At 64.4% G+C, this 114,720-nt stretch carries 107 protein-coding genes and 2 pseudogenes (2 of these 109 cut by a window edge); 54 read left to right on the forward strand and 55 right to left on the reverse strand.

Translation table 11 applies throughout. The annotated features are described in order from the left end of the window. Window positions 1-694, forward strand: partial view of a phospholipase C gene (locus FGL95_RS11510; RefSeq protein ID WP_169586709.1) — the 3' end only. It extends 851 nt beyond the left edge of the window; only the last 694 of its 1,545 coding nucleotides appear in the window; its start codon lies beyond the left edge, outside the window; its stop codon occupies window positions 692-694. A gap of 51 nt (window positions 695-745) precedes the next feature. Here FGL95_RS11510 and ggh read toward each other — a convergent pair whose 3' ends face one another. Then, window positions 746-2,086 carry a glucosylglycerate hydrolase gene (gene ggh / locus FGL95_RS11515; protein WP_169586711.1) on the reverse strand — a complete coding sequence of 447 codons (1,341 nt, stop codon included), beginning with the start codon at window positions 2,084-2,086 and terminating at the stop codon, window positions 746-748. Between the two features lie 84 nt (window positions 2,087-2,170). On the opposite strand from ggh, the gene FGL95_RS11520 reads away from it, so the two are divergent. After that, window positions 2,171-2,854: an SDR family oxidoreductase gene (locus tag FGL95_RS11520; RefSeq protein WP_169586713.1), complete on the forward strand. Its 684-nt coding sequence runs from the start codon at window positions 2,171-2,173 to the stop codon at window positions 2,852-2,854. Here the strand turns inward: FGL95_RS11520 and FGL95_RS11525 are convergent. Beyond that, window positions 2,838-3,290: a PAS domain-containing protein gene (locus tag FGL95_RS11525; protein WP_169586715.1), complete on the reverse strand. Its 453-nt coding sequence runs from the start codon at window positions 3,288-3,290 to the stop codon at window positions 2,838-2,840. The genes FGL95_RS11520 and FGL95_RS11525 overlap by 17 nt on opposite strands. 170 nt (window positions 3,291-3,460) lie before the next feature. Continuing rightward, window positions 3,461-6,244, reverse strand: a complete 2,784-nt coding sequence (gene leuS, locus FGL95_RS11530) for a leucine--tRNA ligase (protein WP_169586717.1) — start codon at window positions 6,242-6,244, stop codon at window positions 3,461-3,463. Window positions 6,245-6,349: 105 nt separating this feature from the next. Here leuS and FGL95_RS11535 point away from each other — a divergent pair, with 105 nt between their 5' ends. The 4 genes from FGL95_RS11535 to FGL95_RS11550 all read left to right on the forward strand — a co-directional run bounded on the left by FGL95_RS11535 (window position 6,350) and on the right by FGL95_RS11550 (window position 9,757). Continuing rightward, window positions 6,350-6,745, forward strand: coding sequence for an SdpI family protein (locus tag FGL95_RS11535; RefSeq protein ID WP_169586718.1), 396 nt, complete (start codon window positions 6,350-6,352; stop codon window positions 6,743-6,745). Window positions 6,746-6,820: 75 nt separating this feature from the next. Further along, entirely contained in the window at window positions 6,821-7,756 is a 936-nt protein-coding gene (locus tag FGL95_RS11540; RefSeq protein ID WP_169586721.1) for a TIGR04222 domain-containing membrane protein, read from the forward strand. Next, window positions 7,753-8,742 carry a DUF1648 domain-containing protein gene (locus FGL95_RS11545; protein WP_169586723.1) on the forward strand — a complete coding sequence of 330 codons (990 nt, stop codon included), beginning with the start codon at window positions 7,753-7,755 and terminating at the stop codon, window positions 8,740-8,742. The genes FGL95_RS11540 and FGL95_RS11545 overlap by 4 nt, the downstream gene beginning before the upstream one ends. Window positions 8,743-8,776: 34 nt before the next feature. Next, on the forward strand, window positions 8,777-9,757 hold the full coding sequence (locus FGL95_RS11550) for a bile acid:sodium symporter (RefSeq protein ID WP_169586725.1): 981 nt from the start codon (window positions 8,777-8,779) through the stop codon (window positions 9,755-9,757). A 41-nt stretch (window positions 9,758-9,798) separates the two neighbouring features. Here the strand turns inward: FGL95_RS11550 and FGL95_RS11555 are convergent, their stop codons facing one another. The 8 genes from FGL95_RS11555 to FGL95_RS11590 form a co-directional block, all read right to left on the reverse strand. Further along, window positions 9,799-10,818: a 3-oxoacyl-ACP synthase III family protein gene (locus FGL95_RS11555; protein WP_169587072.1), complete on the reverse strand. Its 1,020-nt coding sequence runs from the start codon at window positions 10,816-10,818 to the stop codon at window positions 9,799-9,801. Between the two features lie 57 nt (window positions 10,819-10,875). After that, the gene (locus FGL95_RS11560) at window positions 10,876-11,907 is read right to left on the reverse strand and encodes an aminotransferase class I/II-fold pyridoxal phosphate-dependent enzyme (RefSeq protein WP_169586727.1); all 1,032 of its coding nucleotides are present in this window, start codon (window positions 11,905-11,907) and stop codon (window positions 10,876-10,878) included. A gap of 64 nt (window positions 11,908-11,971) precedes the next feature. Next, complete coding sequence (locus FGL95_RS11565; RefSeq protein WP_169586730.1) at window positions 11,972-12,634, reverse strand: SRPBCC family protein; 663 nt, start codon at window positions 12,632-12,634, stop codon at window positions 11,972-11,974. 11 nt (window positions 12,635-12,645) lie between these two features. Beyond that, window positions 12,646-14,343, reverse strand: a complete 1,698-nt coding sequence (locus FGL95_RS11570) for a thiamine pyrophosphate-binding protein (RefSeq protein ID WP_169586732.1) — start codon at window positions 14,341-14,343, stop codon at window positions 12,646-12,648. Window positions 14,344-14,458: 115 nt separating this feature from the next. Next, window positions 14,459-15,178, reverse strand: coding sequence for a zf-HC2 domain-containing protein (locus FGL95_RS11575; protein ID WP_169586734.1), 720 nt, complete (start codon window positions 15,176-15,178; stop codon window positions 14,459-14,461). Continuing rightward, the gene (locus FGL95_RS11580) at window positions 15,175-15,681 is read right to left on the reverse strand and encodes a sigma-70 family RNA polymerase sigma factor (protein ID WP_169586736.1); all 507 of its coding nucleotides are present in this window, start codon (window positions 15,679-15,681) and stop codon (window positions 15,175-15,177) included. Before FGL95_RS11580 ends, FGL95_RS11575 begins: the two co-directional genes overlap by 4 nt. A gap of 60 nt (window positions 15,682-15,741) precedes the next feature. Then, window positions 15,742-16,371, reverse strand: a complete 630-nt coding sequence (locus FGL95_RS11585) for a YqgE/AlgH family protein (protein ID WP_169586738.1) — start codon at window positions 16,369-16,371, stop codon at window positions 15,742-15,744. 54 nt (window positions 16,372-16,425) lie between these two features. Next, on the reverse strand, window positions 16,426-17,121 hold the full coding sequence (locus tag FGL95_RS11590) for a TetR/AcrR family transcriptional regulator (protein ID WP_169586740.1): 696 nt from the start codon (window positions 17,119-17,121) through the stop codon (window positions 16,426-16,428). A 131-nt stretch (window positions 17,122-17,252) separates the two neighbouring features. Here FGL95_RS11590 and FGL95_RS11595 point away from each other — a divergent pair, with 131 nt between their 5' ends. The 3 genes from FGL95_RS11595 to FGL95_RS11605 all read left to right on the forward strand — a co-directional run bounded on the left by FGL95_RS11595 (window position 17,253) and on the right by FGL95_RS11605 (window position 21,765). Beyond that, a complete protein-coding gene (locus FGL95_RS11595; protein WP_169586742.1) occupies window positions 17,253-18,185 on the forward strand; it encodes an NAD-dependent epimerase/dehydratase family protein in 933 nt (310 codons plus the stop codon). A 21-nt stretch (window positions 18,186-18,206) separates the two neighbouring features. Further along, window positions 18,207-20,000: a penicillin-binding transpeptidase domain-containing protein gene (locus FGL95_RS11600; protein WP_169586744.1), complete on the forward strand. Its 1,794-nt coding sequence runs from the start codon at window positions 18,207-18,209 to the stop codon at window positions 19,998-20,000. Between the two features lie 121 nt (window positions 20,001-20,121). Then, entirely contained in the window at window positions 20,122-21,765 is a 1,644-nt protein-coding gene (locus FGL95_RS11605; RefSeq protein WP_240962912.1) for an NTF2-like N-terminal transpeptidase domain-containing protein, read from the forward strand. A gap of 233 nt (window positions 21,766-21,998) precedes the next feature. Here FGL95_RS11605 and FGL95_RS11610 read toward each other — a convergent pair whose 3' ends face one another. Continuing rightward, window positions 21,999-22,724 carry a TetR/AcrR family transcriptional regulator gene (locus tag FGL95_RS11610; RefSeq protein ID WP_169586749.1) on the reverse strand — a complete coding sequence of 242 codons (726 nt, stop codon included), beginning with the start codon at window positions 22,722-22,724 and terminating at the stop codon, window positions 21,999-22,001. Window positions 22,725-22,773: 49 nt separating this feature from the next. Here FGL95_RS11610 and FGL95_RS11615 point away from each other — a divergent pair, with 49 nt between their 5' ends. Genes FGL95_RS11615 through FGL95_RS11635 form a run of 5 tightly spaced genes read left to right on the forward strand, consistent with a single transcriptional unit; the run spans window position 22,774 to window position 28,615 of the window. Then, window positions 22,774-23,592 (forward strand): alpha/beta fold hydrolase, encoded by an 819-nt coding sequence (locus FGL95_RS11615; protein WP_169586751.1) that lies wholly within the window; start codon window positions 22,774-22,776, stop codon window positions 23,590-23,592. A 10-nt stretch (window positions 23,593-23,602) separates the two neighbouring features. After that, a complete protein-coding gene (locus FGL95_RS11620; protein ID WP_169586753.1) occupies window positions 23,603-24,502 on the forward strand; it encodes an alpha/beta fold hydrolase in 900 nt (299 codons plus the stop codon). Continuing rightward, window positions 24,499-26,064: an FAD-dependent oxidoreductase gene (locus tag FGL95_RS11625; protein ID WP_169586755.1), complete on the forward strand. Its 1,566-nt coding sequence runs from the start codon at window positions 24,499-24,501 to the stop codon at window positions 26,062-26,064. The genes FGL95_RS11620 and FGL95_RS11625 overlap by 4 nt, the downstream gene beginning before the upstream one ends. Further along, window positions 26,061-27,392 carry an amidohydrolase family protein gene (locus FGL95_RS11630; protein ID WP_206071734.1) on the forward strand — a complete coding sequence of 444 codons (1,332 nt, stop codon included), beginning with the start codon at window positions 26,061-26,063 and terminating at the stop codon, window positions 27,390-27,392. The genes FGL95_RS11625 and FGL95_RS11630 overlap by 4 nt, the downstream gene beginning before the upstream one ends. After that, entirely contained in the window at window positions 27,389-28,615 is a 1,227-nt protein-coding gene (locus tag FGL95_RS11635; RefSeq protein ID WP_169586757.1) for an MFS transporter, read from the forward strand. Before FGL95_RS11630 ends, FGL95_RS11635 begins: the two co-directional genes overlap by 4 nt. An 18-nt stretch (window positions 28,616-28,633) precedes the next feature. On the opposite strand, the pseudogene FGL95_RS32320 reads toward FGL95_RS11635, so the two are convergent. The 5 genes and pseudogenes from FGL95_RS32320 to FGL95_RS11660 all read right to left on the reverse strand — a co-directional run. Then, a pseudogene (locus FGL95_RS32320) lies at window positions 28,634-28,825 on the reverse strand (hypothetical protein); the annotation flags it as partial. Window positions 28,826-28,851: 26 nt separating this feature from the next. Beyond that, complete coding sequence (locus FGL95_RS11645; protein ID WP_169586761.1) at window positions 28,852-29,280, reverse strand: type II toxin-antitoxin system Rv0910 family toxin; 429 nt, start codon at window positions 29,278-29,280, stop codon at window positions 28,852-28,854. A gap of 603 nt (window positions 29,281-29,883) precedes the next feature. Next, window positions 29,884-30,291: a DUF3054 family protein gene (locus FGL95_RS11650; RefSeq protein WP_169586763.1), complete on the reverse strand. Its 408-nt coding sequence runs from the start codon at window positions 30,289-30,291 to the stop codon at window positions 29,884-29,886. A 66-nt stretch (window positions 30,292-30,357) separates the two neighbouring features. Then, window positions 30,358-30,909 (reverse strand): YceI family protein, encoded by a 552-nt coding sequence (locus FGL95_RS11655; protein WP_169586765.1) that lies wholly within the window; start codon window positions 30,907-30,909, stop codon window positions 30,358-30,360. A 67-nt stretch (window positions 30,910-30,976) separates the two neighbouring features. Next, complete coding sequence (locus FGL95_RS11660; protein ID WP_169587076.1) at window positions 30,977-31,543, reverse strand: TetR/AcrR family transcriptional regulator; 567 nt, start codon at window positions 31,541-31,543, stop codon at window positions 30,977-30,979. A gap of 126 nt (window positions 31,544-31,669) precedes the next feature. Between FGL95_RS11660 and FGL95_RS11665 the strand changes: the two genes are divergently transcribed. Then, the gene (locus FGL95_RS11665; protein WP_169586767.1) at window positions 31,670-31,969 is read left to right on the forward strand and encodes a type II toxin-antitoxin system PemK/MazF family toxin; all 300 of its coding nucleotides are present in this window, start codon (window positions 31,670-31,672) and stop codon (window positions 31,967-31,969) included. Here FGL95_RS11665 and FGL95_RS11670 read toward each other — a convergent pair whose 3' ends face one another. Together FGL95_RS11670 and FGL95_RS11675 are read right to left on the reverse strand one after the other, a co-directional pair. Beyond that, window positions 31,970-33,055 (reverse strand): lysylphosphatidylglycerol synthase transmembrane domain-containing protein, encoded by a 1,086-nt coding sequence (locus tag FGL95_RS11670; protein WP_169586769.1) that lies wholly within the window; start codon window positions 33,053-33,055, stop codon window positions 31,970-31,972. Between the two features lie 24 nt (window positions 33,056-33,079). Next, a complete protein-coding gene (locus tag FGL95_RS11675) occupies window positions 33,080-34,564 on the reverse strand; it encodes an adenylate/guanylate cyclase domain-containing protein (RefSeq protein ID WP_240962963.1) in 1,485 nt (494 codons plus the stop codon). Between the two features lie 100 nt (window positions 34,565-34,664). On the opposite strand from FGL95_RS11675, the gene FGL95_RS11680 reads away from it, so the two are divergent. From FGL95_RS11680 to FGL95_RS11700, 5 genes are all read left to right on the forward strand, one after another. Then, complete coding sequence (locus FGL95_RS11680; protein WP_169586771.1) at window positions 34,665-35,837, forward strand: AI-2E family transporter; 1,173 nt, start codon at window positions 34,665-34,667, stop codon at window positions 35,835-35,837. Further along, window positions 35,827-37,062, forward strand: a complete 1,236-nt coding sequence (gene macS / locus FGL95_RS11685; protein WP_169587080.1) for a MacS family sensor histidine kinase — start codon at window positions 35,827-35,829, stop codon at window positions 37,060-37,062. Before FGL95_RS11680 ends, macS begins: the two co-directional genes overlap by 11 nt. After that, complete coding sequence (locus FGL95_RS11690; protein WP_169586773.1) at window positions 37,059-37,709, forward strand: response regulator; 651 nt, start codon at window positions 37,059-37,061, stop codon at window positions 37,707-37,709. The genes macS and FGL95_RS11690 overlap by 4 nt, the downstream gene beginning before the upstream one ends. A gap of 21 nt (window positions 37,710-37,730) precedes the next feature. After that, window positions 37,731-38,333, forward strand: coding sequence for a DUF1707 SHOCT-like domain-containing protein (locus FGL95_RS11695; RefSeq protein WP_169586775.1), 603 nt, complete (start codon window positions 37,731-37,733; stop codon window positions 38,331-38,333). A gap of 69 nt (window positions 38,334-38,402) precedes the next feature. Next, window positions 38,403-40,256 (forward strand): DUF2339 domain-containing protein, encoded by a 1,854-nt coding sequence (locus FGL95_RS11700; RefSeq protein WP_169586777.1) that lies wholly within the window; start codon window positions 38,403-38,405, stop codon window positions 40,254-40,256. On the opposite strand, the gene FGL95_RS11705 is transcribed toward FGL95_RS11700, so the two are convergent. Genes FGL95_RS11705 through FGL95_RS11720 form a run of 4 tightly spaced genes read right to left on the reverse strand, consistent with a single transcriptional unit; the run spans window position 40,222 to window position 45,284 of the window. Continuing rightward, window positions 40,222-42,765 (reverse strand): MMPL family transporter, encoded by a 2,544-nt coding sequence (locus tag FGL95_RS11705; RefSeq protein WP_169586779.1) that lies wholly within the window; start codon window positions 42,763-42,765, stop codon window positions 40,222-40,224. The two genes, FGL95_RS11700 and FGL95_RS11705, sit on opposite strands and share 35 nt — an antisense overlap. Further along, on the reverse strand, window positions 42,765-43,538 hold the full coding sequence (locus FGL95_RS11710; RefSeq protein WP_206071735.1) for an NYN domain-containing protein: 774 nt from the start codon (window positions 43,536-43,538) through the stop codon (window positions 42,765-42,767). The genes FGL95_RS11705 and FGL95_RS11710 overlap by 1 nt, the downstream gene beginning before the upstream one ends. After that, entirely contained in the window at window positions 43,535-44,257 is a 723-nt protein-coding gene (trmB, locus tag FGL95_RS11715) for a tRNA (guanosine(46)-N7)-methyltransferase TrmB (protein ID WP_169586783.1), read from the reverse strand. Before trmB ends, FGL95_RS11710 begins: the two co-directional genes overlap by 4 nt. A 55-nt stretch (window positions 44,258-44,312) precedes the next feature. Next, complete coding sequence (locus FGL95_RS11720) at window positions 44,313-45,284, reverse strand: zinc-binding dehydrogenase (RefSeq protein ID WP_169586786.1); 972 nt, start codon at window positions 45,282-45,284, stop codon at window positions 44,313-44,315. Window positions 45,285-45,384: 100 nt separating this feature from the next. Between FGL95_RS11720 and FGL95_RS11725 the strand changes: the two genes are divergently transcribed. The 5 genes from FGL95_RS11725 (at window position 45,385) to FGL95_RS11745 (ending at window position 50,764) form a co-directional block, all read left to right on the forward strand. Further along, window positions 45,385-46,449, forward strand: coding sequence for a hypothetical protein (locus tag FGL95_RS11725; protein ID WP_169586788.1), 1,065 nt, complete (start codon window positions 45,385-45,387; stop codon window positions 46,447-46,449). Continuing rightward, the gene (locus FGL95_RS11730; protein ID WP_169586790.1) at window positions 46,442-47,911 is read left to right on the forward strand and encodes a hypothetical protein; all 1,470 of its coding nucleotides are present in this window, start codon (window positions 46,442-46,444) and stop codon (window positions 47,909-47,911) included. The genes FGL95_RS11725 and FGL95_RS11730 overlap by 8 nt, the downstream gene beginning before the upstream one ends. Before the next feature lie 99 nt (window positions 47,912-48,010). Continuing rightward, a complete protein-coding gene (locus FGL95_RS11735; protein WP_169586792.1) occupies window positions 48,011-48,316 on the forward strand; it encodes a DUF6802 family protein in 306 nt (101 codons plus the stop codon). A 167-nt stretch (window positions 48,317-48,483) separates the two neighbouring features. Beyond that, window positions 48,484-50,313 (forward strand): phosphoenolpyruvate carboxykinase (GTP), encoded by a 1,830-nt coding sequence (locus FGL95_RS11740; protein WP_169586794.1) that lies wholly within the window; start codon window positions 48,484-48,486, stop codon window positions 50,311-50,313. A 40-nt stretch (window positions 50,314-50,353) separates the two neighbouring features. Continuing rightward, the gene (locus tag FGL95_RS11745; protein WP_169586796.1) at window positions 50,354-50,764 is read left to right on the forward strand and encodes a hypothetical protein; all 411 of its coding nucleotides are present in this window, start codon (window positions 50,354-50,356) and stop codon (window positions 50,762-50,764) included. Between the two features lie 4 nt (window positions 50,765-50,768). Here FGL95_RS11745 and FGL95_RS11750 read toward each other — a convergent pair whose 3' ends face one another. Further along, entirely contained in the window at window positions 50,769-51,518 is a 750-nt protein-coding gene (locus tag FGL95_RS11750) for a trypsin-like serine peptidase (protein ID WP_169586798.1), read from the reverse strand. 77 nt (window positions 51,519-51,595) lie between these two features. Between FGL95_RS11750 and FGL95_RS11755 the strand changes: the two genes are divergently transcribed. Then, window positions 51,596-52,225, forward strand: coding sequence for a hypothetical protein (locus FGL95_RS11755; protein ID WP_169586800.1), 630 nt, complete (start codon window positions 51,596-51,598; stop codon window positions 52,223-52,225). Here FGL95_RS11755 and FGL95_RS11760 read toward each other — a convergent pair. From FGL95_RS11760 to FGL95_RS11780, 5 genes are all read right to left on the reverse strand, one after another. Further along, complete coding sequence (locus FGL95_RS11760) at window positions 52,126-53,574, reverse strand: aldehyde dehydrogenase (protein ID WP_169586802.1); 1,449 nt, start codon at window positions 53,572-53,574, stop codon at window positions 52,126-52,128. The genes FGL95_RS11755 and FGL95_RS11760 overlap by 100 nt on opposite strands. A 14-nt stretch (window positions 53,575-53,588) precedes the next feature. Further along, a complete protein-coding gene (locus FGL95_RS11765) occupies window positions 53,589-54,695 on the reverse strand; it encodes an Rv3169 family protein (protein WP_169586804.1) in 1,107 nt (368 codons plus the stop codon). Continuing rightward, the gene (locus FGL95_RS11770; protein WP_169586806.1) at window positions 54,695-55,819 is read right to left on the reverse strand and encodes a phosphotransferase family protein; all 1,125 of its coding nucleotides are present in this window, start codon (window positions 55,817-55,819) and stop codon (window positions 54,695-54,697) included. Before FGL95_RS11770 ends, FGL95_RS11765 begins: the two co-directional genes overlap by 1 nt. Window positions 55,820-55,876: 57 nt before the next feature. Next, window positions 55,877-56,755, reverse strand: coding sequence for an ROK family protein (locus FGL95_RS11775; protein ID WP_169586808.1), 879 nt, complete (start codon window positions 56,753-56,755; stop codon window positions 55,877-55,879). Window positions 56,756-56,818: 63 nt separating this feature from the next. Further along, complete coding sequence (locus FGL95_RS11780; protein ID WP_420838034.1) at window positions 56,819-57,622, reverse strand: class I SAM-dependent methyltransferase; 804 nt, start codon at window positions 57,620-57,622, stop codon at window positions 56,819-56,821. Window positions 57,623-57,722: 100 nt separating this feature from the next. On the opposite strand from FGL95_RS11780, the gene FGL95_RS11785 reads away from it, so the two are divergent. Further along, window positions 57,723-58,925 carry a glycosyltransferase gene (locus tag FGL95_RS11785; RefSeq protein ID WP_169586810.1) on the forward strand — a complete coding sequence of 401 codons (1,203 nt, stop codon included), beginning with the start codon at window positions 57,723-57,725 and terminating at the stop codon, window positions 58,923-58,925. Here the strand turns inward: FGL95_RS11785 and FGL95_RS11790 are convergent. After that, complete coding sequence (locus FGL95_RS11790; RefSeq protein ID WP_169586812.1) at window positions 58,863-60,530, reverse strand: MmpA family trehalose lipid delivery protein; 1,668 nt, start codon at window positions 60,528-60,530, stop codon at window positions 58,863-58,865. The genes FGL95_RS11785 and FGL95_RS11790 overlap by 63 nt on opposite strands. 96 nt (window positions 60,531-60,626) lie before the next feature. On the opposite strand from FGL95_RS11790, the gene FGL95_RS11795 reads away from it, so the two are divergent. Beyond that, complete coding sequence (locus tag FGL95_RS11795) at window positions 60,627-62,168, forward strand: HD domain-containing phosphohydrolase (RefSeq protein ID WP_169586814.1); 1,542 nt, start codon at window positions 60,627-60,629, stop codon at window positions 62,166-62,168. 81 nt (window positions 62,169-62,249) lie between these two features. Next, on the forward strand, window positions 62,250-62,690 hold the full coding sequence (locus FGL95_RS11800) for a nuclear transport factor 2 family protein (RefSeq protein ID WP_169586816.1): 441 nt from the start codon (window positions 62,250-62,252) through the stop codon (window positions 62,688-62,690). Between the two features lie 91 nt (window positions 62,691-62,781). Here FGL95_RS11800 and FGL95_RS11805 read toward each other — a convergent pair whose 3' ends face one another. Further along, window positions 62,782-63,942: an epoxide hydrolase family protein gene (locus FGL95_RS11805; RefSeq protein WP_169586818.1), complete on the reverse strand. Its 1,161-nt coding sequence runs from the start codon at window positions 63,940-63,942 to the stop codon at window positions 62,782-62,784. Window positions 63,943-63,979: 37 nt separating this feature from the next. On the opposite strand from FGL95_RS11805, the gene FGL95_RS11810 reads away from it, so the two are divergent. Together FGL95_RS11810 and FGL95_RS11815 are read left to right on the forward strand one after the other, a co-directional pair. Beyond that, window positions 63,980-65,191: a polysaccharide biosynthesis protein gene (locus tag FGL95_RS11810; RefSeq protein WP_169586820.1), complete on the forward strand. Its 1,212-nt coding sequence runs from the start codon at window positions 63,980-63,982 to the stop codon at window positions 65,189-65,191. Window positions 65,192-65,220: 29 nt separating this feature from the next. Continuing rightward, complete coding sequence (locus tag FGL95_RS11815; protein WP_169586822.1) at window positions 65,221-65,565, forward strand: VOC family protein; 345 nt, start codon at window positions 65,221-65,223, stop codon at window positions 65,563-65,565. Window positions 65,566-65,568: 3 nt separating this feature from the next. Here the strand turns inward: FGL95_RS11815 and pgfA are convergent, their stop codons facing one another. Continuing rightward, window positions 65,569-66,756 carry a cell envelope lipid trafficking protein PgfA gene (gene pgfA / locus FGL95_RS11820; protein WP_169586824.1) on the reverse strand — a complete coding sequence of 396 codons (1,188 nt, stop codon included), beginning with the start codon at window positions 66,754-66,756 and terminating at the stop codon, window positions 65,569-65,571. A gap of 139 nt (window positions 66,757-66,895) precedes the next feature. Here pgfA and FGL95_RS11825 point away from each other — a divergent pair. Beyond that, window positions 66,896-67,867: pseudogene (locus FGL95_RS11825) on the forward strand (acyltransferase family protein); the annotation flags it as partial. A 71-nt stretch (window positions 67,868-67,938) separates the two neighbouring features. Here FGL95_RS11825 and FGL95_RS11830 read toward each other — a convergent pair. From FGL95_RS11830 to FGL95_RS11845, 4 genes are all read right to left on the reverse strand, one after another. Continuing rightward, window positions 67,939-72,201: an alpha-(1->3)-arabinofuranosyltransferase domain-containing protein gene (locus FGL95_RS11830; RefSeq protein WP_169587083.1), complete on the reverse strand. Its 4,263-nt coding sequence runs from the start codon at window positions 72,199-72,201 to the stop codon at window positions 67,939-67,941. Between the two features lies 1 nt (window position 72,202). Further along, on the reverse strand, window positions 72,203-72,373 hold the full coding sequence (locus tag FGL95_RS11835) for a DUF2613 domain-containing protein (RefSeq protein ID WP_169586826.1): 171 nt from the start codon (window positions 72,371-72,373) through the stop codon (window positions 72,203-72,205). A gap of 63 nt (window positions 72,374-72,436) precedes the next feature. Continuing rightward, complete coding sequence (locus tag FGL95_RS11840) at window positions 72,437-73,495, reverse strand: isochorismate synthase (protein WP_169586828.1); 1,059 nt, start codon at window positions 73,493-73,495, stop codon at window positions 72,437-72,439. A gap of 65 nt (window positions 73,496-73,560) precedes the next feature. Beyond that, window positions 73,561-74,028 (reverse strand): universal stress protein, encoded by a 468-nt coding sequence (locus tag FGL95_RS11845; protein ID WP_169586831.1) that lies wholly within the window; start codon window positions 74,026-74,028, stop codon window positions 73,561-73,563. 112 nt (window positions 74,029-74,140) lie between these two features. On the opposite strand from FGL95_RS11845, the gene FGL95_RS11850 reads away from it, so the two are divergent. Together FGL95_RS11850 and FGL95_RS11855 are read left to right on the forward strand one after the other, a co-directional pair. Further along, complete coding sequence (locus FGL95_RS11850) at window positions 74,141-75,313, forward strand: glycoside hydrolase family 3 N-terminal domain-containing protein (protein WP_169586833.1); 1,173 nt, start codon at window positions 74,141-74,143, stop codon at window positions 75,311-75,313. 80 nt (window positions 75,314-75,393) lie between these two features. Continuing rightward, window positions 75,394-75,990 (forward strand): TetR/AcrR family transcriptional regulator, encoded by a 597-nt coding sequence (locus FGL95_RS11855; protein ID WP_169586835.1) that lies wholly within the window; start codon window positions 75,394-75,396, stop codon window positions 75,988-75,990. Between the two features lie 57 nt (window positions 75,991-76,047). Here FGL95_RS11855 and FGL95_RS11860 read toward each other — a convergent pair whose 3' ends face one another. Together FGL95_RS11860 and FGL95_RS11865 are read right to left on the reverse strand one after the other, a co-directional pair. After that, window positions 76,048-76,920, reverse strand: a complete 873-nt coding sequence (locus FGL95_RS11860; RefSeq protein ID WP_169586837.1) for a MaoC family dehydratase — start codon at window positions 76,918-76,920, stop codon at window positions 76,048-76,050. Beyond that, window positions 76,920-78,305 (reverse strand): 3-oxoacyl-ACP reductase, encoded by a 1,386-nt coding sequence (locus FGL95_RS11865; RefSeq protein WP_169586839.1) that lies wholly within the window; start codon window positions 78,303-78,305, stop codon window positions 76,920-76,922. The genes FGL95_RS11860 and FGL95_RS11865 overlap by 1 nt, the downstream gene beginning before the upstream one ends. A 100-nt stretch (window positions 78,306-78,405) precedes the next feature. On the opposite strand from FGL95_RS11865, the gene FGL95_RS11870 reads away from it, so the two are divergent. The 3 genes from FGL95_RS11870 to FGL95_RS11880 all read left to right on the forward strand — a co-directional run bounded on the left by FGL95_RS11870 (window position 78,406) and on the right by FGL95_RS11880 (window position 82,714). After that, entirely contained in the window at window positions 78,406-79,692 is a 1,287-nt protein-coding gene (locus tag FGL95_RS11870; protein ID WP_169586841.1) for an acetyl-CoA C-acetyltransferase, read from the forward strand. A 200-nt stretch (window positions 79,693-79,892) separates the two neighbouring features. Further along, the gene (locus FGL95_RS11875; protein ID WP_338079824.1) at window positions 79,893-81,545 is read left to right on the forward strand and encodes a VanW family protein; all 1,653 of its coding nucleotides are present in this window, start codon (window positions 79,893-79,895) and stop codon (window positions 81,543-81,545) included. Between the two features lie 176 nt (window positions 81,546-81,721). After that, entirely contained in the window at window positions 81,722-82,714 is a 993-nt protein-coding gene (locus FGL95_RS11880; RefSeq protein ID WP_169586843.1) for a hypothetical protein, read from the forward strand. A 144-nt stretch (window positions 82,715-82,858) separates the two neighbouring features. Here FGL95_RS11880 and FGL95_RS11885 read toward each other — a convergent pair whose 3' ends face one another. Next, entirely contained in the window at window positions 82,859-84,697 is a 1,839-nt protein-coding gene (locus FGL95_RS11885; RefSeq protein WP_169587088.1) for an acyl-CoA dehydrogenase, read from the reverse strand. 261 nt (window positions 84,698-84,958) lie between these two features. Here FGL95_RS11885 and FGL95_RS11890 point away from each other — a divergent pair, with 261 nt between their 5' ends. Then, window positions 84,959-85,585: an alpha/beta hydrolase family protein gene (locus FGL95_RS11890; protein ID WP_240962914.1), complete on the forward strand. Its 627-nt coding sequence runs from the start codon at window positions 84,959-84,961 to the stop codon at window positions 85,583-85,585. Here FGL95_RS11890 and FGL95_RS11895 read toward each other — a convergent pair. From FGL95_RS11895 to FGL95_RS11925, 7 genes are all read right to left on the reverse strand, one after another. Beyond that, window positions 85,544-86,179 (reverse strand): methyltransferase domain-containing protein, encoded by a 636-nt coding sequence (locus FGL95_RS11895; protein WP_169586845.1) that lies wholly within the window; start codon window positions 86,177-86,179, stop codon window positions 85,544-85,546. The two genes, FGL95_RS11890 and FGL95_RS11895, sit on opposite strands and share 42 nt — an antisense overlap. Window positions 86,180-86,214: 35 nt before the next feature. After that, a complete protein-coding gene (locus tag FGL95_RS11900) occupies window positions 86,215-86,364 on the reverse strand; it encodes a hypothetical protein (RefSeq protein ID WP_169586847.1) in 150 nt (49 codons plus the stop codon). A 97-nt stretch (window positions 86,365-86,461) separates the two neighbouring features. Continuing rightward, the gene (locus FGL95_RS11905) at window positions 86,462-87,097 is read right to left on the reverse strand and encodes a TetR/AcrR family transcriptional regulator (RefSeq protein WP_169586849.1); all 636 of its coding nucleotides are present in this window, start codon (window positions 87,095-87,097) and stop codon (window positions 86,462-86,464) included. Between the two features lie 23 nt (window positions 87,098-87,120). After that, window positions 87,121-87,672, reverse strand: a complete 552-nt coding sequence (locus tag FGL95_RS11910) for an SRPBCC family protein (RefSeq protein WP_169586851.1) — start codon at window positions 87,670-87,672, stop codon at window positions 87,121-87,123. Next, window positions 87,672-87,983, reverse strand: coding sequence for a metalloregulator ArsR/SmtB family transcription factor (locus FGL95_RS11915; protein WP_169586853.1), 312 nt, complete (start codon window positions 87,981-87,983; stop codon window positions 87,672-87,674). Before FGL95_RS11915 ends, FGL95_RS11910 begins: the two co-directional genes overlap by 1 nt. 91 nt (window positions 87,984-88,074) lie before the next feature. Further along, on the reverse strand, window positions 88,075-88,290 hold the full coding sequence (locus FGL95_RS11920; protein ID WP_169586855.1) for a hypothetical protein: 216 nt from the start codon (window positions 88,288-88,290) through the stop codon (window positions 88,075-88,077). A gap of 51 nt (window positions 88,291-88,341) precedes the next feature. Then, window positions 88,342-88,962, reverse strand: a complete 621-nt coding sequence (locus tag FGL95_RS11925) for a WHG domain-containing protein (protein ID WP_169586857.1) — start codon at window positions 88,960-88,962, stop codon at window positions 88,342-88,344. 74 nt (window positions 88,963-89,036) lie between these two features. Here FGL95_RS11925 and FGL95_RS11930 point away from each other — a divergent pair, with 74 nt between their 5' ends. Next, window positions 89,037-90,464 (forward strand): carotenoid oxygenase family protein, encoded by a 1,428-nt coding sequence (locus FGL95_RS11930; protein WP_169586859.1) that lies wholly within the window; start codon window positions 89,037-89,039, stop codon window positions 90,462-90,464. 1 nt (window position 90,465) lies between these two features. On the opposite strand, the gene FGL95_RS11935 is transcribed toward FGL95_RS11930, so the two are convergent. Further along, a complete protein-coding gene (locus tag FGL95_RS11935; RefSeq protein WP_169586861.1) occupies window positions 90,466-91,107 on the reverse strand; it encodes a dihydrofolate reductase family protein in 642 nt (213 codons plus the stop codon). 131 nt (window positions 91,108-91,238) lie between these two features. Between FGL95_RS11935 and FGL95_RS11940 the strand changes: the two genes are divergently transcribed. Further along, on the forward strand, window positions 91,239-91,757 hold the full coding sequence (locus tag FGL95_RS11940; protein WP_169586863.1) for a DM13 domain-containing protein: 519 nt from the start codon (window positions 91,239-91,241) through the stop codon (window positions 91,755-91,757). An 11-nt stretch (window positions 91,758-91,768) separates the two neighbouring features. After that, window positions 91,769-92,827, forward strand: coding sequence for a potassium channel family protein (locus FGL95_RS11945; protein ID WP_169586865.1), 1,059 nt, complete (start codon window positions 91,769-91,771; stop codon window positions 92,825-92,827). On the opposite strand, the gene FGL95_RS32930 is transcribed toward FGL95_RS11945, so the two are convergent. Then, entirely contained in the window at window positions 92,773-93,945 is a 1,173-nt protein-coding gene (locus FGL95_RS32930; RefSeq protein ID WP_338079825.1) for a PucR family transcriptional regulator, read from the reverse strand. The two genes, FGL95_RS11945 and FGL95_RS32930, sit on opposite strands and share 55 nt — an antisense overlap. Before the next feature lie 96 nt (window positions 93,946-94,041). Between FGL95_RS32930 and FGL95_RS11955 the strand changes: the two genes are divergently transcribed. Beyond that, on the forward strand, window positions 94,042-95,751 hold the full coding sequence (locus tag FGL95_RS11955) for an aldehyde dehydrogenase family protein (RefSeq protein WP_338079834.1): 1,710 nt from the start codon (window positions 94,042-94,044) through the stop codon (window positions 95,749-95,751). A gap of 14 nt (window positions 95,752-95,765) precedes the next feature. Then, on the forward strand, window positions 95,766-97,358 hold the full coding sequence (locus tag FGL95_RS11960; protein ID WP_169586870.1) for a GMC family oxidoreductase: 1,593 nt from the start codon (window positions 95,766-95,768) through the stop codon (window positions 97,356-97,358). A 1-nt stretch (window position 97,359) separates the two neighbouring features. Here the strand turns inward: FGL95_RS11960 and FGL95_RS11965 are convergent, their stop codons facing one another. Continuing rightward, window positions 97,360-97,932, reverse strand: a complete 573-nt coding sequence (locus FGL95_RS11965) for a TetR/AcrR family transcriptional regulator (RefSeq protein ID WP_169586872.1) — start codon at window positions 97,930-97,932, stop codon at window positions 97,360-97,362. A gap of 82 nt (window positions 97,933-98,014) precedes the next feature. On the opposite strand from FGL95_RS11965, the gene FGL95_RS11970 reads away from it, so the two are divergent. Beyond that, the gene (locus tag FGL95_RS11970; protein ID WP_169586874.1) at window positions 98,015-98,587 is read left to right on the forward strand and encodes a dihydrofolate reductase family protein; all 573 of its coding nucleotides are present in this window, start codon (window positions 98,015-98,017) and stop codon (window positions 98,585-98,587) included. A 63-nt stretch (window positions 98,588-98,650) separates the two neighbouring features. Continuing rightward, window positions 98,651-101,563 carry a type II toxin-antitoxin system Rv0910 family toxin gene (locus FGL95_RS11975; protein ID WP_169586876.1) on the forward strand — a complete coding sequence of 971 codons (2,913 nt, stop codon included), beginning with the start codon at window positions 98,651-98,653 and terminating at the stop codon, window positions 101,561-101,563. Between the two features lie 8 nt (window positions 101,564-101,571). Here the strand turns inward: FGL95_RS11975 and FGL95_RS11980 are convergent, their stop codons facing one another. Next, on the reverse strand, window positions 101,572-101,988 hold the full coding sequence (locus tag FGL95_RS11980; protein ID WP_169586878.1) for a hypothetical protein: 417 nt from the start codon (window positions 101,986-101,988) through the stop codon (window positions 101,572-101,574). Window positions 101,989-102,141: 153 nt separating this feature from the next. Here FGL95_RS11980 and FGL95_RS11985 point away from each other — a divergent pair, with 153 nt between their 5' ends. Next, on the forward strand, window positions 102,142-104,139 hold the full coding sequence (locus tag FGL95_RS11985) for an HNH endonuclease signature motif containing protein (RefSeq protein ID WP_169586880.1): 1,998 nt from the start codon (window positions 102,142-102,144) through the stop codon (window positions 104,137-104,139). Between the two features lie 11 nt (window positions 104,140-104,150). Further along, window positions 104,151-104,723 carry a GNAT family N-acetyltransferase gene (locus tag FGL95_RS11990; protein WP_169586882.1) on the forward strand — a complete coding sequence of 191 codons (573 nt, stop codon included), beginning with the start codon at window positions 104,151-104,153 and terminating at the stop codon, window positions 104,721-104,723. A 12-nt stretch (window positions 104,724-104,735) separates the two neighbouring features. Here the strand turns inward: FGL95_RS11990 and FGL95_RS11995 are convergent, their stop codons facing one another. Together FGL95_RS11995 and FGL95_RS12000 are read right to left on the reverse strand one after the other, a co-directional pair. Continuing rightward, window positions 104,736-105,167 (reverse strand): hypothetical protein, encoded by a 432-nt coding sequence (locus tag FGL95_RS11995; protein ID WP_169586884.1) that lies wholly within the window; start codon window positions 105,165-105,167, stop codon window positions 104,736-104,738. Window positions 105,168-105,286: 119 nt separating this feature from the next. Further along, complete coding sequence (locus FGL95_RS12000) at window positions 105,287-106,072, reverse strand: NmrA family NAD(P)-binding protein (RefSeq protein ID WP_206071736.1); 786 nt, start codon at window positions 106,070-106,072, stop codon at window positions 105,287-105,289. Here FGL95_RS12000 and FGL95_RS12005 point away from each other — a divergent pair. After that, window positions 106,052-106,726, forward strand: a complete 675-nt coding sequence (locus tag FGL95_RS12005; RefSeq protein WP_206071737.1) for a TetR/AcrR family transcriptional regulator — start codon at window positions 106,052-106,054, stop codon at window positions 106,724-106,726. The two genes, FGL95_RS12000 and FGL95_RS12005, sit on opposite strands and share 21 nt — an antisense overlap. On the opposite strand, the gene FGL95_RS12010 is transcribed toward FGL95_RS12005, so the two are convergent. Genes FGL95_RS12010 through FGL95_RS12020 form a run of 3 tightly spaced genes read right to left on the reverse strand, consistent with a single transcriptional unit; the run spans window position 106,723 to window position 108,120 of the window. After that, on the reverse strand, window positions 106,723-107,139 hold the full coding sequence (locus FGL95_RS12010) for a DUF5313 domain-containing protein (RefSeq protein ID WP_169586890.1): 417 nt from the start codon (window positions 107,137-107,139) through the stop codon (window positions 106,723-106,725). The genes FGL95_RS12005 and FGL95_RS12010 overlap by 4 nt on opposite strands. Continuing rightward, window positions 107,136-107,597 (reverse strand): MarR family winged helix-turn-helix transcriptional regulator, encoded by a 462-nt coding sequence (locus FGL95_RS12015; protein ID WP_169586893.1) that lies wholly within the window; start codon window positions 107,595-107,597, stop codon window positions 107,136-107,138. Before FGL95_RS12015 ends, FGL95_RS12010 begins: the two co-directional genes overlap by 4 nt. 34 nt (window positions 107,598-107,631) lie before the next feature. Continuing rightward, window positions 107,632-108,120, reverse strand: a complete 489-nt coding sequence (locus FGL95_RS12020) for a MarR family winged helix-turn-helix transcriptional regulator (RefSeq protein WP_169586894.1) — start codon at window positions 108,118-108,120, stop codon at window positions 107,632-107,634. Window positions 108,121-108,161: 41 nt separating this feature from the next. Here FGL95_RS12020 and FGL95_RS12025 point away from each other — a divergent pair, with 41 nt between their 5' ends. From FGL95_RS12025 to FGL95_RS12050, 6 genes are all read left to right on the forward strand, one after another. After that, complete coding sequence (locus FGL95_RS12025; RefSeq protein WP_169586897.1) at window positions 108,162-109,046, forward strand: dioxygenase family protein; 885 nt, start codon at window positions 108,162-108,164, stop codon at window positions 109,044-109,046. 73 nt (window positions 109,047-109,119) lie between these two features. After that, entirely contained in the window at window positions 109,120-109,812 is a 693-nt protein-coding gene (locus tag FGL95_RS12030; RefSeq protein ID WP_169586899.1) for an HD domain-containing protein, read from the forward strand. A gap of 8 nt (window positions 109,813-109,820) precedes the next feature. Next, entirely contained in the window at window positions 109,821-110,624 is an 804-nt protein-coding gene (locus FGL95_RS12035; protein ID WP_169586901.1) for an IclR family transcriptional regulator, read from the forward strand. A 65-nt stretch (window positions 110,625-110,689) separates the two neighbouring features. Further along, window positions 110,690-111,946, forward strand: a complete 1,257-nt coding sequence (locus FGL95_RS12040; protein WP_169586903.1) for a cytochrome P450 — start codon at window positions 110,690-110,692, stop codon at window positions 111,944-111,946. A 3-nt stretch (window positions 111,947-111,949) separates the two neighbouring features. Continuing rightward, complete coding sequence (locus tag FGL95_RS12045) at window positions 111,950-113,023, forward strand: PEP/pyruvate-binding domain-containing protein (protein ID WP_169586905.1); 1,074 nt, start codon at window positions 111,950-111,952, stop codon at window positions 113,021-113,023. Between the two features lie 8 nt (window positions 113,024-113,031). Next, window positions 113,032-114,720, forward strand: the 5' portion of a protein-coding gene (locus FGL95_RS12050; protein ID WP_169587094.1) for a PEP-utilizing enzyme. 132 nt of this gene lie beyond the right edge of the window; 1,689 of the gene's 1,821 nt are visible here — the first part of the coding sequence; its start codon is at window positions 113,032-113,034; the stop codon falls past the right edge of the window.

Here is a 114,720-nt window from a genome sequence, read left to right on the forward strand (position 1 = left end):
CCCCGTCTACCCGTACAACTTCGAGACCGACGTTCGCAGTGGCAACTTGCCGCAGGTCTCGTGGATCGTCCCGTCGATCTTCACGTGCGAACACCCGTCGCTGCCGCCTGCGGGCGGTGCCGTCGGGATCATGCAGGTGCTCGACATCCTCACGTCCAACCCCGCTGTGTGGGAAAAGACTGCGCTGATCATCAGCTACGACGAGAACGGCGGCTTCTTCGATCACGTCGTTCCGCCGACTGCACCGCCCGGTACGCCCGGCGAGCACGTGACCGTACCGCTTGCCGGTATCAAGGCCTCCGACAACATCGCGGGACCGATCGGCCTCGGCTTCCGCGTCCCTGGCTTGGTGATTTCCCCATACACCCGTGGCGGTCTGGTGTGTTCGGACACCTTCGACCACACGTCGCAGCTCAAATTGCTCGAGACGCGGTTCGGCGTCGACGTGCCGAACCTGACCACCTGGCGCCGCAACACGGTCGGCGACATGACCTCGACCTTCAACTTCGCCGCGCCGCCGAACGCTGTTCCGCCGACTGTCACGCCGCCGCTTCCGAAGGTCGGTCCGGCGTTGGCGCAATGCGGTCCGAACATCGTGGCTGGTGTGCTCGAGCTCGGCACGCCGTACCCGGTGCCCCCGAATTCGATGCCGACGCAAGAAACTTCACCCGTCCGCGGTCGCCCCTCCGGCTAACCCCGTGCGCGCGTCTCACCCCTCCAGGGGTGAAATTCGCGCACAGTTCGATCAGGCGCAGATCCAGTCCAGGACGGAGGCGGCCGTCCAGGACTGCTGCATGCTCCCCAAGGGTTCGCCGGTGAACGGTTCGTAATACTCGGCGAAGCTGCCGTCGCTGGCCTGCCGCAAACCCTCGGCGCGCAACATCAACGACCGTTCGGCCCAGCCCCGACGGGCGAACGCCCACGAGAACAGCCAGCTCATGACCGGCCACACCGGTCCGCGCCAGTACTCCCGCGGGCGGAAGTATTTCGACACCGGCGATGTCGACGGGGGCAGCGCGTAGCGCAGGTCCGGGTGTCCACAGAAGCGCGGACCCTCGAAGATCTTGAGCAGGTTGCGTTCGGTCGCACGCGGGAGGCCGCCGCAGAGCAGCGGGGCGAACATCGCCAGCGTCTCGGTGCTGATCCACCGACCGAGGCGCAGGTCGAAATCGCGCGCCGCCCCGGACCGCTCGTCTGCCGTCGCGACGACGCCCTTCCGGAACCGGTCGGCCCACGAATGCAGTTCGCGAACATCGGCATTCGGCTGCCGGTACTCCTCGCCGATGTCTGCAAGCACGTCGCACGCGAGCGCGAAGATTGCGGAGACGAACACATCCTCGACCGCGAAACTCATCGTGGTTGCCAGCTCGACGTCGTCGTACTTGACTTGCCGCATTTGCTCGACCAGCCACAGGTAGCGGTCGTACTCCCCGTTGCTCGGCCGCTGCGAGGAGTCGGTGACGATCTGGGTGTCTGCGCGCTCGTACGGCGGGAGGTCGCCGGGAATCACGTTGCTGTAGGCCCGATCCCAACGAGGCGAGTTGTCCATGCCGGATTCCCAGCCGTGATAGAGCGTGATGCGACCGTTCTGGTCTGGATCGCGGGCGTGGGCGAGCCAGCGATGCCAGCGGACCAAGTCCGGCCAGCGCCGATCGAGAAACTCCTCGGCAACTGCACGAGTGCTTCTGCCGTGCCTGCGGGAATGATCGAGAATTCGTTGCAGCGCAATCGCATGGACCGGTGGCTGAGTAATGCCGGACGTATCCGGTCCGAGCGGTGCGAACGCGGCGAGTTCCTTACACTCCCACCGCGCCGGACCTGGGAAGTAGCCGTCGACGCCGTTGGCGAAGACGATGTGCGGGATCATCCCGTTCTTCCACTGCGCCGAGAGCAACGTGTCCAACTCGACGACCGCGCGCTCGACGCTCAACGGTGCGAGCCCGACTGCGACGAACGCCGCGTCCCAGCTCCACATATGCGGGTACAGGCGTGGTGCGGCGCTGGTCATCGTGCCCAGGTCGTTGCCCCGCAGCAGGTACGCCGCGCGCGCCGAGAGCTGCGTCGGGGTGAATCCGCGGTCGGCCATTCCCATATTGTGCGGCTACAGCGCCAGGTCCGCGCACTTTGTGGTGCCCGAGCCAGGAGATCGGGCGGGGCCTAGGCTCGGGCCATGCGACCGATCGCTCTGATCACAGGTGCCAGCCGAGGGTTGGGCGAGGCAATCGCCCGCGAACTTGCCGCCACTCACGACCTCCTGCTTGGGGCGCGGTCGGCGGACTCGCTGAGCAACTTGGTGACGGACCTGCCCGGCGCACGACCATGGCCGGTCGACGTCACGGACTACCCCGCTGTAGCCGAGGCGGTCCGGGGGATCGATCGGCTGGATGTACTCGTTCACAACGCCGGAGTCGCGTCGTTGGGAACGGTGGAGGAGTCGTCGGTCGAGCAGTGGCGAGACATGCTGGAGGCGAACGTGGTCGCCGTCGCCGAGTTGACGCGGCTTCTGCTTCCTGCCTTGCGAGCCGCGAACGGCCATGTCGTGCTGATCAATTCGGGTGCGGGTCTACGGGCACACGCGGGGTGGGGTGGCTACGCGGCGACCAAGTTCGCGCTACGTGCGTTCGGTGATGCGTTGCGGCTGGAGGAGCCGCAGTTGCGTGTCACATCGGTCCATCCCGGACGTATCGACACCGACATGCAGCGCGCGATCGTGGCGCGCGAGCAACGTGACTACAACGCCGACGAGTTCCTCACTCCGCAGACAGTGGCTCGGGCGGTACGGAATGCGGTCGAGACTCCGGGCGACGGTCACCCGACCGAGATCGTGTTGCGGCCCATCAATCGAAGCGGCTAGCGCGGACCGCGCTGAGCCGAGTCGCCGGGTACGTCATCGTTTGTCCACCGGTCCAGAGGGTTTCGGTGATGTCGTGCAATGAGACGAGAGTCACCGGGTCGTCACGACGCAGGAAGACCGAATCGCTCGCCACGACCTGAACCGGAATGCCTTCGCGGTGCCGCAGCGCGATCGGCTGGCCGCGGCGACCCATCAGGACACCCATCGGCGATTGGTGATCGGCTGTCTCGCATAGCAAATGCTGCAGCGGTCTGCCGATCAGATTCCCAGGGTCGTAGCCGAGCAGCTCCTCGAACGCCGGATTCGCATGAATCACATCGCCACCGGCGTCCAGCGCGACGATGGGAATTGGCAGCCGGTCGATGAGGACCAACGCGGGAAGGTTTTCGAGGTAGCCGATCGCCGTTTCCGGGACTGGCCTTCTCTTGTCGTGCATGCTGTGATCCCCGTCTCCAGTTATGCCATACCGTCTGTAACTGCATCGTGACCTTACCGATGCTGAATCGAGATAGTAGCTCAGGCATGGAGACACTTCGATCGTGAATCTCGAGTACTCAGCGAAAAAATAGTTATTGAGATACTTAACGATCGAAGCAAGGGTTGGGGCTACAGAACGATGTTGACCATTCGGCCGGGCACCACGATGACCTTGCGGGGAGTTTTCCCGTCGAGCAGTGCGACTACCTTTTCGTCGGCGAGGGCGGTCGACTCCACCGCTGCAGGCGTGGAGTCCGCGGCCACGGTGATCCGGCTGCGGACCTTGCCGTTGACCTGAATCGGGTAGTCCACCGTGTCTTCGACGAGCCACGCGGCGTCTGCGACCGGGAACGGTCCGTGCGCCAACGACTCGTCGTGGCCGAGTCGCTCCCACAACTCTTCCGCGACGTGCGGGGCGATGGGTGCGAGCATCAACACCAACGGTTCGACGACCGTCCGAGGCGCGCCATTCGGATAGTGCTTCGTCAGATGGTTGTTCAGCTCGATCAGCTTCGCGCCAGCCGTATTGTTGCGCAGCGCAACGTAATCGGCCGTCACACCCTCGATCGTCTTGTGTAGCAACCGAGTCGTGGCCTCCGACGGTGCGTCCTCGGTGACGCGGACGGCGCCGGTCTCCTCGTCGACGACTACTCGCCAAATGCGTTGCAGGAAGCGGTATGCGCCGACGACGTCCTTGGTCGCCCATGGTCGAGACGCCTCTAGCGGTCCCATCGACATTTCGTACATGCGCAGTGTGTCGGCACCGAAATCCGCGCAGATCTCGTCGGGCGCAACGGCATTCTTCAGGGACTTGCCCATCTTGCCGTACTCCTGGAAGACCTCGGCATCACCGAGGTAGAACTTGCCGTCCCGCTCGACGACGTCCTCGGCGGGCACGTAGACACCGCGGTCGTCGGTGTAGGCGAACGCCTGGATGTAGCCCTGATTGAACAGGCGACGGTACGGCTCGCTGGAACTGACGTAGCTCAGATCGAAGAGCACCTTGTGCCAGAACCGCGAGTACAGCAGGTGGAGCACGGCGTGCTCGACGCCGCCGACGTAGAGATCGACGCCGCCCGGATCGTTCGGACCGTACAGCTCCGGCCGCGGACCCGTCCAATACTGCTCGTTCTCCTTGGCGCAGAACACGTCCGGATTGGTGGGGTCGATATAGCGCAGCTGGTACCACGAGCTACCTGCCCAGTTCGGCATCACGTTGGTGTCGCGGCGGTACTGCTTGGGTCCGTCGCCGAGGTCGAGCTCTACCTCCACCCATTCCGTCGCCTTCGCCAGCGGCGGTGAGGGTTCGGAGTCGGCGTCGTTCGGGTCGAAGGAGACCGGTGCGTAGTCCTCGACCTCCGGAAGCTTCACGGGCAGCATCGATTCCGGCAGAGGGTGCGGGGCACCGTCGGCGTCGTACACGATCGGGAACGGCTCGCCCCAATACCGTTGCCGAGCAAACAGCCAGTCACGCAGCTTGTACTGAATCGTGCCGGCACCATGACCGTCGGCTTCGAGCTTCGTGATCACCGCGGCCTTGGCGTCCTCGATCGAGAGTCCGTCGAGGAACCCCGAATTCTTGACCGTGTCACCGTCGTTGACCTCGACGATCGGCAGGCCGAATGCGGTGGCGAACTCTTCGTCACGCTGGTCGTGGGCGGGCACGGACATGATGGCGCCGGTGCCGTAACCGCTCAAAACATAGTCGGCGATGAAGATCGGCAACTTCTGCCCGTTGACCGGATTGACCGCATAGGTGCCGAGGAAGACGCCAGTCTTGTCCTTGTTCTCCTGGCGTTCCAGATCGGACTTCGCTCTGATCGACTTGCGGTACGCGGCCACCGCGTCGGCGGGTGTCGCAGCCCCACCGTTGGTGCAGCGTGGATCGACGTCGCTCGGCCACGCGTTGGCGACAAGTTCGTCGACGAGGTCGTGCTCGGGTGACAGCACTACATACGTTGCGCCGAACAGGGTGTCGGGGCGTGTCGTGAACACCTCGATGCTGTGGCCGTCCGCCTCGAACGTCACCTGCGCACCGCGTGAACGGCCGATCCAGTTGCGCTGCATCGTCTTGACCTTTTCGGGCCAATCGAGATATTCGAGGTCGTCGACGAGGCGGTCCGAGTATGCGGTGATACGCATCATCCACTGCCGCAGGTGCTTTCGGAAGACCGGGAAGTTGCCACGCTCGCTGCGGCCATCCGCCGTGACCTCTTCGTTCGATAGTACGGTGCCCAGCCCTGGGCACCAGTTGACCAGCGAATCCGACAGGTAGACAAGGCGATGCGCGTCGACAGCCTTCCGGCGTGCTGCGGCATCGAGCTGACCCCACGAGCTGCCGTCAGGCAACGGCCTTGTACCCGAAGCGAATTCGGCCTCCAGCTCGGAGATTCGCCTCGCACGACCCAGCTTCTCGTCGTACCACGCGTCGTAGATCTGCAGGAAGATCCACTGCGTCCAGTGGTAGTAGTCGGGGTCGGTCGTAGCGAAGGACCGGCGCTTGTCGTGGCCCAGACCGAGTCGGTCGAGCTGGCGTTGCATCGTGACGATGTTCGCCTCGGTCGTGATGCGGGGATGGGTCCCCGTCTGAACCGCGTACTGCTCGGCAGGCAAGCCGAAGGCGTCGTAGCCGAGGGTGTGCAGCACGTTGTGCCCGAGCATCCGGTGGAAGCGGCCATACACGTCGGTCGCGATGTAGCCGAGAGGGTGCCCGACGTGCAGACCGGCTCCCGACGGATACGGGAACATGTCCTGCACGAACAGCTTGTCCGCAGGAACGGGACCTGCAAGCGGGCCGACCGGGTTCGGCGCATGGAAGGTCCCGCGATCGCTCCAGAGTTGCTGCCAACGCTGCTCGATCCGCCCTGCCAGATCGGCGTTGTAGCGATGCTCGGGTACTTCTGCGTTCTGCACTGGAAGACTCTCCCGTTCGAAATGGTCGCCATCCAGCCTAAAGCGTCGGTAACGGCAGTCCGCACCCAGCGCAGCGCTGACGCCGTCGGTCCGTATCCTTTTACTGTGCTGATCGTCGCGTGTGTGCTATTCCTCTTTGCGATTGTGGTCGCCGTCGTCGCCGTTGCGGGCCTCACGGGTCGCCTTCCGCGCAACCGTTGGGCCGGAATCCGGACACCGGAGTCGTTGCGCGACGATGCCACCTTCGAGCTGGCAAACCGCGTCGCAGCCCCCACCATGCTGGCGAGCGCAGTGGTGCTCGCACTCGGCGGCGTCGGGGCGATCGTGCTCGGCACCATCCCGGGAATTGCCGCTGCCGTCGTCGCTCTCGTCGCTGCGTTGGTCATTGCCGGAATTGGCGGCTCGATCGCCACTCGCGCTGCCGCCGCGTTGGAGCCGGCCGGTGCGTGCGGCCAGAGTTGTGGCGGATGCTCGCTGAAGGATTCGTGCGAGCAGTCCTGAGATAAGTGGCCTCCGCGTCAACTGGTGCTCATACTGTGCTCAGGGTTTGGGCCTAGATGAAAGGTGGCATGTGCGATGACGAGCGCAGATGTAGTCGCCTACGCAGTGACCGCCGCCGACACTTGTATCCCGAGTAAGCAGTTCCTGCGCGGCTATCTCGCAGGTGCGCTGCTGGCAATACTGCTTTCTATCGTGTTGCGCAGGTTCTACACGCGCAGCCTCATCGACAAGTCCAGGCCGTCGATGGCGTTGACGGCGCCAGAAATGGGAATGCTGTTCAGTGATCAACGCGCAGTCGTCGCTGCGCTGTCGCAGCTCCGGGCAGCGGACCTGATCGGGTCCGACGGTTTGGTGACCCGCAGCCTCGGCATGCACGACCGCCAGATCGGCCCGTTCACTCGGTCCGTGTACGACAGCGCAGCAACCGGATTGACCGGAAACGGGCTGACGTACTCGCTCACGGTCCCACTGGCGCAACTACGCACATCCCTCATCGATCGAGGCCTACTCGTCGGGCCGGATTACAAACGCGCAGCCCGGATGGCGGCGGTGCCGATCCTGGTCGTCGTCGTGATCGGCGTGCTCCGCATCATCGCCGGAATCATCAACGGTAAGCCGGTCTTCTACTTGATTCTGATCCTGATCCCGCTGATCATGGTGGGTCTGCTGATCACGCGGACGTCGCGACGGACCGCTCGCGGCACGGTCGAGCTGATGACCGCCGTGCGGCAGAACAGCCACCTTCGCCCCAATCGAGCCCCCGCCTTCTCGTCGTACGGCGGGACGAGCGCCGCGATGTCGGCAGCGTTGTTCGGCGGCGCCGCGCTGTGGCTGCTCGACCCGGCACTTGCTGGAGCTTCAGGAGTGTCGTCGTCCGATTCGGGTGGCGCGTGGTGGTCATCGGATAGTGGTGGCTCGGGGTCCGACAGCGGATCGTCGAGTTGCAGTAGCGGGTCGAGCTGCGGCGGCGGCTCCAGTTGCGGCGGTGGCGGCGGGGGCTGCGGCGGATGACGCGAGGCCGCATCTTCGATCCGGCAGGTGTGGCGTTCGGTGTCGTGGTTCCACTGGTTGCGGCGGGGCTCGGTCTGGCGTTGACGAGGTTCTGGCAGTCGCGACTGCCTGCGCAGATCGCGACGCACTGGAGCACTGATCGGCCGGACGAGTTCTCGGAGCCGATGTCGTCGGCCTGGCTGTTCGCGCTGATCATCGTTCTGATCGGGGGCGGCTGCTGCGGTGTTGCCGCTCTCGCGCAGGCGTTGCTGTTGATGCGGCGCGCCATGCTGTTGATCGGCTTGTCCGTGGTCGGCGTGCTGAGCACTTTGCAGATCGTGACGCTGTGGATTCAGCTCGACAAGACGGATGTGTCCGACGTCGAACTTCCGTGGGCCGCGATCAGTGTCGGCGTCGCACTCGGCTGCGTCGTCGGTGCAGTTGGCTCCGTGTTTCTGAAGGACTACCGGATCCGGCCTGCGGCTGTCGAGCGGCCCGACGCGAAGTTGCCGCGGGGCTCGGCTCACACGGTCCGGGATGTGGCGGGCTTCGGCCGCGTCGGCACGATCGTCTTCGCGGTCGTGGCCTTCGGAGCGGCAGGGTTGGCGTGCCGCGCGGTCGGGGGGATCTGGCCGCTGGTCGCTGCTTTCCCGGTCGTGGTGGTGCTGCTGGCGTTGATGCGATTCGAGGTGATCGTCGATGCGTCCGGTCTGCGGGTCCGCAATTTCGGTCTGACGTCGATCGACATCGGCATCGACGAAGTCACCGGCGCCAAGGTGGTCCACGTGAATCCGTTCAAGGATTTCGGCGGGTGGGGACTGCGGTCCAAGGGTCATCGGCGCTACGGCATCGTGACGCATACCGGTCCGGGGGTCGAGGTCTCGACCGCCGGCGGCATGACCGTGACCATCACAACCCAAAGCGCCGACGCCATGGCCGGGGCGTTGAACGCGTTCGCTGACGATCACCGCCCTCCCGTGCGCGCGTCTCACCCCTCCCGGGGTTAAATTCGCGCACGGTCTTGCTGCGTAGCCTGATCGCGTGCGCTGGCTGAGCAGAATTCCTATCGACGGGTTCGTGCTGTCGATCGTCGGCGTGGCTGTGTTGGCGACGCTTCTGCCCGCCAAAGGCGTCGGAGTGGACGTGGTCGAGTGGATCACCGCGATCGCGATCGCGGTGCTGTTTCTGCTCTACGGCGCTAGGTTGTCGCCGCGTGAAGCGCTCGACGGACTCAAACATTGGCGGTTGCATTCGGTCGTTCTTGCGTCGACGTTCGTGCTGTTTCCGCTGCTCGGTCTCGCTGCGCGGGTCCTTGTTCCCAGTGTGTTGACCGACGACCTCTACACGGGGCTGCTGTATCTGTGTCTGGTGCCGTCGACGGTGCAATCGTCGATCGTGTTCACGTCGATGGCGAAGGGCAACGTCGCCGGCGCGGTCGTCAGCGCGTCGGTGTCGAATATCGTCGGGGTCTTCCTGACGCCGCTGCTGGTGATCTTGCTGCTGGACACGACGGGTCATGCATCGGTCGACTTGTCGTCGGTCCTGAATATCGTTGTGCAGCTGCTGGTCCCGTTCATCGTCGGCCAGCTGATCCGGCCGTGGGTGGTGGACTGGCTGAAGCGCTACAGCGGCCCGACCAAGATCGTCGACCGCGGCTCTATTCTTCTTGTCGTCTACAGCGCATTCAGCGCCGGTGTACGCGAAGGGATCTGGCATACTTTGTCGCCGTGGCGAATTGCCGCGATCGTCGCGTCGTGTTGTGTGTTGCTCGCCGCCGTGCTCGCGTTGACCGCGTTGGCTGGTCGACTACTCGGCTTCGCGCGCGAAGACTGCGTCGTCATCGTGTTCTGCGGTTCCAAGAAAAGTCTGGCGACCGGTCTGCCCATGGCGACTGTTCTGTTCGCCGGGCAGCCGGTCGGCCTGATCGTCTTGCCGCTGATGATCTTTCATCAAGTCCAGCTGATCGCCTGCGCCGCATTGGCCCAACGGTGGGGCAATGCGGCGACGACGAACCGTGAGTGAATTTCGCCCTTGGAGGGGTGAGACGCGCGCACGGGGTGGGGCTAGGCCTTCGGTGCAGCGCCCCAGCGAACTGCGGCGGCGGCGGCGAAGTCACCGGCGTGGGCGAAGGCCGACATCAGGACCAGCGAACCGTTCGGAACCTTCCCTGCCTGGTTCTGCAGGTCGAGGGTGACGGGAATGCCTGCGCCGAAGAGATTGCCGCACTCGTCGAAGGTGTTCGGGTACTTCTCGTCGGTCAATTCCAGTGCGTCGCGCCAGTTCCGGAGGAACAGACGGTTCGGCTGGTTCGTCACGAACGTGTCGATCTCCTTCGACTTGACGCCGATCTCGTCGAGCACCGCGAATGCCACCTCTGGCACGAGGCGGTTGCCGCGTGCGAACACCTTGGTGATCTTCTGCTCGTTGAACGAGATGCGGAGCTGGCCTGTCCCGGCCTCCCAGTACTTGCGCTGCGGGTCGACCTCACCGGTCATGTCGCCTGCGAACTCGGGGTAGTGGCGGGCCACCGTTCCGAGGATCGGTGCTTCGTCCGATTTGCGGAGCAGGCCGACGCCCGCACCGTCGCCGGGCACCGTTGCCTGAGCGAGCTTTCGGACGTCGGTCTGAGTGAAGATCTGGCCGGCGCTGTTCTGCACGGCGACGATCAAAGCTGTTCGTGCAGTGGTTGTCTGCAGGAGAGTCTGGGCGAGCTTCATCATGTAGACGAACGATGCGCAACCGCTGTTGTGCAGGTCGATGATCCAGCTGGGGCTCATGCCCATGCGCTTGGCGAGGTCGGCGCCACACCCGATGACCGGCAGGTCCGGCAGCTGGGTGTGGGTGATGAGGATGTCGACGCCAAGTACTTCGTCGGCGCCGTTACGCTCGATGAGCGGAGCCATCGCGCGCTCGGCCATGTCGACCGCCGTCTCGCCCTCGGCGACGTGGTGACGGTTCTTCGGCGCACGGAACATGATGTTCTTGGCCATGCGGTCCGAGCGGGCGTACTGAGTGAAATACTCAGTGGGGACTCGGTTCTCGGGCAGGTAGCTGGCGATATCGACCAGGCTGACCGTCTGCAACTGCTCGTTCATGGGTGGTTCTCCAATGGGGGGTTTCGAAAGTCTTGAAAGGGTTGGTCAGCGCCCAGCGAGCGCTTCGAGGACTGCTCTGCTCGCCGCCGGGTCGCCGGCCGCGATTCGTGCGCTGCCGTCGGGATACGGTTTGGCGATGATTCCCGCTCGGCTGAGCGTGTCCGCGACTCCCGCACCTTGCACGTACAGGAAGTTCGCGAAGCTTCGGGGAACGCGAATGCGCCTGCGGATCAGAGCATCTCGCAGATATTCGCGTTCGGCGGTGATGCGCTTGACCCTTGCCTGGAGCTCGTTCTCTGCGGCGTAGGACGCGATTACCGCAGGTACCGCCGTGGCATTGACACCGAATGGCAACTGCCACTTGCGAATACGCTCGGCGAGCTCGTGTGCCGCGAATGCGTAGCCGATTCGCAGTCCCGCCAGTCCGTAGGCCTTCGAAAAGGTCCGCAGCACTACGAGGTTGGGGAACTTGCGCGTCAGCTCGACCGCATCGATCGAGTTCGCTGCGTTGACGAATTCGACGTATGCCTCATCGAGGACGACCACGACGCGACGCGGTACCGCGGCGAGGAACCGGCGCAGTTCGTCCTCGGTGAGCAAGGTGCCGGTCGGATTGTGCGGCCGGCACACCACCACTACCGATGTCCGTCGATCGATGACGCCCGCCAAACGCCGCAGGTCCTGGCGTCCTGCGGTGTCGAGCGGCACGGTCGTCGGCTGCACACCCACGATCGACGCCATGATCGGGTATCCGTCGAAGTTGGGCAGTGTGAAGGCAATCCGATCGCCCGGCCTCATAACGGCTTGCATGATCTGCATCGCGACGCCGGTCGCACCGGACCCGACGACGACCTGCTCGGGGTCGACGCCGATCCGATTCGCGATCACGCGGGGCAGCCGATCTGGCATGAACTCCGGATACTTGTTCGCATGCGCCATCACGCTGTTGAGCGCCGTCAGCACCGAAGGCAGTGGGCTGAAAGGGTTCTCGCTCAGCCCCAGCTCGAAATGCGGTTGCTCGGTGACCACACGGCGGTCAGGGAACGGCACTGTGGCGTCGATCGTCTCGATTGTCATGGCTTCGGCTCCGTTCCCTATCTGATGACTGCTAGTCCGGCGTCAATGCCCGGGCGGGGCATTCTCAATCCATCCACTTCGGCTTGATCGGGAGCCCATGGGTAGCGCGGTATTCGCAGATGGCCTTGAGGTTGTCCATCTCGAGCTGGTGGCCCGCTGCGAACATGTCCCAGAAATCGCCGACCCACACCGGGCGCCCCTCAGGCGCGAGCTCCGGGAAGGGGTTGTTGTCGTAGAACGGATGGCGGCAGTTGGTCCACAGCACAACGGATCCGGGCTTGTTGAAGACGACCTGCGCGTCGACGACGCGGATCAGGTAGATCATCCAGAGGTGCTTGCCCTGGTCCCATGCGCAGTGGTAGTCCACCGTCATGGCATCCGGGTTGGCGACCGTGCGGGTGTAGATCTCGGTGTGCTTGCCGATGCGGTCGTCGGAGACCCAGAGCCCCGGCTCGTCGGTCTCGACGAATCCGCGCAGGCTGTAGGTCCACTCCTCCAAGCTGCGGGTGTCGGCAAGGTACTCGTAGACCTCGCGCGGCGGAGCAGCGATGTAGGCGTTGACCGGGCAGTAGTCGCCGAAGACCTGCTCGTGCGGGTAGACCGAGCGAAGCATGTCCATGATGATCGGCGCGGTTTCGTCCTTGTCCGAGTTCTCGATCCGGAGGACTCCGGGGACGACGTCTTCGTCGATGTCGCTGAGTGCTGGCAGTGGTGCGGCGGTGGTCACGATTTTCTCCCTTAGTGGTTGGAGTGTTTGTCTTGGTTGGTCAAGAACGGGGCGAACGGGGGGACTTCGTCTGGGTCGCAATCAACTGAAATGAATGTCGGCCCTGTATGTTCCGACGCGGCATCGAGTGCCGCGACGAGTTCGTGGTGGTCGCGCGCGGCGAAGGCGGGCAGCGACGGAAACATCGCGCCGATCCCTTCGCCGAGCATCGATGGGCGGAATCGGTTGTAGCTGTAGCGATCCCGATAGAACAACTGCTCGCGTGTGACGCACATGGCGTGCGCGTTGTTGTTGAAGACGATGAACGTGATGGGCACGTCGTGCTCGATTGCGGTGTGAATCTCCATGCCGTGCATGAAGAATGCGCCGTCGCCTGCGATCACGAAGGTGCGTCGCTGCGGACCGCGCGCGAACGCCGATCCGATGCCGGCGCCGAAGGCGTAACCCATTCCGCCCATGCCGAGCGCGACGACGAATCGGGCGCCACCGGCGATTGGAAGATGATGTACGACAGCAGCTCCCGTGTTTCCCGCATCGGCGAACACGTCCGAACCGGGCGGCATCTTCGCGGCGATGGTCTCGACCGCTGCTCGGTACCTAAGCCCCGGACCTGCGGAGTCCGGGACCTCGAGCGTGGTCAATTGCCTTGCGACAGTGGGCTCGACGTTGCCCTTGGTTGCGAAGGTCTGTGCAAGTTCTGCGAGCGTTCCGCCGAGGTCGTTGCTGAAAGCGTGCTCGGCGTGCGGGTACGGCTTCTCGGCGCCGACACTGACAACGACCGTGCCTGCGAGAGCCGCGTCCAGTCCGGCGCGCGCGGTCACGGCGAGGCGGGTGCCGACCAGCAGGCACAGCGACGAATGCCGGACCGCGTCGACGAGTTCGGCGTTGCCCATGACACCCGCGACGCCGCTGAAGCCGGGCTCGTCGGCGCCGTAGACGTCCTTGGCGTCGGGGCCGACTCCCACCGATGCGTCCAGCGCGACCGCGAGCATCCGGAGCTGGTGGCGAGCGTCGTTGCGCGCCACCTGATCGCCGGCGATGATCACGATCTTGCCGGTGTTACGTGCTGCCGCGATGGCTCCTGTGACCTTCGTGATGGCTGCGACATCGCGGAGCGGCCGTGGAATCGGTGCGCGGAAAGCAGCTTTCGGCACGAACGTCGCCTGCTGGATGTCTTTCGGCAGCAGCAGGACCGCTGGGCCGCCTTCCAGCGCAGCGAGGACCGCTCGGTCCAGCAGGGCTTCGATGTCCTCGGCACGTTCGACGCGGGCGCAGAATCGGGAGATCGGAGCGAACAGCAGTTCGGCGTTGATCGAGCCGGCGAGTCCGCTCGAATCTTGGAATCCGCCATTGCCTTCGAGCGCGGTGGGCACCTGGCCGACGAGCGCGAGGACCGGCACGCGGGAGGTGAACGATTCTGCGAGCCCCGAGACCAGGTTGGTTGCGCCGCCGCCGGAGGTCGCCGCGACGACGCCGATTCCGCTGGTCGACCTGGCGTAGCCATCGGCCATGGTGGCAGCGGAGAACTCGTGCTTGGCGACGATGCCCTCGACCAGTCCGTTCGAGTCGAAGACGGCGTCGTACAAGTCTTCGATATTCGCGCCGTCGACGCCGAAGATCTGCTTGACGCCGAGCGCGGCAACTGCCTCGACGAGGTAGTCGACGACCCGAATTGTGCGGTGCCCGTTGGTACGAGATTCCGCATTCATCCGGAGCTCCCTTCGACTGACGATTCCTTGGCGTGTTGCTGGTTCGTCTAGTGATACGAATCGCGGGACGCTTCGGTTCAGTCGTTCGGGGCCGATTTCGTGTCGGCTGGTCGGCCTAGTTCAGGGTGCCGAGGAGGATGACCTCATTTGTTGTGACGTTGCGAATATCGACGCGCCGGATACTGGCTGCAGGGTCGGCGACGACGGGGCTTGCGGTGATGACGTCGCCCTTTTCGGCTTCCCATTCGGCGACTTTCGATTCCGAACGGTCGGTGCTGACGTACATCGCGTAGCGACCTTTGTAGTTGTAGCCACTGGAATCGCTGTAGCGGCAAGCCATTTCGATACGCGTGTTGCCGTCGGGCAGGGCGACAACAGAAAAGTCCGCCGACAGGGGTGTCGGAATCAAGTTCACCATCGACCGCTGCGCGATGACTTGCTCCGACGTCGACGGTTGTGGACCGGCGTCGTCGCCGAGACCACTCGCAAGCGGTATGGCGATTGCCACTGCCGCCGCCGCAGTTGCGACGGCCGCACCGACAGCGATCAGTCTGCCGCGCCGACGCTTTCGCTCGGTTTGGGTAACGAGCTCGCGCAACATCGTCGGCGGCAGCGGGTGCTCGTCGGCGGCTGGCCGTTCGCCGAGCATGGCGATCGCGTTGTTGGGCGGGACGAGGGCGAGCAGGTCTGGGACGACTGCAAGGTTGGCGACACTTTCGCGGCAGGACTCGCAATCGACGAGGTGTGTTTGAAACTCTCGACGCTCGTCAGGCGTCAATGCCCCCAGAACATAGGCGGCGTCCCAAGTGGCGTAACGATCGGATTCGTCGGTCACTTCGTCACCCCCATCTCCTGTAGTGCGAGGCGTAATGCTCGCATCCCGTAGTGCATTCGCGATTTCACCGTGCCTTCTGGAATGTCCAGTTCGGCTGCAATCTGATGCGTCGACAGACCGCGGTAGTAGGCCAACACCACTACTTCGCGATGGTCCACCGACAGCGTCGCCAGAGCGTCGCTGATCAGCCATGAGTCGAGTGCTCGATCGGACTGGTCGGGGCTTTGCCGCTCGGGCGGATTGTCCATACCGAACTCACGCCGCGAGCGTGCACTTCGGTGTTCGTCGAAGGCCAAGTTGCGAGCGACGGTGAACAGCCAGGCGCGCGCGGACGTCGTCGACTGATCGAGGACGTTCGGTCGTTGCCATGCTCGGAACAGAGTTTCTTGCACGATGTCTTCTGCACGCCCCTGATCACCGATCAAACCGAGCGTATAACGCCACAGGGCCGATGCATGTTCGTCGTAAAGTACTCGCATCAGGTCGGCCTGATCGTCGGGCATCCGTCACCTCCCGCTCAAAACACGGTACAGAGCACCCGAAGGTTCAACGACATGTAAAGACTAGTTGCGCTCGACCTCGATGGGGTGAGTTGCGAGCATCGCGAGGGGCAACGGTTGCCGACGCAGGACGCTGGCCCACACATCATGCCGCGGCGGACCGATCAGATCGCTGGCCAGTGCGGACAAGACCATCCAGTCGTTGCGTTCGAGCTCGCCTTCGAGCTGTCCGAAGGTCCAGCCCGAATAGCCGGCGAAGATTCGTACACCCTCGACGAGCGGGCGGATCTGGTCCGGATCGGAATCGAGATCGACCATCGCGATTCGGCCGTCGACTCTGCGCAGGCCGGGCACATCGTCGATATTGGCGCCGACCCGAAGGGTCGCGAGGCACAGTGCAGCGTCTCGTTTGACCGGACCGCCGACGAACAGCGCCTTCGGCCGCGCAGCCAGGGAGGACCACTGCGGTAGAACATTGTGGACCGCGGTCTCGCTCGGCCGGTTGATCACGACGCCGAGGCTGCCGCCGTCGTTGTGTTCGATGACGTAGATGACGGTCCGACGAAACGCGGGCTCGACCAGGTCGATGGACGAGACCAGCAAACTCCCAGGGCGCACAACGAGTTCGGGGAGCGATCCGTCGTTTCGCTCGCCGTGCGTAGTGCGATCTTCGGGTTCCTCTCCGTATGCCACGCACACATCATCGCACCGTTGTGGGAGTGATGTCGGGCAAGACGCTCGCAGAATTCAGCGGAATCCGATGGTCTCCAACATGACATCGAGGTGATGAGCGAACAACGCTTTCGTGTCGGTAAAGGTGCGGGGCCCGTACTGGTCGAAAACTTCGAAGTTCACGACGCCGAACAGGGTCGCCCACACGAGTACCCCACGCGCGATCAGTTCGTCCGGCGTCGTCAAGCCGAACCGCGAGCGGATCAACTCGAAGCTTTCCGCGAGAGCTTTCGGCGGCCCGACCGTGTCAGGAACGACGACCGCGCCTGCCACGAACGCGCGCTGGTAGAGCTGTACGAGCGCGACGATCACCCGGGTTCCTGGCACCGTCGTTTGCTCTGCCGGAGCGGCATAGCCGGGCACCGGGCTGCCGAACAAGAGGGCGTAGCGAGCGGGTTCCTGTAGTGCCCATTCCCGGACTGCCCAGCCGAGTGCGCGGAATTGCGCGGCGAAATCGTCGTCCGGCGCTGCGGCGAGGGCGGCGTCGACGTGGTCGCCGAGTTCGTTGTATGCGTCGACTACCAGCAAGGTCAGCAGCTCGTCGCGGCTGCTCACGTATCGGTAGACCGCCGACGAGACGACGCCGAGGTCTCGCGCGACCGCACGCAACGACAGCGCGGCCGCGCCGTGGACGGCGAGGTGGTCGCGACCGATTCGCGTGATGTCTTCCATCGTTTGCACGCGTGCGCGTTCCCGTGGCGTGGAGGTCATGGCACCAACAATGACCGCCCAGAAGAGCGCTGTCAACAAAAGAGAGCAGTGCTCTTGACAACCGATCGAGGGTGGTGCAGGCTTGAACTTGAACCGAGAGCGGTGCTCACAAAAGAGATCAGGAGAGTGGCATGGTTGCCATCCACGTAGTAAACGGAGCAGGTCAGGTCGGTACGACGGTCGCGCTGCAGCTCGCAGCTCAGGGGCAGCAGGTCCGGCTGCTGACGCGGTCGGGCAGCGGACCGGAGCACCCGCTCATCGAGCGACGCAAGGTCGACGTTTCCAAGCCGGACCAGCTGGCCGCAGCATTCGAAGACGCTGTCGCCGTGTTCCACTGCATCCACGGATCGCGGTATTCGGCAAAGGCGTGGCGAGCGGAGCTGCCCGGCGCAGAACAGGCTGTGCTGGACGCGGCAGGCAAGGTCGGTGCGGTCGTGGTCTTCCCGGAAAGCCTCTATGCCTACGGCCACGTCGCCGGACCGATGACCGAAGACACCCCGCGTGACGCGACAGTCGGCAAACTTGGCATCAGGGCGGAGCTGCTGCGTGCTCGGGAGGCGCACCCGACCCCCACAGTCAGCGTCGCAGCCTCGGACTTCTTCGGTCCGCACGTGATGATGTCGCACGCAGGCGAGCGGATGGTTCCCACTGTCCTCGCCGGAAAGACGATGCGCGTGATCGGCAGCCTGGACGCTCCGCATTCCTTTACCTACGTGCCTGATCTCGCCGCCGCGATGATCAAAGCTGCGCAGGACCCTGCCCTCTGGAATACCGTGTTGCACGCTCCGACGGCGCCAGCGGTCACGCAGCGGCAGCTGATCGAGGCAATTGCGAATGCGGGGAAGGTCGCGACACCGAAGGTCGCCGCTGTTCCGGTGTGGGAATTGAAGGCATCGGGTGCATTCTCCGAGCAGTCGCGCGAACTCGCCGAGACCGGCTACCAGTTTGCGAAGCCCTTCGTTCTCGACTCGTCGCGGAGTCAGCGGGTGCTCGATCAGGCACCGACGCCGTTCGAGGAGCAGGTCGCGACGACAGTGCAATGGTGGCGCGCGCGGCAGAACTGAGCGCAGGGCTCGGGCTCGGGCATGATCGACAGGGTGCGCACCGAGCCTCGAGCCCTATTTGCTGCCGTTCTTTCATTAACTCTCATAGTCGTGGGGTGTAGTTCCGACAAACCGGACCAGCCCGCAAAAATCGCGCAGCAGTTCGTGACTGCGCTCAACAACGACGACGGGAACGCGGCAGCGGCGTTGACGTCAGACCCCGCAAAAGCCGCCGATGCGATCGGCAAGATGTACGACGGGCTCGGCAAGGACGTGAAGTTCGACGTCAAGAGCACGGAGGAATCGGGGGCGGTCGAACTCGCCGCGCAGTGGACGCTCGGGCAGGGCGAGGCAGCGAAACGCTGGTCGTACACCACGCGGGGGAAAGCATCGGATTCCGGCCAAGGATGGCGAATCGACTGGGATCCCGCGATCTTGGTAGCCGGACTCACCGAAGGCCATACCGTGCGATTCCTTCCGACCCACAGCACACCGGCGCGCGTGCTGGATAGAGCCGGTCAGGAGCTGATGACCGAGCAGGTCGTCACGCTCGTCAACGTGGCCCCGAGCGCAGATGCCGCCGCAGTTGCGCCGCTCCTTGCGCAGATCGATCCGGCGGTGACGCCTGCGTCGCTGTCGGCCGACATCGCGGCCGGTCAAGGTAACCCTGTCACGGCGCTCATTTTGCGCGAACAAGATCTGGCGAAGGTCGAGGCACCGTTGTCGGCGTTGCCCGGCGTCACACTCGCCAAGCAGACCCGGCTACTCACCACGGACCGCACGCTCACGTCGCCGACCTTTTCCGGAGTCACCGAACTCTGGCAAGAAGCCCAAGATGCGGCCGCGGGCTGGTCGGTCGAGGTCGTCGCCGACGACGGAACCGCGACCAAATTGGTCGGCGAAGACGCCAAGCCGACGCCGGACCTGACCACCACACTCGACCTCGGTCTTCAGCAGGCCGCCGAAGCAGCGGTCGCGCCGTTGCAGCAGCAGGCCGCGATCGTCGCGATTCGACCGTCGACCGGCGGAATCCTTGCCGTCGCGCAGAGCGCCTCGGCCGACGCGCAGGGTCCGATCGCGTTGACCGGCTTGTATCCGCCGGGTTCGACGTTCAAGACGGTCACCGTGTCGGCAGCACTTCAAGCGGGGGGATTGACCCCGGACACCGTATTGCCGTGCCCGGGTTCGGCGAACATCGAAGGCAGAACGATCCCGAACGATGAAAACTTCGACCTCGGCCAAGTGCCGCTGCATACTGCATTCGCGCGGTCCTGCAATACGACGATGGGCCGGCTCGCCGTTGGGCTGCCGCCGAACGGTCTGCAGAAGGCTGCAGAGCAATTCGGGCTCGGCGTCGACTACGTGACGCCTGGGCTCGTGACCGTCACCGGCACTGTGCCTGTCGCGGATACGCCGGCCGCCCGCGTCGAATCCGGTATCGGACAAGGAAGCGTCACCGCGTCACCGTTCGGAATGGCGTTGGTGGCGGCGACGATTGCGCATGGGAGTCTGCAAGCGCCGATGTTCGTCGACGGCCGCCGGGGAACCGGAAACCGGACGCCGAGCCCGTTGCCAGCAAACATTACGGACCAACTTTCGACGATGATGCGTGAGACGGTCACGGCTGGAACGGCCACGATTCTCAACGACATTCCGGACCTTCGGGGCAAGACGGGAACCGCCGAGCACGAGAATGGCGCCGCCCACGGCTGGTTCGTCGGAATCGAAGGCGACCTGGCGTTTGCGGTCTTCGTCGCCGACGCAGGCAGCTCGACACCCGCGCTCGAAGCCGCTGGTCGATTTCTGCGGAATGTTCAGCCGCTGATCCCCCGGTAGGGGTTGTTTCGGCTGGCTGTAACGCTATTGTGATGCCATCGTTGGTAGTGGGAGCTTGTTACTGGTGTGACAAGAGTGGAGATTGTGACGTATGGGATTCGGGACCACTCGTCGTTTGCAAATGAACACGGGGATCGCTGTGGGGGCGGTCGCCGTGATGATCTTTGGGCTTGGATCATGCGCGCTCGGTGATGAGAAGGACGACGCCGAGGTGCTGGTCGAGCAGTTCACGCAGTTACTCGACGACCGCGACGTCGTGAGTGCTGCTGCGCTCACGTCATATCCGAACGCCGCGTCAGCTTCTATCCAGCAAATGTTCGACGGACTGAAGGCTGACTCGGTCGACTACAAAGTCAGCCAATACATTCCGCTCGACCAGTCGTCCGGCTTCTTCACCCTCGATGCCAAATGGGACCTCGGTAAAGACCGACGTTGGGATTACAGCGTCCAGGGCAGCGTCCGCAAACTTGCGGTCGGCTGGCGAATTTCGTGGGACCCCACCGTCGTCCTGCCTGAATTCGGGCACAGCCGTACGGTCCAGCTGGTCCGTACCGATGCGGCGGCACCGCGTGTGCTCGACCCGACTGGCAGCCCGCTGATGGACGAGCAGACCATCAATGCGATCAAGCTCGATCCGACGAAAATGCCCGACCCGGTCGCCACGACGACCGCCGTCGCGAAGGCGATCGAACCGGTAGCACCGTTGATCACGTCGCAGTCACTGATGCAGGACCTCGTCGTGGCGCGTGGCCAGTCGATCACGGCAGTCTCCTTGCGCGACGCCGACTTCGAGATTCTCGGGCACGCACTGGTCAAGATTCCCGGAGTGGTCACCGAGAAGCAGCCGAAGCTGATCGCCACGGATCGTCGCATCGTCTCGCCGCTGCTCGACGCATTGCGAAATGTCTGGCAGTCCAGTCGCGACGCGACCGCAGGCTGGGCGGTCGAGGTGCAGGAGCCGGACGGTTCACCTGCCGTGCGACTGACCGGGTTCCAGGGTCCGCCGCCGCCGGACGTCGCGGCCACGCTCGATCCGAAGCTGCAGCTTGCGGCCGCTGACGCCGTCGTGAGCGTCGGAACGCCCGCGACTATCGTCGCAATTCAGCCGTCGACCGGCGCCATCACAGCGGTCGCGCAGAACACCTACGCGTCCGACATCGGTCCGATCGCGCTGAAGGGTCTGTACCCGGCGGGCACTGCGCTCGATATTTTCAACAACGCGGCCGGGGTGCTGAAAGGTGTTGCGCCGAAGGATGTATCGCCCGAAGACTCGATGAACGCGGCCGCACAACTCGGTCTGGGCGTCGATTTCAAGGTTCCCGGACTCGAAGAAGTTACCGGGCAACTACCGAATCAGGGTGCGGGCATGGAGAAGCCCGACGCGTGGAACGGCGACAATGTGATGGTCAGTCCGTTCGGGATGGCGATGGTCGCGGCGTCGATCGCGCGGGGCAATGTCCCGGCACCGATGATCGCGTTCGGGCAGCCCGCCACGACCGATGCGAATCTCACGTCGATTCGATCCGACGTTGTCGACAGGCTCCGCGTGCTCATGCGTGAAGGTGTCACCAAGCCCAATGCGCAAAGTGTGCAAGCATTTTCGGACGTGACCGGCATCGCGACCCAGAGCGGTCAGGACAGTTGGTTCATCGCGAACCGCGGTGACCTCGCCTTCGCCGTCTTCATCAAAGACGCCGACGGCGCCGACCAGGCCGCCAAGATGGCTGCGCGCCTGCTCCGTGCAATGGCAAAGCCGCAGGCCTAGACACCCCGTGCGCGAGTTTGGCCCCCTGGGGGCCAAACTCACTCACAGTTCGCCAGCTTTCCATGGCACGTAAGACAGTCGGCGATTGTTCTGATAGACCCAATCCCACTCTTTGCCGGTTCGACGTGTCACCGCAACATCGAGCTCGGTCATCGAGGCGTCGGTCCCCGAGCAGCGCGCACCCACCCGCAAGGGGGGATGGTCACCGATCAGTTGAGTGCCCCGGGAAAGACTCAGTCGCGCGCCGGGGTTACACCCTGAACGTGGCGGTCATGAAGGCTCACGAGACCATCGATCAACAAGTCCAAGCCGAAGGCGAACTCCTCCTCGAGCGAGGCGGGCAGGAAGTCCGCGACGGCATGCGTGGCCTGGAAGGCGGCCGGGTCAAGCGTGTGAAAGAACGTCGACAGTAGCGCTGCGTCGATCTGCTCGGCAGGCACGTTGCGGAGCTGGATGGCAAAGCCCACGACATGACGCGCGAGCGCGACGTAAGCGCGCGCCGCCAGCTCCACCGGAAAACCGTTGGCGAGGAGCAACTCGAGGCACTTCTCGCGAACCTCGAGCGCGTGGGGGCCGATCGGCACGGTGTCGGCGAGCAGCGAGGCCGCATGCCGATGCTTGGCGAAGTTCTCGAACATGGCGCGCGCAAGGCCCCGCGCGGCGTCCTGCCACACCAGACCGTCGACATCGATGGCCTCGATGTCGACGTCGGCGAACATGAGATCGACGACTTCGGCAACCAACTCGGAGCGGTCGCTGAAGTGCCGGTACAGGGTCGCTGTTCCAGACTCCAGGCGTTGGGCAAGCGTGCGCATCGACAACGCATCCGGGCCCTCTTCGTCGACGATCTGCAGCGCCGTCGCAACAATCCGCTCCCGTGGAATCGCCGGGCGCCCCAAGGCTCGACGAGGCTTCGACGCATCTGCGCCCGCGCGGGCTCGCTGTTCGTCCACAGACATCATTATTACCCCTTGACCTGATCGTACTTATGGATACACTGTATCCATTATGAACAACACCTTCAGTTTCTCCGGCGATACCCTGGTCGCTCCCGCCGATGACGTGCTCGTGCATTACCGCCGCGCCGGTCAGGGGCAACCACTTCTCCTCCTTCACGGCAGCGGCTCGTCGCTCGACGGCATGGCGGCGCTGACCGCTCAGCTGAGCAGCTCGTACGACGTCATCAGCGTGGACCTGCCCGGATTCGCACGCACCGGTCCGCGCCCGGACGGTGACTATCGCGTCGCGACGTACGTGACCACGTTGGTCGGATTCCTCGACGCTCTGGGGATCGAACGCGTCACTGTCGTCGGCAACTCGTTCGGGGGAAACCTCGCCTGGAACCTCGCGCTCGACCATCCCGATCGGGTTGATCGGTTGGTCCTGATCAATGCGACCGGCTACCCCGACAAGACCCTGCCGATCGGAATGCAGTTGATGCGCCTGCCCGTGTTGCGGACGCTGATTCGGTTGTGGATGCCTCGGCAGATGATCGCCAAGAACCTCGAGAAGACCGTGGGGCCGACGTCGACCATCGTCGATGACGCAATGGTCGATCGCGCCTACCGGCTGATGAATCTTCCCGGCAATCGAGCGGCGTTCGTCGACTTCGTCAACACCGAGCAGCGTGACCGCAGCGGCGAGATCCGCCGGATCACCGCGCCGACTTTGATCCTGCGTAGCGCCAGTATCGACGGGCAGTACTTCGGCCGCGATATCGCCGGAAGCGAGGAAGCCGTGCACCCCAACGGCGGTCACCTCTTACCCGAAGAAGAACCCACCTGGGTCGCCCAGAACATCACCGAATTCCTCCCGAGCCAGCACTGAGAGACTAACCATGAAGTACTTCGTCGTACCTGAAGAGTCACGCCACCTCGACGCTGAGCAGCGCAAACACCTCCGCGGAAGCTTCGTCTCGCTGTCCGACGGAGTGACCCACTACGAACTGGCCGGCCCGGTGGACGGCAGCCTCGTTGTCCTCATCCCCGGGTTGACGATCCCGCTGTTCTACTGGGACGAGCTGGCCGCCGCCCTGCACGCGCACGGACTGCGGACGCTGGCCTACAGCGCGTATGGCCGGGGCTATTCCGACCGCCTGCACGGCACCTACGACGAGAACCTCTTCGTGCGGCAGCTCGCCGAACTCGTCGACTTCGTGGCGCCGGGGGCGCGGTGTCACGTTGTGGGCACGTCCATGGGCGCCCTCGTTGCGATGGGATACGCCACGCGTCACTCCGAACGTGTGTCGACGTTGACCCTGGCCGGACCGGCTGGACTCGCTCCTCGCGCTGTGACGGCTCCGGATCGTGTGCTCCGAAACGATCTTCTCGCCGGGTTGGTGGCCCGCAGATTCGGCCGGCGAATCCTGGAAGGCCACCTCGGACACAACGTCCGCGACCGGGATCTTGCCGCGAAGTTGACCGAGATGATCCTCGACGCCTACCAATACCAGGGTTCCATCCACGCGTTCTTTGACACTCTTCAGCACGTCAAGCTGTCCGGGCGCCGTGCGCTCTTCACACAGGCCGGATCGTTGAATCTCCCAACGATGCTGCTATGGGGGCGGGCCGACGAAGTCACGCCCATCGACCACGCAGGAACCGCGCGCAACCTACTCCGGGCACAGCATTATCACGAGCTCGATTGCGGCCATATGGCGCCGTACGAACTTCCCCACGACGTCGCCGCACTCGTCGTTGCGTTTCTCCAGACTTCTTCAGATCGGGTCGAATCATGAACTTACACAACACTATCGACGTTCTAGTCGTCGGTGCTGGACCAGCGGGCACCGCGTTGGCGATCGACTTGGCCCGCCGCGGCCTCGATTTCCGCATCATCGACAAGGCGGCGCACTCCTTCTCAGGCTCCCGTGCCAAGGGAATCCAGCCGCGCACCCTCGAGGTACTCCATGACCTCGACGTGTTACCCGACATAATGGCCGCCGGCAACCCGTACCCGTTGCTGGGCATCCACGCCGGTCCGCTCACCGTGCCGTGGCGGATGATGGCAAACGACCAGGCGACGTCCGCAGTCCCCTACCCGAACACGTGGTTGATCCCGCAGTACGCCACTGACGCGGCGCTGCACGCCCAGCTGAACCGGTTGGGTCATGAGGTCGAATTCGGGACCGAACTCACCGATTTCACCCAGGACGGCACCCAGGTGACGGCAACCCTCGAAACGGCCGACGGGAGCGAACAGGTCACCGCTCGGTACCTAGTGGGAGCCGATGGCGGCGGAAGTACGGTGCGACGCCAACTCGGGGTCGGCTTCGAGGGAACGACGGATGAACAAGACCGCATGGTCATCGTGGACGCGTCTGTCAGCGGACTTTCGAGCGATCGGTGGCACGTCTGGCCGGCGCTCGGTGGCAAATTCATGGGGGCGTGTCCGCTCCCCGAAGCTGACCTGTTTCAGTGGATGATCCGGCTCAAGAACGGCGAAGAGCCGCCACTCGACGAGAAGTCGCTCAACGCCCGTATTCACTCACACACCCGCAACTCGCGTATCCGCTTGCACAGCATCCGGTGGACGTCGGTGTTTCGCCCCAACATCCGCCTCGCTGAACACTATCGAGTGGGAAGAGTCTTTCTCGCCGGAGATGCGGCGCACGTCCACACCCCTGCCGGTGCGCAGGGATTGAATACCGGCGTTCAGGACGCGTACAACCTCGGCTGGAAGCTGGCGCAGGTGATCGCCGGTGCCGACGACGCGCTCCTGGACACCTATGAGGCCGAACGGCTTCCGATCGCCGCATCCGTGCTCGGGCTGTCCACCGCCAAGTACCAGGGAATCGCCAAACTCGATCCGTCGAGCATCCGGCGCGGGAGCGACGAAAAACAGCTCGCCATTACCTACTTCGGCGGTCCCCTGGCGAATTCGGGCGGCAGCACCAAGACCCTGCGGGTGGGTGACCGCGCGCCCGATGCCGAACTCATCGGCACAGGTGGCCGCAAGGTTCGGCTGTTCGATCTTTACCGTGGTCCGCAATTCGTTGCGCTGGCCTGCGGTGACAAAGCCGCGCGTGTCCTCGATTGCCTCGAGTGGCCGGACGGCGGTTCGCCGCTGCACAGGACCTACATCGACAGCGTGACCGACCGAAACTTGGTCGATTGGTCGCACGACTTCCGGCAGAGCTACGGGATCACCGAGCCGACGATCGTCATCGTGCGTCCGGACGGATACCTCGGCCACATCGCCACCGGTGACGCACTCAGTGCCGAGTCGATTTCGCGCGCGCTGACGGTGTTCGTTCCCGCGACCGCCTCGACGAGCACAGAAAGTGACGGTGGGCGATGAGTGGCCGATTGCTGCTGCGCGGCGGGATCGTGCTGAGCATGGACCCCACCGTCGGAGATCTCGAGGTCGGCGATGTGCTGATCGAAGATGGCGAGATCATGGCGGTCGGCCGCGACTTGGCCGCCGAGGCGGCGGAACTCGACTGCTCCGGGAAGATCGTCCTTCCCGGGTTCGTCAACTCACATCACCACATGTTCCAGACGGCGTTGCGGTCGTACTGGGCAGACGCTCTGGACCTGGACTACTTCATGCAGTCGCGGTTCGGACCGGACGCGCTCTTTCACCAGTACACACCCGACGACGTTTACTGGGGAGAGCTGGGCGGCGCACTGGAGAACCTGGCGGCGGGGACCACCACGGTGGTCGACACCTCGCAATGCTCGTACACCCCCGAACACACCGATGCGGCACTCGATGGCATTCGCCAGTCCGGCCTCCGCTGTGTGTTCAGCCTCTCGCCATGTTTCGGCGACCACGAACCGGACCCGTCCTACGCCCACCCGCACGACATCCATCGACTTTTGAGCGCGCGCCCAGCTGATGATCTCGTGCACCCGGCGTTGGGCTACCACGTCGACGACGAACTCTTCCGGCTCGCCCGCGATCTTGAACTGCCAGTTTTCGCCCACGTCAACGACGCTGGGTCGGGCCACCACCTCGAGACGATGGACGCCGAGGGCCTGCTCGGGCCCTGGATCACCTACATACACTGCCTCGACCTCGACGACACCACCTGGAAAGTCATCGAGCGCACCGGCGGAAAGGTATCGATCTCAGTGATGGCCGAGCAGACACTCGCGATGGGACGGCCAGCGTTGCAGCCCGCGCTCGATCGCGGCATATCGGTGAGCCTGGGCTCCGATGCGGTGTCCATCGCACCCGTGGATTTCTTCTCGCAGATGCGCGCGACGTACCTGCTGCAGCGAAGCAGCGTTCCCGTGCTCGCGCATCGCGACGACCCGGACACGCCCGCCCCGTTGCACATCCGCGACGTGCTTCGCATGGCGACATTGGGTGGCGCCCAAGCTGCGCAGATCGACCATCTGGTCGGTTCCCTTACGCCCGGCAAACGCGCCGACATCGTTCTGCTCAACACTCGCACGCTCAACGCCGGTCCGGTGCATCACGCGGCCGGCACGGTCGTGCAGATGATGGACACCAGCAACGTCGACACGGTGCTGGTGGACGGCCGGATCGTCAAGCGCGACGGCCGACTGGTGGGCGTGGATACCGGCAACGTGCTGGACCACCTCACCCGGTCCGCGGCCGGTGTCATCTCGCGTGCGGGAGTGCCCAGCATCGTGCTCGGCTCGTGCCGGACGCGATGAGCCCGGTGCGATCGGCGTCCGGATTCGCCGCGGTCGCCTTCGCCTTCGCCGTGGTGATGGCGGGCACGACGATTCCGACGCCCCTGTACGCCTTGTACTCGGCCGAGCTCGGGTTCACGGTGTTCACGTTGACGATCGTCTTCTCCGCCTACGCCATCGGCGTGATCGCCGCTCTCATCGCCTTCGGGAGGTGGTCCGATGTCGTCGGTCGACGGCCGCTGCTGCTCGCGGGCGTGGCGTTGTCCGCGGTCAGTGCGGTCGTGTTCCTGACCGCTGGACCGGTATCGCAGTTGATCGTCGGTCGGGTGTTGTCCGGGCTGTCGGCCGGGATCTACGTCGGCACCGCGACCGCGGCCATCATCGAACTCGCGCCCGAATCCTGGAAGCACCGAGCACCGGCGGTGGCAACGGCTGCCAACATCGGCGGTCTCGGTGTGGGGCCGCTCGTGACGGGATTTCTGGCCGAATATGGCCCGTCACCCCTGCATACCCCGTTCGTTCTGAATCTGGCTGTGCTGATTGTGGCCGGGATCGGGATCTGGTTCATCCCGGAGCCGGTCGCAGTCAGGTCTGGACGTCTGTCGATACAGCCCCTTTCACTCCCGCGTGAAGTACGCGGTGTGTTCACCCGAGCGGCGATCGGAGCCGCCGCCGGATTCGCTGTGATGGGGTCATTCACCTCGGTATCTCCCTCGTTCGTCTCGAAGATCCTCGGGTTCGACAATCACGCATTGGCCGGCTGTGTCGTCGCGACACTTCTCGCGTTTTCGACGATCAGCCAGCTCGCCGCCCGAAGGGTTCCAACGCAGCCCGCAATGATCATCGGGTGCGCACTCCTTGTGCTCGGAACAACCGTGTTGATCGGTGCGTTGACCACACGCTCGCTATCGCTCATGCTCGTCGGGGCAGCCACCGTCGGCGTCGGCCAAGGACTTTCGTTCAGCAAAGGTCTCGCCGCCCTGGTCGAAGTCTGTCCGGCCGATCGTCGCGCGGAAGTTACGTCCGCGTACTTTGTGGTCGCCTTTCTCGCGATCTCGTTTCCGGTTGTGGGGCAAGGCTTTGCGGCCGCCACCTGGGGCCTTTACGCCGGCGGTCTTATACTCGACATCGCCGCAGCTGCCTTGTCGCTGCTCGCGCTCGTTTCCACCGTGATCGCGTCCCGGCGACGACATGAGTCAGAGCCAGGCGGCGCGCACGATCCGCGTGTACCCGCCGCCGATTAGGTTCGTCAGGAGCCACACGATCGCTTGGACGTTCATGCGGCCAACGCCTTTGCTGGAGTTGGCCTTCCCTGCGGATAGTCGCATCCCGGTGATGACCGGTGCGGCGGTGCCGGTGCTGAGCGTGGTCCGTGCGCAAGGTGCGGCCAAGTGTGCGTGCACGGTCCAATCGAGCTGGCAGGCGTTACCGAAACTGAACTCCCGCAACAATGTTCTTTGATGGTCGACGGCGCATCGTGTCAGAGGAGCGCGCCGAGTCGACGGCTCGACTTGTCGAGCGCCCCGGTGAGGGTCTTCCGGAAGATGCCACCCATAGGGCTGTCGATCATGCCACCGTTGATGACGATCTCGATGTCGAGTCGCGTGCGGTCGTCGACGGGAACCAGGTCGAGCCGCAGCGACAACAAGATGCCTGCGCGCGTCTTCCCACTCATGGCGAGACGGTGCAGCGGGCTGAGGTTGTCGACGGTCCACTCGATCGCGATCGGCATGTTCATGACGTTGGCGTTTGCGGTCGCAACAGCTCCCGCAGAGACTGACGCCGGCACGTCGCCCTGCCAGGAACGGTGGATCACGAGCCACTCTCCCCAGCGAGGAAGGTCGCTCACGACCGCCCAGACCTTGTCCGGGGTGGCGTCGAACGTCGCGGTTGTCTTGACCGTGGCCATTTATGGCTCTCCAATCCAAGAGGTTGAGGCACTCGCTTGTCTGAATCCAGGGATAGCCGGAGAAGAATGCGTCCAACAGAGATTATTTACGGATACAGTGTATCCATAACAAACCTTGGTCGACAAGAGGTGATTCGAGCGCCCTCGATCAAGTTCCGATTCCATCGACCAAGCAACGCCAGGAGACACAGACATGCCACATCCCGCAAAGACTGGAAGGTCCGGTCTGACCGATGGGGCGAGCCTCACCCAACGGCCGAACTCGGCGCAGGTAAAGCTCGTGCGAGTCGCACTGGCACCATGGCGCCTGGCGACGTCACCTCGCGTCGCTCGTCGTGAACAGTGTCCGCGACGCGACTGGCCCGGCAGATGGGTTGTTCGGACCGACAGCTACAGATAAACGACGAGGGTGAGAGGTTCCTTGAGGTGCCATGTGACCCGCCAACCCTGATCCAAAACGCCCCTGCTTCGACCCCGAGTAGCAAAGGCGTAAAACTCCACTCCCGCACGCCATTTGGTTAGACGCAAGCGCAATTGCGTCTGCGTCGTACAAAAGGCCGTGCGGCGTCCAAGCGTTGCTGTTTGTACGGACGGCCGGCCGAATCAGTGTTTTTGGTGACCGCGCTCGTAAACGATCACCTTGCCACCGCGCAGGCCGACTTTGGACGAAACGGCCCGCCAGCCAAGAAGAAACACGGCGAGCACTGTCGCGGCAACCAAGATGAAGGTGAAAGCCGTGCCTTGACCGCTGACGACACGCAACACCATGCCGACGATCAGCGTGGACAGCCAGACCGAAATGCCAGTGGGCACAACAAGGTTGGCGACGAATTTGTCCCGATACAAAGCGATGGTCGCGATCCAGCCGATCCCGAGACCACTCAGAAACGGCCACGCGGTGTGGACCAGGCCGGTGAGTGCCCCGGACTCGTCGTGGCTACGACGACCGATCGCGCAGAACACCAGTACTGCAACGACATCGGCAACGAGCGCAAGGATGGACCGCTTCACATCTCGACAATAACGTTGTGAGCCCTTCCGGGGTCACGTCGGACACCGGAAGGGCTCACAAGGGGGTCATGCCTGCAGGCCGACCTCGATCTCGAGGGTGAGGGTGATCTTGTCGCCCACGACCGCACCGCCGTCGGCGAGGGGCATGTCGATGGTGATGCCGAAGTCGCGGCGATTGACGACGGTCTTGGCCTCGAAGCCTGCAACCGGTCCGTGGCCCATTCCCGGGTTGGTGCCGAGGTACTCGACCTCGAGCTCGACCGACTTCGTGACTCCGCGGATGGTGAAATCGCCGACTACGACGAACTGGTCGCCATTGACGCGGAAACCGGTGGACTTGAACGAGGCGGTGGGGAACTGCTCGGCATCGAAGAAGTCAGCCGTCTTGAGGTGGCCGTCGCGCTGCTCGTTGTCGGTGGTCAGCGATGCGACCTGGATTTCGGCGGTGGCCGACGCGGTGCCGTCTTCGGCGACGACGAGGCTGCCCGAGAAATCGGTGAAGCGGCCGCGGACCTTGCTGACCATCAGGTGCCGGACAGAGAAGCCGATCGTCGAGTGCGCGGCGTCGATCGCCCAGGTACCGGCGGCCAGTGAAGGAATGGTTGTAGTCGTGCTCATGAGTTGCTCCTACGAGTAGTAGTTGATGGTTCAACTATCACTCTACTACAACCGGACCGCAGTCCGATTATTCCTTCAACGCTTCCAGTTCGGCAAGAGCTGCCGCGCGGACCATTCGTCCCGCCGCCTCCAGCGGCTCAGTGCTGCGCATCGCGCGTGCGAGAACGAAGGCGCCCTCCAGGCTGTTGATGAAGCCGATGATGAGACGGCGACGGGCATCTTCGTCGAGGCCGGAATCCTTCAACCGCTCGACGCCGCGATCGATCCAGTCGTTGAACGAGTCGGCGGTCGCGATTCTCAGGGTCTCGTCCGTGCTTGCGACTTCGAGCGCGACCGTCGCAATCGGGCAGCCGTCGACGAAATCCGTGGCCACCAGCGATTCGCCTGCAGCCCGGAATGCGACGTCGATCGCCGTCAGTAGGTCGGGGCAGGCGTCGAAGACGGTCATCACGAGGTCGCCGTACATGGCGCCCCACACGCGAACGACCTCTTCGGAGAGTTGGCCTTTGCCGCCTGGAAAGAAGTGATAAATCGAGCCGAACGGCGCATTCGCCGACTGGGCGATCTGTTTGAGTCCGGTGCCGGTCATGCCCTGGCGCCGAAACAATTCGCTGGTCGCCGCGAGGATGCGCATTCGGGTGTCGGGGAGCTTGGCCACATCGAATTGTAGAACGATCTATCAACTCCTGCTCGTGAGTCTTTTAGGAGTCCCTGGACTCCTAAAAGACTCACGAGGGTAGGTGGTGATTACGCTGGTGAAATGAAGCGCGGCGACGTCTGGGTGTACACATCTCCGTCGCGCACTCCGCGTGTGTTGGTGGTGTCGTCGGAGTTCCTCAACGAGGCGCGCCTCCCCGTCGTCGTCGACGTCACGGAGATCGAACCGTCGGTCACGACCTTGGGACTGCTGGGTGTTCGACTGGGCGATGGCGTCGGGTACGCGCGCTGTTCCGGGCTCGGTACCGCCGATCCGGCACGCTTCGGCACGCGGATTGCCGAAGTGCCGGAAGATGTGATGGATCAGGTCGACGCGGCCTTGCGTGTCGCGCTCGACCTGTAGTCAGGCGTCGTTGCGCTCCTGCCGCTCCAACTCGACGTCGAATTCCAGGTCGTCGCCCTGGGTTTTGCGGAAGAGGAAGAGGAAGACGATCCAGCCGACTATGGCGACGAGGATGAAGCTGACCCCGCGGTACACGAAAGCAGCGGCAACGGCCTGTGATGCGGGGAGCCCGGCGGTCGAGGTGAGTGTTGCGATCAAAGTGGCGTCGACGAAAACCAGCCCGCCAGGCGCGAGCGGAATGGTGCCCACCGCTTTGCCGATCGCGAACGTGATCAACAAGCCGGCCAAGCGAGGGTCTGCGCCGACGGCGTAACACGCGAAGGCGAGGCAGGCGACGTCTCCCGCACGATGGTCGAAAGCCCACAGGAAGGTCAGGGCAGCGTCTTTGGCGCTCAGTTGCACCGACTCGACCTGATGGATGATCTTGTTGACGTGCTCCATGCCGGTGTCACGTGGCTGTTTGCGGATACGGTTGTACTTGGCCACCAGCCAGCCCACAACCGACGCGATCGAATCGGGATGTTTCGACGCGTAGCTGCCCGCATAGATCAGCGCAGCGACGCCACCGATCGAAATGATCAGCGTGTACGGGCTGACCGAGCCGCCCGCGAGCAACGCACCGCCGACGCCGAGCAGGGCGAGGCCCGCAGCGGCGATGACGCCGGAGATGGCCAACTGCCACGAGGCGACGATCGGACTCGCGCCCCAGCGGCGCATCTGCCGGTAGGTGAATGCCGTCGAAAACACTTGCCCCGCGGGCAACGTGACCGACATAGCCGTGCTGCCATAGATGACCGACACGGACTTGCTCTGGCTCACCTGCACGCCACCCGCGGCGAGCAGCTGCTTCTGCATGCGGCCGTACCCGCTGAGTGAGACGGCCTGGGCCGCGATACACGCCGCCAACCAGCCCCAATGAATTTCACTGAGCGACTGCCAGGATTCGTGCAACCGTGGCCACAGATAGATACCCTCGGCTGTCAGCAGAGCGAGGAGAGCCACCGCGGCAACCCACCTGACCCACCAGAATCGGCCCCGCCGCCGGGTGGGCTCGCTTACGGGCTGATCAGAACCCGGCTGTGCCACATGCTCAGCCTAACGAACGGTCTATCAATCGACCTCGGCCAGCACCGGCGAGGCGAGTTGTGTTCGGCGCCGCCGACCCCGCAGCTGGACCTCTTCGCCCAGTTCCCAGTGCGCCTGCTCGTCTTCGTCGGCGAAGTAGAGCGCGCTGGAGGACGCCAGGGTCCGACTCGGTTGCAGTTTCGCGAGCTCAGTGAGACGAGACGCTTCGTTGACCGGATCGCCGATCACCGTGTACTCGAACCGGTTTGCGGCGCCGATATTTCCGGCGACCGCGAGGCCTGCTGAGACACCGATGCCGATATCGAGCCCCGCTACTGCAGCGAGTTCGACGCGCATCTCGCGCGCCGCCGCCAGCGCCGCCGTCGGTGCGTCGGGCCGGTCGAGTGGCGCGCCGAAGATCGCCAACGCCGCATCACCCATGAACTTGTTGACGAAGCCGTTGTGTCGGTCCACGACTTCGACCACCACCCGGAAGAACTCGTTGAGCAGGCTGACGACCTCGGTCGGCGGGCGCTCGGCCGCCGCTGCCGTCGAACCGACCATATCGACGAACAGCACTGCGACGAAACGGGTCTCGCCGCCGAGTTCGGTACCGAACTGCAGTGCGCGACGCGCGACGTCCTCGCCGACGTGCTGACCGAACAGTTCTTGCAGCACCCGCCGTTCCGACGACTCTTCCATCATCCGGTTGAAGCCCACTTGGAGGCGGCCGATCTCACTACCGTCGAACACCTCGACCTGCACGTCGTCGGCGCCGTTCTGAACCTGCTCGATGGCGCGGGTGAGTTGCCGGATCGGATCGGAAATGCTGCCGCTGGTGAGCATGGACAGCGCGAACGCCTGCACGATCAGTACGCACGTGATCAACAGGATCGAGATTGCGAGCGAGTTCGCGGGGAACTCGATGTCTGTCGAAATCTGTGTCGCGCAGAGCAACACGATGCCGATCGCGGGCGCCAAAGTGCCAAGGCCCCAGGTCATCGCCATGCGGGTGCCGACGCCGGGGGTGAGGGTGCGGTCGAAACCGCCTTCGCTCAAGGCCTTTGCTGCGACCGGTCGCAGAATGCGTTCGCCCAGCATGTAACTGAAGCCGAACACGATGACTGCGGCCATCGCAACGGTCAAGATCACCGCGGCAGCGAGTTCACGCGCGGACGAGATCGTGAAGATCGCAAACAGCGCGCCGCCGAACAACCACAGCACGAGGTGCACGATCGCCTGGCGGAGCGGCGCGTGCAACGCAGCTTGTTGCTCACGGCGACTCGGCGGACCGCCGCGCAACTGCCAGCGCACGACCGGACCAAGCAACACGGCCGACGCCACCAAACTGAACAGTGCGCCGATGCCGAGCATCGAGGCGAAGATGATCAAGTTCGTGCGACGGTTCGAAATGATCACCGATTGCTGGGGTACGGGCAGTCCGTGGCGAATGAACGCGTAGACCAAGAGCGCCCCGAAGCCGTTGGCCAGCGCCATCGACCCGACGTAGAGCGGCCAGCGGGTGTGCATCGTTTGCTTGACCGCTTCCAGGGGGACCGTCACGAAACTAATTTAGCGTTCCCTGTGTTCGCGGCGCGTGATTGTGGCAGTTCCCGATAGGCTCGACCGAATGAGCGCGAAAGATCCGCGATCTGACGCTGACGCCTATGCCGACTCGGTCCATCCGCTCGTTCGGGTGGGTGCTGAGTGGACGTGGCGGCTTCTCGTGCTGTTCGCCGGGTTGCTCGCGCTCGGCTACCTCGTGCAAAAACTGTCGACGGTGATGATTCCGCTCGCCATCGCTTTGCTCGCCTCGGCAATGCTGTCGCCCATCGTCGACTGGATGCAGCGCCAAGGCGTTCCGCGCTCCGCCGGTGTCATCGTTGCGATCATCGGTTCCATCGGCGCACTCGCCGGGATCATGACCTTCGTGGTCGAGCAGTTCATCGACGGTTTGCCACAGCTCAGCGCACAGATCACGAACAGCATCCACGAGATCGAGGTGTGGCTCACCGACGGTCCGCTGCATCGCAGTCCAGACCAGATCAAGAGTGCCAGTGAGTCGGTCGTCAACGCGATCCAGTCGAATCAAAGCAACCTCACGAGCGGCGCTCTTGCCACCGCGACCGCGATCGGCGAGGTGCTCACCGGTTCGCTGCTCGCGCTGTTCATCCTGATCTTCTTCCTCTACAGCGGCGACCAGATCTGGGAGTTCGTCACCCGGATCGTGCCGACTCATGCGCGACGCCGCGTCAGGCTCGCGGGAAAGCAGGGCTTCGGCTCCCTGGTCGGCTTCGTCCGCGCGACCGTGGCGGTCGCGGCCGTCGACGCGATCGGCATCGGCGCAGGTCTGGCGATTCTTGGTGTGCCGCTGGCTCTTCCACTGGCATCGCTGGTGTTCATCGGTGCCTTCATCCCGATCATCGGTGCATTTCTGACCGGCTTCGTCGCCGTGCTTATTGCCCTGGTGACGAAAGGCCTGATCACGGCGGCGATTACGTTCGGGATCATCGTGGCCGTCATGCAACTCGAGGGCCATGTTCTGCAGCCGTTGCTGCTCGGGCGCGCGGTCCGGATCCATCCGCTCGCCGTAGTGCTGGCGATCACGACGGGAATTGTTCTCGCCGGAATCGTCGGCGGTCTGCTTGCGGTGCCGGTGGTCGCGATGCTCAACACGGCGATCAGGTCGTTGCTCGCCGACGAATCGGACGTTTTGTTCCTGGAGGACTCCGACGATGTTGCGGGCTCGTTGGTGGCTGCCGAGCCAGACGCGCCCGACAGTCCCGAACCCGATGACTCCTGAGCCGGAGCAACACTCCGTAGGACGGTTGCGAGCCGGATGGCGACGGCGGCGCGCAGAACGACCGAATTTACGTGCTCTGACCGGCGTCGAGTCCGATCCCATTGCGCCGTTGTGGCGAGCGAGCCAGGCCTTTCGCTTGGTGACGCTGGCTTACGCCGTCACCTACCAGGTCTCAAGCGTGCCGAACTATTCGAACGCGAAGTTGTCCTGGGCGATCGTCGGGGTGATGGCGATCTGGTCCGGCGTCTCGGCGGTGGCGCTTACCCACGCGACTGTTCCTCGCTGGTGGGTGGTGCTTGCCGATCAGTTCGTCATCGCCGCGATCATGATCGCGACCAGGGCGGTGTCGGAACACGACTGGTACACGGCCAATCAGACGATCGCGACCACGCTCTGGGCAGCGAATGCGGTGCTATCGGCGGCGATCTTGTGCGGTCCGTGGATCGGGGTGCTGTCGGGCCTCGGTATCGCCCTCGTGTCGTTGAGCGTGAAAGAGGCGATCAATTCGGAAGTGTGGCGCGACGCGACGATTCCGATGCTGGTGTCTGCAGGTCTCGCGATCGGGCTGGCGTCGAGCACCGCCACACGCGCGCACGCGCAGCTCGAGCGCGCTGTTCGGCTGGCTGCGGCGACCGAGGAACGCGAACGGTTAGCGAGGGAAGTGCACGACGGGGTGCTGCAGGTGCTCGCGTATGTGCAGCGACGAGGAACCGAAATAGGCGGTCCTGCGGCTGAGCTCGCGCAGAAGGCGGGTGAGCAAGAGGTCGCGCTTCGAGTGTTGATTTCCGAGCAAGGCGCGGGGGCCTCGTCGGATGCCGGCGGCGGTGCCGTCGACCTACGTCCGCTCTTGCGCACCCAGGCCCGGACCTCGGTGTCGATCAGTGCCCCTGGCGACCCGGTCCTGGTGAGCCGGCACATCGGCACCGAACTGGCAGCCGCCGTCGCGACCGCGCTGTCCAACGTCGAACTCCATGCCGGACCGCGTGCGAAGGCCTTTGTTCTTGTCGAGGACGTCGGCGACGACGTGATCGTGAGTGTGCGCGACGACGGCTCGGGCATTGCGCCCGGACGCCTCGACGAAGCCGAAGCAGAAGGACGCCTGGGGGTGTCACGCTCGATCCGCGGCCGGATCGAGGGCCTCGGCGGAACGGCCGATCTTTTCACCGAACCTGGTGGCGGGACAGAATGGGAGTTCCGCGTTCCGAGGGGTAGGGAGTCACGATGACCGGCGTATCGGTGATGGTCGTCGACGACCATCCGATGTGGCGCGACGGCGTGTCACGCGACCTCGAAGCCGCGGGTTTCGACGTCGTTGCCACCGCGGACGGCGTGGGTTCGGCGACCCGGCGTGCCGCTGCCGTTCAGCCTGCCGTCGTCTTGATGGACATGCAACTGGCTGATGGTGACGGTGCCGAAGCGACGGCGAAGGTGCTCGAAGTATCGCCGGCGAGCAGGGTTCTGGTGCTGTCCGCGTCCGCCGAGCGCGACGATGTGCTCGAGGCGATCAAGGCGGGAGCTTCCGGCTACCTCGTCAAGAGCGCGTCGGCAGCCGAATTGATCGACGCGGTTCGTGCGACAGCAGCGGGGCAACCGGTGTTCACCCCCGGCCTGGCCGGCCTGGTTCTCGGCGAATACCGACGGATGGCGACAGCTCCGACCGACGAACGGTCACCGCAGTTGCCCGCGCTGACCGACCGTGAAACCGAGGTGCTGCGCTTGGTCGCAAAAGGGCTGAGTGCCAAGCAGATTGCGACGCGGCTCTCGCTCAGTCATCGGACCGTGGAGAACCACGTGCAAGCGACGTTACGCAAGCTTCAACTGGCGAATCGGGTGGAGCTGACTCGGTATGCAATCGAGCAAGGCCTCGAGTAGCGACTAGCTACTGTGGAAGGTATGGAAGCCAGGGATCTCCGGGTGTCGGATGCCGAACGGGAACACGTCGGCCGGCTGCTCCAGCGCGCGGTCGGCCGGGGGATGCTGTCGTTGGGCGAGTTCACCGAGCGGATGGATACTGCGCTCGCCGCCAAAACTCGTGGCGAGCTGAACGTTGTCCTCGCCGATCTGCCAGGTCTGCGACTGGTCGACGAGTCGACGGGTACGCGAGCCGCTGCGCAGGTCCAACCAGGCGATCCCCACGTTCTTCGCGGGCGATTGTCGAGTCTGGAGCGAAAGGGTCCGTGGCGGGTGCCCGCGGCGCTCGCGACGAAGACTCAAATGGCGAGCGTGACACTCGATTTCACCAAGGCGATCATCGACAGCCAGGTTGTCGAGCTCAGCTTGGACGATTACTGCAGCAGCCACACCCTGATCGTTCCGCCCGATGCGACGGTCGACGTCAACGGTCTCGACCTGATCGGTGGCAGTGTGAAAACCAAGGTCGGGAACGGTCCGCCGCTGGGGCACCCGCACATCGTCGTGACTGGGCGGCTGCGGTTCGGGTCGATCACAATCAAGCGTCCGGGCGGCTGGAAGAAGCTGCTCACTCAGCAGCAGTGACGAAATTCCCTACTCAGGCTGAGTAAGTCTACTCTTCTGGTCGCGCTGGCGACGGCCGAATCTTGAGGTATGACTTCGCCACGCCCGCACATTGTGGACCCGCAGCTGGTGGCCCGGCTGTCCGACGAGTTCACTGCCCTCGGCCGCCAGCTGGGGTCCGTCGGCCAAGACCTCGCCGCCCTGCGAACCCAACTCGACGCCGCGGCGCGGCCCCAGTACGCCCCGCCGCAGTACGTACCGCCACGCCCGCAACAGATGCCGCGCTACACCCCGCCCCAGTACATTCCGCCTCAGCGACCGCCGGCGCCACAACAGACCTGGACCCCGCAGCCACGGGTCGCGCCTCGGACACCGTGGTGGCAACGCGATGGTGTGATCAGTCGCCTGCTCGCCGTTGCGGGTGCGGGCGTCACGCTGATCGGCGTAGTGCTCCTGCTCGTCCTCGCCGCACAGGCGGGGTTCTTCGGTCCGGTTGCCCGGGTCGCGGCAGGCGGTGCGCTGTCGGCTGGTCTCGTTGTCGTCGGCGTATACGTGTTCGGCCGCGCCGGCGGTCGGGTCGGGGGAATCGCGCTGGTAGCCACCGGTATTGCGGGCGCGTACCTGGACGTCGTCGCGATGACGACGGTGTACGAGTGGGTAGCGGCACCGCTCGGCTTGCTCATCGCCCTCGTCGTCTGCGGAGGCGGTATCGCGATCGCGGCGAAGTGGCAAGCGCAAACTCTTGCACTGCTTACTGTTTCGGGAGTGGCGCTGCTCGCTCCCTTCGTCACCGGCGGAATTACGTTGACGCTCATAGGGTTCCTGATCGTCATGCAGATCTCCTGCTATCCAGTGCAATTGCTGCGGCCCTGGCCGTTCCTGCACATCGCACGGACCGTTCCAGTGGTGTTCGCGCTCTTGGTGGCGATCGCCGCGCAGGTCGTGGGCGATTCCGATCGGAACTACTCGTATTGGCTGTTGGCTTCGAGCGTGGTGGTTGCGGCGTTCGGGTTGTCGACGGCGATCAGCGCGGTCTGGCGAACAGCGACCGACTACACGGCGAGTGCGATGTTCGGCGCAGCAGCCGTGCCGCTGCTGCTGATCACCGCTCTGTTCGAGCGCGCTCCGGGTGCCATCATCGAAGGATCGTTCGCAGCAGTGCTTCTCGTGGTCGCCGTGCTGCGAATGTTGCCTGCGCACACAAGGATCGCCGCGGTCGGCGTGAGTGTGCTTGCTTTGCTGCAAGCGTGCGTTCTTGCCACCGAGGTGCAGACGCTGCCGATCGCGCTGCTCGTCGTGGCAATCGGATTCGTCGCAGTCTCCGGCCAGGTCCGGTCCAAGTTCGCCTACTTCTTGGGCTTGGGCTTCGCGGTGGTGGGCGGTCTCGCCTATCTCGGTGTCGCCTCGCCGGAAGCGCTGTCGTCGCCTGCCCGCGCGGTCGACGACCTCGGATCGGCCGTCGTGATCGCCGGCCTGCTCGGCATCGCGACCGTGGTGCTACTTGGTTGGCAGGCGAATCGACTGGCGCTGGTGGCTCGCGGCAGCGTGGAGACCTTCGTCGTTCTCGGCGGGTTGTGCGGTCTGTACGCGATGACCGCTGCGACCGTGGCGGCCGGCGTCGCCATCGGCGGAACGGACGGTTTCACCGCCGGGCATTGCGTCAGCACTATCGCGTGGATGGTCGCGGCGACCGTGCTGCTGCTGCGCGGCTTGAAGGCGCGGACCAACGTCCAGGTCATCCTCGTCGCGGGCTTGTCATTGACCGGCGCAGCGCTGGCCAAGCTGTTCCTGTTCGACCTGGCCACCCTCGACGGACTACTGCGGGTCGCCGCATTCATCGCGGTCGGACTGCTGCTCCTGGTTGCAGGAACGATGTATGCGAAAGCGTTCGCCGAGCGAGAGCAGCAGGCTAGTGCCGGTTCTCTCGCTTCAGCAGGTCGCTGACGCTGACGTGGTCGGCGCCGCGACGATGCTTACCCGAATCGTCCTCGTCGTCCTCGTCCTCGATGTCCGTATCGATCGGCGCGGGCTCCTGCTGGGCCGGCCTGCGGTGCCGCAGGTCGGCCAGCCAGTTCTCGATGTGGCCGGATTCCCGGACGGGCGGAACCTCGACCTTGTTCGTGGCGGGCGGCGGCGGGACGGGCTTCGACGGCGAGACCGCGCGTGGCGCCGTGGCAATCTTCGGAATCGGTTCCGTCATCGGCTCCTGCAACGCGGACGTGATGCGATGCGAATCCGCTCGGCTCGGTGCCGCGGCGACCGTGCCGACCGGACGGACCGCGATATCTGGAACGTCGTGCGGAATGCCCTCGTGCATGAGCGGTTCGCCGAGCCCGAGCTTCTCCTGAATCCGTTTCATCCAGGCAGGCGCCCACCAGCAGTCGTCGCCCAGGAGTTTCATCGTCGCAGGGACCAAGAACATGCGGATCAACGTCGCGTCGATGATGAGCGCGGAGATCATGCCGTAGGCGATGTACTGCATCATCACCAGATCCGAGAAGCCGAATGCGCCGGTGACGACGATCAGGATCAAGGCGGCCGCGGTGATGATCCGGCTGGTGTGAGCGGTTCCGACCCGGACTGCTTCGGTGGTGCTTGCGCCGAGGGCTCGCGCCTCGACCATTCGCGAGAGCAGGAACACCTCGTAGTCGGTCGACAGGCCGTAGATGAGCGCGATGATCAACACGAGAATCGGTGAAACCACAGGCCCAGGAGTGAAGTTCAGTATTCCCGCACCGTGACCGTCCACGAAAATCCACGTCAGAATGCCGAGCGTCGAGCCGAGCCCCAACGCACTCATCAATGCCGCCTTGATCGGCAGCACCAACGATCCGAAGGTCAAGAACATCAGGATGGTTGTCGACAGAACGACGAGGACGATCATCCACGGCATTCGGTTGAGCAACGTATCGAGGCTGTCTGCCTCGAGCACAGGTGTGCCGGTGACGCCGAGATGCACGTTTTCGGGCATTTGTAGATCGCGCAGGTACTCGATGGTCGGTGCAGCTTTGTTCCGGTCCTGCAGACCGGTCGACATGGAGTACAGACCATCCTTGCTGGTCGGGTAGCCGAACGGCTTCACCAGCCCGGGAGCCTTACTCGCTTCGCTGCGGATTGTTTCGATCTGGGTGGAGTTCGCGCCCGTGACCACGAGCTTGATCGGCTCGGTCCGCAGGCCGGGGAACAGGCCGTCGAACTCCTGTTGTGCCAGGCGCGTCGCGTTGTCGGGCGGCAGCGTCTTTTCGCTGATTCCGCCGAACTTCAGCGAGTTGACCGGGATGATCAGCAAGAGCAGCCCGATGACGATCGGCATCGTCACCTTCAACGGGTGCTTCATCACCCACCGGGTGAGGCGGCCCCAGATGCTGTTCTCGACCTCGTCGCCCGACTTGGTCTTGCGGAAGAACTTCAGGCCCAACGCATCCACGCGCGGACCGAGGATGCCCAGCAATGCAGGCAGCACGGTGATGGCCGTGAGTGCGGCGAGGCTGACGGTGGCCATCGCGCCGTAGGCGATCGATTTTAGGAAGGTTTGCGGAAACAGCAGCAGGCCTGCGGTACTGGCGACGATCATCGTGGCCGAGAACACCACGGTGCGGCCGGCCGTCATCACCGAGCGACGGACCGCGTCGGCAGTGGTTTGGCCGTCGCCGAGTTCCTCGCGGAATCGGCTGACGATGAACAGTCCGTAGTCGATCGCAAGACCGAGGCCGATCAGCGACACAACGGGTGAGACGAAGAAACTCACCTCGGTGAAGTTCGTGATGACGCGTACGACACCCCAGGCTCCGACAACGGTCAGGCCGCCGACGATGAGCGGCAATGCCGCTGCGACGATGCCGCCGAAGATGAAGAACAACAGCACCGCAACTGCTGGAATAGCCAGCAGTTCCATCCGGCGAACGTCGTTCTGCATGGTGTCGTTGACACCACCGAACACCGGCTGCAACCCGGCGAGCTGCACGTCGACACCTTCGGGATAGAGGTCGGGGCGGACCTCTTGGAAGTTTTTCGTGACCTCGGTGTCGTTGTCGCCCTTGATGGCGATGCTGGCGACGGCGTGCGTCTTGTCCTTGTCGGCGGCGAGCGGGTTGGTGCCACCCGGACGCCAGTACGTGGTCGCGTAGTTCACCTGCAAGATCTGGTCGGGATGATCTTTCTGCAGGTTGAAGAGATTGTCGGTGACCTTCTTGGTGAAGTCGGGATCGTCGACGGTCTTCCCGGGCGGCGCGGTGTACAGCGCGATGACGTCCGCGTTGTGGTCGCGGCCGAAGGTTGCGTCGAGCAGCTTCGCGGCTGCAACCGAGTCCGAGCCTGGATCCTCCAGGCCGCCCTGGCTGACGTGCTTTTCGAGCCCGATGCCGTATGCGCCGAGCCCGAGCAGGCCGAGAACCATCACGCCCAGCACCGTGAAGCGCAGGCGGTAGACGAGTCGACCCCAGAAAGCGAACACTACGAGACTCCTTGGCGCACGGATTCTCCCTGTCGCGCGAGGTCTGCGGTGCGCGAGCTGAGCAACGCCGACAGCGGCCGGAACGGCTGCAGCCACGCGCCCTCGTCGGGCAACGAATCGAGGCTTACTCGGGGCAGGGGTTCCCGGAAGACGCCGGGGATGTCCTCGAGATCGATGAATTCAAGAGTCTCGGACGCGACCGCCCAGCTCGCGTGCTCACGGAAGCCGAGCACCTGAACCGGTACGCCGCTGGCGGCGACGCGCTCGAGCGGTTCACGGAACGCCTGGCCATCGGCCGAGGCGACCATGATCCCGGCCAGACCGTTGTTACGGGCGCGAAGGTCGATGTGGGCCAGCATGTCGGCGTCGACATCACTGTCCTCGTCGATCTTCGGCTTGGCGAACACGGCGAAGCCGACGTTGCGCAGGGCCTCCACCCACGGGCGCACGACATCGGCGCTACCTGCCGCAATGTTGGTGAAGACCGTGGCCTCGGGCTCGAGCAGATGCCCGCTTCCCACGGACAATTCCGATGTGCGTGCGAGCAGCCAGCGGCCCAGCGCGTCGAAACGGGGGCGGTAGGCAGCCGTCGGACGACCACCGAGGATCGCGCCGAGGCCCATGTCGAGGTTGGGGGCATCCCAGACGAGCAGTACTCGCCGGCTGCCGTTCGGCTTGCCGTTCACGTGTGCGGGATCGACGGATTCGTCGGCAACGCCGAGCACGTCGGCGACGGAGAGCACAGTGTCAGGTACTTCGTCGTGTGTGCTCATGTCCTGATCTTCCCCCAAATCAGCTCGGTCACGGTGGCTCCCGCCCGATGGGCTTTGCTCTCGAACTTGGTCACAGGTCGCTCGTGGGTCATCGGTGAATCCCAGTCGAGGGCAGTGAGCAGCGGCTCTGCATTGCCCACAGTAGCGATGTACTCGGCGTATGAGGCGTGATCGGTAGCGACATGCAACACACCGCCGGGTTGAAGCCGATTCGCAATCAATTCGACGGCGGGGGGCTGCAATAGACGGCGTTTGTGGTGCCGGGCCTTCGGCCACGGGTCTGGGAAGAAGACTCGGACGCCGGTGAGAGTTTCGGGGGCGATCATGTGCTCGAGCACGTCGTACGCGTCGCCGCGCAACAGCCGAATATTGGTGATCGACTCGCGTTCGATCTGTTGGACTAACTGCGCCAAACCGGGTCGATAGACCTCGATCGCGATGAGGTTGTTCTCCGGCTCGGCTTTGGCCATCGCTGCCGTCGCAGTGCCTGTGCCCGAACCGATTTCGACGATCAGCGGCGCATCGCGGCCGAACCATGCAGACGCGTCCAACAGTTCGTCACCGACATCGCGGCCGACGATGGGCCAGGTGTTGTCCCAGCTCGTTTGCTGCGACTCCGTCAACGCGCCGCGGCGGGATCGAAAACTGGTCACGCGAGGGTGCAACCGCGATCCGCGCTGCTCGTCCCTCGCTTCAGTCATCGGACCATTGTCACGCATAAACTGAGGCTGAGACACCTGGGTCGCATGTTATTGCTGTGAATCAGACCGCGAATCAGGTCAAGACAACCTTGCCCACGGTCGCTCGCTGAGCGAGCGCAATGTGCGCCTTTGCGGCCTCAGCCAGCGGAAATGTCGTCACCTGGGCGACAAGTTCCCCAGCAGCCGCCTTTGCGATCGCAGTCGCTGCCCACCGTCGAATATTTGCGGGCGTGAACCCCGCAGTGGGGCCGAGTGCCAGCCGAACGGCGATGCCGCGGGCCGTCAGCGCGTCGAATTCAGGACCCTCCACCGCACCCGACGACTGGCCGAAAAAGAGCACCCGGCCGCCTGCATCAATCAGTTCTGTCGCGATGCGCGCGATTGTGCCGCCGACGCCGTCCAACAGGACCGTTGGCGGTCGTTGCAGGTCAGCGACCTGCTGCGACCACTCGGCGTCGGTGTAGTCGACCGCGAAGTGCGCGCCGAAGCGTTCTGCGATGGCGACCTTCTGTGGTCCACCTGCCAACGCGATCACCGTCGCCCCTGACCGAACAGCCTCCTGAACGAACAGGGTCCCGAGGCCTCCCGCCGCGGCAGTGATCAACACGACATCATCAGCAGTGATCGCGGCGAGCTCCAGGATGCCGAGTGCGGTCCGACCCGAACCGACCATTGCGACCGCGTCGACCGCACTCAACTCAGGACCGATGTCGTGAACGTCGTCGGCGTTGGCTACCGCGGTCCGGGCATAGCCGCCGTTGGCGTTGCCGAGGGAGACAGCAACGCGCTTGCCGACCCACGCCTGATCGACGCCCGGACCGACCCCGCTTACCGTCCCTGCGACTTCCCGACCGGGAATGTAGGGCAGCGGCGGAAGGGGGAACGGTCCAAGTTGTCGACCCTCGCGGACTGCCGTGTCGACGAGGTGGACCCCACTCGCCTCGACCGCAATCGCGAGTTGGCCCTCGGCGGGCACGGGGTCGGCGACCTGGTTGAGGTGCATGTTCTCGGCGGGACCGAATTCGTCGACTGTGATCGCTTCCATGCCCACGAGCGTGCAACCCGAAGCAAGGTTCAGGTCAAGCGTGCCATGCGGCGGTGTCGCTCGATCTGCGACAATCCCAGGTCGAAGGGGGTGGACATCAGTGGACGATCAAGAACTCGACCGGCTCATCGAGCGCGTTCACCGCTGCGACCCCGAGATCGGAATGGCGCTTATCGCCGCCGTCGCCGAGTTCCGTCGACCGATGCGGGTCCAGATCACCGGCCGCGAGGGGACTGGACGCACGACCGTCGCAACGGCGCTGGGCTTGCCTGAGATAGTCGAAACCGACCCGGTCGACAGTCCAGATTTCGCCGAGCCGGAACTCGACGGCGACGTGGTGGTCTACGTCCTCGCAGCAGGCGTGACCGACGCCGACCGCGAAGCCCTGCGGTCCGTGCCCGCAGGCCATGCGATGGCTGTGTTGAACAAGGCGGATGCCGTCCGCGGGGATTGTCCCTCGGTATTGACCGCGGCGAACGAGGCGACGAAGGTGCTCGGTGTCCGGACCCTTCCGCTTGTCGCGACTCTGGCGGTCCAGGCGACGGCGTCGGGCGTGACGACCACCGAGTTGGGCGTGTTGCGTGCCCTCGCGAGTGCCGATCGACCCACGCTCACGCTCTCGCCGGACCTCTTCGTAGCTGCCGATGCGCCCTCCGACGCCGGGTCGCGCCGCGCGCTCCTGGAACGCTGGGAACTCTTCGGCGTCACCGCTGCGCTTGCCGCGTTGCAGCGGAATCCGCAGCTCAGTGGTCGAGCCGTCACCCAGATCCTCAACGCCGCGAGCGGGATCGACGCCGTGCGGACCGCGATGAGCACGAGGTTGCGCCGCGCCGCGTCGTTGCGGGGCGGGCGGTTTCTCGACACCGTCGAACGGCTCGCCGCACGCGCACTGGGTTCGGGTGCACGCGATGAACTCGAAGGATTTCTCCGCAGCGCGGCGGCCGCCCAAATCGGTCTGGAAGCGGCCTGGGCCAGTCCGAGTATCGAGGGCGTCGTCGCCGACCACGCGCTCGCGGTTCCGGCGGACGCCGCGCAAGCACTGCAGCTCGCCAGGTGGTGGCGCAACTACGCCGGGGGCGACGTCGGCGCTCCCGGTCGGCGCGCGGCTTTGGCGATCCACCATGGTTACGTCCGCGCGTGGTCGTCGCTGGGCCAGCATGGTTGAGCAAGCGGTGCGGCTGCCTTCCGACGTCGAGGCAGTCATCGCACGATGGAATCCGGCTGGAATCGAACGGCTCCGCAAGCTCGAGAATCTGCCCGACGACGGACGGACTGTTGCAGTGCTGGGTCATGAGGCGGCCGCAGTGCAGGACGAACTCGCGGCGATCGCTGCTGACATCGAATTCGCGAACTCACCCGACGACGCCGCACTCGTCGTCTTTGTGCTGGATGCGACCGCGCCGATCGGTCGTTCGACCCTTCGGCACGTCGAATCGGTGATCCTCCTGGGCACTCGAGTGGTGTTCGGGATCGAAGGTATCGACGCCAACCGGGACTGGCGGTCGGTCCGCAATCGCAACAGCGAGCTGCTGGCGCCGCATGGTAAGCGGATACTGCCGGTGTCGGTTCGGTTGGCGCAGTGGGCGCGAACCCGCTCGGACGGGCGCGGCCTGGTCCGGGTGAACTCCGGAATGCTCGAGTTGCGTGACGTGATCGCGGCCGAGCTGGCCACGGATCCCGACCGGGTGCGGACCGAGCAACTGCTGCGCGCTACCGAGGGGACAGCCGAAGAAACCCGTCGTCGTATCGCTGCGAAGGCTGAGTCGCTTCGGCCCGCGACCGAGGTGGCGGCCCTACGCAATGAGCGGTCCGCACTGGTGTCCCGGCGCGACGGCGGTCGCGCGGAGGCGATGGCGGCGCTGCGCAGCCAGGTTCAGCTTGCCCGGGTCGAGTTGCTGCACGAAGTGGCGAACCGCGTGCGTGCGGTCAACATCACGGCGCGGCAGGCGATCGATCGCGCAGACCGGACGCAGTTGCGTGCGTTCCCGCGCACGGTCGAGGACGCGGTCGCAGCGTTGACCGGCGATATCGACGAACAGACGCACCGGCGCATTGCCGAGATCCGAGCCAAGGTTCTCGGTAACGACGGCGCCGCGGTGGGTGCCGCGATCGGTGGACCGCAGCCGCAGTTGGGCGAAGGCCCGACGTCGCGGGTCCGCGGTGTCGAGGATCGACTGATGATCGTGCTCGGAGCATCTGCCGGCGTCGGCATCAGCAGGCTGGCAGTGACGCCGTTGTCGTTGGTCCCGGCGCTGGATTACGCGACCATCCCAGTGACACTGGTGCTCGGCGGACTTGGGGCGTGGTGGATCACTCGGTCGCGTGGGCAGGTCGCCGACCGCGCGCATCTGCGGCAATGGACTGCCGACGCGCTGGTGAGCGTCCGGTCGCAACTCGAACAACGGGTGATCGGGGCGCTCGTCGCCGCAGAAGGAGCACTGGCGGACCATGTCGTTCGCATCAGTGCGGAACGCATGGTCGCAGTCGATGCCGAGATCTCCGCGATCGATGCAAGGATGCGGCAATTCAGTGCCCGAAACGCTGGACAGTTGGCCGCATGCGAGCGAGACCTCGATACGATCGCCCGGGGTCTGGCACAGCTGCCGAACAGCGATCGTCCGAAATAATTCATTGGAAACCCACCGACGATGGAACCGACGGGTGCTGCCGCGCGTCCAACCCATCGAGCCGAGAAGTTGTAGCGATCTGTATCAGGAGCAGTAGTCATGGTCACGTCCAACGAGTTCTCGGTGCCGGACATCACGCATGCCGATGGTTCGACGTCTCTGGAAAACCTCGGGCCCGTCGAATTGAATCATCCGACGCAAGACATCGACGGTGACGGAACCATGGACACCGCGACGGTCGAATCCGACGAGGCGCTCATCGTCATGACCGACACCGATCTCGATGGCTACGCCGATCACGTCACGGTCGTCGACGACTCCGGCGAGTTCGCTGCCTGGGAGTTTCGTCACGATGAGAACGGTGGAGTTCGCTGGGAACGCACTGATCACGGTAACCTTGGTTAACAGAGCAGCCCCGGTGGGTACCTGTCGCCAAGAAGGTCGAAATGTATGCCGAGAAATCGGACACCACCCGATTCCTTACTTCATGTAGCGCGGCGTTAACCTCTAGGGCTAGGAACCCCGGCTCCGCGCAAGACCGCGCCGTTCCGGCCCCACCTCAGGAGAGTTAGATGACCTCAGCGACCATTCCCGGTCTCGGAACCGACGCAACGCCTCCTACGCAGCACAGTGTGTTGCTCGCCTGGGTGCAGGAGGTTGCCGAGCTCACGCAACCGGATCGGGTCGTGTTCGCCGACGGCTCGGATGAAGAATGGGATCGGCTGACAACTCGGCTCGTCGAGGCGGGCACTTTCCGCCAGCTCGACAAGAACAAGAAGCCGAACTCGTTCCTCGCACTGTCGGACCCGTCCGACGTCGCTCGCGTCGAGTCGCGCACCTACATCTGTTCGCGGTCGGAAGCCGATGCCGGCCCGACCAACAACTGGGTCGACCCGACCGAGATGCGCCAGACGCTGACACCGCTCTTCCGCGGCAGCATGCGCGGCCGCACGATGTACGTCGTCCCGTTCTGCATGGGCCCGCTGGGTGCTGAGGATCCGAAGCTGGGTGTCGAGCTCACCGACAGCGAGTACGTCGTTGTGTCGATGCGCGTGATGACCCGCATGGGCCAGGCTGCTCTCGACAAGCTGGGCACCGACCGACCCTTCGTGAAGTGCCTGCATTCGGTCGGCGCGCCCTTGGTGGACGGCGCGGCGGACGTGCCGTGGCCGTGCAACGACACGAAGTACATCACCCACTTTCCCGAAGACCGCGAGATCTGGAGCTTCGGCTCCGGGTACGGCGGCAACGCGCTGCTGGGCAAGAAGTGCTACTCCCTGCGCATCGCATCGGCGATGGCCCACGACGAGGGCTGGCTCGCCGAGCACATGCTGATCCTGAAGCTGATCAGCCCTGAGAACAAGAACTACTACATCGCTGCCGCATTCCCGTCTGCCTGCGGCAAGACAAACCTCGCGATGATCCAGCCGACCGTTCCGGGATGGCGCGCCGAGACCCTCGGTGACGACATTGCCTGGATGCGTTTCGGCAAGGACGGCCGCCTGTACGCGGTGAACCCTGAGTTCGGCTTCTTCGGTGTTGCACCGGGTACGAACCATCACTCGAATCCCAACGCGATGCGGACCATCGAGGCGGGCAACACCGTCTTCACCAACGTCGCGCTCACCGACGACAACGATGTGTGGTGGGAGGGCCTGGAAGGCGAGCCCGACCACTTGATCGACTGGAAGGGCAACGACTGGATCCTCCGGGAGACGGACACGAAGGCCGCGCACCCGAACTCGCGCTACTGCACCCCGATGTCGCAGTGCCCAACGCTGGCGCCGGAATGGGACGACCCGCAGGGTGTGCCGATCTCGGCGATCCTGTTCGGTGGCCGCCGCAAGACGACGGTGCCGCTCGTGACCGAATCGCTCGACTGGCAGCACGGTGTCTTCATGGGCGCGACGATGAGCTCGGAGCAGACGGCCGCGGCCGAGGGCAAGGTCGGCACGGTGCGCCGCGACCCGATGGCGATGCTGCCGTTCATGGGCTACCACGTGGGCGATTACATCGGTCACTGGATCAACCTGGGCAAGAACGCCGATGCCCAGAAGCTGCCGAAGATCTTCTACGTCAACTGGTTCCGTCGCGGCGACGACGGCCGCTTCCTGTGGCCAGGATTCGGCGAGAACTCGCGCGTGCTCGAGTGGATAGTGGGCCGGATCGAGGGCACCGCTGAGGGTGCGGTCACGCCGATCGGCACCGTCCCGTCCGCTGCGCAGATGGATCTCGCGGGCCTGGACGTCGACGCTGCTGACGTGGACGACGCGTTGAAGGTCGATGTCGAGGAGTGGAAGAAGGAAATTCCGCTCATCGAGGAGTGGTTCGAGTTCATCGGCGACAAGCTGCCCTCCGGCGTGGTCGACGAGTTCGAGGCACTCAAGCAGCGTTTGGGCTGATAGCTCGGCCTTTTTGGGCGTTTTGTGCGATCCTGTCCGAATGAAATCGGCGAGGGCGCAGTACACGCGTACAACCAGGGTGCTGTCTGCCCTGATCGCAACGGTAGCACTGATACTCGGCCTCTCGAGCTGTGGAAATCAGAAGAAGGATTTCCAGAAGCAGCTCGAGCAGGCCGGTTTCAGCGTGAGCCAGGTTCGCGAGGAGAAGTCGAAGTCGACCACGTCGAAGTCGAAGAAGCGGCCCAAGCGGACGACGAACAAGACCACCTACGAAGCCGACGTCAAAATCGGCAAGTGCCTGGTCGAGTTCGAGCAAGGTAAAGGCGAGAAGCGCTACTACCTCGACGAGGTCAACGACAACGAGCCGGTCATCAGCCTCATGATCGACAATCCGAAGAAGTCCGACGTCGAGGCGTATCTGAAGGGCCCAGATAGTCCCTGCACGCCCTGACCGCTCAGCAGCCGTCGCCCAGCGCGATCGGCGCGCTGTCGCCGGTGGTTGCGGTTTCGGCGCGGTCCAGCAGCGCGAACACGTCGGCGCCGAAGGGCGCTGAGAATGTCTCGTCTCCGGTGCAACCGCCCTGGTGTCGTCCGCCGATGACGCCGGTGGCCGTGGTGCCGACCACCCACGGCGATCCGCTCGTTCCATCGCCGAAGCCGGCGCAACTGAATGCTGGATCCTGTTCGACGACGCGCGCTGTGGTGTTGCAGGTCAGCGGACGGTCGTTCAGGCCGATGGGGTAGCCGGAGATGCTGAGCGCGGTGCCCGGCGTCGGTGCCGCGGCGAGCGTGAGTCCGCCGCCGACTACGGATTCGATGGCGGCGCCATCGTCACGCTTGACCCGAAGGATCGCGTAGTCGTGAGCGGGATCTTGCACAGTCACCCACTGCGCATCGACGAAGACCTGCTCGACGGTCCATACACCGAACGGTGAGACGCCGTTGTCGTAACCGGGCGCGAACGAGATTCCGAGTCCCGGACCTGCCAGGCAGTGTGCGGCCGTCAAGACGAGATCGCCTGCGGCGCTGTCGAGCACGCCAGCAGTGCAGGTGTGGATCGGAGTGTTGCCTGCGAACAGAACGCCGATCGTCGGGATCGGTTCGCCAGGGTGCGCGGTGGGATGTGGCTCGGCTTGGGCAGGGCCGCACGCGGTCACGACCGCCACGGCGACCAGGCTCGATGCGACTCGCCAGACGATGGTCATCCGTTGATCATTGCCGCCTCTAGTCGAGTAGTCGACTACGCGGGTCGAACTGGGGTGGCCGCCGAAGAATGAACTGGATGGGGACCGATTCGATCGTATCGAGGTTCGTCGACGGCTGGGATGTGGTGGGTGCAGCGGCGATCTATCTTGCGGACAAGTCCGGCAGTGGCGAGGTGAGCTTGTCGATCGAGCGCCGCGCAGCCGACCTCGAGTGCGGACTTCCCGACAGCCACGATCGACGGGTGATCGCGCGGATCGCAACTGTCGCAGCGGGCTACCCGTTGGGCGAGGCCCTGCGAAGGGTGTACGCGTATGCGCAAGCGTGCTCGGATGCGGTGGTCATTCGAGCGGCAGAACAGGCGGACCTTCCCGTGCTGGAGTTTCGGGAAGTGTGGGTGATCGACGCTCCCGTTGCGCCAGGCTGTTTCGACCCCGTACGCGTGCTTGTGACGGTCTTGGCCGATCAAGAACTGTCGACAAGTTGCCCGTTGTTGGCGGCGACGTTCGCCGAGGTCCTCGGTAGCGATGTGCCGTCGAATCCCGGCGTACAGGTCGAGATCGACCGATCCGGGGTCGCTGCAATGACGGTCGATGATTCAGCGCCGGATCAGCCGCTCCAGCCTGGCGGCATCAGCACGGACTTCTGTTCACAGAACGCGTCGAGTCCTTCTGGGCCGCTTTCCCTTCCGATCCCGGAATTCTTGTAGCCACCGAACGGCGAACCTGGATCGAAGGCGTACCAGTTGATCGCGTAGGTTCCGGTCCGGACCTGTGCTGCGACGCGAAGCCCGCGGTCGATATCGGTTGTCCATACCGAGCCGGCAAGTCCGTAGTCGGAATCGTTCGCGATCTTGATCGCCTCGTCGGTGGAGTCGTACGGGATCACCGACAGGACTGGCCCGAAGATTTCCTCCCGAGCAATGGTCATCGAATTGTCCACGTCCGCAAAGATTGTCGGCTCGACGAACCAGCCTTTGTCGAGTCCGGCTGGGCGGCCGCCGCCGAGCACGAGGCGAGCACCCTCGGCTTTGCCTTTGGCGATGTAGCCCTCGACGCGGTCGCGTTGTTTGGCGGAGATGAGCGGTCCGAGTGCGGTTGCGGGGTCGGTCGGGTCGCCGACCGCCATGTACGACGCGCCCGCGACCATCGCATCGAGCACCTCGGTGTACCGGCTGCGGGGGGCCAGGATTCGAGTCTGCGCGACGCACGCCTGGCCACTGTTCATGAGTCCGGAAAGCAGCAGCATCGGCATGGTTGCGGCAATGTCGATGTCTTCCAGAATGATTGCGGCCGACTTGCCGCCGAGTTCCAGTGAACAGCGCTTCAGCTGTTGACCTGCGACAGCACCGATCCGACGTCCGACCGCTGTGCTTCCGGTGAACGTGACCTTGTCGACGCCCGGGTGCGAGGTCAGGTATTCGCCGGTATCCGCTCCGCCCGGCAGCACCGACAGCACGCCGTCCGGCAACCCGGCCTCGGTGAAGATGTCGGCAATCAAGTTGGCGCACAACGGTGTCTCGGGTGCTGGTTTGAGCACGACCGAACATCCGGCGAGCAAGGCGGGAGCGAGTTTGTTGATCGAGAGGAACAGTGGGACGTTCCACGCGATCACGGCGGCGACGACGCCGACCGGCTCGCGTAGCACCTGACTCTGTCCGAAAATGCCGTGTCTGGTTTCCTGCCAGGGGAATTCGTCGGCGAGGGCCGAGTAGTAATTCAGCACAGCGACCGCCGGAGTCTGTTGCATCATCCCGACCATCGTTGGTGGGCCGCCCATTTCGGCAGTGAGCGTCGCGGTCAGGTCCGCGCTGCGCTGCTCGATCAGCGTCACGACCTTGCGCAGTACCGCGGCTCTTTCGATCGGCGCGGTCCGTGGCCAGGGACCGTTCTCGAACGCATCGCGCGCTGCGGCGACAGCTCGATCGATGTCGGCTGGTCCTGCGACGGGCGTACTACCCACCTTCTCTTCGGTGGCGGGGGAGAAGACATCGAGCCGCTCGTCTGTTGCTGGAGCGGTCCAGTGGCCGCCGATGAACAGCTTGTCGTAGTTCGTCATATATCCGTGCCCTTCTATGGCGCTGGATCGGTGTAGCTGGTGAAGCCGGACGGCGCGTGCGGACCGATCACGCCGACTTCGAAAAGTCCTGTACCCGAATAGGTGCCGGCTCCATCGGTCAATTCGAAGCGGGCGAGATGGTCGACCGGTGCGAACATGCGCAGTCCGGCATCGATCTCGGCGACCTTCTTCCGAAGGTTGTCGACGACGAGTTCGCCCTGCCACATACCATGGCGCCAGTCGGGGTCGAGGCCGTAGCCGGTCCCGATCGCCATGAAGTTCGCGAGCAGCAGTTCGCACCGCACAGTGATGGGATCACTGTTCGGCAGAGTGAATGTCAGCGTTGCCGCCACGACATCGCGGGTGCCGGAGGCGAATTCGAGATTGTGCTCTGGCCGTCCCAGCCACTCGGGTTCCGCGTTCGGCCGAATGCGGACCGCCTCTTCGACGATGCGCCGACCGACTTCGTCTTCCTGGATGAACGTGAACACCGAGAAGTCGTCGAATGCCATCACGCTGTAGATCCAGAAGAAGTTCTGCGGCTCGGTGGCCCGTCGTCCAGCGGGCTCGGGCTCGCCGACCGGTCGCACGCCCCAGGATCGGTCGCGGTTGCCTCGCCACGTCTCGGGTGTGACGTCGTGCCGCTGGCCGTCGACGGTCAACTCGCCTGTCCACCTGCCGGTTTGCACGAATCTGCAGGTGTCGAAAATGACTCGCTCCAGCTGACGGCGATAATGCCGTGCTTCCTGGTACGCGGGCACAGTCGCGTCGAAAGTGAGGTCGAAGGACACCGCTGCCGCCGACGGTTCCAGCACGACGCGCAACCGTTGCAGGCCTTCGAGCACTTCGATTCGGAGCGGTCCGACCGTGGTGTCAGCTCGGTCTTCGAGGGCTTTCGACGCGCGAAACACGATGTGGTCGTCGCCGGAACGCACGACCGCAAACCCGTCCGTCACACCGAGATTGGGGTACTGACCGAGCCCGATGATCAAGAACAGCTCGCCGGTGAGGGGATAGCAGTTGAAGTAGTAGCGGTCGTAGAAGTTGCGGTCCGACGTTGCGACCTGCCGAACCGGTTGCGCTACTTGATGAATGGGATAATCGTCCATCGGCGAAAGCATCAAGCGATCCTGTCCCAGTAGGTTCCGTCGAGCATCTCGGCCAACGTGGTGTGGTGGAGAATCATGTCGTCCGGATTGGCGGGTGCCGTCGCCTGGCCGAAATGAATTGCCCTGCTTTGCACGCGAAACATCACGATGGCGTGGCGGACTGCCGCGTAGAAGATGAAGTAGTTCAGGTTGGTCGGGTCGTGACCTGATTTGTCTCGGTAGGTCGTGGCGACGTCGTCGCGCCGGAGGAAGTCGGGCAGACCGGGCAACCCTGCCATTCTCGTCAGGTCCTCGAAGAACCTGTGTAAGAAAATCATCCAGCCGATGTCGAGTTCACGCGGTCCGATCGTGGCCATTTCCCAGTCCAGTACTGCCACCGGCTCGAAATCGCGATACATGATGTTGCCGATTCGGGCATCGCCCCAACAGAACACTGCGGGCGAGGCATCCGTCGGAACAGTCGCTTCCAGTTCGTCCAGGCATCGGTCCAGCAGGGGCGATCGAGGGCTGTCGCCGACAACCCATTCGTAGTACGTCCGCTGACTCGCGATGTGAGCGCGCAGGGCCGCCCCGGCATCGCTCGCTGTTCCGAGAAACGCAAAGTCGTCCAGTGGGATCGCGTGCAGCGCTGCCAGCACGCCGACGGATGCGACCTGCATGCGCTCACGCTGGGCCTGCGTCGCTTCGGTCACCCACGAGCCGAAGTTGTACGGCATCACGTCGGGCGGCACGTCGCCGTCGACTCGCTCCATCACGAAAAACGGCGCACCCAGCGCGTTGGAACCTTGCTCCGACCACAACACCGGCGGCACCGGAACATGCCCCCGGACCGCGCGCATGATCAGGTACTGCGAATGAAGGTCGTAGCTGGGGAACACCGGCATCGTCGTCGCTCCGGGCGCGACGCGCGCAACGAGCTGGTGGCTGGCGCGGTCGGCGCCTTCGGTCCACATCGCGTCGAAGAGGATCGTCTCGCTCGACATTCCATTGGCCGACGGCAGGACGACGTGGTCGACGACGGGGTCGGACCCCTCGGGCAACACTGTGACGAGCCAGCTCCCGAGTTCCTCTCGAAGCAGCCCGGTATCGCGCACTGAGCTGGTCGGTCGGGCGACTTCTGCATGGCCGGCGTCCATAGTGGACACGCTACATAACTAGAACACGTTTCACTATGGGTCCGCGTGGAGTAGTACTCACTCGAGGGTCAGGGCGCCTGCGCCCGTCAAAGTCCCGAGGCCGCCGAGTTCGGCCGGGACAACCCGCAGATTCGTGAGGAACGACAGTTTGGCGTGCCGGGAAATGGACTCCTGCAAGGGATCCCAGAGCAACGGGCCGGAGAGGGCGAATCCGCCGCCCACCACGACGAGGTCGACGTCGAGCAATGCCGCAGCCGAGGCGATCGCCTGCCCGACAGCTGTCCCGGACCGGTGCAGGGCCGCGACCGCGATCGTATCGCCTGCGGCTGCCGCCTTCGACAGTTCGACGCCGGTTGTTCCCGGCCACCCTTGGGAACGTGCCCACCGCACGGACGACGGTCCGCTCGCGACGGCCTCGACACAGCCGATCGCACCGCACGCGCACACGATCTCGGAGTCGACGACGACATGCCCGATGTGTCCGGCGTTTCCTGTCCGTCCGACGGCCATTTTGCCGTCGAGAACCACACCGCCCCCGATGCCGGTCGAGACGACCATGCCGAGCAGGTTCGGCACCCCACGACCGGCGCCATACAGGTGCTCACCCCATGCAGCGGCGGCGCCGTCCATCGCGAAACGTATTCGGGCGGAGGGGAACAGGGCCTGCACTGCGTCGACGATCCCGAACCCGGCGCACAACTCCGGGATGTTGAGGGGCGACGCGGTGCCTGCGACGATGTCGACCGGACCTGCGGACGCAATGCCGACCCGTGTGACGGTTTCGCCCGCCGCGACCTTCGTCAGCAGCGCCGAGCAAGTGTCCCAGAATCGGGTGGGCGGAGTGGGCGTCTGCTCGACGCCTTCGAGCGTTCCGTTGTCACCGACTCGCGCGGCTGCGAGCTTGGTTCCGCCGATGTCCAGAGCGAGATTGACCATCTGTCTACTATGCGCGGGTTTGCCTGTCAGTGGACGACCTGACTGTGCGCGAGTTTTACCTCTCTAGGGGCCGAACTCGCGCACGGGGGGCGAGGCCACAATGACGAGATTGCTCGTGAGGAGCTCGCGCAACCACGGCACGCGCACCACCCACCACGCCCAGCGAGGGTGGTAGCGCGGGAAAGTCGCCAACAGCTCGCCATCGGAAAGGCCTTTGGCCCAGCGCAATCCGTCGGACGCGCGAACGGCGAACAACGATTCGCCGAAGCGATTCTTGGGCTCTTTACCGTGCTTGCGCACATATCGCCGGGCCGCGCGCTCGCCGCCGAGGTAATGCCACGGACCGGTTTCGTGACCGCCGAACGGCCCGAGCCAGACCGTGTACGACAGCACCATCAGTCCGCCTGGTTTGGTGACCCGGAGCATCTCGTCGGCCATCACCCATGGCTCGCGGACGTGCTCGGCGACGTTCGACGAGAAGCAGATGTCGACCGAGCCGTCGCGGAACGGCAACGACATCCCCGACCCACGGACCGCGCCGTGCACGGACAGTCCGGCCGCGTGCATCTCCGAGGGGTCCGGCTCGACCGGGATGTAGCGGGCGCCTGCACGCGCGAAGCGCTCTGCGAAATAGCCGGGACCGCCGCCGACATCGAGGACCGCTGCTCCGTCGAGGGTCTTGCCGGTGGTGCCGAGGTAAAGGTCGCCGATCAGGTCGACCGAGTCGCCTGCGAGTGCGCCGTAGAAGTGCTGGGGGTCGGTTTGCTCGTGTTTGAAGTCGCTCAGCAGGCGAGTAGAACGTTTCAACGTGGCGCGTCGGGCGAACCCAGCTGTCACCGAGCGGCGGCGGGGGTCGGCGAACAACACGGAACGCAACAATAGCGTTCTCGCCGTGTGGCGCGATCGGTGCAGGGTGCAACCGTTAGTCTGGTGCACCAACACGCCGAAACCTAGGGAGAGTCGTCACGTGCGCGAGGTTCTGCTGCTCTGCTGGCGCGACACGCGCCATCCTCAGGGGGGCGGCAGCGAGCGTTACCTCGAGCAGGTCGGCGCCGAACTCGCAGCCAGCGGAATCAAGGTGACACTGCGGACCGCGCATTACCCAGGTGCTGCCAAGGACGAACTCAGCGCCGGCATCCGGATCAGCCGCGGCGGCGGACGTTTCAGTGTGTATCCACGAGCCTTGGCCGCGATCGCACTCGGACGCGTTGGCGTCGGACCGCTCAAGGGCATCCGACCGGACGCCGTCATCGATACGCAGAACGGCATTCCGTTCTTCGCGAGGTCCGTGGTGGGGGCGCCGGTGACGGTCCTGGTGCATCACTGTCATCGCGAGCAATGGCCGGTCGCAGGAAAACTGACCGGACGGATCGGCTGGTGGGTCGAATCGCGACTCTCACCGCGGGCGCACCGGCGCAATCAGTACTTGACGGTCTCATTGCCGTCCGCTGAAGAGTTGTCCGGGCTCGGCGTGGCGCGCGAGCGCATCGCCGTCGTGCGAAACGGTGCAGAACCGATTCCGCACGGCGTGTCAGCCGGCTCGCCCAGCACACGGACCAGCCACCCCAGCATCGTCGTCCTTTCGCGGCTTGTGCCGCACAAGCAGATCGAAGATGCGCTCGCGGTCGTGGCGGAACTGCGTGACCAGATTCCTGGCCTGCACCTCGACGTTGTCGGCGGTGGCTGGTGGGACGAGAAACTCCGCGAGCGCGTCGCCGACCTCGGCATCGATTCCGCGGTGACGTTCCACGGTCACGTACCGGAGCAGCGCAAGCATGAATTGCTTGCCCGCGCATGGGTTCACGTCCTCCCGTCGCGCAAGGAAGGCTGGGGGCTGGCGGTCATCGAAGCGGCGCAGCACGGCGTTCCGACGGTCGGCTACCGCAGCTCACGCGGCCTGACCGACTCGATCATCGATGGCGTAACCGGTCTGCTGGTCGACGGTCCCGGCGAGTTGACCGCGGCAGTCGAAAGCTTGCTCCGTGACGACGATGCGCGCCTGGAACTGGGCGAAAAGGCGCGCGTGCGGGCACGGGAGTTCTCCTGGGAGCAATGTGCGAGCGGCGTCTTCGATGTGTTGGCCGCTTCGGTGCGCGGCGAGCGAGTATCAGGCCTGATCGGCAGTAGCTCGTCGGCGGCGGACTACGAGCCCGAGCAAGCCACCGGCTAGCAGCATCGCCCAGAGCACGTGCGCGGCGATGGCCAGTGCACGGGGTTTTGCAGATGCGGCGACGTCACCAGGAACCTTGTACAGAGTCAGTTCGGCGTCGTCGTAGGTGAGCTCGAGCTGAGCGAGTGTCTTTCCTGCCGAGCCGAGCGGTCCGGGAGTGGTGTGTTCGACGAGAACCCAGGCGACCCCGAGCTCGGCGAGGTCGCTGGGCGGTCCGCCGTCGAGGAGCGTCTTTTCGACGCGAGCCGCCCGATCCCCTTCTCCCTTGACCACTCCGCCCGCGACGATGAGTTCGCCGGTCTGTAGGACGTCGCTGCGCAGCATCCGGGGCGCAGGGTCGAGCACCAGCGCTTTGCCGGTGTAGGGAAACGAGCGGAACATCCCGCCGGGCAGGACCGCGACGTCACCCTCGCCGACTTCGGCGGCGACTCGCTCCCACGATGGTGGGTAATGCACGGGCTTCAAGGCGCCTGCGACGCCCCACACCAGGTCTGGGGTGGCGATCAGTACCAGCCCAGCCGCCACGACACTCGTGAGTCTTTTAGGAGTCCATAGGCTCCTAAAAGACTCACGAGCAGCTGAGGCGCCTGCGAGGGCATAGAGCGGCATCGCGAGCGCGACCCACTTCTGAGTGTCACGGAACAGTCCCGAGCCGGGGACGTGGACGACGACCCACTCGCCGGCGTCGATGCCCCACGACGTCGCGGCGACGGCGCCGAAGGCGATCGCGACCACGGCAAGCAGTGCGAGTGCGTAGATCACGCGGTCCCTGCGCTTCAGTAGACCTGGCAGCCCGGCTGCGACCACGACCAGCAACAGCACGGTGCCGACGAGGGCGTACACGCTCGTCCGCGACGTGGGAACGGCGTTCGCGTTCCAGATCCCGCCCAGACCGGCGAGGCTGCCCGTCGTACCCAACCAAGGCTCCGCGCGGGCAGCGAAGGCTGCGACACCGGCCGGATCCGACGAACTTCCGCCTTCCGACATTGCCGCCGCGATGAGCCACGGCGCGGACGCAGCGACGGCAAGTAGGCCGACGCCGATCAGGTGCCGACCCCGCACGACCGCTACCGCTGTCAGCACAGCCAGGACCGCGCCGGTCGGCGTCAACCCCGCGACCGCGAAGCAGACAGCAAGCCCAGGCCACGAGCCCTTCAGCGCGGCGTGCACGACCCAGGGCAGGGCGGCGTACCCGGCGAGCAAACTCCAGTGGCCTTGCAGGAGCCGTTCGGCGACAAAAGGATTCCAGATCGCGATCGTCGCGGCCACGACTTGCGGACCGGTCGACGCGTCGAGCAACGACTTCGCGAGGACCGCTGCTCCCCAACCGGCCAGCCACAGCGATGCGAAAAGGATCGCCTTCACTACCAGTCCGCCGTCGAGAACGGTCGAGGCGACGGCGACGATCGCATCCTGCGGGACAGCACGCGGCGCCGCGTCGCCGAGGCCGAGCGCGGAATCCGTCAGGAACGAACGAGGCGTGCTCACCGCATCGTGGTAGAGCAGGTACCCGGGCCGGAAGAGCGGCCCGAAAACGATGGCGGCCAGACCGAAGCTGTAGAAAGCGGGGATCGCTCGAATCGCGATCGCACGCAGGTCCGGCATGGGCCAACAGTACTTGGCCGCTTGACCAGCAATAACTGTGCGTGAGTTTAGCCCCTCAGGGGGCCGAACTCACGCACGGGGAATATCGTTCGATAGGTGGCGATCAGCACCATCCGCGTCTCCGAAGTACTCGCGGCGCTGTCGTTGACGACCGATCTCGCGACGGGAATGCCGTTCGAGAAGGGTCTCGCGACGTGCCTGGTTGCGACTGCGCTCGCCGACGAAATCGGGCTCGATTCCGCCGATTGTCGAGTGGTGTTCCACGCGGCGTTACTCGGTGCGGTCGGGTGCACCAGCCACGCGACCGAGAATGCGGCGATCTTCGGTGACGACATCGCATTCGAAACCGCATTCAAGGCGCTCGATTTCGGGGACGCGGAGGTATTCGGCGCACAGATGGCGCAGTTCGGCTCCTGGGCGGGACCCGAGAAGCAGCCGAAGATGGTCGCGGACTTCCTACGCTTGGCGCCGACCACCGGGGCCGTCGCGGCTCGGTCCGTGTGCGAGGTGAGCAAGGCGCTCGGACCGCGCCTCGGTTTGCCCGAAGGCTCGGTCACTGCGCTTTCGGAGGTCTACGAACGGTGGGACGGGCTCGGGATTCCGGACCACGAGCACGGCGACGAGATTTCGCTGCCCGCGCGGATCCTGCACGTTGCCGAGCAGGCGGTCCAGGCACACGGCGCGCGCGGGCGCGGAGCCGCTGTGAGCGAGCTACAACGGCGCTCGGGCGGACACCTCGACCCCGACCTCGTATCCGCATTCGTCAAAGGCGCCGACACGGTCTTCGGCAGGCTCGATTCGCCGGACCTGCTGGCCGCAGTGGTTGCCGCCGAACCAGGACTTCCGGCAGTCGTCGTCCCCAGCGAACGCGACCGGCTATGCCTGGCGCTGGCGATCGTCGTCGACCTCAAAGGCCGTTTTCTGCTTGGGCATTCGGCGCATGTCGCGGGACTGTCGGATCGGGCAGGCGAACTGTCCGGAATGTCGGCGGACGATCGTGCACGGCTGCGCGCAGCCGCGTTGCTGCACGACATCGGTCGCGCGGCGGTCTCGAGCAGCGTCTGGGATCGCCCCGGACCGCTCGGTGCGGGCGACTGGGAACGGGTCCGGCTGCACGCGTACTGGACCGACCGCATTCTGCGGCGCTGTCCTGGCTTGGCTGACCTCGCCGATATCGCCTCTGGTCATCATGAGCGGCTCGACGGGTCCGGCTATCACCGTGGCTGCCGCGGTCGTGACTTGTCTGCTGCAGCCAAATTGCTCGCTGCCGCAGACGTTTTCGCCGCACTCACCGAGGACCGGCCCTATCGGCCCGCACATTCACCGGGTGCGGCCGCGAGCATCATTGCCGAGGAAGTCGCCGGTGGTCGACTCGACCGAGACGCCTGCGCTGCCGTCGTCGAGGCCGCGGGACTGCGCCCGCCTCGTCGGCAATGGCCCAACGACCTCACAGATCGCGAGGTCGACGTTCTGCGCCTGGCCGCACGCGGGATGTCCAATAGGAAGATCGCCGGGGAGCTAGTCGTCTCGGAACGAACGGTCGGCCACCATCTGGCACACATCTACGACAAGATCGGCCGCCGTACGAGGGCAGGCGCCGCCGTATTCGCGATGGAGCACGGACTACTACCGGGATAGGTCGAACGACCGATGTGACGGAGGCCGCCCCCGCGCGAATATTGGTTCAGTCAAACCGGACCGATTCAGCGGAGGCCCCAAATGTCTTCTCCCAGTATCACTTCCAACTCCGCAACTGTGGCCGAACTCTACGAGGCGTTCGGTCGTGGCGATATCGCCACCATCCTGGACCGGATCGCCGACGATGCCCGCCTGGAGGAGTGGGCGGACAACACGGCTCAGCGCGCCGGTGTCGGTCACCTGCAGAGCCGCCGCGGACCGCAGGGCATGGCCGAGTTCCTCGCCTCGATTGCCGATTGGACGGTCGGCGAGTTCTCGGTCCTCGATGTGATCGGGGACGGTCGTCAGATAGCCGTCGAGGCGCGGGTCGCCTGGACCTTGCCGAACGGTCGGGAGATCGCCGACGAGGAAATGCACCTCTGGACCTTCGACGACGCTGGCAAGGTCACGCGGCTGCGCCATTACGTTGATACGGCAAAGCACATCGCCGCCGCGACCGGCATCGATGGAGCGACGCGATGACCCACCAGACCGCCCCGAAGTATCTCTTCGGACTACTGGTCGGCGCAGCAGCCTTCGTCGTCGCTGCTGCATCGAACCCCTGCGCCGCTGGTCACAGCCCCGCGAAGAACTCCCTGATGTCGGGGACGACCACCTCAGGTTTCTCGAGCGCAGCGAAATGACCGCCTGATTCGTGTTCCGTCCAGCGCACGATGTTGTCGAACTGCTCGGCGACCCGACGGACCGGAATCATGATCTCCTTCGGAAACACCATCATCCCCAGGGGAACCGTGGACGGCTCGAGTCTCCCGCCGAAGCCCCCGGACCAAGCCGTTTCGTAGTAGAGACGTGCCGACGAACCGGCCGTGTCGGTGAACCAGTAGAGGCAGACGTTGGTGAGGAGGGCGTCGCGCTCGACGGCGCTCTCCGGCAATCCGGTGTTGTCGGTCCATGCTTTGAACTTCTCCACGATCCAGGCCATCTGGCCGACCGGTGAATCGGCAAGTCCGTAGGCGAGGGTCTGCGGTTTCGTCGACTGGATCATGAAGTAACCCATCTCGGTGGCGCGGATGAATGCCGAGTTGTCGCGCGATGCTTTGATCCGGGCACGGTCGGCATCGGTGACGCCGGGTAGGGCGTCGACGTCGAGTTTGCGGCCGGGCACGCCCGACGACAGCATCGTCAGGTGGGCGCCGATGACGTTGTCCGGAGCGACGCGCATCAGAGCATGGGTGACCACACTGCCCCAGTCGCCGCCGTGTGCGCCATAGCGCTCGTAGCCCAACCGTGCCATCAGTTCTGCCCAGGCTTGGGCGATGCGACGCGGGGTCCACCCCTTGTCGGTGGTGTGGCCGGAGAAACCGTAGCCGGGCAGCGACGGGACGACGACGTGAAATGCCGGTTGATCGGCCGGAGGCTCGGTCAACGGTGCGATGACGTCGACGAACTCGGCAAACGATCCCGGCCAGCCGTGCGTGAGCAGTAGAGGCGTCGCGTCGTCGCGAGAGGACCGGACGTGCAGGAAGTGGACGTTGGCCCCGTCGATGGTGGTGGTGAATTGCGGGAACGCATTGAGTCGCGATTCTGCAGCACGCCAATCGTATTCGTCTCGCCAGTAGGCGGCCAGCTCGCGGGCGTAGGCCAGTGGCAGACCGTAGGACCAGTCCTCGGCGGGCTGCGCGTCGGGCCATCTTGTGTTGTCGAGACGGCGGCGCAGGTCGTCGAGCGCGGCGTCGTCGATAGCGATGGTGAATGGCTCGATGCTGGCGCTCATGAAAACGAAGGTAGTACGGGGCTGACATCATGGGCCGATGACCTCTCGTTCCGGCACGCGTGCAGCTGTCGCCGGAATGACGATGGTGACCGCAGGTTCGATGACCGCGAACGTGGCGGCCTACCTGCTGCACGTTCCGGCAAGTCGCTGGCTGGGCCTCGCCGGTTACAGCGAGTTCGCCACCTTGCTTGCCGCGCAGCTCGTCTTGGCCGTGCCTGCCCTTGCATTGCAAACTGTCGTCGCCCGCGAGGCGGTCCACGGCGCATCGGTCGAGGCGTTGCGCGCGTTGACGCGGCGATGCGCAGCGATGGTCGCCGTCGTCGCTGCGGCATTGGTTCCTGCCATTTCTGCTGTTCTGAACGTCGGCGTCGTAGCAACGATCTCGGCATTGCTGGTCGCGCCGATTCTGGTGCTGCTCGCCGGAGAGCAGGGCATATTGCAGGGCGGCAACCGATTCAGGGATCTCGCAGTGCTGCTCGGCAGTGCGGGAATCGCGCGAGTCGTGCCTGCGGTCATCGTGCTGGCCGGCGGCGGCGGTTCGTCGGCGGCTTTGGCAGCGAGTGCCGTGGGGACCGCCGCGGTCGCGATCGCGGCTCGAGTCTGGACTGGCACGACAGTCGGCGTCGCCACAACCGAAAGTCCCGCTGCGACGGTTGCCTCGGTGTTGATGGCGGCGCAGGTGCAGGCGGCCTTGATCGCACTGTCATCGGCCGATCTACTGGTCGCGCGGATCGTCCTCGACGGCGACGATGCAAGCCTCTATGCGTTGGGCGCGGTGGCGACCAAGGCTGCCTTCTGGCTTCCCCAGGCGGTCGCCGTCGTGATGTATCCGAGGATGGCGCATCCAGAACATTCTGTCCGGGCGGTCCGAACCGCGTTGGCGGTCTTGGTCGGGTTGGGTGCGCTTGCGGTTGCCGGAGTGGCGCTCGGCTCGCCTATGCTGCCGACCCTCGTCGGCGACGCATACTCGCCTATTCAGGGCACGTTGTGGGCCTTTGCGCTCGACGGTGCCTGTCTCGCCGTCCTGCAAGGCGCGCTGCTGTCGGCGATAGCCGGTCGGCGAACGAGATTCGCGCTGGTCGCGTGGGCGGGATTGGCTGCCGAGGTGGTCCTCGCATTGACCGTGGCGCACTCGATCGTTCAGCTGATCACCATCGCGGTCGCCTGTGCGGCAGTCACCACGATTGTTGCGTCCGTCGTCGCTTTACGGGTTGTCGAGAAGTCGACGGGTGCTCCGACCGCTTCGTGACGGTGGTGGTGACGCCTACTGTTGTGCGCATGATTACCGCTGTTCACACGCTGATCTATGCCGAGGACGAGGACGCCGCTCGCGCGTTCTTCCGCGACGTTCTGGAGTGGCCGAACGTCGACGCGGGCGGCGGTTGGCTGATCTTTCGAAGCGGTCCGAGCGAGTTGGCTCTGCACCCGACCGAAGGCCGACCGCACCACGAGCTCTCGTTGATGTGCGACGACCTCGATGCGACGATCGCCGAGCTGACCGCGAAGGGTGCGGAATTCAGCGGCGAGATTAACGAACAGCGCTGGGGTCGAACGATCAATCTGAAGGTGCCAGGGGCTGGCGAGATGTTGCTCTACCAGCCCCTGCACCCGACGGCGTACTAGGAGCTACTTCTCCAAGTTCGGACGCTTGATGACGTCCGTCTGGTCGCTTGTCATGTTGGTACGTGGAATCTCTTCGGTGCGGTCCGAGGAGAAGTCGCGACGGCTGCTGCCAGGCTGCGCTTGCGGATCGTTGCTCGCTGCCGGCGCCGGTGGCGGATTTCCGGTGGCGCGACGCCGTCCCGGGGTACCGCCACTGCGGAAGCCGAGGAACAGGCCGACGATGAGCAGGATCACGCCGAGAATTCCGATGATGATCGGGATGGTCCGGCCGAACAACGACAGCTTGTCCGCGCCGTCCTTGGCCTTCTCGATCTGGCTTTCGATGGTGTTCTCGTCGTAGACCAGTGCTGCCTTGAGGACCGTGACCTCGGGCTTGTCCGCGCTACGTGCGTAGTACTGGAAAGGCTTCTCGCCGCCCTTGATGACGGTGCCGGTGACGGGATCGACCCAGATGTCACGGGTGTTGGTGTACCAGCGAGTCATCGTGACCGGCGCGGTACCGCCCTCGACACCCCACTTCTCCGCGGGCAGCGTCAGCTTGTTGGTCGGGGAATTCACAACCTTCGACAAATCCGTCGGCCCGACGTTCTGGCTGAAGTGGTAGACCTTCATCCCGTTGATCTCGGTCTCTTCGACGAAATCGATCGGGTGCGTCTCACGCGAGTTGGTGTCGTAGTACGGGTAGGACTCTTTCTGGGTGTCGAACGGGAACCGGTAGATCAAGCCGCCGATTTCGACCTCTTCGGCTGGTTTGCCTGCGTCGACCTGGATGGAACCCTTCGGGTCCTGGATCGGCTCACCGGTCTTGCGATCGAACGTTCCGCGAACGATGCTCGCGGTGAGCAGCCCGGTATCACCTTGCTTGTCGGTCCGGCGCAGCGTCGAACCGCCCTGCAACGTCACCTTTTCCGCGTCCGATGGCTCTTCGATGGTGATGAAGCGTTGCGAGACGAACTGAACGTTCTTGTCGACCTTCGCGGACCCGGTCGGCGAGGTCAGGGACTTCGCGTCGAGGACCTCGGCACCCTCGGGTCCCGTCGTCGCCACAGTCGTGACTTCGAGGTCGAGCGGTGTCTTCGCCAGTTTGCCCAGCGTGTAGGTCGGAATGAGGATGGCGGCAACCAAGAGGAAGGCGCCGAGCCCGACCAGAATGCAGGCCAGTGTCCTCCCTGATCCCGAACGCTCCGCCATTGTCATTCTCCTTACTGGTCGACCGCCCGACTTCGGCGACATCGTGTTCACGGCAGACACTAACAGTCTCGCGCGAAGCTTCAATGGTGGAGCGGGCCTATATCGCCGAGTTTCTCGTCAGCGGTGCACACTTGTGGCGATGACATCGACTGCCCGGGGCTTCGTACCCGCACTGGACGGCCTTCGCGCGTGCGCAGCATTCGGAGTGTTGTTGACGCACGCAGCATTCCAAACCGGCGCGACAGGTCCTTCGGTGATCGGCCGGGTTCTCGGCCGTTTCGATATGGCTGTCGCCGTCTTCTTCGCGTTGTCGGGCTATCTGCTCTGGCGGTCACATGCTGCGGCGGCCCGAGGTTTGGCTGCCCAGCCGTCGACGATCCGCTATCTCTGCAACCGCGCCGCGCGAATCCTGCCCGCGTATTGGGTCGTCGTAGTCGTCGTGCTGGCATTCCTACCCGAGGCCGGCGGCGGTCTCCGGGTATGGCTGGCCAATTTGGGTTTGGTCCAGGTCTTCGTCCCGCTCACGTTGACCAACGGGATGACCCAGATGTGGAGTCTGTCTGTCGAGGTCGCCTTCTACCTGGTCTTGCCGGTCGTCGCCTTCGGGATGGTGTGGTTGCGCGGGCCGCGCGCCAAGTTCCGCGTCCCGGTGCTGCTCACCGTTGCGGTGGTGGCGTTGGGCTGGGGATTTATCCCGATCCCGACACCCGACGGAATTCACTCCGACAACTGGCTTCCTGGTTATCTCCCGTGGTTCGCGGCAGGGATGGTGGTGGCCGAGTTGGGGGTCGGCGCCGGACCCCGAATCGTCCGGTTCGCCCAACACCAGCGTGTGCTGCTGGTGATCGCCGCGGTGGCATTTGCGTTGTCGGCCACCAACCTTGCGGGCCCGGAGGGCCTGACGCGTGCGCAGCCGTGGCAGTTCGCCGTCAAGATCGGCCTGGGCGCCGTCCTCGGTTTCGCATTGATCGCGCCGATCGCCTTTTCCGAACGCGAAGGGCACCGCTATCTGGGGCACCCGGTGATGCTGGCGCTCGGACGCTGGTCGTACGGCATCTTCATCTGGCATCTCGCGGTGCTGTCGATCGTGTTTCCGGTGTTCGCGGTGGTGCCGTTTCGCGGCAGCTTCATCTTCGTTCTCGTCGTGACAGTCGTACTGACGATTCCGGTCGCGTCGGCCAGTTATGCGCTGGTCGAGGAACCGGTTCGGCGCGCGGTCAAACGGTGGGAGATCCGCCGCAACATCGGTGGCAGACCAGCGATCACCGACAACCCGAGCGCGACGACCGCCACCAGCGCGGGTAGCTGAACCCACATCGATCCGCCGACGTATCCGTCGGGCGAACGCCACGGGCCTTTCGACAGGACCGCGACCGACAACGCCGTTCCGACGCCGGCAACGCCCACGAGGACTCTCGCGGCCAGTGCGATGCCGAAGCGCCGCGCCAGTAGTGCCATGACGATCGTCGACGTCAATACCACTGCCGGACCGGTCAATCCTGCGATGATCGTCGTCAATGCGAGCAAACCGGCGTAGGCGATTCCTGCACTCCGCCACGTCCGCGGCGCCGCGTCTTTGCGCGGATGGCGGTGGGCCGGAAAGAAAGCGAGCAAAGTCAGCGGAACCAGCAGGACCAAGCCCCCGAAGATGCCGAAGCGGTACCAGCGGTCGGTCGGGAAATCGAGCGTGACCGTGCCGCCCTCGCCTGCGGGCACGATCCAGCCTTGTTGCCAGCCGTTGACGACCACCTGACGAAGTCGGCTACCGTCCGGACCGGTCGCTTCCCAGCCGACGTTGGTGCTTTGCGGAACGACCAGGAGTTGGTCGGTCGCAGCGCTCTCGACCTTGACCTCGCGATGGTTCTCGGTCCAGGTGCCGAGCACTGCCGGACGCACAGCCGCGTCAGTCTGGGGTGGACCACTGCTCAACCGCATCGAATCGACATAGAAGAGCGGTCCGGGGCTCACCACGATGTCCTGCTCGCCGGCCGTGAGCGGGATCGGCAGGTCCGCGTCGCACAAGTGCGCCTGGACCGGTGCGCCCGTGCTCAGCTGTTCCGCGGTCGCGGTGACCGACGCTCGAATCAGCTGTCCGGCAAAGGACACCACCGGTCCGTCGGCGCAGTCGATGGTGATCTGCCGCTGCGGGTCTGCGTCGGGGAACGTCGCTTGCTCTTCGGTCCGGACGCCGACTTCCGCCAGTCCGGGCGGCTGTACCAGCGCGAACCCGATGGCCGTCTGATCGAGGATCGGCGTCCACGACACGAGGCTGAGCTCGATCCGGTCGGTCAGATACGGACTCAGTTCGATGGTGGAGGTGCCACTTTCAAGGTCGCGCACTTGCGGTCCATTGCCCAGGTTGACCGCCACGGTCGTCGGCTTTGCAGGCAAGTCGCCTGAGCTCGGCGTGATGGTCAGACCGGTCACGACCTGTGGGTTCGGCAGCTCGATCGTCAGCGTCGGCTTCCCTGACTCGGGTTTCCGGACGACGTCTTCCGGAGCGATCCAGGACGTTGCGGTGTTGCCGTCGGTCGCTGCATAGGCCGAGCCGCGAACGTCGCCGATGTCTGCAGGACCGCGTGCGACGGGTCTACCCGGCACCGTGAGCAGCGACTCCAACGCAGGTCCCTGCCGGGAGCGGACGGTCAGCTCGGGCGTGACCGACACATTCGACGGGACCGACAACGTCCGGTCGAAACGTGCGAGTTCCTCGGGCGCCAAACCCAGGTTTTTGCTGCAGCGGACGCGGTCCGGTCCGTCGACGCACCCTGTTCGGCCTGGCAGCTCCTGTGCGAGATCCCATTCGAGCATCTGAGCACCGTTCGGCGTCGACGGCAGGACCGTGCGGTGCCGGATTTGGACCTTGCTCGGGTTCGCACGGTCGGTGAAATCGTCCAGCGACAATTCACTGATGCCGAATTGACTTCCGCCCGTGCCGTCTTCGGTCTGCGTCGCCAAAATCCGCAGCCACGACGTCTTGCCGGGCGGCAGCGACACCGTAATCGGCTTGCCAGGCTTGTCGACCCGCGCCGCGGTACTGCCGTTCGCAGTCCGCACCTCGATCCACTTCACCGGCGTACCGATCGCAGCCGGGCTCGTCGTCAGGTGCAGCAGGCCGCTGTCGATCGGGTGGTCGAGATCGAGCTGCAGCCACTGCCCAAGTGCAGTTTCCAGTCCGTTGCTCAGCCAACTCGTCGCCTCGTCACCGTCGATGGTCGCGGCTGGTCCGTTGCCTGGGGCGGTCCCGCCGAGCTGGGTTGCATCCGAGGCCGCACTGGACACGGTGATGGTCGCGCCCGACCACTGTCCCTCGACCAGGTCGGCGTCGTACACCGGGTAGTCGGGAACGAGATTATGGGTCCGTCGCGGTTCGTTCGGGGTGCGGATGGCGGAACTGTGGTTGTCGACCTGGCCGAAGTCGGTCTCGCGATCGGTCGGGGTATCGGTCACAGTGACGGTATCGATCGGGATACCTGCACGGACCGCGTCGTTGGCGAGGACGACGGGTCCGGGGAAAGTGGCTGGAGTCGAACGTCTTTCGTCGAGTCGCTGCAACGATTCCGGTCCGCCCTGGACGATCGGCACGTCTCGCAGATCGACCGTGTACGGGGCACCGGGCCGCTCGTCCGGCGAGCCGACCCGGTAGATCTCGATCGCGGGGTAGTCGGGTCGTAGGTCGCCGTCAGAGACGAGTCCGTCGGTCTTGCCCGGACCGATGGGATCCCCGAACTCGGCAACCTTCGTGATTCCCGGCGAGCCTTCGATGCTCTGGTGCACGAGAATCGGGCGCGTCGACCGCGAGCTGTCCGGGTCGAGGTCGTTGCGCAACACGAGGTAGCCGATCCCTTGTCCGAGCAGCGTCGTCGCGAGACCCGACGACGGCCGACCGTCGGCGATCAGCCGTTGTACCGCGTCCATCGCGCGGATTGCACCTGGCGGGTTCAGCGGGATCGAATCGCGTACTGCCCAGGGTGTGCTCGCAAGGGCTTGCAACGGTTCGTCTCTGGTGAGCCCCCAGGTCTGGCTGCCGAAAGGCGCGCCGGGGATGACGAGCGCGCGTTGGCCATTGGCGTTGTGCTCCAACCAGTCCGCGGCGTCGTGCCAATAGCCGGGGACCTCGTCGTACGCGCCGCGCGGGGCGAGCTTGCCGGTCCACGCCAGGGACGTGGCCAATGCGAGGGCGACGAGAACGAGGCTGGTCAGAGCCACCATGGGGTCGCGTTCAGGATGCGCGAACGCGGTGCGCCACCGCCGCAGCGGCGCCGATCCGGGAAGCGGAACCTGCGCGAGTAGATGTGCTAGTCCGAGCACCAACGGGAGCCGAATCAATGGCTCCAGCTTGTGCACGTTGCGCAAGGGAGCGCCGCCGGAGTCCAGAAACACCCGGACCGAGTCGGCGAAAGGGGAGCCGAGTTCACCGACATAGCCTGCGGTCAGGCCTGCAAGTCCCACGAACAGGATCAGCGTCAGGCGTCCTCGCGCCGGCATGGACCGCATCGCTAGGCCCGCGATTCCCGCCGCTGCGATCAGGCCGGTGGCAATCACTGCGGCAGGCTGGGTGACGAGCACTGCCCCGGCGATGCGTTCGGGGGAGACGAACGGGGCCCAACTGTCGGTGCCGCGCAACACCTCTGCCAGCGACGCCCACTGTGTGGTCACGCCTGCGGACTCGATGTAGTCGAGAAACGGCGGACTCACTCGGCCGAGCAACAGCAGCGGTACGAGCCACCACAGCGTTGCCAATAGCAGGCACGGAATCCACCATGCGGTGAACCGCCACCAGCGCGGGTTCGGTTTGTGCGACACCCACCACAGGAACGCGACAAGACACGCTGCAGCCGTCGCCACGGCGTTGATGGAACCCATCAACGCGACCGCCACTGCACTTTGCGCCGCGGCGACTCGAGCGCTCTTTTCGCTGCCTTGGGTAAACAGTCGCCCCAGAGGGAGCAGCACCCACGGCGCCAGCATCATGGGCAATGTTTCGGACGAGATCGAACCGAGGGTGGTGATGACTCGCGGTGAGAGGGCGAACGCGATACCAGCGATGATTCGCGAACTCCGGCTCCCGATACCGAGCGCTTCGGCAAGCCGGACGATGCCCCAGAACCCCGCCAGAATCAGCAGCGCCCACCAGATGCGTTGGGTGATCCACGGCGGAATCCCGAGGACGTGACCGAGTGAGAAGAATGCGCCGTGCGGAAAGAAGTATCCGTAGGCCTGGTTCTGGACCTGGCCGAGCGGTGCCTGGCTACTCCACTGATGGGATGCGCGCGCCAGAAAACCCAGCGGATTCTGGGTGAGATCGTATTTCGTATCGGCGACGATCGAGCCGGGCGATTGCGCAAACGTCAGGACGAACGAAACGACTGCTGCGCCCAGTAGCCAGCGACGGCCTAGCGGAGCGACAGAGCTCGGGGATTCGACAGAGGTAGGGCTGGCGATCTCAGCGGGCGCCGTACTCGACGTGGTTCAGCAGCGACGAATCGGCGTTGCCGGAGCGATCGATCTCTGGCCGGGTGTTGTCTTGAACTGCGGCTGTGACGCCGAAGACGACGATGGCTCCGAGGATCGCGCCACCGAGGGCACTGGCTGCACCGGCAGGTACGAAACTCATCTCGGCTCTCCACATCTTCGTCGGTTCGGATTTGCTCCGGTCAAGGTATCACTCCAGACCGAGTCAGGTTTGGACCCCAAGCGCACCGAGGAGTGTGCGCAGCTTGGTGGAGGTCTCTGCGAGCTCCGCATCCGGGTCAGACGCAGCGACAATGCCGCCGCCCGCGTACGCGATCGCGGTTCGGCCGTCGGGCGCGATCTCGGCGCATCGGATGGCAACGATCCATTCGCCGTCGCCGCTTCGATCGCACCAGCCGACCGCGCCGCCGTAGAACCCGCGGTCTTCCTCGCGTTCGAGGATTGTCGCCAGGGCGAGGTCCGTCGGTGTGCCGCAGACCGCCGGCGTCGGATGAAGCAGCGTGGCAACGTCGAGCGCGGTTGTCGACTGGTCGGCCAGCACGCCTTCGATCGGCGTCGCCAGGTGCCATACCTCGGGCGTATCGGTCAGGACCGGAGCGCTCGGAACGGTCAGCTCCGAGCAGACGGTCGACAGCTTTGCCCGGATCCATTCGGTGACGTAGGAATGCTCTTCCTGGTCCTTCGTCGACGCGAGCAGGCGTTCGGCTTCTGCGCGGTCGGCATCGGGGTCGGACCGTCTGGGCGCGGTCCCGGCGAGCGGACGCAGGGTCACTCGGTTGCCGCGTCGGCTCACGAGTAGTTCGGGACTCGCGCCGACCAAGGTTCCGGAGCCGACGTCGGCAACGAAGCCGTTCGACGTCGGATGGCGGCTGATCAGATGCGCAACCAGCAGCTCGGGGTCGATGGCGGTGTCCGCCGCCAGCGCCACCGACCGCGCGGCGACCACCTTGTGCAACGCGCCCTCGCCGATCAACTTCACGAGCGTGGTCACTCGCTCGACGTGCTCAGCTTGGGTCGGGATTTCGCGAACCAACCGAGTGCTGGGGAGTGGACCGAGTTCGGGGCGCCACGGTCCGTCGGTGAACGCGAAATCGACGGGCGAGAGTAAGGCGGCGGACCGCTGCGGATCGAATGGCAATGCGCCGACGACGATCTCCGTTGCTCCGGTCTCGAGAGCGCGCGCTGCGGCGGCGACACTGTCGAAACGCGCGCGCTCACCGGTTGCGAGCAGGACGCGGTCGGCGCGGGCAAGGAGAAATCCCATGCCCCGACGATAGCCAACGGTTGGTCGCGCGAACCGGCTCTGTGCGCGAAGGCACTCGGACGGGCCTAGCGCACAGGCGGCACCAGAAACACCGGCCGATGGCAATGCTTGAGCACGTTGTCTGCAACGCTGCTGTGCAGCAGCGCTTTAATGCCGGTGGCGCCGCGGGTGCCCGCGACGATGAGGTCGACGTTCAGCTCGTCGGCGGTCGCGACGATCGTGTTCCAGATGGTGCTGGTGCACTCTTCGCACCGCGGCTCTGCATTGAGGCCCGCCGATTTCGCGAGCTCGAGGCCTTCGGCATTCGTCGCCTTGGCATCGGTGAACGCAATGTCCTCGACGTCCTCGTCGGGCACCCAGTCCGGCTGCATCACGCCGGACAACCCGGACATACGCGCCGCTTGGCGAACCATCGGTTCCCACGCGGTCAGCACGATGGCGCGGTCAGCTGTGAGGAACCGACCGGCATATTGAATAGCGCGCTTGGCGTGTTCGGAACCGTCGTACGCAATGAGCATGACGTCGCAGGCCATGTCGAACCTCCTGGTCCAGGCCGTTTTTCCTATCCCGAGCCTACCGTTGCCACGGCCTGTGCGTGGAGTGGTTGGCCGGTGTGGCGTCGATCGTCGGATAACGTCGACACCCATGCGGCGAACTTGGGGATCGGTGGTAGTGCTGTGCGCGGCGATGGTTGCGGGGTGTTCCAGCAATACCCCGTCGTCGCCGACAACTAACCCGCCGAGCCTGATGAGCGACAACAAGACCGCAGTCGCACCCCCTTCGCCTTCGCCTGCCGCCGACGATTGCGTCGGCCAATTCCTCGCGAAATTCAGCTTGCGGGACAAGCTCGCTCAGCTGCTGACCGTCGGTGTGACGGGCCCGTCGGACGCGATCGACGTCGTCAGCACCGAACATGTCGGCGGGATCTTCATCGGCAGCCCGACCGACAAGTCGATCTTGAACAAAGCTCAGATGGACAAGGTCAAGGCGGCCTCGACCAACCTGCCGTTGATGGTCACCATCGACGAAGAAGGCGGGCGGGTCTCGCGCATCCCCGAGCTACTCGGCGGTTCTGAGCTGTCGGCCCGCGAAGCCGCGAAGACGTACACGGCGGACCAGGTATACGAGCGCACGAAGGCGCGTGCGGCCAAGTTGAAGGACCTCGGTATCACCGTGGACTTCGCGCCGGACGTCGATGTCAGCAATCAGCCCGATGATTCCGTGATCGGTGACCGCTCTTACTCCAACGATCCTGCCGTCGTCACGGAATACGCAGGCAAATACATCCAGGGCATGTTGGACGCGGGCGTCAAGCCGGTGATCAAGCACTTCCCCGGGCACGGTCATGGCACTGGTGATTCGCACACGGGTGCGGTGTCGACGCCGCCGCTCGACCAGCTGAAGAAGGTCGACTTGCTGCCGTTCCGAGATCTCGTCTCCAGCGGTGCGGCCGTGATGGTCGGTCACCTCGATGTGCCCGGCTTGACCGACGCGAACATACCCGCCAGCATCAGTCCGCAGGTCATGGCGTTGCTACGCGAAGGTACCGGCTACGGAGCCGCGCCGTTCGACGGACCGATCTTCACCGACGATCTCAGCGGCATGGCAGCCATCACCGCGAAGTACGACATCGAGACTGCGGTCGAGACCGCGTTGGTCGCGGGCGCGGACGTTGCGCTGTGGATCAGCACCGACGCCGTGTCGAGCGTATTGGATAAATTGGAGAAATCGGTCGCCGCCGGCCGGCTGACCCAGCAGCATGTCGACCAATCCCTGGTCCGGGTGGCGAAGTTCAAAGGCGCCTTGTCCTGCTCGTAGCCGCGCCGTGAAAGCTGCTCCGATCAGCGCTAACTTACTGTAAAGTAAGATAGGAGGTTCGGTCGGCGAGAGGACGCGAAATGGCGGGCGGAACAAAGCGACTTCCGCGCGCTGTGCGTGAGCAACAGATGCTAGACGCCGCGGTGAATGTGTTTGCCCGCAACGGCTTCCATGAGACGTCGATGGATTCTATCGCGGCAGAAGCACAGATCTCCAAGCCGATGCTCTACCTGTATTACGGTTCGAAAGAGGAACTGTTCGCAGCCTGTATCCACCGCGAGGGCGTGCGTTTCGTCGAGGCGATGGCGCCCGCCGGTGATCCGAATTTGTCGCCACGCGACCAGCTACGGACCGCGTTGTTCTCGTTCCTCAATTTCGTCGACAAGAACAGAGATTCCTGGCTCGTGTTGTATCGCCAGGCGATCGGGCAGCAGGCGTTCGCAGGCCAGGTGCGCTCCAGCCGCGAACGGCTGATCCAGTTGGTCGAGAAGTTGCTCGAGTCGAGCACGAAGAATCCGGACCCGGGTACCGATTTTTCCATCATGTCGGTCGCACTCATCGGGGCGGGGGAAGCTGTCGCCGACCGAATTGCTGGTGGCGACGTTGCGGTCGAGGCTGCGGCCGATCTACTCGAAAGTCTTGCCTGGCGCGGTCTGCGCGGCCCCCGGCCCTCGTGAGTCTGCTTGGAGGGCCCCAGTGGAGGCCGGGGACTCCAGCAGACTCACGAGCCGTGGTCAGCGCAGTGTTGCTGTGAGGTGCGGGTAGCCCTTCTTGGGGTGCTTGAGGGAAAGATCCCAGCCGCCCTGGACCTCGTCGGCATAAAGGTTGACCGTCGACGGAATCAGCACAGGCTTACCGAACTTCACCGAGTACGTGACAGCGTCGGGAATGCGTCCCTCGACAACCTGCAAAGTGGTTGCCGCGGTGAACATTCCGTGCGCGATCGTCGACGGAAAGCCGAACGCCTTGGCGCCGATACCGGAGATGTGGATCGGGTTCCGGTCACCGGATACCGCTGCGTACTTGCTGATCGTCTTCTGATCGATACGCAGCGTGCGGGTCGGCGGCGGTGGGACCTCGTCGGGCTTGGGCTCCGGCTTCGGTCCACCCGACAGCGACGTCTTCTGCTGGTGCAGGAACGTGGTCGTCTGCTTCCAGACTTCCTCGCGCCCGACGCTGACATCGGTCACCATGTCGACGAGCAGTCCCTTCGGGTGCTCTCGCAAGTTCGCCGCGCGTACCCGAACGTCGAGCGGCTCGCTGACCGAAATGGGCCGTAGCTGCTGAATCACGTTCTCAGCGTGTACGGAACCGATCGCGGCAAACGGGAACTCCTTGTCGATGACGAGCTGCATGACCGTGGGGAACGTGAGCACGAACGGGTACGTCAACGGCAACGTGTCGCCGAAACGCAGGCCCGTGACGCGGGCGTATTCAGCCAAGTGGTCCGGATCGACCTTGAGGCCCTTGAGCTCCAAGGTGTGCTCCGGCAACGTATCGCTACGTCCGCCGCGACCCGGCAACGGCACCGCGCCGAGCGCGGCTTTGAAGTAGAGGTCGCGAATCTTCGGCTGTACGCCGAGCCGGATGGTCTTCGCTGGAGACATCAGGCCCCCAGCAGGCTCTGCCCGCAAACGCGAACAACGTTGCCGGTCACGGCGTTCGATGCCGGACTGGCGAAGTAGGCGATTGCTTCGGCAACGTCGACGGTTTCGCCGCCCTGCAGCAACGAGCTCATCCGTCGGCCGGCCTCGCGGGTGGCGAACGGAATTGCGGCTGTCATCGCGGTCTCGATGAAACCGGGGGCGACGGCGTTGATCGTGATGTTCTTCTTAGCCAGGACGGGCGCAGTCGCCTGCACCAGACCGATGACGCCGGCCTTCGACGTGCCGTAGTTGGTCTGGCCGCGGTTGCCTGCGATACCTGCGATGGAGGACACGTCGACCACGCGGCCGCCGTCCTTCAGCGCGCCCTTGGCGATCAGGACATCGGTGATCTTCTGCGGTGCAAGCAGGTTGACGTTGATGACGGCGTTCCAGCGCGCGTCGTCCATGTTCGCCAGCGTTTTGTCGCGAGTGATGCCTGCGTTGTGGACGATGATGTCCGCCCCGCCGTGACGCGAAAGGACGTGCTCGGCAAGCACGTCTCCGGCGTTGTCTGCCGTGACGTCGAGGGCGAGCGAGGTGCCGCCGACTCGGTTCGCGGTCTCCGAGAGCGCCTCGCCGGCCTGCGGGATGTCTGCGCAGATCACGTGGGCGCCGTCGCGCGAAAGGACCTCGGCGATGGTGGCGCCGATGCCGCGGGCGGCGCCGGTGACGATCGCTACCTTGCCTTCGAGTGGGCGGTCCCAGCTTGCCGGTGCGGTCGAGTCCTCGGCGCCCACGCGGATGACCTGAGCGTCGACGAACGCCGACTTGGCCGACAGCAGGAAGCGAAGGGTCGACGCGAGGCCGGAGAGGCCGGTCGAGGCGTTCGGGGAGACGTACACCAACTGTGCCGTCGAGCCGCGCTTGATTTCCTTGGCGACGCTGCGGGTGAAGCCTTCGAGTGCGCGCTGCGCGATGTGCTCGTCGACCGACGACGTCTCCTCCGGCGTGGTGCCGATGACGACGACGCGGGCGCTCGGAGCGAGGTCACGGATTACCGGCTGGAAGAATTTGTAGAGCCCGTCGAGCTCGCTGATGCTGCCGATGCCTGTGGCATCGAACACAAGCGCGCCGTACTTGGAGTCACCTTCGGTCGCAAAGGTGTAGTCCGACAGCAGTTCCCGGATCGGCTCGACGAGCCGTCCGCTGCCGCCGAGGAGAACCGGACCGGCCAACGGCGGTTCGCCGGCCTTGTACCTGCGAAGTTTCTCCGGCTGCGGCAGACCTGCCTGCTTGGCGATGAACGCGCCCGCTCCCGTGGACAGGAACGACGAGTACAGGTCCGGGGCTCCCTTGGACTTGGTCTTTGTGGCTGCCACTTTCCTACCTTCTCTGCTGATTGACATGGCTCAGGTCGCACAATTACCAGGTGCGATATCGACATTGAACTTACTCCGGAGTAAGTTAGTTGTCGAGCAGACCCCAACACATCTTGGAGACGTCAACGTGACAAGCAAGCAGCTGCGCCCGGTCGCAATCCTGGGCGGCAACCGGATTCCATTCGCAAGGTCGGACAAGGCTTACGCCCGCGCATCCAATCAGGACATGTTCACCGCAACGCTGGACGGGCTCGTCAGCCGCTTCAACCTGCAGGGCGAGCAGCTCGGCCTCGTCGTCGGTGGCGCAGTCCTCAAGCACAGCCGTGATTTCAACTTGATGCGCGAGTCGGTCCTCGGCAGCGCGCTCAGCCCGTACACCCCGGCCTACGACCTCGGTCAGGCCTGCGGCACCGGCCTGCAGTCGATCATCGCCGTCGGTGACGCGATTGCTGCCGGTCGCATCGAGTCCGGCGTCGGTGGCGGTGTCGACACCACGTCCGACGCCCCGATCGGTGTCAGCGACGATCTGCGTGAGTTCCTGCTCTCGGTGAACCGCGCGAAGACCACTGCCGACCGCCTCAAGCTGCTCGGTCACGTGCGCCCGAGCATGCTCGGCCTGGAGATCCCCAAGAACGGCGAGCCGCGCACCGGCAAGTCGATGGGAGAGCACGCCGCGATCACGTCGAAGGAATTCGGTATTCGCCGCGAAGACCAGGACAAACTGGCCGCAGCGAGCCACAAGAACATGGCAGCCGCCTACGACCGCGGATTCTTCGACGACCTGGTCACGCCCTTCCTCGGCCTGACCCGTGACGACAACCTGCGTCCGAACTCGTCCGTCGAGAAGCTCGCAACGCTGAACCCGGTCTTCGGTGTGAAGCTAGGCGACGCCACCATGACGGCTGGTAACTCCACTCCGCTCACCGACGGTGCGTCGGCTGCGCTGCTCTCTTCGGACGAATGGGCCGCAGAACGCAACCTTCCGGTGCTCGCCCACTTGGTCGACTCGGAGACGGCGGCTGTCGATTACGTCCATGGCAAGGACGGCCTCCTGATGGCGCCGACCTACGCCGTGCCGCGTCTGCTCGCTCGCAATGGATTGACGTTGCAGGATTTCGATTACTACGAAATCCACGAAGCCTTCGCCTCGGTTGTGCTCGCCACGTTGCAGGCTTGGGAGAGCGACGCTTACTGCAAGGAACGGCTCGGACTCGACGGAGCGCTCGGTTCGATCGACCGCAGCAAACTCAACGTCAACGGTTCGTCGCTCGCCGCAGGCCACCCGTTCGCAGCCACCGGTGGGCGCATCGTCGCGTCGCTCGCAAAGATGCTGGCAGAGAAGGGATCGGGCCGCGGCTTGATCTCGATCTGCGCCGCTGGCGGCCAGGGCGTCACGGCGATCATCGAACGCTAGAAAGATAGCCCGAAAATAACTGAGAAATTTCTCGCGTGAGGTGTAACACCTACCGAGTGCGAGCGATTTCATAGACGGCTCCGCGCTGCTGCCCGACCCCCGACCCGGCAGCCGCGCGGGGCCTTCTATTTTGCCGATAGGCTGAACTCATCACTGGATCCGGGCGACACGCAGTCGCGACCACATCGGTGCGTCGTCGTGTGGCAATCATCTTGGGCGCTGTGTTCGCCGTTTTCGCGTTGGCCTATCTAGTCGACTGGATTGCGTCGGCGGGCGACGTACCCCGCGGAACCAGGGTCGCAGGTATCGACGTCGGTGGAATGAACGCCGACGAAGCCGAGCGAGTGTTGCGCGACCGGATCGGTCCGCGCACGGACAGCCCCGCTGCCGTGCAAGCCGGCGATGTGCGCGCAGGTGTCACGCCTACTTCCGCAGGCTTGTCCGTTGACTGGGACGCAACGCTGAAACGTGTCCGCGACCAGCCGATCAATCCGCTGACCAGGTTGTTCTCACCGTTCACGACCCGAACTGTCGATGTTGTGTCGGTCGTCGACGATGCTGCCCTGGCGCGGTCCGTCGACAAATTGAGTGCCGTGATCGATCGCAAACCTCTCGAAGGCTCGGTGCGTTTCGAAGGAGCGAAACCAGTCGGCGTCACGGCGGTGCCTGGTCAGGTGCTCGATGTGGCGGGTGCGAAAGCCGCGTTGATCGACGAATGGGCGAATGGCACAACGATCGAGCTTCCGGTCGACGTCGTCGATGTCACGGTCCATGATTCGGCGGTCGACAAGGCTGTCGCCGAGGTAGCAGGTCCAGCGGTCGCCGCCGATGTCGTCTTCACCGGCCGCGACGGCAAGTCGGCAACCCTGAAGCCCGACCAGGTCGGTGCGGTCCTGAGTTTCGCACCCGATGGATCCGGCGGCCTCGCCCCGCAGTACAACCGCGACGCTGCCGCAGCATTGCTCGCACCGCAGCTCGCGAGCACCGAGGTCATGCCGCGTGATGCCGAGTTCGCCGTCGACACCGGGTTCGTGAGGGTGATCCCGGCGGTCGTCGGCGACATGGTCGTGTGGCCCAAGACGCTCGACCAACTGCCTGCGCTGCTGAGCAACAGCGGTCCGCGGACGGTCGCTGCCACCTACGAGGCGGTCCAGCCGGCATTCACCACGGCCGCGGCCGACGCCTTCGGGATCAGGGAAGTGATCGCCGAATACACAACCGGTGGGTTCGAATACGCGTCGGGAGTCAACATTCGGAAGGTCGCTGAAGTCGTCAACCGCGCAATCGTCAAGCCTGGCGACACGTTTTCGTTGAACGGGTTCACCGGTCCGCGCGGGACCGACCAGGGCTACATCGAATCTGGCATCATCGACCACGGTCGTCCTGCGCGAGCGGTCGGCGGTGGCATCAGCCAATTCGCGACGACGTTGTACAACGCGGCCTACTTCGCCGGTCTCGAAGACGTCGACCACACCGAGCACAGCTATTACATTTCGCGCTACCCGGAGGCTCGTGAAGCAACCGTCTACGAAGGCGCGATCGATCTGCAGTTTCGCAACAACACCCCGACCGGAATCCTGATCGAAACCGTCGCGACCGGCTCCGACGTCACGGTCCGCATCTGGGGAACCAAAGCGGTCGAGGTCGAGTCGGTCACGGGTGATCGATATGCCCAAACCGCTCCTCGAACCATCACGCTTCCCAAGGGCGACGATTGCGTGGCATCCAAAGGTGCACCCGGCTTCACCACCAGCAACACCCGAATCATCACCGACCGCATCACTCGCCAAGAGGTCTACCGCCACACCCGGACCGTCAAATACGACCCCGTCCCCATCGTCAAATGCGAGTGACCACCTAGCCGCGCGGCAGTTCGCCAAACGCACACCGAATTGCTAGCAAATCCGCCTGCGGCTAGCGAATTGGTTTGCGGCTGTGCTGGTTTCGAATCTATCCACAGGGCCGAAGTTATCCACAGACCGCGAGCTTTCGCCGCTTTGGGTCGACGGCCTAGTGCAGCATTGCAGTCATGGAACTCGACGGGGGCGAGGTGCTGCGCCGCCAGCATGCGCTACGGAGTGGAATCGCGGATCACGAGATTCGAGGGCTTTACACCCGCGCCGGCTGGCGCAGACTCGGTCACGGAGCCTACGTCGCCGAGTCGGCGTTTACCGGACTCGATCAGCACGCCAAGCACCGGCTGTTGCTCGACGCGACGCTGCCCGCTCTGTCGTCCGATTCTGTTCTCAGTCACCAATCCGTCGCAGTCGCCTACGGGCTGCCGATCCGTGGGTTACCGCTCGACGCTGTTCACGTGACTCGGGACCGTGAGACCGGGAATCGCGTCCGGCCGACGTTGAATGTTCATTGTTCGCCGCTCGGCGGCGAAGTTGTGGAGTTGGACGGTCGGCTGCTGACAACTCCCGCCCGCATGATCGTCGATCTGGGTCGAACTGCGCCGCTCGAAGCGGTATTGGTCACCGCAGACGCAGCTGTTCGCGAATTCGGTGTAACCGCGTCCGACCTAGCGATCGAGCTCGAGCGAGCGAAGAATCGCAGCGGCATTGCAGCGGCCCGACGCCTGGTCGATCTTGTCGACGGGCACAGCGAAAGCGTCGGCGAATCGCTGAGCAGGCTGATGCTTCGCTCCTTCGGCTTCACTGGGTTCAAGACTCAGGGGAATGTGTACCTCGAACATGGTCGGCTCCTCGGCCGCGTGGACTTCTACGACGAAGAGCTGGGCGTGCTAGGAGAGTTCGACGGCGAGGTGAAGTACGGCCGACTACTGAAGCCAGGTCAGGACCCTGGCGAGGTGGTCTTCCGGGAGAAACAACGCGAGGACGCAATGCGCGACCCGGGATTCCAGATGGCGCGGTGGATCTGGCGTGAGCTCGACAAGCCGGCGACAGCAGCCCGCATCGAGCGAGCGTTGGAACGAGGCCGAGCGTCCTCGAAGCCGATTGGTTACATCGTGCAAGCGCCGCTACCGACGCCACGCCGGTTGGTGCGGCGGTCTCTTTGACAGCCACAAACCGAATTGTCAGCCACAGCTGGAATTGCTAGCAAAACGGTCTGTGGTTGGCGAATTGCTTTGTAGCTGAGACGCCAACACCCCCGGACCGTGGGGTCCGGGGGTGCTGTGCGGAACTAGCTGTGCGGAACTAACTCAGAATGCCGCTTCGTCGAGCTCCATGATGTCGTTCTCGAGGTTGCTGAGGACGGCCTTGATGGCGGTGAGCTCGGGGAGCACGTTCTTGGCGAAGAAGCTCGCAACTGCGACCTTGCCTTCGTAGAACGCCTTGTCCTTGCCAGCGTCTGCACCGTTGTCGAGGGCCTTGATCGCGACCTCGGCGTTGCGGAGCAGCTGCCAGCCGATGACCAGGTCGCCGACCGCGAGGAGGAAGCGGACCGAACCGAGGCCGACCTTGTACAGCTCGGTCGGGTTCTCCTGGGCACCCATGAGGTGACCGGTCAGCGTTGCCGCCATGCCCTGCACGTCTTCCAGCGCGGTGGCGAGGAGGGCGCGCTCGTTCTTCAGGCGACCGTTGCCGGCCTCGCTGTCGATGAACTTCTGGATCTGGCCTGCGACGTGCGCCAGGGCGACACCGCGGTCACGTGCGATCTTGCGGAAGAAGAAGTCCTGCGCCTGGATCGCGGTGGTGCCTTCGTACAGCGAGTCGATCTTCGCGTCGCGGATGTACTGCTCGATCGGGTAGTCCTGGAGGAAGCCGGAGCCACCGAGGGTCTGCAGCGACTCGGTCAGGTACTGGTAGGCACGCTCGGAGCCGACACCCTTGACGATCGGGAGCAGCAGGTCGTTGACGCGGAACGCCGTTTCCTTGTCTGCGCCCGACACCGCGAGCGCGGTGTCTTCGTTCTGGTGCGCTGCGGTGTAGAGGTACACCGAACGCAGGCCCTCGGCGTACGCCTTCTGCGTCATCAGGCTGCGACGGACGTCGGGGTGATGCGTGATGGTGACGCGCGGGGCTGCCTTGTTCGTGGACTGCGTCAGGTCTGCACCCTGGACGCGCTCCTTGGCGTACTCGAGCGCGTTGAGGTAGCCGGTCGAGAGCGTGGCGATGGCCTTGGTGCCGACCATCATGCGAGCGTGCTCGATGACGTCGAACATCTGCGCAATGCCCTTGTGCTCTTCGCCGACGAGCCAGCCCTTTGCGGGGATGCCGTGGCCACCGAAGGTGAGTTCACAGGTGGTGGAGGCCTTGAGGCCCATCTTGTGCTCGACACCGGTCACGAATGCGCCGTTGCGCTCGCCCAGTTCGCCCGTCTCGAAGTCGAAGTGGAACTTCGGAACGAAGAACAGCGACAGGCCCTTGGTGCCCGGACCTGCACCCTCGGGGCGCGCAAGCACCAGGTGGAAGGTGTTTTCGAACATGTCGTCGGCGTCGGCCGAGGTGATGAAGCGCTTGACGCCCTCGATGTGCCAGGAGCCGTCTTCCTGCTTGATCGCCTTGCTGCGACCTGCACCGACGTCGGAACCCGCGTCAGGCTCGGTGAGCACCATCGTCGCGCCCCAGTTGCGCTCGGCGGCGATGACGGCCCACTTCTTCTGCTCTTCGGTAGCGTTGTTGTAGAAGATCTGCGAGAAGCCAGCGCCCGCGGCGTACATGAAGGCGGCAGGCTGTGCTCCGAGGAGCAGCTCTGCGATGGCCCAGTACACGGTGCGCGGAACGGCGAGACCGCCCAGTTCCTCATCGACACCCAGCTTGTCCCAGCCGCCGTCCTGCAGCGACTTGAAAGACTTCTTGAACGACTCCGGAATCGCCACGGTGTGCGTCTCGGGGTCGAAGACCGGCGGATTGCGGTCCGCATCGGCGAAGGATTCGCCAAGCGGGCCCTCTGCGAGGCGGCGAACTTCGCTCAGCATCTCGCGAACGGTGTCGGAATCAAGGTCGCCGTATGCGCCCGTTGCCAGGGTCGCATCGAGTCCCAGTACCTCGAAAAGGTTGAATTCGAGGTCCCGAACGTTGCTCTTGTAATGTCCCATCGCTGTGTCGCTCTCCATTGAGTCGGGGGTGGTGCGGTCTGGGTTCTCCAGTTCCGCCCTGATGCTGGCGGGAAAATACTCACCAGTAACTTGTGCCGATGTTACTCCCGGGTACAGACACTGAACAAGGTGAATCCGGCGCATTGTGATAGGAACCACAGGGCCGTTCGGATTGTGAAATCGCAAGTCGAACAACACATCCCGGTCGAAAAATCTGAGGATCTCCTCACGTTTCGGTGTCCGGTGCCTTACGGTCGTTGGATGGAACCGGGACGACCGAGGTTGCGCCAGTTGACTATTGCGACGGCGGCGGGCGAGGCGAAGGTCGCTGTCGACGGCCGGACGAACCCACGGTTTCTCCTCGTTCTGACGCACGGAGCGGCCGGCGGTGTCGAAGCTGCGGACCTGCTCGCCGTCAGGCGCACTGCGGTCGAACTCGGTGGCGCGGTCGCGCGAGTGCTGCAGCCCTACCGGGTTGCGGGCGGGCGAGCGCCCGGTTCGGCGGTGAAACAGGACGAGGCGTGGTTGGCGATCATTGCCGACCTGCGTAAACGCTTCAGGAAAGTGCCGCTGATCCAGGGTGGGCGCAGTAACGGCGCACGTGTGGCCTGTCGCACTGCGCAGGCGACGGGAGCCGTAGGCGTCGTTGCGCTGGCCTTTCCGCTGCATCCGCCGGGAAAGCCGGAACTATCGCGTGCCGGTGAGTTGCGGTCAGCCGGGGTCGAGGTTGTCGTCATCAACGGCGACCGCGACCCTTTCGGCGTGCCCGACCCCGCCGACGCCACTCTGGTGCACGTCATCGCAGGTGAGGGGCATTCGTTCAAGAAAGGCGTCGGGGAAATCGCCTCAGTCGTCGAGCCCTGGCTGGTCCGCTGGAGTGCCGAGTAGCGGTTTCGCCGCGACGACGAGCGCGTCGATCGCAGTTCCCGCCGCGGTCTGTCGCAGCCGCTTCTCGGCGACCAATACCTGCAGATCGTCGCGGATCTCCTCGACGATGTCGTCGGGGGTGAAGAGAATCGTCGGATCTTGCGGACCGCCGACGCCATCGGCGATGTTCGCGGAATCGTGACCCAGCACGATCAGCACACCTGCCTCGTTCAATGCGTCGACTGCAAGGTTGAGCACGGCCCGGCGTTCTTCGGCGGGCAGGTGCAGGTAGACGTAGAGAATCAGGTCGAATCCCGGCTCCGGTGGAGCGGTCCGAACGTCGCCATGGACCCAGTGGATCCGGTCGCGGACCGACCGCGGCGACCGAGAGGCCACGGTCCGGGCCTTGTCTATCGCTACTTGCGAGAAATCGACCGCCGCGACGGACCAGCCTCGGGTTGCGAGCCAGATGGCATTGCGACCCTCGCCGCATGCGAGATCGAGGGCGCGACCGGGATGTAGAGCGGTGGCTTGTTCGACGACGACCGCATTCGGTGGCGCACCCCAAACGAGATCGGCCTGTGCATATTTTTCGTCCCACTCGCGCGCGTCCACTTCATGCAGAGTAGCGTCCGCGCGACTCGATCTCGTCAGTGGTGAACGGATGCGCCGCGTGCGCCTTCGGGATCGACATAGGGTCGCGGGTCGTTGCGATGGCCGTTGGCGATGATCCGGCCGACAAGCAAAGCGGCGGGAACGGAAACGACCGTCCAGCCTGCGATGAGTGCGGCGAGAAGCATGTGCTTAGTGTGCCAGGTGGGGCGATCAATCCGCTAGATCTTGATTACAAAAAAATAACAATGAGGACAACGCGTCGATATCGACTAGGCGATCCGATCATTCAACTGATATCGGCGCTACCCGCACCAGGGCTCCAATATGAGCCCGGGCAAAGTCGCGCGCCGCGGCGTCGTCGTCGATGGGGATCAGTCCATCCGGGGTCAAAGCCAGCGAGAGCGCTAATCGGGCGAGGATCTCGGCGACGTAGTCGGCGTCGTATTCGGGCAGCCCGCCGGACTGCTGCATCACCCGGAGATCGGCGGCCAGGTACGCCCGACCGACCGCGAGCAGCGGTCCGGCGTTGGTGGTGAGGAACGGCAGCACGACGTCTGGTTCGGTCGTGAGCAGTCGGCGCAGCAGTCGATTGTTCGCCAGGGTGGTCGCGAATGCGACGAAGCCCTCGGTCACCTGCTCCTCGACGGGTGCCGATCGGTCGATTCGTGCGTCGACGGCCTCGACGAACCGCACCGCCTCCCGCAGCCCGACGGCTTGAACGACGGCGTTCTTGCTGCTGTATCGGCGATACAACGTGGCTGGACTGACTCCGGATCGCTTGGCGACCTCGTTCATGCTGGTCCGCTTGATGCCGAAATCGAGAAACGCTGCGAGGGCGCCGTCGAGGATCGCGGGGTCGCCTTCGTCGTCGGAAGGGTCGCCGCCGAGCATCTGTTGCAGAATTCCGACGATCGCCATCACGTCACTTTACGTGCGCTGTTCTATACCGGTGGCTCGGCCACGGCTACGCCGAGCTGCTCGGAGTACGCGACGTTGAGCTCGCGCCAGCCGTAGTCGAGAGCGTCGGTGCCGACGATTCTGCCTATCGGGGTGCCGTCGAGCGCCAAGGCTGCAACGTCGAGACCGATGTGCCAGCCCGCAGCCAGCATCGCCGAGGAGTCCTTGTCGTCTGTCGTGTGGGTCAAGGTCAGTCGGGTGCCGCCGCTGTCGGTCGGGTCTAGTTGCCAGCGCAGCACGTCCGTCGCCCATGCGTGTTCCAGCAGCTTCGGCGCGTCGGCGATCGTCACTGTGCCATCGAGTTCGACGTGATTGCCGCCGTCGTTCATGATCAACAGCGCCGGCCCGGTGGACGCAAGATTGCGGTCGGCGATGTAGGGCGACCAGCGTGCATGTTCGTCCGGCGCGGTCAGTGCGGACCAGACCGATTCCGGCGATTGGGGAAATTCGCGTTGGAAGGTCAAGGCCCAGCGCGTGCCGTCTGCGGTGAGTTCGACGCGTTGCAGCGGCCCTGGGCGGTAGTTGCGAGTGGTCATTACTGGTCTCCCTTGGAATCCAAGTGTTCGGCGAGAGCGTTGAAGCTGTCGGTCCACAGCGTTCGAAACTGCTCGAGCCAGGCGTCGAATTCGGTGAACGGCCTGCGGTCGAGGCTGTAGATCCGCTGCTGTGCCGCGGTTCGGCAGTTGACGAATCCGCTGTCACGCAACACTTTCAGGTGCTTCGAGATGGTCGGCTGCGGCAGTTCGAGATCGTCGACCAGCTGGCCGACGCTGGCATCGCCGACCCGAAGGTGCTCGAGAATCCGACGGCGCTGGGGCTGTGCCATCACGGTGAAGAGGTCCGTCACGTCGCGAGTATACCAACTCACGTATATACGCGACAAGGCATATAAAAGGTAAACGAAAATCCGGGGTGTGTCATGACACCTGGAAACTGAGTTACGCCACACCCTCTGCGAGCAAGTGGTTGCGGATGAAACGCGCGAGATCGTTGACAGCGTCGCGTTCGTAAAGGTCGATCGTCCGGCCGGCGTTTTCGCGCTCGGTGATCCAACGCTCGATGGCGTCGTGCGTTACCGAGCTCACGACCATTTCCTTGGCACGCAAGTGTTCGTTTGCACCGGCTTCCGACACATCGCTCATGTCTCTGATCATCGCATCTCCTCCCGCCCTGCGTCACACTCCCGCGCCGGAATCACTTCCAGACTAGCCGAGGGCACCGCGAACGGAGCCTGCTGTCGTGGTCGGATCTCCACCGAGTCCGATGTACATCGTCGTCAGCATGGTGGCCGCGACGTCGTCTGCCGGCGCGAGTCCGTCCGGTCCCCAGAACCCCGCTAGCTCGAGCAGGGTGAAGCCATGCAGTGCGCTCCACAGCTGACCGGCGACGATGAGCGGATCCCCGGGTCGTAAAAGGCCGGCCTCGATCGCTCTCGTAACGGTGTCGACCAGAATCTGGAACGTTGCCAGGGCGCCTGCCACCTCGCCGGTGTTCTCGGCGTGTCCGCCCGCGAACATCACCGCGTAGAGGTGCGGATTCGTTCGGGCGTTGGTGCGGTACGCGACGGCAAGGCGGGCGAGGTCGGCTATCGGATCGTCGCTTCGCTCGACCGCGTTCAGGTGCGCGCCGAATCGATCGAATGCCTCCTGTACTACGGCGCGAATGAGATCGGGCATCCCGCCGAAGTGCGTGTAGACAGCCATCGTCGACATGCCGACCTCAGTCGCGAGTCGCCGGGTGCTCAGCGCCGACGGTCCTTCTTCATCCAGTAAACGGGCCGCCGCCTGGATCAATCGAAGCCGCACGGGAATTTCGGCTCCGGACACCTTTTCATGGTCGCATAACAGTGCTATTTGTTAGAATATAACAGCGTTATAGTCCACGACGATCGGGGCGACCGATGACCGCGACAATCAACCGCTACCTCGCTGGCAACTTCGGGCCGGTACACGACGAACTCACCGTCACCGAACTCGAAGTCACCGGAAATCTGCCCGCCCATCTCGACGGGCGATACGTCCGCAACGGACCGAACCCGCTGGCGGAGGCGGACCCCAATCGCTATCACTGGTTCACCGGCGACGGGATGTTGCACGGCGTGCGAATCCGTGACGGTCGCGCCGAGTGGTACCGCAACAGGTGGGTTCGCTCGATGAAGGTCGCCGAAGGGCTGGGGGAGTCGCCGCGGCGCGGCGTTCCGCACGCGGGCATGGACTTTGCCTCGAACACCAACGTCATCGAGCACGCTGGGGCAACGTTGGCGCTGGTCGAGGGCGGTGCGCGACCGTACGAACTGACCGACGAACTCGACACTGTCGGCATCTGCGATTTCGACGGCACCCTCGACGGCGGGTTCGCGGCGCACCCGCATCTGGATCCGGCAACTGGCGAACTCCACGCAGTGACGTACTACTGGGGCTGGGGAAACAAGGTCCGGTATGTGGTGGTCGGTACGGACGGCCGGGTGCGGCGGTCGGTCGACGTCCCTGTCACCGGTAGCCCGATGCTGCACGACTTCTCGCTGACCGAGGACTATGTCGTGCTGTACGACCTGCCGGTCACGCTCGATCTCGACATCGTTTCGGGACGTTCGAAACCCGTCCCGAAGCTCATCGGCAAGCTCCCCGATCCGGTGTTGTCGCGAGTCACCCGCAGCGGGGGAGGGGGGACCGGCGTATTTCCGTACAGCTGGAATGACGACTACCCGGCGCGGATCGGATTGCTCCCGCGGGAGGGAGCTGCCCGCGATGTCCGCTGGTTCGACATCGAGCCCTGCTTTGTCTTCCATCCGATGAACGCCTATCAAGAAAACGGCGGCGTGGTGCTCGACGTCGTTCGGCACCCCCGGATGTTCGTCTCGGACCGAACCGGGCCGAACCCGAACATCGACGGTTCGCCGTCGTTGCACCGTTGGACCGTCGACATCGCCGCAGGCAAGGTCCGCGAAGAGCAGGTGCACGACCGCGCTGTGGAATTCCCGCGAGTGGACGAGAGGCTGACCGGCCGACGCCATCGGTACGGCTATGCGGTCGGGCTCGACGATTCCGGCGCTTCCGCGCACTCGGTCGTCCGGCACGATTTGGCGACTCGTAACACGACCGCTCGGTCGTTGGGCGAGGGCAGACAAGCAGGCGAATTCGTCTTCGTGCCCACTTCCGACACTGCTGCTGAGGACGACGGCGTGCTGATGGGGTTCGTCTACGACGCCGTTCGCGACCGCAGTGATCTCGAACTGCTCGATGCGGCAACCTTGGAAACCGTGGCGACCGTGCAACTTCCGGTGCGGGTGCCGCACGGTTTCCATGGCAACTGGATGCCCACCGCGTAGTTCACTTCCGTGTGAAGCGGTAATGCGTTGCAGCGTCAGAGCTTTGCAGCTCGCAGTCGTAGGCCTTCAGGGCGTCGCCGACGTTGTCGAGGAGTCGCTCGCCGCTGCCGAGTAACACCGGTACGACGACGAAGTGCAGCTCGTCGATCAGGCCTGCGCGTAGGTATTCCTGAATTGTCGCAACACCGCCGCCGAGTCGGATGTCGGCGCCGTCTGCCGCCTTGGTCGCCTGCTCGAGCGCCGACTCGATTCCGTCTGTGACGAAATGGAACGTCGTGCCGCCTTCCATCTCGATCGACGGGCGCGCGAAGTGTGTGAGGACGAAGACTGGGTGGTGGTACGGCGGATTCGGTCCCCACCAGCCCTTCCATTCCTCGTCGGTCCACTCGCCGCGGAGGGGGCCGAACATGTTGCGGCCCATGATGGTGGCGCCGACGCCGACGTCACCCGCTGCGGCATAGGACTCGTCGACGCCGGTCGACCCGCCTTCCTCGCCGAACATGGTGCGGTACGTCTTCGTTGCGAACGCCCACTCGTGCAACCGGCCACCGCCTTCGCCCAGCGGGGCGTCGGCTCCTTGATTCGGTCCAGCGGCGAATCCGTCGAGCGAGACCGAGATGTTGTGAACGCGTACCCGTGTCATGGTGTCCTCCGATAGATACTTAAGTGATTCATTTACTGTAGGTATCCCCGGACCAATGGTCAAGTAGATGCTGAAGTATTTATTCGGATGATTCGTGTAACGGAACCGCCCGAATCGGACACGATTCGAGCATGAAGAAGTCATTGCTCCGACCGGCGGTTGTCTTGCCCGTGCTCGCGGTTCTCATCGTGGTGATCGCGGCCGCGACGTACTGGTTCGAACCGTGGAAGCTGGTCGTGAACAAGACCGTCGACGAGGCCGCGCCGACTGTGTCTGCACAGGTCTCGGGGCAAAAGGTCGAGCCGGTCGTCGTCGCCCAGGGCGACTTCATCAGCCACGAACACGAGACGACGGGAAAGGTCCAGTTGCTGCGACTGCCCGACGGTGAGCAGGTGCTCCGCATCATCGATCTCGACACGAGCAACGGCCCCTTGTTGAAGGTCTGGCTGACCGACGCTCCGGTCATCGAAGGGTCCGACGGGTGGCGGGTTTTCGACGACGGCAGGCATGAGGACCTCGGCGAACTGAAAGGCAACAAAGGAAGCTCGAACTATCCGATCCCTGCCGATGCCGACATTTCGGGCCTGAATAGTGTGACTATTTGGTGCGACAGGTTCCACGTGTCCTTCGGAGCTGCGACGTTGACGTAAGGAGTTCGCGAATGCCGGTGTTCATTGCAGCACTCGGTCGCATACTCCGGCCGCTCGTCACGGGGTGGATGCTGCCGCTGTCGCTAGCCGTCTTCGTGTTCCTGTCGAGTTGGTTGGCGATGTGGCTCGTCGAACCGGCGCCTGCCGAAATCGTCAAACCGCAGAACTACCCCTGGTATTTCGTGGTGACCGCGGCGACCGTCGGCTACGGCGATTTCTTTCCGACGTCAGCAGCGGGTCACGTTGTCGGCGCGTACGTGATCATCAGCGGCATCGTCGCCCTGACCATGATCTTCACCCGCATGGCAGAACGACTGTCAACTGCGAAGGGAAATCGCATGCGAGGCCTCGCCGACCTTGACCTCCACGACCATATCGTGCTGCTCGGCTATGCCGAAGGGCGAACCGAGCGCCTGGTGACCGAGTTGATCGCGGAACCGCACGTCCAACTTGTGCTTTGCGCATGGGACAACGTGCACGAGCATCCGATGCCGGACGCCGACCGCGTCATGTTCGTTCGCGGCGATCTCACCGATTCGACTGTGCTCGCGCGGGCCTGCGTTGCCTCGGCTGCCACGGTCCTCATCGACGGTCGGGACGACAACGAATCGCTGGCCATTGCAGTCGCTGTCGCGCACGCGAGTCGGCCGAGTGGCGAGCGCGGGTCGACCGAGAACCGGACGCATCTGATCGTCGCTTTGCGCGACATGGGCCGGACCGGTCAGTTCCGGTACGTCAGCTCCCGCATCCAGTGCGTGCAATGGCATGTGCCGAACCTGCTGGTCGAGGAAGCGCACGATCCCGGTATCACGCAGGTTTATACGGAGTTGATGACCTCTGGCGGCAGCGGGGACACGTTCTCGTTGCGGTTGCCGCGCGACTTCGCGAGCTTCGGTGAGATTCAGACCGCGTTAGGGCAGCGCTTCTCGGCGACCGCGCTCGCAGTCCGGCGCGACGGGCGGCTCGCCGTCAGCCCGTCGTGGAACGAGCCGGTCGCAGCGGGGACGACCGTGTATTACGTTGCCGCGAACCGGCTCGATCCGAGTGCGTTCGCGGTCGACGCGACGTAGAGCTCGGCGGAACTGCGCGGATCGGTGACCGATCGGCCGGTCAGCTCCGCGATCTGATTCAGTCGATAAAGCACCGTATTGCGGTGGCAATGAAGGATTTTCGCTGCATCGGCGGTCGAGCCCTTGGCGTCGAACCACGCTTGCAGCGTGTCCAGCAGGACCGTGCGTGCGGCGGCGGGCAGTTCGGCGAGCCCGCCGAGGACGCCGGTGCAGATTTGGTCGGTGACGTCCGACGCGGCGGTGACGAGCAGAGCGATCGGCGACGAACCGAACACGTGCACTCCGGCTGAACCGGGCGCGAGGCAGCGTTTCGCGGCGAGTGCTTCCCGCTTGCCGTGGACGGGTAGCGTGCCGACCGAGTGCGGCTGGCTGGTGCCGATTCGGCCCTGGACCGACTCGCTGAGCATCGCCGTGACGGTGGCGGGGTCCGTCCGAGGCCCCAAGGCCACGACGCCGAACACTCGACCTCGTTGCTCGGTCCATGCGGACGGGATTCCCGCGCGGGCAAGTCGAGCGGCAAGATCGTGCAGCGGATCGTCTTCGGCGGTGACGACGAGGTATGACGCCCTGGGTGGCAGGTCGAGCTCGCGGATCAGCTCGGCGGTCCGTGTTTCGTTCTCGATCGGTCCGTCCAGCAGTGACGTCAACAGCAGGTCGTGGGAGGTCTTGTCCCGTCGTAGCCGTTCATCGGCGAAGCGCCGATACGCCTCGGCCGCCGCGCCGGAGAAGGTGTCGATCGTGGCCCATAGGCGGGATGCCAGCTGCACGAGCGCGGCGGTGTTGCCGTCTTCTACCGCACCGGCCAACAGGTGGTCCCAGATGACCATCCCGCCGAGGCGATACGCGTGCAGAAGGCTGTCGAGCGGGATTCCTTGCTCGGCCTTGAGCCGCCCCGCGTCGACTGCCGCATGTGTGTCGACGAGCGTGTCGTCGGCGACGACCCCGAGTATGCCGAGCAGGTTCTCGCGGATTGTCGAAATCAGCTGCTCGGGCGTCAGCAGCTGATTGTCGAGGTACGCCGATTCGTCGGCCCGGATGCGAGCCGCGAGGTCCTCGGTAAGCACATCGATCGCCCCGACCAGCCGAGCGATCGGCGAAATGGTGGTGTCAGCCGTCACATTCCGGAGTCTAGCTCGCTGTTTGTGCAGCGGCACAAAACGAGAACTAGAAGCCGCGACTCAGGCCCATGGTGCTGCTCGCGTCGAGGTCTCACCATTGCAGGTGTGACCGACACCACTGAAATCGACAGCGCGCTCGCGGACCTTGGTCGCGGCGAAAAACTTTGGGCAGACACACCGTTGTCGGCCCGACGGGAAGTGCTCGAGCGGGTGCACACCTTGATCGGCGAGCACGCCGAAGAATGGGTAGCCGCCGCGGCGAGCTTCAAGAAGCTGAGTCCGGATTCGCCGTTGATCGGTGAAGAGTGGATGTCCGGGCCGTACCCCGCCCTGGCAGGCGCCGCTGCCCTCATCGGGACCATGCGAAAGTTGGAGGCCGGGACGAGCCCGATCGACGGTGTTCGGATCACCGATGCACCGGGCGGGCGCCTGGCGATTCAGGCGCTGCCGCACGGCATCTTCGACACCTTGCTGTTGAACGGATTCAGCGCACAGGTGTGGCTGCAACCCGGCGTCGACGCCGCATCCGCACGGCGTAGCGCCGGTCTCGGTCAGCGCACTCCCGCTGCGACACAAGGCATCGGCGTCGTCCTCGGCGCAGGCAACATCACGTCGATCGCGCCGCTGGACACGTTGTACGACATCTACGCCAACAATCGCGTCGTAGCACTGAAGCTGAACCCGATCACCGATGCGATGTTCCCGGTGTTCAACAAGGTCTTCGCGCCGCTGATCGATCTCGACGTCGTCCGAATCCTGACCGGCGGTGCCGACGTCGGAACGTACCTCGTCAACCACGATGCCGTCTCGCACGTGCACATCACCGGCAGCGCGATCACACACGACGCGATCGTGTTCGGCACGGGGGAACTGGGTGAACAGCGCAAGGCGGACCGGAAACCGCTGCTGGGCAAACCGATCAGCAGTGAGTTGGGTGGCGTATCACCGACGATCGTGCTCCCGGGAAAGTGGTCGAAGGCCGACCTGAAATTCCAGGCCAAGCACGTCGCGACCCAGCGTCTGCACAACGGCGGCTACAACTGCGTGGCGTCGCAGGCGGTCGTCGTGAGTTCTTCGTGGCCGCAGAAGGAGGCGTTCCTGGAAGCGCTGCGCGACGCGATCGACCAGGCGCCTGAGCGTCCTGCCTACTACCCGGGCAGCGATGGACGGGTCAAGGCCGCCTATGACGTCCACCCCGAAGCCGAGCGCCTCGGTCCGAGCGGTGGCCGCGTGCTCATCGAGGGTCTGATTGCGGGTCGGGACGAGCCGCTGCTACGGACCGAATACTTCGCTCCGGTGCTCGGTGTCGTCGAATTGCCCTACGAAGGTCAAGAGTTCGCAGACAAGGCGGTCGACTTCGCCAACGACGAATTGGCGGGAACGCTGGGCGCCAACATCGTCGCTCACCCGGCGACGATCAAGTCGCTCGGCGACTCGTTCGACACGCTGATCGAGCGTCTGCGTTACGGCACTATCGCGGTGAACGCGTGGACCGGCGTCGGCTTCCTTACTGCACACGCGAGCTGGGGCGCCTTCCCGGGCCACACCGTAGATGATGTGCAGAGCGGAATCGGATTGGTGCACAACGGCTTCCTGCTCGACGGCGTCGAACGGACCGTCGTCCGCGGACCGTTCCGCCCGGCACCCCGCTCGATCTTGACCGGGCAGTTCGCCCTCACGCCCAAGCCGCCGTGGTTCGTAGACAATCGCACCGCCGCCACAACAGGACGCCGCCTGACCAATTTCACGGCATCGCCGGGTTGGTCGAAGTTGCCTGCCATTTTCGCGTCCGCGCTGCGCGGTTGAGGAGAGACTGAGCTATGAGCAAAACAGCAAGCACTGCCGATTACGTCGTCGTTGGATCGGGATCGGCAGGAGCGGTGGTTGCCGCTCGCCTCAGCGAGGATCCGAAGGTATCCGTCGTCGTTCTCGAAGCCGGGCCGAAGGACAAAGACAAGTTCATTCACATTCCTGCCGGGTTCGGGAAGCTGTTCGAGGGACCCGTCGACTGGAACTACCGGACGACTCCACAGCCCGCACTCGCAGGCCGCGAAGTTTTCTGGCCCCGTGGCAAGACCCTCGGCGGGTGTTCGTCGATGAACGCGATGATGTGGGTCCGTGGCTACGCCGCCGACTACGACGAGTGGGCGGAGCACGCCGGTGCGGGGTGGTCGTTCGCTGAGGTCGTGAAGTACTTCCGCCGTATCGAGAGTGTGGAAGGTGCCTCCGGAGCGGGCGAAGGCACCGACGGGCCGTTGCAGATTTCGAAGCAGCGCAGTCCACGCTCGTTGACGAAGTCCTATCTGGACGCCGTGAAGGAGACGGGCTACACGGTGGAGCGGGCCAATCTCGATCGACCCGAGGGCTTTTCGCAGACGATGGTCACGCAGAAGGGTGGCGCGCGATGGAGCACAGCCGATGCGTACCTCAAGCCGGCGTCGAAACGCTCGAACGTCACGGTAGTGACCGAGGCACAAGCGACGCGCGTGGTGTTCGACGGCAAGCGGGCCATCGGTGTCGAATACTCCAAGGGTGGAGAGCTTTTCACTGTTCAGGCGCGCAGCGAGGTGGTGCTGTCCGGCGGTGCGATCAACAGCCCTACGCTGCTGATGTATTCGGGCATCGGGGACGCGAAGGAACTGAAAGCAAACGGAATCGACGTGCGGCACAACCTTCCCGCCGTCGGCAAAAATCTTCTCGATCACCTGGTCTCGCTGGTCGTGTATCGCGCGAACGCGGGCACTCTGTTCGACGCCGAGAAGATTCCAGAGCTCGTCAATTACCTTGCGCGCCATCGCGGCATGCTGACGTCGAACGTCGGTGAAGCGTACGGCTTCATCCGGAGCAACGAAGACCTCGAGTTGCCGGACCTCGAACTGATCTTCGCGCCTGCGCCGTACATCGGCGAGGGTTTGGTCGATCCCGATGGCCACGGCGTGGCGCTCGGCACGATTCTGCTCAAGCCGAAGAGTTCAGGCGAAATCACGTTGGCGTCGAGCGATCCGCTGGCCAAGCCGATCATCGATCCGCGGTACTGCTCCGACAGTGAAGGTGCCGACCGTGCGGCGCTACTCGCAGGGCTGCGCGTGTGCGCGCAGATCGCATCCGCACCGTCCCTGAAAGGCGAGCTGAGCGATTACATGCAGCCGAACCTGCCTGCGAGCACGCCTCTCGAAGAGGTGCTGACCGCGGCTCTGGAAAAGCATTCGCACACCCTCTATCACCCGGTCGGGACATGCCGCATGGGCTCGGACGATTCCAGCGTGGTCGATCCCGAGCTCCGGGTGCGGGGCGTCGAGGGTCTTCGCGTTGCGGACGCCTCGATCATGCCGACCATCATTCGTGGGCACACGCACGCGCCATCGGTCGTGATCGGCGAGAAGGCGGCTGACCTGATCAAGGCATCGCGCTGACCTAGCCAGGCTCGAGGAGCCTGCGTACCAGAGTGCTGACCACCTCGTCGATGTCGAAACCGGCATCGATCGAGGTGGTCAGCAAGTCGAACAGCAAGCCGTCGATCGCGTAGTGCAGCATCGCGATCTCGAATGCACCGCCCGGCAGGCCGGCCTGCGCATTGAACTCGCCATCCAACCGGAAACCGCTGGTCAGAGTGGCACGGAGCAGTTTCCCCAACTCTGGGCGTCGTGATCCTTCGAGTCGCAATTCGAAGAGCGCGCGGGTGAGGTCCGGCTGCGCGGTCAGGCGTTCGACGATGTAGCGGATGTAATCGGTGGCAAGCTCGACGCCGGGCTCCCGCTCGGCCAATTGCTCGACCCGTGCTGGGTCGGGGGCCAATCGCTCGAAGATTCGTTCCCCAAGTGCGCCAAGTAACTCGTCGCGATTCCGGAAGTAGTTTCCCGCAGTTCCCTCCGGCAGCCCGGCTTCCCGGTCGACGGCCCGGTGCGTCAGACCGCGTGCGCCCGTTGACGACAGCACTCGAAGACCTGCGTCCGCGAGTAGTGCGCGACGTTCAGGATTGGCGACCACGAAAAGAATGCTAGCACCAACCACAACAGGCGTGGTACTTTAACCACTACTGCTGTTGTTGTTGGCGAGGCAAGGAGTACCGATGCGAAAACTCACCTATTACGTGGCTAGTTCCATCGACGGTTTCATCGGTGCGCCGGACGGTTCTGCCGATGCATTCATTACGACCGGCGACCATATGACGACGATCGCGACGGAATACCCCGACACCCTTCCCGTCCATATCCGCAGCCATTTCGGCGTCGCTGCCGACGCGCCGAATCGGCATTTCGACACGGTCCTCATGGGGCGCAAAACTTATGAGCCGACCATCGATGCGGGGTTGACGAACGCCTTTCCGCACCTGCGCAATTACGTCTTCTCGACGACCTTGGTGGTCGACGACCCGACTGTCACCGTTGTTGCGTCGGATCCACTCGCGACCGTGCGCGAGCTGAAACGGGAGGACGGGCAGGGTATTTGGCTGTGCGGCGGTGGAGCGCTCGCCGGGCGACTACTGCCCGAGATCGACGAGTTGATCGTGAAGTTCTATCCGGTGCTGCTCGGTAGCGGTGTGCCCATGCTCGCTACCGGCTACGACCCGTCGTCGTTTCGATTGACTGCGACGAAGGTCCACGACAATGGAGTGGCGTTCATGAAGTACCAGCGCGTGTGAGTTACTGAGACGACTAGTGTCTGATGGTCGCAGACTCAATGGTGAGCAGATAGCGGAGGCGTCGTGGGCAAAATCGGCAAGGCAGCGAAGCGGGCACGCGCGTACGCGCGGATCGGGCGCGAGCTGGTCTCGGGGCTGCGTGCGGGATCGAGTGCCAGCCCAGTCGATTTGGGTGACTACACGCCGCCGGCTGGGGTTGCCGAGTTCTCGCGCCATGCCCATGCCAGCGTCGAAGTGCCGTTGGCCGCGGATGTGGTGTCGGCGTATCTCGCGGATCTGTCCCAGATCCCGAAGTGGCTGACGATGCATGCCGGGTGGCGAGGTGAAGCGCCGGTAGAGGCGAGTCCGGGCGTGACGTTCACGCAGCAGGCGAGGTTGATGGGAATTCCCGCGGACGTCGCCTGGACCGTCGTAGCGGCCGACGACTCGTCGATCGAGATGCGTGGCGACGGTCCGATGGGCCTGAAGATGGGCTTCTGGCTCACGACCGAATCGTCGGCCGGGTCGACCACTGTGCACTTCGATGCGGGTTTGGGAGGGCAGCCGATCGAGGGGCCGATGGGCTCGTCCGTCGTGCGCAGTCTCGTCGGGGCGATGGACGAATCGCTCGAGAAGTTGGCCGCTGCCATCGCCGAATCGGGTCCGGCGGCGGGTCCGCGAGTTGCGCGTAAACCTGTGCTCCACAATGCATCCGGTATCACCATCGCGGCCTCGACGCCGGTCTTGGTCGGTGTCGGGCAGGTGGTGCAACGGCAGCCAGGCGCGGAGTTGGCAGACCCTTCGACGCTTGCTGTCGCGGCACTGCGCAAAGCGGCGGCCGATGCCGGCGTGGAATCGATCCTGCGCAGCGCCGACGCGGTCTATGCCGTGGCCAGCGCGTCATGGCAGTACCGGGACTTGGGTGCACTCGTCGCCGACGCGGTCGGGGCGAAGCCGTCCGAGACCGTGCAGTCGAGCACGTTCGGTGGCGACGGCGGCCAATTGACGATCAACGATGCTGCTCAGACGATCGCCGATGGAAGCCACGACGTGATTCTGCTGACCGGCGCCGAAGCCGGAGCGACGCTCGCCGCTGCACAACGTGCCGGGACGCCGACGCCGTGGCCAGAGCAGGGCGACGATATTTCGCCCACCCGCGTCGTCGGCATCGACAAGACCGCCAACAACGACGCAGAAGCCGCAGTCGGCCTTGGCGCGCCGATCTATATGTATTCGCTGTTCGAATCTGCCAATCGGCACCGACTCGGACGTGGGCCGAAGGAGCATGCGGTTGCCATCGGCGAACTGTGGTCGCGCCTGTCTGCTGTCGCCGCTGACAATCCGAATGCGTGGCAGCCCAACGCGTTCGACGCCGAGGAGATCATTACTGTCTCCGAAGACAATCGCATGGTCTCGTCGCCGTACACGAAGCTGCTGTGCGCGAACCTGCAGGTCGATATGGCGACTGGGCTGATCCTGTGCAGCGCGGCAGCCGCGACGGCGGCCGGTGTGCCCCAAGACAAATGGGTGTTCGTGCACGCCGGCGCGTCGGCACACGACGAATGGTTTGCATCCGAGCGCGCAGACCTCGCGGCGTCACCGGCGATCAGAACCATCGGCAGTGCAGCGCTCGAGCACGCCGGGATTTCGATCGACGACGTCAAGCACATAGACCTCTATGCCTGCTTCCCGTCGGCCGTGCAGATCGGCGCGCGCGAACTGGGGTTGCCCAGTGACGATCCCGACCGCCCGCTGTCGATGACCGGTGGGCTGACGTTCGGCGGTGGTCCGGGCAACAACTACGGCAGCCACGCAGTCGCGACGATCGTTGAGCGACTTCGCAAAGATCCCAAGGCATTCGGGCTGTCGACATCGCTCGGCTGGTACGTCACCAAACACGCCATCGGGATCTACTCGGCAACGCCGCCCAAGCAGGCTTACCAACATCTGCAGCCGGTGGTCGACAGCGGTCCGTCGCGGCCGGTGCGGTCCGGCTACAGCGGTCCGGCTGTGATCGAGGCGTACACCGTTCCGTACGACCGCGAAGGCGCCCCGCAGGCGGGCATCGTCAGCCTGATCACGCCAAAGGGGGAACGAGTACTCCTCCGAACAACGCAGCCAGAGATATTGCGCGAGTTGATCGATGGCGACGCGCTCGGTCTCGCCGCAACCGTGACCAGCGCTACCGAGCTGACCATCGACAGTGCCGAGACGCACGAACTGCCTGCGCCACCGCCCGCTCCGGTCTTGGTCGAGCGGCGCGGTCCGATCACGATCATCACGCTGAATCGCCCCGAAGTCCGCAACGCAGTGAACCTCGCGATGGCCAAGGCGATCGAGCGGGCGATCGATGCGTTCGAAGCCGATAAGATCGCGACGGTCGCGATTCTCACGGGCGCCGGTGGAGCGTTCAGCGCGGGGATGGACCTCAAAGCAGCTGCGCGAGGCGAAGTTCCGATCACCGAAGGCCGCGGAATACTTGGCCTCGTGTCGAAGCCGCCGCTCAAGCCGCTGATCGCCGCGGTCGAAGGTCCGGCGCTCGCCGGTGGATGTGAGCTCGCGCTCGCCGCGGATCTCATTGTTGCTGCCAATGATTCGCGTTTCGGCATTCCAGAACCCAAGCGCGGCCTCGTCGCCGCCGGGGGTGGGGTCATGCGGTTACGCGCACGGCTGCCACGCAACATCGCGATGGAGTTGGCGCTCACCGGCGATCCGATGCAAGCGACCCGTCTTGCTGAGTTGGGGCTGATCAATCGCATCGCCAAGCCAGGCGAAGCGCTCACGGTCGCAATCGAACTGGCCGAGCAGATCGCGGTCAATGCACCACTCAGTGTCGTCGCGAGCAAACAGATCATCGAAGAGTCGTCGGACTGGCAGTCCGCCGACGCATTCGAGCGGCAGACGCAAGTCGCTTCTGTTGCACTGTTTTCCGAGGATGCCGGCGAGGGCGTACGCGCGTTTGCAGAGAAGCGGGCCCCGGTGTGGCGGGGTCGGTGACTCGACGGTTACGGCAGAACGACGCAGCCTGGGCCGACCGATACGCCATTCCCGACCACGACCGTCGTGTTGCGGAAGGTCAGGGCGCCGCCCTCGCCCGATGAGGCTGTGAGAACGTGCGTTCCGGTTTGGCGGGGCGTCCAGACAGTCGACACCCGGCCGTTGACCGGGGTTACCCAGTTCTGGCTGAACCCTGCCAGCGCGGTGGACCCGAAGAACACCGGGTGAGCATTGTCGGTCGTCGCTGTCACTGTGTAGGAGCAGCCGCTTCCGTACGCTGCAGATGATGCAGTGCTGATGCCGGGATCGATGGTGATGCTGTTGACGCCTGCTGCTGCGGTCGGTGCGGTCAGCACCATTGTCATTGCGGCAGTGCCGAGTCCAGCGACGGCGATGGCCGCGCGACGACGTATGCGGTGGCTCATGGTTCTCCTGTTTGTCTCGATCGGCACCGCGATGCTAACCGGCGGACGGCGGCTGACGGCTCGCCTGGCTCGGCGAGTCGCCGTCCGATTTGTCGCAAATTGGACACGAAATTTCTCGTGACAGTAAGTCGACGGGCTGATATCATAGAACACATGTTCGAGGTACTTGGCTCTCTCGTCTTCCCGACACCCAAGGTGGTGCCGGGTCGTTCGACGACTGCCGAAGAGTTCGTCGAGGACCTCGCGCGCGCCAAAGTGGACGAGATCGGGGCCGACGTAGAGAAGGTCGAAGCCGCGGTCGGCTTGTGGTTGCTGCGGATGGAGCAGGAAGCCGCGCGCAATGGGTCCGCGCTGACGGCGTCACATTCGACCTATGCCGAGATCGCGTCGTTGTTGGTGTGTTCACTGACTGCAGCGAAGACGATGGTCGAGGTCGGGCACGATCTCGATACGCGGTTGCTGAAGGTGCGGTCCGCATTTCGGAGCTGCAAGATCGATTACGCCAAGGTCGTAGTGATCAGTCAAACACTCCGCGAGGCTTGCGCACGCACGATCGACCTCATCGAGGCCGACGTCATTTGGGCAGCAAGGCATATGACCGTCGGGTCGTTGCGTCGCGAGATCTGGCGGTTGTGGATAGCCAAGGCGCCGAAAGAAGCTGCAGCAGTGCGCGACGGGATGAAGAAGACCGATCGCACCGCATACGTTCGCCGTGGCTCGGGAGGACTGTCCTGGTTGAGCGCGTGCATCACCGACATCGAGGGAGCGCAGGCCGACGCACTGCTCGACGAGATAGCCGACACGGTGTGCGCCAACGATCCACGCAGTCGCAACGCCCGTCGCGCCGACGGTTTGATGGCACTGCTGCACGGCGAAACTGCGCTGGGATGCAAGTGCGATACCGTCGACTGCTCAATGGCCGCGGTCGAATCCCCCAAACGCCGTGGGTTTTTGGCGCAGATCCTGATCGATGCGCAGACGTTGCTCGGTTTGACTGCTAACCCCGCCCGGCTTGCCGACGGCACCCTCGTCGACGCCGAGGTCGCCAAGGTTTTGGCCGAAGACGCGACGTGGCAAGCGATTCTCACCGAGATGCGCACGCTGGCCGAGGCGAAGGGCCTTACGGAGCCGGTCTCTGACGAATCTGATGTCAGCAGTGCTGATTTCACGGCTGACGACACTGAGGACAGTGAGGAAGCTTCAGACGCCGCGCAAGACGACATCGATGCGGACCCAGCGGCCTGGGCGCGGCGGCGGTGGCGTGGTCTGGAGTTGGAGGATGCGCAGGCGAGCGAATCGATGATGCACCCGTATCGGCGGATGTTGCGCTCGGTGAACAATGTCGTCGAGCCTGCGTCCGCCAACGCGCAACCTAGTGCGGCAACGACGTACGTCGGGCGCGGTCGTGTGCGCAAGCCTGGCCGCGTACTGCCGAATTCCGTTGAGGCGTTCGGAATTCCGACCCGCGGAATCGGAACGTCCATCGAGATCATCGTCGACAGCCTTACCGAAGCGACGCGGCTCGGGATCTACCCAGACGGGCGCGGCGGCTTCCTCGATCCACCGCCTGGGGCACTGACCTACCGACCGACCGCCGAACTCGCGGCGCTAGTCCGGGCTGCGTACCCAACGTGTGTGTTCCCTGGCTGCACGGTGGCTTCACACAAGTGCGAGCTCGACCACCGAGTCCCCTTCGACCACGAGCATCCCGAACTTGGCGGCTGGACGGTCCTCGCGAATCTGCAACCGCTGTGCAAGAAGCATCACGACGTCAAGACCGCGAAGCTGTGGAACTGCGTCGGCCTCGATGGAGGAGCGGTGTTGTGGACGAGTCCCGACGGAGTGGAGCGCGTGACCGTCCCGGTCAGCGGAATGGTCGCTTTCCCGGCTCCCGATCAGCCGGCCGATGCCGCACCGACCAAGTTGATCAGTCACAGCGACCCACTCACCGACCATGAAGCCATCGAGCTGCTCTACGAACCGACGTGGTGGGAATCGTTCATGGGCGACGCGAAGCCGCCTACGCTCGGCGATCTCGCCACCATCACGGACCGCGACCATTACGAACAGTGCAAGTACCTGCGCGACCGGCACCGCGAACACACCAACATCGTCAATAAACGCCTCGACCACGCGGGTGCGCCCTTTTAGGATTTGCGGGCATGAGTGTTCCGGACACCGCGACCGTGCTGGCGCGCGCATTCCATAACGACGCGATGTTCACCTACATCGAGCCCGACGAGCAGCGTCGCGCCAAAGTGCTTCCGTGGTTCTTCGGCGCTGCCGCGCGGCTCGGTGCAAAGTACGGTCGAATCGATGTCGACCCAGGACGTGCTGCGGCGATCTGGCTACCACCAGGGAAAACGGATCTCGGTCCGCGGGCCCTGGTCGGATCAGGCTTCGCGGCGGCCCCGCTCCGTCTCGGGATCGGTGGTTTTCGCCGATTCGGCTCAATTACAAGCGCGTTCGACGCTGCCAAAGTCACGGTCATCGCGCCGCCGTTCTGGCACCTGTTCATCCTCGGGGTCGAGCCGAGCGAGCAGGGCTGTGGCCACGGCGGTAGGGTCATCGCCCCGGTGCTGGCGCAAGCCGACCGGGACGGCCACCGGTGCTACCTGGAGACGACTGAAGAATCCAACCTTGCCTTCTATCGCCGGCGCGGGTTCGAGGTGTCCTCGGACCACGCGCCAGCTGGTCTGCCGGCCTTCTGGACGATGACGCGGCAGCCAGGCTGACTGCTTATCTGGTTAGACGACCACGCACGCTGGTCCGGCGGGGATCCCGGTGCCGACCGTGACGTGGGCATTCTGGAGGGAAACGTTGTCGCCCTCGTTGGTCGACGCGGTGACGAGGTAGGTGCCGGTTTGCTTCGGCGTCCACTGTGTGGTGGCTCTTCCATTGACCGGGACCGCAAGCACAGGGTTGAACACGCCGAGCGCGGTGGAGCCGAAGTAGACGACGGTCCCGTTGGTCACCGTCGCTGTGACTGTGTACGTGCAGCCGGTGCCGAACTGGCCCGACGACCCGACGCTCATGCCGGGATCGACGCTGATGCCGCTGACGGCGGCAGCGGCGTTCGGCGCTGAGAGCACCATGGTGAACGCGGCAGTTCCGAGCGCGGCGATGGCGATGGCTGACCGCGACGCACGGCGATTCGAACGAAATGTGCTGTTGTTCATGGTTCTCCACTCGGTCGGAAACAGTGCGATGCTACCCGGCGGCATCCCTCTAATCGCGCGCCCCGCAGCTGCGTCGACTGGATTGGTCGGGTATGTCCCGGTTGTCCGAGTTCTCGAACTTAGGCACTGAGTTCGAGGATTGACGCGACCCCCGCAGCAGGTCTACCCAGTAGGTCGGCCAAGGCCGTATCTGTGGTGGCGAACTCGCCGCGCCGTGCGGCGTGGAACATTCCGAGCAACATGGCCGCCTGTGCTGCGGGCACGCCATGATCGATCAGTCCGGCCGTCCACTCGTCATCGTCGACGACGACGCGACGAATGGTGCGGCCGGTGTGTTGCGTCAAAATTGCTGCGATCTCGTTCAAGTCCAGCGCGTCAGGCGCGGTCAGTGGTGGCGTTGGGCCATCGAAAAGTCCTTCTTTGGTGAGGACGATGGCGGCGGCTTCGGCGAGGTCGTCGTGGGTGGTCCACGAAACGGGTCCGTCGGCGGGCGCGAGCAATTCACCGGTCGCACGTGCCTGCCCGAGCAGCATCGGAACCGTGCTGGCGTAGAAGCCATTTCGCAGCGCTGTATACGGAATGCCGGTCTGTGCAAGGTGATTCTCAGTTGCGGCGTGGTCGGGCATCGGTGCGAAGAGTGAGTTCGGCGCGGCGCCTTGGTGGCTTGTGTAGAGAATTCGCTGCGCCCCGGCTGTGCGGGCTGCGTCGATCGCGGCTGCGTGGTGGGCGACGGCAGCGCCGCCGGTCTCGTTCGCCGACACGATCAGTACCTGCGTCGCGCCCTCGAACGCCGACGCAAGCGACGCTGGATCGGTGAAGTCGCCTTTCCGCACCCGGACGCCGCGTTCGGTGAGGTCGGCGGCTCGGCTGGTGTCTCGAATAACATGACCGAAGCGAAAGCGCACATAGTCGCTGCCGTTGCCCAGCTCATCGACGAACACGGTCCGGCCGCGGTCACGACGCGAGCCGTCGCACAGGCCGCCGGCGTGCAGGCGCCGACCATCTATCGACTGTTCGGGGACAAAGGCGGGTTGCTCGACGCCGTGGCTGAACATGCTTTGGCCACTTACGTTTCCGGGAAGACCGTCGCGGAGGAGGGCGATCCGATGGCGGCGCTCAAGGCGGGTTGGGACACGCATATCGGGTTCGGACTAGCCAATGCGGCGGTGTTCGGGCGCCTCACCGATCCTGCCCGTGGCGCCGATTCGCCGGCTGCTGCTGCAGGTCTGGAGGTGTTGCGCGCTCGGGTGCGCCGAGTGGCGGCGACCGGTCGGCTCTGTGTCAGCGAGCGCCGTGCCGTCGAACTCATCCATGCCGCAGGTACCGGCGCCGTGCTGACGTTGCTTGCGATGGCGCCCGAGAATCGAGACCTCGGACTTGCGGATGCCATGTACGACGCGGTTCTTCAGTCGATCGTCACCGATGCTCCTGTGCGGACCGCGGACGGGCCGGTTGCCGCGGCGGTCGCGTTCCGCACCGTGGTTCCGGACCTTCCGATGCTGACCGACACCGAAAGAGCGTTGATGGCCGAATGGTTGGACCGGGCGGCTGGCGCCTAGAACGGACTGCTGTTCGACTGCCATTCGGCGCTTTCGGGGCGCGGTCCGTAGCGTCGGGCGTAGTCGTCGTGGATCTGGGCGTCCTTCTTGCGCTTGACCTCATCGATGAGATTGGCGCTCAGTCCGTGGACCGTCAGACGGTGGCGTCGCCAGATTTTGTTCAACGCGAGCGACATCAGGACTGACCAGATGTAGATCGGCGCTGTCATCTCTAGGTGGACGTACAGCGACGCGGGAATCAGCCAGAACGGTGCGAGGAAGAGCAGCGGCGGTATCGCGAATCGAATGAGGTGCCGTCGAATAGCGCCCTCGCCGGCCAGGTCGTTGGCGACCCAATCGCGCATGGAGTCGGGTAAGCGTCGGCCGTACGAGTAGGCGATGTACTGGAGTGCGTTGGGGCGGTCGCTTTTCATGAAAGTGCTCCTGCGGTAGTCGCTGCGGCGTTGATGCGGGTCAGAACGTCGCGCAGGCGCACGAGTTCGTCGATGTCGACGCCGAGGCGGGCGATGACGGCCTGGGGAATTTCGAGCGCGCGTTCGCGGAGGGCGGCCCCTTCGGGTGTGAGTTGGACGTCGGTCGAGCGTTCGTCGGAAGCACGTCGTGTGCGGGTGATCAGGCCGATCGCCTCCAGGCGCTTGAGCATCGGCGACAACGTGGCCGATTCCAGCTGCAGCAGCGAGGCGATCTGTTTGACCGACAGTGGTGACCTGTGGTCCCACAACGCCAACATCACCAGGTACTGCGGATGGGTGAGTCCCAGCGGTTCGAGCAGTGGCCGGTACACACCGAGGACAGCCCGGTTGGTGACCGCCAACGCGAAACACACCTGCTGGTCGAGGGCAAGGGGATCGATGTCGGTGGAGGTTGTCATGCATTGAATCGTACACTAATAGTTAGGGTACTAACTATTGTGAGATGGCGCTCATGATTCGCTGTCCGATGGTTGTCAGTTGGCTGATCTGAGCCTTGGTGAGCGCGTCGAAGACGTGCGTGCGGACGGCCTCGACGTGGCCCGGTGCGGTGGCGACGACCTTGTCCCAGCCATCGGTTGTAAGTGTGGCGAGGGTGTATCGCCCGTCGGTCGGGTCCGGGGTCCGGCGCACCCACTCGTTCTTCTCCAGCCGCGCGACGACCTGGGACAGCCGCGACAGCGAGCTTTCGGTCAGCATGGCGAGTGCGCTCATCCGCAGGGTGCTATCAGGGGCTTCGGACAAGCCGGCCAGCACCTGGTAGTCGAAATGGCTGATTCCCGCGTCCCGCTGGAGCTGCCGGTCGAGGGCGGCGGGCAGGCGGACTGTGACGGCGATGAGGGTCCGCCACGCGGCTTGTTCCTCGTCGCTGAGCCAGCGCTGCTCTGGGTTGGGAATAACTTCAGGCTTGAAGTGCTTGACCATGACATTCACTTTAAGCTTGAAGTCAATAGGAGTCCGAGATCATGTCCGCTCGCACCGTTGCCGCCGATGCCCGCATCCCGGCCAGCCACCCGTTGTCTGCGCATCTGCGAGCGGCGACGACCCTCGAAGTCGAAGCGCCGCACGCCGCATGGACCACCGCAGACGGACCGATGCCCAGCCTCTTCATCAGCCACGGCGCCCCGAACACGTTCGAAGACACCGAGTGGATGCGCCAGCTCCACGACTGGGCGCGATCGATGCCGAAGCCTCGCGCCATCCTCATCGTCAGCGCGCACTGGGAATCCGACAGCATCGGCATCAGCAGCACCGTCCCGACCGAGTTGGTCTACGACTTCGGCGGCTTCGCCTCGCTCTACTACGGATTGCGCTACGACACGCCGGATCCCGCCGAGCTGGTCCGTCAGGTGCTTGGCGTGTTGCCGAGCAACGTCCACGAACACCGCGGCCGCGGACTCGACCACGGAGCGTGGGTGCCGCTGAAGGTGATGTATCCCGCCGCAGACATTCCCGTTCTGCAACTGTCCTTGCCTACCCATAACACGACGCAGTTGCTCGACCTCGGTCAGCGATTGAAGTCGTTGCGTGACGCCGGGATTCTTGTGATCGGTTCTGGCTTCATGACCCACGGACTGCCGTTCGTCGAGCGGTCACACTTCACTGCGCCTCCGTCCTGGTCGGTCGAATTCGACGAGTGGGCCGCCGACGCACTTGAGCGAGGCGACGTCGACGAGCTCGCGAACTTCCGTTCCAGGGCACCCGGCCTTCGCCGCGCGCACCCCACCGTCGAGCACTTCACCCCGATCTTCGTCACCCTCGGCGCGGCCACCGATCCGACAGGACCTGTGACAACAACGGTCGACGGATTCGTGATCGGGCTGTCCAAACGGTCGTTTCAGATCGCGTGATGGAACAAATTCACTTCCGCTGAACGGAATGCAGACCTTGGCACGGTGAACGCCGTGCCGATGCAATGAAGCGATGCTTCCTCGACTGTCAGCGGACCGCAACGAATTCGGCCAGTCCATCGGTGATCGACTGCCGTCCGGCTCGCCCGAAATCGGCATCTGGTCGCTGCTTGCCGGCGACGCTGCAATTTGGCAGCGCGCCGTCTCTTATCTTGCGAACCGCGACAACGACATTCACACGATCTATGCCTACGGCCTCGCACGTGCGTTGCTCGACGTCACGCCGGAGGCGGATCCCCATATCGTGCTGCCGGCGATTCTGCTGCACGACACCGGATGGTCGCAGATCGCGATGAGCGACATCATGCGCGCGCTCGCGCCAGGCGCGCGCGAACCGGACACCATTCGGCGGCACGAGATCGAAGGCGCCCGAATCGCCCGAGAGATTCTCGACGAGCTGGAGTTTCCGAAAGACGACATCGACGAGATTGTCGAAATCATCGACGGGCACGACACCCGCCTTCGGTCACTCTCGGTGAACGACTCGCTGGTCAAAGACGCCGACAAACTGTGGCGAATCACGCCGCGCGGCATCGACACCGTGATGGACTGGTTCGGGCTGACACGTGAAGAGGCGCACCGGATGTGTGCGAGTCGTGTGCACGGCTACCTCTTCACCGACTCCGCTCGGGTCATGGCGCGATCGCTCTCGGCTGTGGCGTGGGTGGACACCAGTCCGCAGCGAGTTTCGCTCGACGAACGGTAGGTCCATAGATGGCAGACGAGGGTCCGGCTCGGACGGTGACGTCCAAGGTGCTCCGGATTCTCGGTGCCTACGAGTCCGGTCCCGCCGTGCGAACCCTCACCGAATTGGCCGAGGCCGCCGACATTCCGTTGCCGACGGCACACCGGCTCGTCGGTGAACTCGTCGATTGGGGCGCGCTCAAACGCGACGAATCCGGTCGATATCGGATCGGCTTACGGCTGTGGAAAGTCGCGCAGAATGCGGGCCGCCAATTGCGCGAGACTGCTCGCCCATACCTCATGGACCTGTTCGCTCTCACCGGTGAGACGAGTCAGATCGCAATTCGCGACGGTCACGAGGCGCTGTACGTCGACCGGATGTACAGCTCCAGGCGAATTCCGCGGGCAACTCGGATCGGCGGCAAGTTGCCGCTGCACGCCACGGCGGTCGGCAAAGTGTTGCTGGCGTTCGAAGAACCGTGGATGCGGGAGGCCTATCTGGCCCGCAAGCTGGAAGCACTCACGCCGCACACCCACGTGAACCCGTCGTTCCTGCGAGCCGAGATAGCTCAAATCGTGGCACAGCACTACGCGATCGCTGTCGAAGAAGTTCGGCTCGGCACCTGCTCGATCGCGGTTCCGGTGATGGTCACGCCGGACCATGCCGTCGCGGCCATCGGGCTCGTACTGCCGTCCAGTCAAGCAAAGCAGATCACTCGCCACCTCCCAGCGCTGCAGCGCGTGGCCGCCCAGCTCGAGCCTGTCGCTCGGCGGTGGCCCAACAGCAGGCTGCTCGTGCAGTCGCTGGCGGACGAGACTCCGCAGGACGATTGAGGTCACTTCCGCTGAACGGAAGCCCCTCGTTGTGATCGCCGTCTCACCGGGACAACCTGGTGGACATGGTTGAGGTCAGAGAACGAGATTCGGCAACACGGTGCCCGGTTCACCACGGCTACGAGCCGTTCAAGCAGGACGACCCGTTTCCGGCGTATGCGGCGCTGCGGGCCGAAGAGCCGGTGATGTACGACGAGCGCATCGGCTACTGGATCGTCACCCGCTACGACGATGTGAAAGCCGTGTTCAACGACTGGGCGACCTTCAGCAGCGAAAACGCGCAGGCGCCGGTTCGGGAACGTGGACCGCAGGCGACGAAGATCATGACCGACGGCGGATTCACCGCATATTCCGGATTGTCGGCACGGATCCCACCCGAGCACACGAGGATTCGCAAGATCGTCAGCCGGGCGTTCACGCCACGCCGGTACAAGGTGCTCGAACCTGCAATCCGGGCGAACGTGGTGGCCCAGGTCGAGAAGATGATGCAGCGCACCGACCGGCGTGGGGATCTGCTCGCCGACCTCGCCTACGACATCCCGACCATCACGATCCTGACCCTCATCGGCGCGGACACATCGAAGATCGACATGTTCAAGAAATGGTCGGACTCGCGCGCCGCAATGACGTGGGGCGACCTGACCGATGATGAGCAAGTCCCACACGCCCGCAATCTCGTCGACTACTGGCAGGAGTGCCTACGGCTTGTCGCCGAAGCGCACGCCACCGATCGCGACAGCCTCGTCGGCGACCTGGTCCGCGCGCAGCGCGACGGGGATCCGATCAGCGACCATGAAATCGCCTCGGTCTGCTACAGCATGCTGTTCGCAGGACACGAGACAACAACAACGTTGCTCTCCAACGCATTTCGGTTGCTGCTCAGCAATCCGGACCAGTGGCAGACCGTCGTCGACGATCCGAAGACGATCACGTCCGCGGTCGACGAAGTGTTGCGTTTCAGCCCCTCGATCGTCGCCTGGCGTCGAAAAGCATTGAAAGACTCTGCTATCGGTGGAGTCGACATCCCCGAGGGCTCGCAATTGCTGCTCGTCATGGGGTCGGCAAACAGGGACGAAGGGCATTTCGACGACGGCGAGACGTTCGACATCACCCGCAAGAACGCTCGTGAGCATCTCGCCTTCGGCTACGGCATCCACTATTGCCTCGGCAACATGCTCGCAAAGCTCCAGGCGCGCATCGCAATCGAAGAGGTCGCTCGTATCGCTCCCGGGCTGCGGATCGTCGACAGCGAAAAGATCACCTTCGGCGACAACCTATCCTTCCGCGCGCCGCTGGCCGTGCCTGTCACCTGGGAGAACTGACCAATGACAACGAAGCCATACATCCAATTCTTCGACGCCGACACGGAGTCCGAGCACAGCCTGCTGGGCGGCAAATGCGCGTCGTTGCAGACGATGACTCGCGCAGGCATGCCGGTTCCTCCCGGATTCACCGTCACTACAGCGGCATTCGATGCATTCGTCGAGCACGCAGGTTTGGCGACCGAGCGGACCCGCTTGCTGGCTTCCCTCGACCCCGATGATGTTGGCGCTGTCGATAGGGTGTCCGCGCAGATTCGGCGCTGCTTTCTCGAATGCGAGGTCCCGGATGCTCTTCGGGCAGCAATCCACACCGCGTACGACACTCTGCAGCAACAGTTTACGACGCCGGTCGCGGTCGCCGTCCGTTCGTCGGCGACTGCCGAGGATCTACCGGGTGCCAGTTTCGCCGGCCAGCAGGACACCTACCTGTGGATCGACGGGATCCACGCGGTCACCGACCACATCCGGCAGTGCTGGGCCTCGCTGTATACGAGCCGCGCGATCCTGTACCGGCTGAAGAACGGTATCTCCGACGACGGACTGTCGATGGCTGTTGCGATCCAGAAGATGGTCAATGCCCGATCCGCGGGCGTCGCGATCACCATGAACCCCACCAACGGCGACCGTTCCAAGGTCACCATCGACGCGTCCTACGGCGTGGGGGAGATGGTCGTATCTGGACTCGTCACACCCGACAACATCCTGCTCGACAAGGTCATGATGACCGTCGTCTCGCAAACGATCGGTGACAAGCACGCCCAATTGGTCCCCGACTTCGCAGCGAAACGTCTGGTCGAGGTCGAGATCGCCGAAGACCGGCGGCGCGTCCGGTGTCTGAGCGATGCGGAAATCGTCGCCGTCGCCCAGCTCTCCAAGCGCGCGGAAAAACACTACGGCTGCCCACAGGATGTCGAGTGGGCAATCGACAACGATCTTCCGGACGGTTCGAATGTGCTTCTGCTGCAATCGCGCCCGGAAACGGTGCACTCAGCAAAAAAAGTCCAGGCGGCGCCGCCCACGACGCCGCGGCTGTTCGACCTATCCCGTCTGACATCGACCCTGAAGGAAATCCCGTGACCATCGAAATGTCTGCTCCACTGAAGACCTTCCCGAAGCCGTCTCAACTCCCGGTACCGGCCGGCGCGGAGGGCTGGGAAAAGCTCTATCCCTACAACTTGGTGTTCCAGAATCTGAGCGGCGCAGAGGACGAGAAATTCTGGTTCTGCGACAGCCAGCACTGGCCGACGGTGTTCAAGCCGTTCGAGACCATCGGCGGTGAATTCGCCGTGAAGTGTTTGGGCCAGTACAACACTCGGCATCTGTTGATCCCGCCGGCAAACGGTATCGAATTCAAGATCCACCTCGGCTACCTCTACATGAGCCCGGTCGCCGTCCCCGAAGACCAGATGGCGGCACGCGCGCCGGAATTCGAGCGCCGCGCCGGCCACTACTTCCAGAACTGGAACTCGCTGCTGGACAACTGGAAGATCAAGGTGCGCGCCACGATCGATGAAATGGAAGCGCTCCAGTTCAAGTCGTTGCCCGACGTTGTGCCGTTCGACGACATCGTCAGCGGTAAGGCCAAGGACGGCTCCGAAGTTCTCATGGAGAACTACGACCGTCTCATCCAACTCTGTTACCAGAACTGGCAATACCACTTCGAATTCCTCAATCTCGGCTACCTGGCCTACCTCGATTTCTTCGGATTCTGCAAAGAGATCTTCCCCGGGATCGCGGACCAGTCCATCGCCAAGATGGTCCAGGGCGTGGACATGGAACTCTTCCGCCCGGACGACGAACTGAAGAAGCTCGCCGCGCTCGCCATCGAACTCGGCGTTGATGCGTTGCTCGCCGACACCGATGATGTAGCGGGAACGTTGGAGCGAATTGCCAACGCGGACAACGGTCAGCAGTGGGTCGACGCGTACACCGCGGCGCAGGACCCGTGGTTCAACTTCACGGTCGGCAATGGCTTCTACGGCCACGACAAGTACTGGCTCGAGCATCAGGAGATCCCGCTCGGCTACATCAAGGACTACGTTCGTCGCTTGCACGACGGTCACCAGATCATGCGTCCCGTCGCGGAACTTACGGAAGAACGCGAGCGGATCTACACCGAATATCGCGATCTCACCGACGGTGACACTCGGGCCCTCTTCGAGGCAAAGCACCAACTGGCATCGACCGCGTACCCGTACGTTGAGAACCACAACTTCTACATCGAGCACTGGACGATGGGCGTCTTCTGGCGCAAGGTGCGCGAACTGGGACAGGTGTTTGCCGACGCCGGCTTCTGGGCCGATCGCAGCGACATGCTCTACCTCACCCGCGGCGAGGTGCGCGACGCGATCTTCGATCTCGTGACCGGCTGGGCCGTCGGCGCAGACGCCACCGGACCGCACTACTGGCCTGCAGAGATCGAACGTCGACGCGTCATCATCGATGCCTTGAGCAGCCAGCGTCCGCAGCCGGCGCTCAACACTCCACCGGAACGGATCACGGAGCCGTTCACCATGATGCTGTACGGAATCACCACTGAGCAGGTCGAGCAGTGGCTGGCCAAGGACAGCGGATCCGACGACGGCGCACTCACTGGAATGGCCGCATCGCCCGGCGTGGTCGAAGGAATCGCGAGGGTTGTCACCCACGCTGACCAACTCGGCGAGGTGCAAGAGGACGAAATTCTGGTCGCAACGATCACCGCGCCGTCCTGGGGGCCGATCTTCGGCAAGATCAAAGCCGTCGTCACCGACATCGGCGGAATGATGAGCCAC

It is taken from the genome of Antrihabitans stalactiti (assembly GCF_012932915.1).
GTDB classification, from domain to species: domain Bacteria; phylum Actinomycetota; class Actinomycetes; order Mycobacteriales; family Mycobacteriaceae; genus Antrihabitans; species Antrihabitans stalactiti.

Coding starts and splice junctions, on each gene's coding strand:
- FGL95_RS12010 (WP_169586890.1), bottom strand. CDS start 107,139: ATGAAAAGCGACCGCCCCAACGCACTCCAGTACATCGCCTACTCGTAC.
- FGL95_RS11920 (WP_169586855.1), bottom strand. CDS start 88,290: ATGATCAGAGACATGAGCGATGTGTCGGAAGCCGGTGCAAACGAACAC.
- FGL95_RS11880 (WP_169586843.1), top strand. CDS start 81,722: ATGGAACTCGACGGGGGCGAGGTGCTGCGCCGCCAGCATGCGCTACGG.
- FGL95_RS11540 (WP_169586721.1), top strand. CDS start 6,821: ATGACGAGCGCAGATGTAGTCGCCTACGCAGTGACCGCCGCCGACACT.
- FGL95_RS11850 (WP_169586833.1), top strand. CDS start 74,141: ATGCGGCGAACTTGGGGATCGGTGGTAGTGCTGTGCGCGGCGATGGTT.
- FGL95_RS12020 (WP_169586894.1), bottom strand. CDS start 108,120: ATGGTCAAGCACTTCAAGCCTGAAGTTATTCCCAACCCAGAGCAGCGC.
- FGL95_RS11765 (WP_169586804.1), bottom strand. CDS start 54,695: ATGCTTTCGCCGATGGACGATTATCCCATTCATCAAGTAGCGCAACCG.
- FGL95_RS11760 (WP_169586802.1), bottom strand. CDS start 53,574: ATGACGAACTACGACAAGCTGTTCATCGGCGGCCACTGGACCGCTCCA.
- FGL95_RS11900 (WP_169586847.1), bottom strand. CDS start 86,364: ATGCTTCTCGCCGCACTCATCGCAGGCTGGACGGTCGTTTCCGTTCCC.
- FGL95_RS11775 (WP_169586808.1), bottom strand. CDS start 56,755: ATGGTCAATCTCGCTCTGGACATCGGCGGAACCAAGCTCGCAGCCGCG.
- FGL95_RS11560 (WP_169586727.1), bottom strand. CDS start 11,907: ATGACAATCGAGACGATCGACGCCACAGTGCCGTTCCCTGACCGCCGT.
- FGL95_RS11865 (WP_169586839.1), bottom strand. CDS start 78,305: ATGTCAATCAGCAGAGAAGGTAGGAAAGTGGCAGCCACAAAGACCAAG.
- FGL95_RS11995 (WP_169586884.1), bottom strand. CDS start 105,167: ATGAACAACAGCACATTTCGTTCGAATCGCCGTGCGTCGCGGTCAGCC.
- FGL95_RS11690 (WP_169586773.1), top strand. CDS start 37,059: ATGACCGGCGTATCGGTGATGGTCGTCGACGACCATCCGATGTGGCGC.
- FGL95_RS11595 (WP_169586742.1), top strand. CDS start 17,253: ATGGTTGCCATCCACGTAGTAAACGGAGCAGGTCAGGTCGGTACGACG.
- FGL95_RS11845 (WP_169586831.1), bottom strand. CDS start 74,028: ATGGCCTGCGACGTCATGCTCATTGCGTACGACGGTTCCGAACACGCC.
- FGL95_RS11545 (WP_169586723.1), top strand. CDS start 7,753: ATGACGCGAGGCCGCATCTTCGATCCGGCAGGTGTGGCGTTCGGTGTC.
- FGL95_RS11835 (WP_169586826.1), bottom strand. CDS start 72,373: ATGAGTTTCGTACCTGCCGGTGCAGCCAGTGCCCTCGGTGGCGCGATC.
- FGL95_RS11745 (WP_169586796.1), top strand. CDS start 50,354: ATGAAATCGGCGAGGGCGCAGTACACGCGTACAACCAGGGTGCTGTCT.
- FGL95_RS11750 (WP_169586798.1), bottom strand. CDS start 51,518: ATGACCATCGTCTGGCGAGTCGCATCGAGCCTGGTCGCCGTGGCGGTC.
- FGL95_RS11660 (WP_169587076.1), bottom strand. CDS start 31,543: ATGCGCATCCTCGCGGCGACCAGCGAATTGTTTCGGCGCCAGGGCATG.
- FGL95_RS11700 (WP_169586777.1), top strand. CDS start 38,403: ATGACTTCGCCACGCCCGCACATTGTGGACCCGCAGCTGGTGGCCCGG.
- FGL95_RS11590 (WP_169586740.1), bottom strand. CDS start 17,121: ATGACCTCCACGCCACGGGAACGCGCACGCGTGCAAACGATGGAAGAC.
- FGL95_RS11960 (WP_169586870.1), top strand. CDS start 95,766: ATGAGCAAAACAGCAAGCACTGCCGATTACGTCGTCGTTGGATCGGGA.
- FGL95_RS11990 (WP_169586882.1), top strand. CDS start 104,151: ATGAGTGTTCCGGACACCGCGACCGTGCTGGCGCGCGCATTCCATAAC.
- FGL95_RS11600 (WP_169586744.1), top strand. CDS start 18,207: ATGATCGACAGGGTGCGCACCGAGCCTCGAGCCCTATTTGCTGCCGTT.
- ggh (WP_169586711.1), bottom strand. CDS start 2,086: ATGGCCGACCGCGGATTCACCCCGACGCAGCTCTCGGCGCGCGCGGCG.
- FGL95_RS11840 (WP_169586828.1), bottom strand. CDS start 73,495: ATGGGATTTCTCCTTGCCCGCGCCGACCGCGTCCTGCTCGCAACCGGT.
- FGL95_RS11675 (WP_240962963.1), bottom strand. CDS start 34,564: ATGCACACCCGCTGGCCGCTCTACGTCGGGTCGATGGCGCTGGCCAAC.
- FGL95_RS11680 (WP_169586771.1), top strand. CDS start 34,665: ATGAGCGCGAAAGATCCGCGATCTGACGCTGACGCCTATGCCGACTCG.
- FGL95_RS12040 (WP_169586903.1), top strand. CDS start 110,690: ATGGTTGAGGTCAGAGAACGAGATTCGGCAACACGGTGCCCGGTTCAC.
- FGL95_RS11755 (WP_169586800.1), top strand. CDS start 51,596: ATGGGGACCGATTCGATCGTATCGAGGTTCGTCGACGGCTGGGATGTG.
- FGL95_RS11740 (WP_169586794.1), top strand. CDS start 48,484: ATGACCTCAGCGACCATTCCCGGTCTCGGAACCGACGCAACGCCTCCT.
- FGL95_RS11625 (WP_169586755.1), top strand. CDS start 24,499: ATGAACTTACACAACACTATCGACGTTCTAGTCGTCGGTGCTGGACCA.
- macS (WP_169587080.1), top strand. CDS start 35,827: ATGACTCCTGAGCCGGAGCAACACTCCGTAGGACGGTTGCGAGCCGGA.
- FGL95_RS11645 (WP_169586761.1), bottom strand. CDS start 29,280: ATGGCCACGGTCAAGACAACCGCGACGTTCGACGCCACCCCGGACAAG.
- FGL95_RS11520 (WP_169586713.1), top strand. CDS start 2,171: ATGCGACCGATCGCTCTGATCACAGGTGCCAGCCGAGGGTTGGGCGAG.
- FGL95_RS11935 (WP_169586861.1), bottom strand. CDS start 91,107: ATGACACGGGTACGCGTTCACAACATCTCGGTCTCGCTCGACGGATTC.
- FGL95_RS11790 (WP_169586812.1), bottom strand. CDS start 60,530: ATGCCGGACCTGCGTGCGATCGCGATTCGAGCGATCCCCGCTTTCTAC.
- FGL95_RS11695 (WP_169586775.1), top strand. CDS start 37,731: ATGGAAGCCAGGGATCTCCGGGTGTCGGATGCCGAACGGGAACACGTC.
- FGL95_RS11855 (WP_169586835.1), top strand. CDS start 75,394: ATGGCGGGCGGAACAAAGCGACTTCCGCGCGCTGTGCGTGAGCAACAG.
- FGL95_RS11665 (WP_169586767.1), top strand. CDS start 31,670: ATGAAGCGCGGCGACGTCTGGGTGTACACATCTCCGTCGCGCACTCCG.
- FGL95_RS11980 (WP_169586878.1), bottom strand. CDS start 101,988: ATGAGCCACCGCATACGTCGTCGCGCGGCCATCGCCGTCGCTGGACTC.
- FGL95_RS11730 (WP_169586790.1), top strand. CDS start 46,442: ATGGTTGAGCAAGCGGTGCGGCTGCCTTCCGACGTCGAGGCAGTCATC.
- FGL95_RS11720 (WP_169586786.1), bottom strand. CDS start 45,284: ATGGAAGCGATCACAGTCGACGAATTCGGTCCCGCCGAGAACATGCAC.
- FGL95_RS11800 (WP_169586816.1), top strand. CDS start 62,250: ATGTCTTCTCCCAGTATCACTTCCAACTCCGCAACTGTGGCCGAACTC.
- trmB (WP_169586783.1), bottom strand. CDS start 44,257: ATGCGTGACAATGGTCCGATGACTGAAGCGAGGGACGAGCAGCGCGGA.
- FGL95_RS11905 (WP_169586849.1), bottom strand. CDS start 87,097: ATGGCGATCGTCGGAATTCTGCAACAGATGCTCGGCGGCGACCCTTCC.
- FGL95_RS11945 (WP_169586865.1), top strand. CDS start 91,769: ATGCCGGTGTTCATTGCAGCACTCGGTCGCATACTCCGGCCGCTCGTC.
- FGL95_RS11860 (WP_169586837.1), bottom strand. CDS start 76,920: ATGTCTCCAGCGAAGACCATCCGGCTCGGCGTACAGCCGAAGATTCGC.
- FGL95_RS11815 (WP_169586822.1), top strand. CDS start 65,221: ATGATTACCGCTGTTCACACGCTGATCTATGCCGAGGACGAGGACGCC.
- FGL95_RS12005 (WP_206071737.1), top strand. CDS start 106,052: ATGACCGAAGCGAAAGCGCACATAGTCGCTGCCGTTGCCCAGCTCATC.
- FGL95_RS11610 (WP_169586749.1), bottom strand. CDS start 22,724: ATGTCTGTGGACGAACAGCGAGCCCGCGCGGGCGCAGATGCGTCGAAG.
- pgfA (WP_169586824.1), bottom strand. CDS start 66,756: ATGGCGGAGCGTTCGGGATCAGGGAGGACACTGGCCTGCATTCTGGTC.
- FGL95_RS11735 (WP_169586792.1), top strand. CDS start 48,011: ATGGTCACGTCCAACGAGTTCTCGGTGCCGGACATCACGCATGCCGAT.
- FGL95_RS11890 (WP_240962914.1), top strand. CDS start 84,959: ATGGAACCGGGACGACCGAGGTTGCGCCAGTTGACTATTGCGACGGCG.
- FGL95_RS12045 (WP_169586905.1), top strand. CDS start 111,950: ATGACAACGAAGCCATACATCCAATTCTTCGACGCCGACACGGAGTCC.
- FGL95_RS11630 (WP_206071734.1), top strand. CDS start 26,061: ATGAGTGGCCGATTGCTGCTGCGCGGCGGGATCGTGCTGAGCATGGAC.
- FGL95_RS12025 (WP_169586897.1), top strand. CDS start 108,162: ATGTCCGCTCGCACCGTTGCCGCCGATGCCCGCATCCCGGCCAGCCAC.
- FGL95_RS11605 (WP_240962912.1), top strand. CDS start 20,122: ATGAACACGGGGATCGCTGTGGGGGCGGTCGCCGTGATGATCTTTGGG.
- FGL95_RS11615 (WP_169586751.1), top strand. CDS start 22,774: ATGAACAACACCTTCAGTTTCTCCGGCGATACCCTGGTCGCTCCCGCC.
- FGL95_RS11525 (WP_169586715.1), bottom strand. CDS start 3,290: ATGCACGACAAGAGAAGGCCAGTCCCGGAAACGGCGATCGGCTACCTC.
- FGL95_RS11655 (WP_169586765.1), bottom strand. CDS start 30,909: ATGAGCACGACTACAACCATTCCTTCACTGGCCGCCGGTACCTGGGCG.
- FGL95_RS11885 (WP_169587088.1), bottom strand. CDS start 84,697: ATGGGACATTACAAGAGCAACGTTCGGGACCTCGAATTCAACCTTTTC.
- FGL95_RS11810 (WP_169586820.1), top strand. CDS start 63,980: ATGACCTCTCGTTCCGGCACGCGTGCAGCTGTCGCCGGAATGACGATG.
- FGL95_RS11805 (WP_169586818.1), bottom strand. CDS start 63,942: ATGAGCGCCAGCATCGAGCCATTCACCATCGCTATCGACGACGCCGCG.
- FGL95_RS11770 (WP_169586806.1), bottom strand. CDS start 55,819: ATGGACGCCGGCCATGCAGAAGTCGCCCGACCGACCAGCTCAGTGCGC.
- FGL95_RS11710 (WP_206071735.1), bottom strand. CDS start 43,538: ATGAGCACACACGACGAAGTACCTGACACTGTGCTCTCCGTCGCCGAC.
- FGL95_RS11930 (WP_169586859.1), top strand. CDS start 89,037: ATGACCGCGACAATCAACCGCTACCTCGCTGGCAACTTCGGGCCGGTA.
- FGL95_RS11620 (WP_169586753.1), top strand. CDS start 23,603: ATGAAGTACTTCGTCGTACCTGAAGAGTCACGCCACCTCGACGCTGAG.
- FGL95_RS11985 (WP_169586880.1), top strand. CDS start 102,142: ATGTTCGAGGTACTTGGCTCTCTCGTCTTCCCGACACCCAAGGTGGTG.
- FGL95_RS12015 (WP_169586893.1), bottom strand. CDS start 107,597: ATGACAACCTCCACCGACATCGATCCCCTTGCCCTCGACCAGCAGGTG.
- FGL95_RS11635 (WP_169586757.1), top strand. CDS start 27,389: ATGAGCCCGGTGCGATCGGCGTCCGGATTCGCCGCGGTCGCCTTCGCC.
- FGL95_RS11940 (WP_169586863.1), top strand. CDS start 91,239: ATGAAGAAGTCATTGCTCCGACCGGCGGTTGTCTTGCCCGTGCTCGCG.
- FGL95_RS11570 (WP_169586732.1), bottom strand. CDS start 14,343: ATGAATGCGGAATCTCGTACCAACGGGCACCGCACAATTCGGGTCGTC.
- FGL95_RS12030 (WP_169586899.1), top strand. CDS start 109,120: ATGCTTCCTCGACTGTCAGCGGACCGCAACGAATTCGGCCAGTCCATC.
- FGL95_RS11580 (WP_169586736.1), bottom strand. CDS start 15,681: ATGCCCGACGATCAGGCCGACCTGATGCGAGTACTTTACGACGAACAT.
- FGL95_RS11910 (WP_169586851.1), bottom strand. CDS start 87,672: ATGACCACTCGCAACTACCGCCCAGGGCCGCTGCAACGCGTCGAACTC.
- FGL95_RS11970 (WP_169586874.1), top strand. CDS start 98,015: ATGCGAAAACTCACCTATTACGTGGCTAGTTCCATCGACGGTTTCATC.
- FGL95_RS12035 (WP_169586901.1), top strand. CDS start 109,821: ATGGCAGACGAGGGTCCGGCTCGGACGGTGACGTCCAAGGTGCTCCGG.